104 protein-coding genes (2 of these 104 only partly in view) are annotated in these 115,343 nt (G+C 60.4%); 47 read left to right on the plus strand and 57 right to left on the minus strand.

The window, feature by feature from the left end; genetic code table 11:
* Positions 1-128: the 3' end of a divergent polysaccharide deacetylase family protein gene (locus G9X67_RS29325; protein ID WP_171600272.1), read on the plus strand. 1,069 nt of this gene lie to the left of the window's left edge; only the last 128 of its 1,197 coding nucleotides appear in the window; its start codon lies off the left edge, out of view; it ends in the stop codon at positions 126-128.
* Between the two features lie 49 nt (positions 129-177).
* Positions 178-711 (plus strand): RNA pyrophosphohydrolase, encoded by a 534-nt coding sequence (locus tag G9X67_RS29330; RefSeq protein ID WP_171600273.1) that lies wholly within the window; start codon positions 178-180, stop codon positions 709-711.
* Between the two features lie 162 nt (positions 712-873).
* On the opposite strand, the gene bfr is transcribed toward G9X67_RS29330, so the two are convergent.
* From bfr to G9X67_RS35180, 5 genes are all read right to left on the minus strand, one after another.
* Complete coding sequence (gene bfr, locus G9X67_RS29335; protein WP_171600274.1) at positions 874-1,359, minus strand: bacterioferritin; 486 nt, start codon at positions 1,357-1,359, stop codon at positions 874-876.
* Positions 1,325-1,723 (minus strand): (2Fe-2S)-binding protein, encoded by a 399-nt coding sequence (locus tag G9X67_RS35175; protein WP_018244118.1) that lies wholly within the window; start codon positions 1,721-1,723, stop codon positions 1,325-1,327. Before G9X67_RS35175 ends, bfr begins: the two co-directional genes overlap by 35 nt.
* A 123-nt stretch (positions 1,724-1,846) precedes the next feature.
* On the minus strand, positions 1,847-5,311 hold the full coding sequence (locus tag G9X67_RS29345) for an error-prone DNA polymerase (protein ID WP_171600276.1): 3,465 nt from the start codon (positions 5,309-5,311) through the stop codon (positions 1,847-1,849).
* Positions 5,308-6,852 (minus strand): DNA polymerase Y family protein, encoded by a 1,545-nt coding sequence (locus G9X67_RS29350; protein WP_348649131.1) that lies wholly within the window; start codon positions 6,850-6,852, stop codon positions 5,308-5,310. Before G9X67_RS29350 ends, G9X67_RS29345 begins: the two co-directional genes overlap by 4 nt.
* A complete protein-coding gene (locus tag G9X67_RS35180) occupies positions 6,764-7,708 on the minus strand; it encodes a hypothetical protein (protein WP_246705461.1) in 945 nt (314 codons plus the stop codon). Before G9X67_RS35180 ends, G9X67_RS29350 begins: the two co-directional genes overlap by 89 nt.
* Before the next feature lie 161 nt (positions 7,709-7,869).
* On the opposite strand from G9X67_RS35180, the gene G9X67_RS29355 reads away from it, so the two are divergent.
* The gene (locus G9X67_RS29355; protein WP_003543974.1) at positions 7,870-8,307 is read left to right on the plus strand and encodes a metallopeptidase family protein; all 438 of its coding nucleotides are present in this window, start codon (positions 7,870-7,872) and stop codon (positions 8,305-8,307) included.
* A gap of 102 nt (positions 8,308-8,409) precedes the next feature.
* Here G9X67_RS29355 and G9X67_RS29360 read toward each other — a convergent pair whose 3' ends face one another.
* The gene (locus tag G9X67_RS29360) at positions 8,410-8,616 is read right to left on the minus strand and encodes a DUF1737 domain-containing protein (protein WP_017962591.1); all 207 of its coding nucleotides are present in this window, start codon (positions 8,614-8,616) and stop codon (positions 8,410-8,412) included.
* Complete coding sequence (locus G9X67_RS29365) at positions 8,616-9,536, minus strand: CoA ester lyase (protein WP_138331949.1); 921 nt, start codon at positions 9,534-9,536, stop codon at positions 8,616-8,618. Before G9X67_RS29365 ends, G9X67_RS29360 begins: the two co-directional genes overlap by 1 nt.
* Positions 9,537-9,673: 137 nt before the next feature.
* Between G9X67_RS29365 and G9X67_RS29370 the strand changes: the two genes are divergently transcribed.
* The 3 genes from G9X67_RS29370 (at position 9,674) to leuD (ending at position 11,202) form a co-directional block, all read left to right on the plus strand.
* A complete protein-coding gene (locus tag G9X67_RS29370; protein WP_017962593.1) occupies positions 9,674-9,907 on the plus strand; it encodes a hypothetical protein in 234 nt (77 codons plus the stop codon).
* A 129-nt stretch (positions 9,908-10,036) separates the two neighbouring features.
* On the plus strand, positions 10,037-10,459 hold the full coding sequence (locus G9X67_RS29375; RefSeq protein WP_003543982.1) for a glyoxalase/bleomycin resistance/extradiol dioxygenase family protein: 423 nt from the start codon (positions 10,037-10,039) through the stop codon (positions 10,457-10,459).
* A gap of 134 nt (positions 10,460-10,593) precedes the next feature.
* Positions 10,594-11,202, plus strand: coding sequence for a 3-isopropylmalate dehydratase small subunit (gene leuD / locus G9X67_RS29380; protein ID WP_003543984.1), 609 nt, complete (start codon positions 10,594-10,596; stop codon positions 11,200-11,202).
* 60 nt (positions 11,203-11,262) lie between these two features.
* Here the strand turns inward: leuD and G9X67_RS29385 are convergent, their stop codons facing one another.
* Positions 11,263-12,195 (minus strand): pyridoxal-phosphate dependent enzyme, encoded by a 933-nt coding sequence (locus tag G9X67_RS29385; protein ID WP_171600278.1) that lies wholly within the window; start codon positions 12,193-12,195, stop codon positions 11,263-11,265.
* A 166-nt stretch (positions 12,196-12,361) separates the two neighbouring features.
* Here G9X67_RS29385 and leuB point away from each other — a divergent pair, with 166 nt between their 5' ends.
* Positions 12,362-13,474 carry a 3-isopropylmalate dehydrogenase gene (gene leuB, locus G9X67_RS29390; protein WP_003543987.1) on the plus strand — a complete coding sequence of 371 codons (1,113 nt, stop codon included), beginning with the start codon at positions 12,362-12,364 and terminating at the stop codon, positions 13,472-13,474.
* A gap of 279 nt (positions 13,475-13,753) precedes the next feature.
* The gene (gene lpxE / locus G9X67_RS29395) at positions 13,754-14,488 is read left to right on the plus strand and encodes a lipid A 1-phosphatase LpxE (protein WP_138331951.1); all 735 of its coding nucleotides are present in this window, start codon (positions 13,754-13,756) and stop codon (positions 14,486-14,488) included.
* A gap of 167 nt (positions 14,489-14,655) precedes the next feature.
* On the opposite strand, the gene G9X67_RS29400 is transcribed toward lpxE, so the two are convergent.
* From G9X67_RS29400 to G9X67_RS29420, 5 genes are all read right to left on the minus strand, one after another.
* Positions 14,656-16,542: an MFS transporter gene (locus G9X67_RS29400; protein ID WP_138331953.1), complete on the minus strand. Its 1,887-nt coding sequence runs from the start codon at positions 16,540-16,542 to the stop codon at positions 14,656-14,658.
* Positions 16,543-16,790: 248 nt separating this feature from the next.
* A complete protein-coding gene (locus G9X67_RS29405) occupies positions 16,791-18,101 on the minus strand; it encodes an FtsX-like permease family protein (RefSeq protein ID WP_138331954.1) in 1,311 nt (436 codons plus the stop codon).
* Complete coding sequence (locus tag G9X67_RS29410; protein WP_138331955.1) at positions 18,098-18,790, minus strand: ABC transporter ATP-binding protein; 693 nt, start codon at positions 18,788-18,790, stop codon at positions 18,098-18,100. Before G9X67_RS29410 ends, G9X67_RS29405 begins: the two co-directional genes overlap by 4 nt.
* A 6-nt stretch (positions 18,791-18,796) precedes the next feature.
* A complete protein-coding gene (locus tag G9X67_RS29415; RefSeq protein ID WP_138331956.1) occupies positions 18,797-19,264 on the minus strand; it encodes a hypothetical protein in 468 nt (155 codons plus the stop codon).
* 96 nt (positions 19,265-19,360) lie between these two features.
* Entirely contained in the window at positions 19,361-21,115 is a 1,755-nt protein-coding gene (locus G9X67_RS29420) for an alkaline phosphatase (protein WP_138331957.1), read from the minus strand.
* An 87-nt stretch (positions 21,116-21,202) separates the two neighbouring features.
* On the opposite strand from G9X67_RS29420, the gene G9X67_RS35455 reads away from it, so the two are divergent.
* The 3 genes from G9X67_RS35455 to G9X67_RS29435 all read left to right on the plus strand — a co-directional run bounded on the left by G9X67_RS35455 (position 21,203) and on the right by G9X67_RS29435 (position 23,660).
* Positions 21,203-21,415, plus strand: a complete 213-nt coding sequence (locus tag G9X67_RS35455; RefSeq protein WP_011654045.1) for a hypothetical protein — start codon at positions 21,203-21,205, stop codon at positions 21,413-21,415.
* Positions 21,416-21,526: 111 nt separating this feature from the next.
* On the plus strand, positions 21,527-22,561 hold the full coding sequence (locus G9X67_RS29430) for an aspartate-semialdehyde dehydrogenase (RefSeq protein WP_003543997.1): 1,035 nt from the start codon (positions 21,527-21,529) through the stop codon (positions 22,559-22,561).
* 277 nt (positions 22,562-22,838) lie between these two features.
* A complete protein-coding gene (locus tag G9X67_RS29435) occupies positions 22,839-23,660 on the plus strand; it encodes a lytic transglycosylase domain-containing protein (RefSeq protein ID WP_138331958.1) in 822 nt (273 codons plus the stop codon).
* 45 nt (positions 23,661-23,705) lie between these two features.
* Here G9X67_RS29435 and G9X67_RS29440 read toward each other — a convergent pair whose 3' ends face one another.
* From G9X67_RS29440 to pdxY, 3 genes are all read right to left on the minus strand, one after another.
* Positions 23,706-25,325 (minus strand): GGDEF domain-containing protein, encoded by a 1,620-nt coding sequence (locus G9X67_RS29440; RefSeq protein ID WP_138331959.1) that lies wholly within the window; start codon positions 25,323-25,325, stop codon positions 23,706-23,708.
* Between the two features lie 96 nt (positions 25,326-25,421).
* Positions 25,422-26,063, minus strand: a complete 642-nt coding sequence (locus G9X67_RS29445) for a carbonic anhydrase (RefSeq protein ID WP_003544008.1) — start codon at positions 26,061-26,063, stop codon at positions 25,422-25,424.
* A gap of 71 nt (positions 26,064-26,134) precedes the next feature.
* Positions 26,135-27,010, minus strand: a complete 876-nt coding sequence (gene pdxY / locus G9X67_RS29450) for a pyridoxal kinase PdxY (protein WP_029874631.1) — start codon at positions 27,008-27,010, stop codon at positions 26,135-26,137.
* Between the two features lie 276 nt (positions 27,011-27,286).
* Here pdxY and G9X67_RS29455 point away from each other — a divergent pair, with 276 nt between their 5' ends.
* Both G9X67_RS29455 and G9X67_RS29460 read left to right on the plus strand, forming a co-directional pair.
* Positions 27,287-32,062, plus strand: a complete 4,776-nt coding sequence (locus tag G9X67_RS29455) for an NAD-glutamate dehydrogenase (RefSeq protein WP_171600279.1) — start codon at positions 27,287-27,289, stop codon at positions 32,060-32,062.
* A 26-nt stretch (positions 32,063-32,088) separates the two neighbouring features.
* The gene (locus G9X67_RS29460; RefSeq protein WP_171600280.1) at positions 32,089-33,477 is read left to right on the plus strand and encodes an MFS transporter; all 1,389 of its coding nucleotides are present in this window, start codon (positions 32,089-32,091) and stop codon (positions 33,475-33,477) included.
* Positions 33,478-33,529: 52 nt separating this feature from the next.
* Here the strand turns inward: G9X67_RS29460 and purH are convergent, their stop codons facing one another.
* The 4 genes from purH to htpX form a co-directional block, all read right to left on the minus strand.
* Positions 33,530-35,146, minus strand: a complete 1,617-nt coding sequence (gene purH / locus G9X67_RS29465) for a bifunctional phosphoribosylaminoimidazolecarboxamide formyltransferase/IMP cyclohydrolase (protein ID WP_171600281.1) — start codon at positions 35,144-35,146, stop codon at positions 33,530-33,532.
* 207 nt (positions 35,147-35,353) lie between these two features.
* Complete coding sequence (locus G9X67_RS29470; RefSeq protein WP_138331963.1) at positions 35,354-37,027, minus strand: heparinase II/III family protein; 1,674 nt, start codon at positions 37,025-37,027, stop codon at positions 35,354-35,356.
* 219 nt (positions 37,028-37,246) lie between these two features.
* Complete coding sequence (locus G9X67_RS29475) at positions 37,247-38,635, minus strand: transcription antitermination factor NusB (protein WP_171600282.1); 1,389 nt, start codon at positions 38,633-38,635, stop codon at positions 37,247-37,249.
* The gene (gene htpX / locus G9X67_RS29480) at positions 38,626-39,588 is read right to left on the minus strand and encodes a zinc metalloprotease HtpX (protein WP_171600283.1); all 963 of its coding nucleotides are present in this window, start codon (positions 39,586-39,588) and stop codon (positions 38,626-38,628) included. Before htpX ends, G9X67_RS29475 begins: the two co-directional genes overlap by 10 nt.
* A gap of 110 nt (positions 39,589-39,698) precedes the next feature.
* Between htpX and G9X67_RS29485 the strand changes: the two genes are divergently transcribed.
* Positions 39,699-39,923 (plus strand): DUF1674 domain-containing protein, encoded by a 225-nt coding sequence (locus G9X67_RS29485; protein ID WP_171600284.1) that lies wholly within the window; start codon positions 39,699-39,701, stop codon positions 39,921-39,923.
* A 223-nt stretch (positions 39,924-40,146) separates the two neighbouring features.
* On the opposite strand, the gene acs is transcribed toward G9X67_RS29485, so the two are convergent.
* Positions 40,147-42,102 carry an acetate--CoA ligase gene (gene acs, locus G9X67_RS29490; protein ID WP_138331967.1) on the minus strand — a complete coding sequence of 652 codons (1,956 nt, stop codon included), beginning with the start codon at positions 42,100-42,102 and terminating at the stop codon, positions 40,147-40,149.
* A 232-nt stretch (positions 42,103-42,334) separates the two neighbouring features.
* On the opposite strand from acs, the gene G9X67_RS29495 reads away from it, so the two are divergent.
* Positions 42,335-43,039, plus strand: a complete 705-nt coding sequence (locus G9X67_RS29495; protein WP_171600285.1) for a DUF1013 domain-containing protein — start codon at positions 42,335-42,337, stop codon at positions 43,037-43,039.
* 76 nt (positions 43,040-43,115) lie between these two features.
* On the opposite strand, the gene G9X67_RS29500 is transcribed toward G9X67_RS29495, so the two are convergent.
* From G9X67_RS29500 to G9X67_RS29510, 3 genes are all read right to left on the minus strand, one after another.
* The gene (locus G9X67_RS29500; protein WP_029874623.1) at positions 43,116-44,051 is read right to left on the minus strand and encodes a flagellin; all 936 of its coding nucleotides are present in this window, start codon (positions 44,049-44,051) and stop codon (positions 43,116-43,118) included.
* Positions 44,052-44,206: 155 nt separating this feature from the next.
* A complete protein-coding gene (locus tag G9X67_RS29505; protein WP_171600286.1) occupies positions 44,207-46,117 on the minus strand; it encodes a propionyl-CoA synthetase in 1,911 nt (636 codons plus the stop codon).
* 75 nt (positions 46,118-46,192) lie between these two features.
* Positions 46,193-46,852, minus strand: coding sequence for a YggS family pyridoxal phosphate-dependent enzyme (locus G9X67_RS29510; RefSeq protein WP_138331970.1), 660 nt, complete (start codon positions 46,850-46,852; stop codon positions 46,193-46,195).
* A 200-nt stretch (positions 46,853-47,052) separates the two neighbouring features.
* Between G9X67_RS29510 and leuS the strand changes: the two genes are divergently transcribed.
* Genes leuS through holA form a run of 3 tightly spaced genes read left to right on the plus strand, consistent with a single transcriptional unit; the run spans position 47,053 to position 51,245 of the window.
* A complete protein-coding gene (gene leuS, locus G9X67_RS29515; protein WP_171600287.1) occupies positions 47,053-49,683 on the plus strand; it encodes a leucine--tRNA ligase in 2,631 nt (876 codons plus the stop codon).
* Positions 49,673-50,194, plus strand: a complete 522-nt coding sequence (lptE, locus tag G9X67_RS29520; protein WP_138331972.1) for an LPS assembly lipoprotein LptE — start codon at positions 49,673-49,675, stop codon at positions 50,192-50,194. Before leuS ends, lptE begins: the two co-directional genes overlap by 11 nt.
* Before the next feature lie 10 nt (positions 50,195-50,204).
* Positions 50,205-51,245, plus strand: a complete 1,041-nt coding sequence (gene holA, locus G9X67_RS29525; protein WP_171600288.1) for a DNA polymerase III subunit delta — start codon at positions 50,205-50,207, stop codon at positions 51,243-51,245.
* A gap of 71 nt (positions 51,246-51,316) precedes the next feature.
* Here holA and G9X67_RS29530 read toward each other — a convergent pair whose 3' ends face one another.
* The 8 genes from G9X67_RS29530 to hemE form a co-directional block, all read right to left on the minus strand.
* Complete coding sequence (locus tag G9X67_RS29530) at positions 51,317-52,198, minus strand: ParB/RepB/Spo0J family partition protein (protein WP_017962618.1); 882 nt, start codon at positions 52,196-52,198, stop codon at positions 51,317-51,319.
* A 32-nt stretch (positions 52,199-52,230) separates the two neighbouring features.
* Positions 52,231-53,025: a ParA family protein gene (locus tag G9X67_RS29535; RefSeq protein ID WP_011654065.1), complete on the minus strand. Its 795-nt coding sequence runs from the start codon at positions 53,023-53,025 to the stop codon at positions 52,231-52,233.
* Between the two features lie 19 nt (positions 53,026-53,044).
* Positions 53,045-53,662, minus strand: a complete 618-nt coding sequence (rsmG, locus tag G9X67_RS29540; protein WP_138331975.1) for a 16S rRNA (guanine(527)-N(7))-methyltransferase RsmG — start codon at positions 53,660-53,662, stop codon at positions 53,045-53,047.
* Positions 53,663-53,687: 25 nt separating this feature from the next.
* Positions 53,688-55,565: a tRNA uridine-5-carboxymethylaminomethyl(34) synthesis enzyme MnmG gene (gene mnmG, locus G9X67_RS29545; RefSeq protein ID WP_171600289.1), complete on the minus strand. Its 1,878-nt coding sequence runs from the start codon at positions 55,563-55,565 to the stop codon at positions 53,688-53,690.
* 72 nt (positions 55,566-55,637) lie between these two features.
* On the minus strand, positions 55,638-56,957 hold the full coding sequence (gene mnmE / locus G9X67_RS29550) for a tRNA uridine-5-carboxymethylaminomethyl(34) synthesis GTPase MnmE (protein ID WP_171600290.1): 1,320 nt from the start codon (positions 56,955-56,957) through the stop codon (positions 55,638-55,640).
* 102 nt (positions 56,958-57,059) lie between these two features.
* Positions 57,060-58,325: a transcription termination factor Rho gene (gene rho / locus G9X67_RS29555; RefSeq protein ID WP_171600291.1), complete on the minus strand. Its 1,266-nt coding sequence runs from the start codon at positions 58,323-58,325 to the stop codon at positions 57,060-57,062.
* A gap of 197 nt (positions 58,326-58,522) precedes the next feature.
* On the minus strand, positions 58,523-59,059 hold the full coding sequence (gene hemJ, locus G9X67_RS29560; protein ID WP_171600292.1) for a protoporphyrinogen oxidase HemJ: 537 nt from the start codon (positions 59,057-59,059) through the stop codon (positions 58,523-58,525).
* 2 nt (positions 59,060-59,061) lie between these two features.
* Complete coding sequence (hemE, locus tag G9X67_RS29565) at positions 59,062-60,093, minus strand: uroporphyrinogen decarboxylase (RefSeq protein WP_171600293.1); 1,032 nt, start codon at positions 60,091-60,093, stop codon at positions 59,062-59,064.
* A 401-nt stretch (positions 60,094-60,494) separates the two neighbouring features.
* Here hemE and G9X67_RS29570 point away from each other — a divergent pair, with 401 nt between their 5' ends.
* Genes G9X67_RS29570 through dnaQ form a run of 5 tightly spaced genes read left to right on the plus strand, consistent with a single transcriptional unit; the run spans position 60,495 to position 64,125 of the window.
* The gene (locus G9X67_RS29570; RefSeq protein WP_138389338.1) at positions 60,495-61,316 is read left to right on the plus strand and encodes a pyruvate, water dikinase regulatory protein; all 822 of its coding nucleotides are present in this window, start codon (positions 60,495-60,497) and stop codon (positions 61,314-61,316) included.
* 33 nt (positions 61,317-61,349) lie between these two features.
* On the plus strand, positions 61,350-61,949 hold the full coding sequence (locus G9X67_RS29575) for a Maf-like protein (RefSeq protein ID WP_138331981.1): 600 nt from the start codon (positions 61,350-61,352) through the stop codon (positions 61,947-61,949).
* The gene (locus G9X67_RS29580) at positions 61,942-62,799 is read left to right on the plus strand and encodes a shikimate dehydrogenase (RefSeq protein ID WP_138389337.1); all 858 of its coding nucleotides are present in this window, start codon (positions 61,942-61,944) and stop codon (positions 62,797-62,799) included. The genes G9X67_RS29575 and G9X67_RS29580 overlap by 8 nt, the downstream gene beginning before the upstream one ends.
* Complete coding sequence (coaE, locus tag G9X67_RS29585; protein ID WP_138389336.1) at positions 62,799-63,410, plus strand: dephospho-CoA kinase; 612 nt, start codon at positions 62,799-62,801, stop codon at positions 63,408-63,410. The genes G9X67_RS29580 and coaE overlap by 1 nt, the downstream gene beginning before the upstream one ends.
* Entirely contained in the window at positions 63,403-64,125 is a 723-nt protein-coding gene (gene dnaQ, locus G9X67_RS29590; protein ID WP_138331984.1) for a DNA polymerase III subunit epsilon, read from the plus strand. The genes coaE and dnaQ overlap by 8 nt, the downstream gene beginning before the upstream one ends.
* Before the next feature lie 68 nt (positions 64,126-64,193).
* On the opposite strand, the gene secB is transcribed toward dnaQ, so the two are convergent.
* Both secB and G9X67_RS29600 read right to left on the minus strand, forming a co-directional pair.
* Complete coding sequence (gene secB / locus G9X67_RS29595; protein ID WP_003544086.1) at positions 64,194-64,676, minus strand: protein-export chaperone SecB; 483 nt, start codon at positions 64,674-64,676, stop codon at positions 64,194-64,196.
* A 101-nt stretch (positions 64,677-64,777) separates the two neighbouring features.
* On the minus strand, positions 64,778-65,284 hold the full coding sequence (locus G9X67_RS29600; RefSeq protein WP_138332031.1) for an FxsA family protein: 507 nt from the start codon (positions 65,282-65,284) through the stop codon (positions 64,778-64,780).
* A gap of 131 nt (positions 65,285-65,415) precedes the next feature.
* Here G9X67_RS29600 and G9X67_RS29605 point away from each other — a divergent pair, with 131 nt between their 5' ends.
* The 5 genes from G9X67_RS29605 to gyrB all read left to right on the plus strand — a co-directional run bounded on the left by G9X67_RS29605 (position 65,416) and on the right by gyrB (position 70,742).
* The gene (locus tag G9X67_RS29605; protein ID WP_003544090.1) at positions 65,416-66,120 is read left to right on the plus strand and encodes a Tim44/TimA family putative adaptor protein; all 705 of its coding nucleotides are present in this window, start codon (positions 65,416-65,418) and stop codon (positions 66,118-66,120) included.
* Complete coding sequence (locus tag G9X67_RS29610) at positions 66,113-67,231, plus strand: murein transglycosylase A (protein WP_171600295.1); 1,119 nt, start codon at positions 66,113-66,115, stop codon at positions 67,229-67,231. The genes G9X67_RS29605 and G9X67_RS29610 overlap by 8 nt, the downstream gene beginning before the upstream one ends.
* Complete coding sequence (locus tag G9X67_RS29615) at positions 67,231-67,797, plus strand: Smr/MutS family protein (RefSeq protein ID WP_138331986.1); 567 nt, start codon at positions 67,231-67,233, stop codon at positions 67,795-67,797. The genes G9X67_RS29610 and G9X67_RS29615 overlap by 1 nt, the downstream gene beginning before the upstream one ends.
* Positions 67,794-68,171 (plus strand): helix-turn-helix transcriptional regulator, encoded by a 378-nt coding sequence (locus tag G9X67_RS29620; protein ID WP_018244167.1) that lies wholly within the window; start codon positions 67,794-67,796, stop codon positions 68,169-68,171. Before G9X67_RS29615 ends, G9X67_RS29620 begins: the two co-directional genes overlap by 4 nt.
* A 135-nt stretch (positions 68,172-68,306) precedes the next feature.
* Positions 68,307-70,742 carry a DNA topoisomerase (ATP-hydrolyzing) subunit B gene (gyrB, locus tag G9X67_RS29625; RefSeq protein ID WP_138331987.1) on the plus strand — a complete coding sequence of 812 codons (2,436 nt, stop codon included), beginning with the start codon at positions 68,307-68,309 and terminating at the stop codon, positions 70,740-70,742.
* Between the two features lie 86 nt (positions 70,743-70,828).
* On the opposite strand, the gene G9X67_RS29630 is transcribed toward gyrB, so the two are convergent.
* Positions 70,829-71,428, minus strand: a complete 600-nt coding sequence (locus G9X67_RS29630; RefSeq protein ID WP_171600296.1) for a nitroreductase family protein — start codon at positions 71,426-71,428, stop codon at positions 70,829-70,831.
* Positions 71,429-71,472: 44 nt separating this feature from the next.
* Positions 71,473-71,757 (minus strand): DUF2218 domain-containing protein, encoded by a 285-nt coding sequence (locus tag G9X67_RS29635; RefSeq protein WP_138331989.1) that lies wholly within the window; start codon positions 71,755-71,757, stop codon positions 71,473-71,475.
* Positions 71,758-71,927: 170 nt separating this feature from the next.
* Between G9X67_RS29635 and G9X67_RS29640 the strand changes: the two genes are divergently transcribed.
* From G9X67_RS29640 to G9X67_RS29685, 10 genes are all read left to right on the plus strand, one after another.
* Positions 71,928-72,887, plus strand: coding sequence for a glutathione S-transferase family protein (locus G9X67_RS29640; RefSeq protein WP_171600297.1), 960 nt, complete (start codon positions 71,928-71,930; stop codon positions 72,885-72,887).
* A gap of 144 nt (positions 72,888-73,031) precedes the next feature.
* Positions 73,032-73,874, plus strand: coding sequence for a fumarylacetoacetate hydrolase family protein (locus G9X67_RS29645; RefSeq protein ID WP_171600298.1), 843 nt, complete (start codon positions 73,032-73,034; stop codon positions 73,872-73,874).
* A gap of 205 nt (positions 73,875-74,079) precedes the next feature.
* Positions 74,080-75,357: a polyhydroxyalkanoate depolymerase gene (phaZ, locus tag G9X67_RS29650; RefSeq protein WP_138331992.1), complete on the plus strand. Its 1,278-nt coding sequence runs from the start codon at positions 74,080-74,082 to the stop codon at positions 75,355-75,357.
* A gap of 145 nt (positions 75,358-75,502) precedes the next feature.
* Complete coding sequence (locus G9X67_RS29655; RefSeq protein WP_017962639.1) at positions 75,503-75,937, plus strand: DUF2852 domain-containing protein; 435 nt, start codon at positions 75,503-75,505, stop codon at positions 75,935-75,937.
* Between the two features lie 107 nt (positions 75,938-76,044).
* Positions 76,045-76,803 (plus strand): SprT family zinc-dependent metalloprotease, encoded by a 759-nt coding sequence (locus G9X67_RS29660; protein WP_138331994.1) that lies wholly within the window; start codon positions 76,045-76,047, stop codon positions 76,801-76,803.
* A 167-nt stretch (positions 76,804-76,970) separates the two neighbouring features.
* Positions 76,971-77,639 (plus strand): phosphoribosylanthranilate isomerase, encoded by a 669-nt coding sequence (locus tag G9X67_RS29665; protein WP_171600299.1) that lies wholly within the window; start codon positions 76,971-76,973, stop codon positions 77,637-77,639.
* 2 nt (positions 77,640-77,641) lie between these two features.
* On the plus strand, positions 77,642-78,862 hold the full coding sequence (gene trpB, locus G9X67_RS29670) for a tryptophan synthase subunit beta (RefSeq protein WP_171600300.1): 1,221 nt from the start codon (positions 77,642-77,644) through the stop codon (positions 78,860-78,862).
* A gap of 3 nt (positions 78,863-78,865) precedes the next feature.
* Positions 78,866-79,705 (plus strand): tryptophan synthase subunit alpha, encoded by an 840-nt coding sequence (trpA, locus tag G9X67_RS29675; protein ID WP_171600301.1) that lies wholly within the window; start codon positions 78,866-78,868, stop codon positions 79,703-79,705.
* Between the two features lie 142 nt (positions 79,706-79,847).
* Entirely contained in the window at positions 79,848-80,753 is a 906-nt protein-coding gene (gene accD / locus G9X67_RS29680) for an acetyl-CoA carboxylase, carboxyltransferase subunit beta (RefSeq protein WP_138389328.1), read from the plus strand.
* A 27-nt stretch (positions 80,754-80,780) separates the two neighbouring features.
* Positions 80,781-82,133 carry a folylpolyglutamate synthase/dihydrofolate synthase family protein gene (locus G9X67_RS29685; RefSeq protein ID WP_171600302.1) on the plus strand — a complete coding sequence of 451 codons (1,353 nt, stop codon included), beginning with the start codon at positions 80,781-80,783 and terminating at the stop codon, positions 82,131-82,133.
* Between the two features lie 85 nt (positions 82,134-82,218).
* On the opposite strand, the gene trxA is transcribed toward G9X67_RS29685, so the two are convergent.
* The 12 genes from trxA to G9X67_RS29745 form a co-directional block, all read right to left on the minus strand.
* Entirely contained in the window at positions 82,219-82,539 is a 321-nt protein-coding gene (gene trxA, locus G9X67_RS29690) for a thioredoxin (RefSeq protein ID WP_003544118.1), read from the minus strand.
* A 75-nt stretch (positions 82,540-82,614) separates the two neighbouring features.
* Positions 82,615-86,166: a double-strand break repair helicase AddA gene (gene addA / locus G9X67_RS29695; protein WP_171600303.1), complete on the minus strand. Its 3,552-nt coding sequence runs from the start codon at positions 86,164-86,166 to the stop codon at positions 82,615-82,617.
* Positions 86,159-89,350: a double-strand break repair protein AddB gene (addB, locus tag G9X67_RS29700; protein WP_171600305.1), complete on the minus strand. Its 3,192-nt coding sequence runs from the start codon at positions 89,348-89,350 to the stop codon at positions 86,159-86,161. The genes addA and addB overlap by 8 nt, the downstream gene beginning before the upstream one ends.
* A 3-nt stretch (positions 89,351-89,353) precedes the next feature.
* Positions 89,354-90,085, minus strand: a complete 732-nt coding sequence (locus tag G9X67_RS29705; RefSeq protein ID WP_171600306.1) for a nucleotidyltransferase family protein — start codon at positions 90,083-90,085, stop codon at positions 89,354-89,356.
* Positions 90,086-90,098: 13 nt separating this feature from the next.
* The gene (gene tsaE / locus G9X67_RS29710; RefSeq protein ID WP_171600308.1) at positions 90,099-91,616 is read right to left on the minus strand and encodes a tRNA (adenosine(37)-N6)-threonylcarbamoyltransferase complex ATPase subunit type 1 TsaE; all 1,518 of its coding nucleotides are present in this window, start codon (positions 91,614-91,616) and stop codon (positions 90,099-90,101) included.
* Positions 91,613-94,198, minus strand: a complete 2,586-nt coding sequence (locus G9X67_RS29715; RefSeq protein WP_171600310.1) for a PAS domain-containing sensor histidine kinase — start codon at positions 94,196-94,198, stop codon at positions 91,613-91,615. Before G9X67_RS29715 ends, tsaE begins: the two co-directional genes overlap by 4 nt.
* Positions 94,199-94,401: 203 nt before the next feature.
* A complete protein-coding gene (ahcY, locus tag G9X67_RS29720) occupies positions 94,402-95,802 on the minus strand; it encodes an adenosylhomocysteinase (RefSeq protein WP_003544127.1) in 1,401 nt (466 codons plus the stop codon).
* A 158-nt stretch (positions 95,803-95,960) separates the two neighbouring features.
* On the minus strand, positions 95,961-96,236 hold the full coding sequence (locus G9X67_RS29725) for an HPr family phosphocarrier protein (protein WP_171600312.1): 276 nt from the start codon (positions 96,234-96,236) through the stop codon (positions 95,961-95,963).
* A gap of 9 nt (positions 96,237-96,245) precedes the next feature.
* Entirely contained in the window at positions 96,246-96,647 is a 402-nt protein-coding gene (locus G9X67_RS29730) for a PTS sugar transporter subunit IIA (protein WP_003544139.1), read from the minus strand.
* 148 nt (positions 96,648-96,795) lie between these two features.
* Positions 96,796-97,248 (minus strand): serine/threonine protein kinase, encoded by a 453-nt coding sequence (locus G9X67_RS29735; RefSeq protein WP_171600313.1) that lies wholly within the window; start codon positions 97,246-97,248, stop codon positions 96,796-96,798.
* Positions 97,245-99,035, minus strand: a complete 1,791-nt coding sequence (locus G9X67_RS29740) for a sensor histidine kinase (RefSeq protein ID WP_017989882.1) — start codon at positions 99,033-99,035, stop codon at positions 97,245-97,247. The genes G9X67_RS29735 and G9X67_RS29740 overlap by 4 nt, the downstream gene beginning before the upstream one ends.
* A gap of 185 nt (positions 99,036-99,220) precedes the next feature.
* The gene (locus G9X67_RS29745; RefSeq protein WP_197725694.1) at positions 99,221-99,955 is read right to left on the minus strand and encodes a response regulator transcription factor; all 735 of its coding nucleotides are present in this window, start codon (positions 99,953-99,955) and stop codon (positions 99,221-99,223) included.
* A gap of 337 nt (positions 99,956-100,292) precedes the next feature.
* Between G9X67_RS29745 and G9X67_RS29750 the strand changes: the two genes are divergently transcribed.
* From G9X67_RS29750 to G9X67_RS29760, 3 genes are all read left to right on the plus strand, one after another.
* Complete coding sequence (locus tag G9X67_RS29750; RefSeq protein ID WP_171600314.1) at positions 100,293-101,903, plus strand: phosphoenolpyruvate carboxykinase; 1,611 nt, start codon at positions 100,293-100,295, stop codon at positions 101,901-101,903.
* A 108-nt stretch (positions 101,904-102,011) separates the two neighbouring features.
* Positions 102,012-102,455 carry an alternative ribosome rescue aminoacyl-tRNA hydrolase ArfB gene (gene arfB, locus G9X67_RS29755; RefSeq protein ID WP_025396530.1) on the plus strand — a complete coding sequence of 148 codons (444 nt, stop codon included), beginning with the start codon at positions 102,012-102,014 and terminating at the stop codon, positions 102,453-102,455.
* Between the two features lies 1 nt (position 102,456).
* Complete coding sequence (locus tag G9X67_RS29760) at positions 102,457-103,074, plus strand: alpha-ketoglutarate-dependent dioxygenase AlkB (RefSeq protein WP_171600315.1); 618 nt, start codon at positions 102,457-102,459, stop codon at positions 103,072-103,074.
* Positions 103,075-103,185: 111 nt separating this feature from the next.
* Here the strand turns inward: G9X67_RS29760 and coaA are convergent, their stop codons facing one another.
* The 9 genes from coaA to hisB all read right to left on the minus strand — a co-directional run bounded on the left by coaA (position 103,186) and on the right by hisB (position 108,708).
* The gene (gene coaA / locus G9X67_RS29765; RefSeq protein ID WP_003544165.1) at positions 103,186-104,181 is read right to left on the minus strand and encodes a type I pantothenate kinase; all 996 of its coding nucleotides are present in this window, start codon (positions 104,179-104,181) and stop codon (positions 103,186-103,188) included.
* Entirely contained in the window at positions 104,178-104,501 is a 324-nt protein-coding gene (locus G9X67_RS29770; protein ID WP_171600316.1) for a phosphoribosyl-ATP diphosphatase, read from the minus strand. Before G9X67_RS29770 ends, coaA begins: the two co-directional genes overlap by 4 nt.
* Positions 104,502-104,518: 17 nt before the next feature.
* On the minus strand, positions 104,519-105,307 hold the full coding sequence (gene hisF, locus G9X67_RS29775) for an imidazole glycerol phosphate synthase subunit HisF (RefSeq protein WP_138389317.1): 789 nt from the start codon (positions 105,305-105,307) through the stop codon (positions 104,519-104,521).
* Positions 105,308-106,054 carry a 1-(5-phosphoribosyl)-5-[(5-phosphoribosylamino)methylideneamino]imidazole-4-carboxamide isomerase gene (hisA, locus tag G9X67_RS29780; RefSeq protein ID WP_094087055.1) on the minus strand — a complete coding sequence of 249 codons (747 nt, stop codon included), beginning with the start codon at positions 106,052-106,054 and terminating at the stop codon, positions 105,308-105,310.
* Positions 106,055-106,060: 6 nt separating this feature from the next.
* Positions 106,061-106,618 (minus strand): hypothetical protein, encoded by a 558-nt coding sequence (locus G9X67_RS29785; RefSeq protein WP_138389315.1) that lies wholly within the window; start codon positions 106,616-106,618, stop codon positions 106,061-106,063.
* Positions 106,615-106,797, minus strand: coding sequence for a hypothetical protein (locus G9X67_RS29790; RefSeq protein ID WP_029768237.1), 183 nt, complete (start codon positions 106,795-106,797; stop codon positions 106,615-106,617). The genes G9X67_RS29785 and G9X67_RS29790 overlap by 4 nt, the downstream gene beginning before the upstream one ends.
* Positions 106,798-106,938: 141 nt before the next feature.
* Positions 106,939-107,589: an imidazole glycerol phosphate synthase subunit HisH gene (gene hisH / locus G9X67_RS29795; RefSeq protein ID WP_164054610.1), complete on the minus strand. Its 651-nt coding sequence runs from the start codon at positions 107,587-107,589 to the stop codon at positions 106,939-106,941.
* Positions 107,590-107,591: 2 nt separating this feature from the next.
* A complete protein-coding gene (locus G9X67_RS29800; protein ID WP_171600317.1) occupies positions 107,592-108,077 on the minus strand; it encodes a DUF2628 domain-containing protein in 486 nt (161 codons plus the stop codon).
* Positions 108,078-108,099: 22 nt separating this feature from the next.
* Complete coding sequence (hisB, locus tag G9X67_RS29805; protein WP_003544176.1) at positions 108,100-108,708, minus strand: imidazoleglycerol-phosphate dehydratase HisB; 609 nt, start codon at positions 108,706-108,708, stop codon at positions 108,100-108,102.
* A 156-nt stretch (positions 108,709-108,864) separates the two neighbouring features.
* Between hisB and hslV the strand changes: the two genes are divergently transcribed.
* The 6 genes from hslV to G9X67_RS29835 form a co-directional block, all read left to right on the plus strand.
* Positions 108,865-109,392: an ATP-dependent protease subunit HslV gene (gene hslV, locus G9X67_RS29810; protein ID WP_012759582.1), complete on the plus strand. Its 528-nt coding sequence runs from the start codon at positions 108,865-108,867 to the stop codon at positions 109,390-109,392.
* On the plus strand, positions 109,379-109,891 hold the full coding sequence (locus G9X67_RS29815) for a GNAT family N-acetyltransferase (protein ID WP_138332013.1): 513 nt from the start codon (positions 109,379-109,381) through the stop codon (positions 109,889-109,891). Before hslV ends, G9X67_RS29815 begins: the two co-directional genes overlap by 14 nt.
* Positions 109,888-111,195: an ATP-dependent protease ATPase subunit HslU gene (gene hslU, locus G9X67_RS29820; protein WP_129422190.1), complete on the plus strand. Its 1,308-nt coding sequence runs from the start codon at positions 109,888-109,890 to the stop codon at positions 111,193-111,195. Before G9X67_RS29815 ends, hslU begins: the two co-directional genes overlap by 4 nt.
* A 292-nt stretch (positions 111,196-111,487) precedes the next feature.
* Entirely contained in the window at positions 111,488-112,435 is a 948-nt protein-coding gene (locus G9X67_RS29825) for a DUF1402 family protein (RefSeq protein WP_138332015.1), read from the plus strand.
* A gap of 48 nt (positions 112,436-112,483) precedes the next feature.
* Positions 112,484-113,896, plus strand: a complete 1,413-nt coding sequence (locus tag G9X67_RS29830; protein ID WP_138332016.1) for a cytochrome P450 — start codon at positions 112,484-112,486, stop codon at positions 113,894-113,896.
* 86 nt (positions 113,897-113,982) lie between these two features.
* On the plus strand, positions 113,983-115,343 hold the 5' portion of the coding sequence (locus G9X67_RS29835) for a malate synthase G (RefSeq protein ID WP_138332017.1). The gene runs 811 nt beyond the window's last position; 1,361 of the gene's 2,172 nt are visible here — the first part of the coding sequence; its start codon is at positions 113,983-113,985; its stop codon lies off the right edge, out of view.

The following is a 115,343-nucleotide window of genomic DNA, read 5'->3' on the forward strand; positions in this document are numbered from 1 at the left end:
CGATCGGCGTCGCTTCGGCTTTCGATGAGAGCGTTGACGCCATCGCCAAATGGAGCGAGGAGGCGGCGATGCGCGGCATCGAGATCGTCGGCGTTGCCGCCCTTTCCAACGACCCCAAGAATCCTTGAGAGGGATCCTTGAGTGAACCCCTGAGAAGAATCCCAGAACGGAGAAGAGATGAGCCAGGCGACCGTGAAAGCCGAGGATCTGCCCTACCGCCCCTGCGTCGGCGTGATGATCCTGAACCGCGATGGCCTCGTCTGGGCGGGAAGACGCATCTCCGACGGCAATTCCGAATATGATGGCTCGCCGCAGCTCTGGCAGATGCCGCAGGGAGGCATCGACAAGGGCGAGGATCCATTGGACGCCGCCTACCGCGAGCTTTACGAGGAGACCGGCATCGAGACGGTGACCCTGCTTGCCGAAGCGAAAGACTGGATCAACTACGATCTGCCGCCGGCGCTGATCGGCATCGGGCTGAAGGGAAAATTCCGCGGCCAGACGCAGCGCTGGTTCGCCTTCCGCTTCGACGGCGACGACAGCGAGATCGCCATCAACCCGCCGCCTGGCGGCCACGAGCCGGAATTCGATGCCTGGGAATGGAAGCCGATGCAGCAGCTGCCGGGGCTGATCGTGTCCTTCAAGCGCGCCGTCTACGACCAGGTGGTGGCCGAGTTCCAGCATCTAGCAGCCCTACAATCGGAAGACTGATCGATACAGCCTGATCGTGATTGATCAGCTCCGTTTAATTTCAGCAGATGGAAATAAGGGCCGGTTTCGATCCGGTTTGATGCAGCCGATCGCGATGGCTGGCAGCGGATAATTCGATAACTAACACCGGCCGCCATCGGCGGCCGGCATCTCGTTCGAATATTATTCGGCTTCGTTGGCGGAATCGGCGTTGAGCTGGCCGTATTTGCTCTCGCCGATTTTCTCGAGCAGGTCGATCTGTGTTTCGAGGAAGTCGATATGACCTTCCTCGTCCGCCAGCAGCTCCTCGAAAAGTTTCATGGAAACGTAATCGCCTGCGTCATGACAGATATCGCGCGACTTTTTGTAGGCCGCGCGGGCGTCGTACTCGCCGGCAAGATCGGCTTCCAGAACTTCTTTGACGTTCTGGCCGATGCGCAGAGGTGCAAGGGTCTGCAGATTGGGATGGCCTTCGAGGAAGATGATGCGTGCAATAAGCCGGTCGGCATGGTGCATCTCTTCGATGGATTCGGCGCGCTCCTTCTTGGCGAGCTTGGTGTAACCCCAGTCCTCAAGAAGACGATAATGAACCCAATATTGGTTGACCGCACCGAGTTCGAGGAACAAAGCCTCGTTAAGCCGCTCGATGACCTTTTTGTCGCCTTTCAATGTCCGCTCTCCTGTTTTCCTCATGGAATTGTTTCAAGCGGGACATGAAATCAAATATTTCGGTCTCCGTCGAGTGGCGACGGGCGTGATATTCCTCGGTTGTCTGGATAATGATGTCGACCACGTTGGGGAAACAGCCGCAGCAGCGGCCGCGTTTCTCCATGGCGTGGTAGACTTTCGCAGGCACGATAAGCTGCCAACAGTCTTCATCGAGAAGGTTGGTGATAACCTCCCGGATTTCTTTATCGGTTATATAATTGCAGCTGCAGACGAGCACGTCTTCATTCCAAACATGACACTGACTATCGTGTTTTCTGCTAAAGAAGATGGTGGCTGTCAAGAAAAAATTCGAGTCCCGCAGCATCAAACAGCGGTGTCCGGTGAGGCCTTCATGCATATCGTCCGGGATTATGCAGCGGTTTCAGGATGATGACGCCATAAGGCAAATGAAGGCGCGCCGCATGGTCTTGATCGCTGCAATGCATTTTTAATGAAAGTTGCGTCCGCGCGGCATTACCTCAGCGGTTTCCGCCGCACCCGCATGGCGGCCTGTGGCAACCATTCGTTTTTCCAACTCCGCCCTCTCCTGCGCATTTACAAGCTTTTTCTGTCGCTGATCGACGCCCGGCCTCAGCACCTCGTCTGCCCGCTCGCAGACGCCGAAACGCCGGGCCTCGCGTTGCAGGATACCGAGCGCCGGCGTCATGTCCTCGATATGCTCGACGACGGTATGGATCACCCCGCTCTGGCTTTGCAGCCTGCCGCGGATTTTCACCAGCCGGGCGCCCATCACGACCGAGCGGTATTTGTCGAACACTTTCGACCAGACAATCGCATTGGCCACGCCGGTTTCGTCTTCCAGCGTCATGAAGATCACGCCTTTGGCCGAACCCGGCCGCTGGCGCACCAGCACGAGGCCCGCGATCGTCACCCTCTTTCCGTTCGCGACCTTCAACAGATCGACATTGCGCGTCACGCCAGCCTTGCGCAATTCCTCACGCAGGAAGGAGACGGGGTGCGCCTTCAGCGACAGTGAGAGATAACGATAGTCCTCGATGACCTGCTCTCCCGGCAGCATTTCCGGCAGCTTCGCTAAAGGCTCGGCCTGGAGGTCGACATGACGGACCTGCTCGAAAAGCGGCAGCTCTTCGGTTGCGCTCCTCACATCCAGCGCCCGCACCGCCCAGAGCGCGTCGCGTCGTGACAGTTTGAGGGACTGGAACGCATCGGCATCCGCCAGTCGCTCGATGATCGATTTCTGCAGACCGGACCGCAGCCAGAGATCCCGCACCGAACTGTAGCCTTTGCCTCGATTGCTGACGAGCCGTTTCATATCGTCTATCGAAAGGCCCTTGATCTGCCGGAAGCCGAGCCGCACCGCATGCCGGGTCTTGATGATCTCGCGCATCTCATGATGCCGAAAATCGATAGCATTCCGATCGAAAGCGGCCTCTTCCAGACCGCAATCCCAGTTCGATTCATTGATATCGACCGGCAGGATCTTGACCCCGTGCTCGCGTGCATCCCGGACCAGCTGCGCCGGCGCATAAAAGCCCATCGGCTGGGAGTTCAGCATCGCCGCGCAGAAGACATCGGGATAATAAGCCTTGAGCCATGAGGAGGCATAAACGAGCAGCGCGAAGGAAGCGGCATGGCTTTCCGGAAAACCATATTCGCCGAAGCCCTTGATCTGGTTGAAACACTGTTGCGCGAATTCCTGGGTATAACCCTTTGAGACCATCCCCTCGATGAACCGCTTTTCGAAGTTACCGATCGTACCCGTTCTCTTGAATGTCGCCATCGCTCTGCGAAGCTTGTCGGCTTCCGCCGGTTCGAAACCTGCGGCAGTGATGGCGATCTGCATGGCCTGTTCCTGGAACAAGGGCACGCCGAGGGTTCTTTCCAGAACCGTTTCCAGCTCCTTGCTCGGATACTTGATCGAAATGTTCTTGGCCCGCTGCTCCCGGCGCTTGAGATAGGGATGCACCATGTCGCCTTGGATCGGTCCTGGCCGCACGATCGCCACCTCGATGACGAGATCGTAGAACACCTTCGGCTTCAGACGCGGCAGCATGCTCATCTGCGCCCGGCTTTCGATCTGGAAGACGCCGAGCGTATCGGCCCGGCCCATCATCTCGTAAACCGGCTCGCCTTCGTCCCCATGCTCCTTGTTACCGAGGTCTGCGAGCGTCTTCCTCACATCGTAATGCAACTCCAGCAGCGAGAAGGCCTTTCGCAGGCAGGTCAGCATGCCGAGCGCCAACACATCCACCTTGAGGATCTTGACGTTGTCGAGGTCGTCCTTGTCCCACTCGATCATGTAGCGATCCGGCATCGCCGTCTTCATGATCGGCACCACCTCGTCGAGCCTATCGCGCGTGATGACGAAGCCACCGACATGCTGGGTGAGGTGGCGCGGGAAGCCGAGAAGTTCGGAAGCATACTGAAGAACGTTTCGGGTCACCGGATCCTTGACGTCGAGACCCGCCGCCTTCGCGTCCCGCTCCGAGAGATTATCCTCCGACCAGCCCCAGACGAGGCTGCTGATCGCCGACTGGACATCCTCCGACAGCCCAAAGGCCTTGGAAACCTCGCGGCCCGCCGAGCGCGTACGGTAGGTCGTCACCCCCGCCGTCAGCCCAGCATGTTCTATGCCGTATCTTTTATAGATGAACTGGATGACCTCTTCGCGTCGATCATGCTCGAAATCAACGTCGATATCCGGCGGTTCATCGCGATCCATAGAAATGAAGCGGTCGAAGAGCAGTGTGCTTTTTTGAGGATCGACTTCCGTTATCTCGAGGCAATAGCAGATGACCGAATTTGCCGCCGATCCGCGCCCCTGGCACAAGACCTTCAGTTCATAGCGGGCGTGCTGGATGATCCTGTGAACCGTGAGGAAATAAGAGGCATACTTCTTTTTTTTAATGAGATCGAGTTCATACTCGATCTGTGGCGCCACCTTGGGCGGGATACCCTTGGGATAGCGTCTTGCCGCTCCCGCTCTCGTCAGCCTTTCGAGAGTCTCCTGCGGCGTTTCGCCGGGATCGTTTTCCGGCGGATAATTGTGCTCGAGTTCCTTCAGGGAAAAGGTCAAGCTGTCGAAAAATACCTGCGTATTCTCGATCGCATCAGGGTAGTCCCGGAAGATCCGGGCCATTTCACGTGAATCCTTGAGATAGCGTTCGGCATTCGGCGCCAGCAGGAATCCGGCTTGCGCTATCTGTACATGCTCCCGGATCGCGATCACGACATCCGAAAGCGGCCGGCGTTCGGGATGATGATAAAGCGGCTGGTTGGTTGCAATCAGCGGCACGCGGTTTCGGGCGGCGAGCATGGAAAACACCGCAAAGACCTGCCTGTCGCGACCGTCATAGGCTGGCGCCAGCGCCATAAAAAAGGCCTTGCGGAAGCGTCTGCGAAACCGTTCCAGATAATCTTCCAGCGTCGACTGACCCGCCTGATGATCGACACGGGTGCGATCCGGAACGAGGGCAAGCATCATCTCGTCCCCCCATTCCATGAGTTCCGCTTCCGTCAGGATGCAGCTTCCCTTGACCGCTTCCTCCTTCAGATTGCCGGCGGTGAGAAGACGGCAAAGGTTCGCCCAGCCTCGCCGGTTTTGCGGATAGGCAAGGATATCAGGCGTTCCGTCGGAAAAGACGAGACGAGCGCCCGGCTGAATCCGGATAGGATCGAGGATCTCCTCCTCTTTTCCTTCCCTCTTCGCCTGGGCCAGAATCTCATCCCTGTTCTTGTATCTCTCCTCAAGCTGCTCCGCCTGCGCATGCGCTCGCACCACGCCGGCAACCGAATTCCGGTCCGCAATCCCGAGGCCGCCGAGCCGTAGACGAGCGGCCTGCACGACCATCTCCTCAGGGCCAGAGGCGCCCTCAAGAAACGAGAAATTCGTCCTCGTGCCGATCTCGAAGAATGCGCGCGCGATTGTCATGCGAACACGCCATGCATGAACCAGCGAGGATCAAGCGCCTGACCATAAAAGCCCCGCCGATAGATCCAGAAACGATGTCCAGTCTCATCCTCGATGCGGAAATAGTCACGCGCCTCGGCGTCACTTCCATCGATCCACCACTCCATGGCAATCCGTTCCGGCCCTTCGCTTCTTGCCACCTGATGCTGCATGCGCCGCCAGCGAAAGATCTGCGGCGGACCATCGGGCACTTCAGCAAGTATGGTCTCGACGGGCTCCGGCGTTGCAAAGAGCCGCAGCGGGCGCTCTTCGCGGAAAGGAAGCTGGATGTCCTGCGCTATCTTCCGCCTGGGAAGGCTCTCCATCACAGGAACCGTGATGACGGCGCGTTCCGGTACATGGCTCTCGCGGAGCTGAAAGCTTTGCAGGCAATCCGCACCAAGCCGGGCCGAGACCCGGTCGACGAAGGCCGAAAGCGAGATCTCCCCCTGCCGGTCGCCCTCGAAATCACCCTGCGTCTCGTTGAAGGGATCGTGCCGCAGCACATTCAACCGCAGGATCTCGAAGCCATAGCCGGCATCGAGATCGTCATAGACCGCCTGCAATCGCTCGGAAAAAAGCCCGGCGATGAACTTTGGTTCGCGAAGCGGCTGCGAAGCACCGACGGAGATACGAAAGACCCTGCCGTCGACGCGGAACAGGACCAGTTCGAACACCCGCCCGCCAGCCCCCCGCGCCTCCAGCGACGGCTGCAGCGATAAGGCGACCTGCCTGGTGACGGCAAGGATCTGCTCTTCCGTCCCGATGGGCTCGATCAGCCGGCTTTCGGCCGAGAGGCTGGCAACAGGACGCCGGGGCGAGACCGGCTCCTCTTCACGTCCCAGCGCCTGGTCGAGACGCAGAAGCAGCTCCGGGCCGAACCGGCGGGTCAGCGGCGCTCGCGGTGCATCGATGACGTCGCCGATATATTTCAGACCGAGCTTCTTCAGGGCATCGACGGCTTGTCCTTCCAGCCGTAAGGCTGCAACCGGCAAGGACATCAGCACATGTTCCGTCTCTTCGTCCTCGATCACGCCGCCTTGCCCGAAGCGGGACGCGGCCCAGGAAAGGCCGGGTGACGATGAGATCGCACCGCGGGCATCGAACCCCATATGAAAAAGCCGCGACAGCACATCCTTGAGAAGCGCCTTTTCACCGCCGAAAAGATGGGCGCAGCCGCTAATGTCGAGAAACAGGCCGTCCTTGCCGTCAAACGCCACCAGCGGCGTATAGCGGTCGCACCAGTCGGCAATTGCCTCCAGCAACCGGCGGTCGGCCGCCGTATTCTCTTCCGCGACCTCGAGCATCGGGTACATGGCGCGCGCTTCGGCAACGCCCAGCTCCTTCCTCAACCCCAGCCTTTCGGCCAACTCGTCCAGTGCCGTCAGCCGCATGGCATTGTTGAGCTTGCCGGAACAGACGATAGGCGGCGTCTCAGGACGCCCTTTCGAACGCCAGGAGAGCCCCCATCGCTTGCGAGCGATGCGATCCGTTGGCAGATGCGGGAAGCTGAGCGCCAGAATGCGCTGACTGTTCGCTTGGAGGACGAACGAGGTTTGGTTCGGCGACAGGGAGAAATTCGCGTTCATAGGGATTCCACTCCAGAAGAAAGGAGAGCGGGGCCGGATTTCGGCTCTTCTCCAGCGTCAGACGGAAAATCGGATTGCCGATGCTGCCGGAAAGTGTCGATCCATCCGGCAACGACCGCAGAGCGGACGGGGCTGGTTCGACATGCAGACGGAAGACCGCACTGCTTGCCTCCTCCGCTCCGGCCTGACGGACAAGAAAGAGCGGACGGCGGGCAGTATGCGCCCTGAGACTGAGCCGGCGGCTTTCGGTCAGGCCGAAATGGACGGGATTGCCCCGCACTTCGAAGATGACGGCCGAGAAGGCAGCGCTTTCCACCGCCACCTCCGCCAGCCAGAGGGCCTCGTCCAGCTTACGCGGCGCCGCATGGAAAAACCGCTCCGGGCTCAGTCCGAAATCCCGAAGCCCGGGGGCATAGGGACGGCCGGCCTCCAGCGTGCCGACGGCATCGCCGATCCAGAGCAACGGCAGAAGGCGGCCGGCATCCGCTTCCTGTTTTTGCAGCCGCGCGGCAACAGCCATCGCCAGCCCGCTTGCAGCACCGGCATCGCGAGACAGAGCGGAACGGAATTCGGTGATCGCATCGAGCGGCAGGCCGCCTTCCAGCGCCCCGTCGAGAAACTCCACCCCAAACGGCAGGGGCGGCAGCGTGCGCTCCTGGCGGGTCTTACGTCCTTCCGCCACGGCTTCCCGTTCCGCTGCAGCAAGCGCCGGCGCGGGCCTTCCCTCCAGTCTGGCGATGGTTTCGCGGAGCGCAAAAAGCCGCTCGCGCGCCAGGGCGTGCTGCGCCATGGCGTTCTCCAATCCGTCTTGTTCCTGTTATGTTCTTATAGATTCCAGAGAGCTAATGAAGAGTCAACGGCCATTTTCTATGAAAATATTCCTGCCTTTGATTCCGCACTCGAAAATCGGCGATAAAGGTTCTATATGGGCCCGCAAAGGAAGGAATATTCATGGCCCGCATAGACCAGAGCGATGATTGGCGGGACCGCCATGCGCCGACGATCAGCGCCTTCGAGTCGCTGGCGATGGAGGCCTACAGCCATCTCCCGGATGAATTCCGCCAACTGACGACCAACCTCACGATCGAGATCGAAGATTTCCCCGATGACGACGTTTTCGAGGACATGGCGCTGGAAACCCCTTTCGATCTGCTCGGCCTTTTCGAGGGCAGGGGCATTTCCGAACGTTTCACGGTGGAAACCGGCGAGATGCCGAACCGCATCCGCCTCTACCGCCGTCCCATTCTCGACTACTGGGCTGAAAACGACGAGACGCTCGGTGACATCATCACCCACGTCCTGATCCACGAGATCGGCCACCATTTCGGGCTGAGCGACGATGACATGGAGCGGATCGAGGCAAGCGCCGAGGAAGCCGCCGAACGATAGAGCGCCGCGCGTCCAAGGACGCGCTAAGGACGCTCTATCACTTTCAATCACGCATAACCCCCGAAAATCGATTACGATTTTCGGGGGTTATGCGCTAAAACCTCACTGCTCGGAGAGCTTCATCTCGGGATCGTAGTCCTTGCCTTCGACATGCTTGACGACGGCCTGGCCGCACTGCATCGCACCGGTTGCGGCATTGAAGGCATAGGTCGGCGAGCCCTCCAGCGACCAGCCCTTGTTGAGGGCGGCGGTGACCTTATGGCAGAAGGAAGCATCGTCGGGACCGGTCAGGAAGCGGTAGAGTTTCATCACATCGTCTTTCGTGCTGCAGCCTGGCGGGCTGCGTTAAGGCGCGCTTTATGGACCAGACTTTCCGCCTGGACAAGATGCAGCCGCTCGACCATCCGCCCGCCTGCATTGATGACATTCAGCCCATCGGAAGCGGGGTCGGCAAAGGCTGCTATGATCGCCTCCGCTTCCGCAATCGCTGCCGGATCCGGACCGAAATGCCGGTTGGCGGGCTCGATCTGCGCCGGATGGATCAGCATCTTGCCGGCAAAGCCCATGGCCCGGCCCTGCAGACATTCGGCATCGAAACCCTGTTCGTCCCTGAAATCGTTGAAGACGCTGTCGATCGCATCGAGCCCGTAAGCGCTGACCGCAAGGACGACCTGCATCAGCCACGGCACGAGATAGTTCCGCCCCGGCTGCGGCAGCACGCCGGTTTCCTTGCGCAGGTCGTTGAGCCCGACGACGAGACAATCGAGCCGTGAGCCCGGCGTGCGCCCGGCTTCGGCGATAGCAGCCGCATTGAGGATGCCGCGCGGTGTCTCGATCATCGCCCAGATGCGCAGATCTTCCGATGCATCGGCCTCGGAGAGAAGGTCGCCCACCGCCATGACATCCTGCGGCTCGTCGACCTTCGGCAGCAGCACGGCATCGGGACCAAGCGCCGTCACCAGCTCCATGTCCGCCAGGCCGAAATTGGTGGACAGACTGTTGATGCGGATGATCCGCTCCTTGCCTTGGAGCGGCCGAGCCGAAAAGAAATTCCTCAGATTTTCCCGCGCTTCCGCCTTCTTTTCCGGCGCCACGGAATCCTCGAGATCGAAGATCACCGCATCGCAATCGACCGCATGGGTTTTTTCAAGGGCGCGGGGATTGATGGCAGGCACGCTCAGCACCGAACGGCGCAGGCGGATGGGGCGGGTCGTCGGGTTTCGGCTCATGGCGAATTACTGCCAAGCTTTGAAAGCCGAAGCAAGCAGCCCACCCCAGAACCTCCCACAGAACAACAAAAAGCCATGCTTGCCTTGCAGAGAGGAAAGAGAAGGACCACATTCCTTTCCGAAGAAAGGTCTCTAACATGCAGAACATTCGCTCCATCTTCCTCATGCTTGCCGGCGCCACCGTTTTCGTGGCGATGCTGCTTCTCACCTTTTCAGTGACGCTTGCCGTCGGCGGCATCCTGACCGTGCTCATGGTCGGACGCGCGCTTTCGATGAAGATGAAGCCCGCTCCGGTCCGCGCCAAGGCAAATAACGGCCAGCGCGAGATGCGGGTCTGGAACGACGGCCGCGGCACGATCATCGATCTCTGATCACCTTTTTGCTGAAAATTTTGGTTCGCCGAAAAATTTCGGCCGACACTGTCGGATCACGCTTCCATGCTACGTCCTTGAAGCAGCCAGGCATTCAGCCGGCGTTCAAAAAACGAATGGAGGACAAGCATGGATGCGACGACAGAGAGCAACCCGACCAAGATGCCACCGGTCAAGAACGGCCTGCTGCCCTATCTTACGGTCGGCGGCGCGGTGAAAGCTGCGGAATTCTACAAGAAGGCTTTCGGCGCCGAAGAGGCATATCTCGTGCCGGTCGACGAGAGCGGCAGAACGATGCATGTGCATCTCTACATCAACGGCAGTTCCCTGATGCTGTCGGACGCCTATCCCGAATATGGCCATCCCTTCAAAGGCCATGAAGGCTTTGCAATCCAGCTGGTGATCGATGATATCGATTTCTGGTGGGATCGCGCGGTTGCCGCCGGCGCCGAAGTCGTCATGCCGGTCGAACTGATGTTCTGGGGCGACCGCTATGGCCAGCTTCGTGATCCGTTCGGCGTCCTCTGGGGGTTGAACGCAGCGTCCAAATAAGGGACAGGCGCAATTGAGCGGACCGCGCGAAACGTCGCGTGGCCGCCATCTGTGGAAGATTCTCCTTCATTTCGGCGAAAAACTGGACTAGATGCAAATTCTGGAAGTAGATTTGCTGAAATGGAGCATGGGTCATGGATAAATTCGTGAAGCTCACGGGCGTTGCAGCGCCCCTGCCGGTTGTCAACGTCGACACCGACATGATCATTCCGAAGGATTATCTGAAGACGATCAAGCGCACCGGTCTCGGCACCGGCCTCTTCGCCGAAGCCCGTTATAACGAAGACGGCTCAGAAAACCCGGATTTCGTGCTGAACAAGCCGGCCTATCGCGATGCCAAGATCCTGGTTGCCGGCGACAATTTCGGCTGCGGCTCCTCGCGCGAGCACGCACCTTGGGCGCTTCTGGATTTCGGCATCCGCTGCGTTATCTCGACCAGCTTCGCCGATATTTTCTACAACAACTGTTTCAAGAACGGCATCCTGCCGATCAAGGTCAGCCAGGAAGATCTCGACAAGCTGATGGACGACGCCTCGCGCGGCTCCAACGCCATCCTGACCGTCGACCTCGAAAACCTCGAGATCACCGGCCCCGATGGTGGCTTGATCAAGTTCGATCTCGACGAGTTCAAGCGTCACTGCCTGCTGAACGGCCTCGATGATATCGGCCTGACCCTGGAAAAGGGCAAGGCGATCGACAGCTTCGAAAAGAAGAACGCCGCTTCGCACCCCTGGGCAGCCTGAGCCCTTCCAATCGGTTACCGATCAAGCCGGGCTTACGCCCGGCTTTTTCTTTGGTGTGGGTCAAAGAAACTTCTCTTTCCAGGCCCTGAGTTTTTCGAGCGACACGCCGATGCCGCCGCAGACTTCGATAAGCGGATTATCGAAGCGCTGAAGCAGCCCGGCATGCACATCGGCAACCGCAGGGGCCGCACCGCAAGCCGGCTCGACCAGAACGCGCTGTGCATCGGCAAATTTCAGGCAGGCGGCAACGGCATCGGCGTCGCTGACGACAACACTTTCGATCGGATGCTGCTGCGGCAGGTCGAAGACATACTGCGCCACCTGCCGCGCGCCGAGCGAATTGGCAATCGAGGTAATGGCGGGAAGGGTGATACGCTCATTCGCCTTGAGGCTGGCATGGAGCGAAGCCGCCCCTTCCGTTTCGACGGCGATAACAGGCACATCGGAAAGCCCGTTGCGCTTCAACCCCTCGACGATGCCGGCAAGCAGCCCGCCGCCGCCGACGCTGGTGATGACGCAATCGAATTTTGCCCCTTTCGCCACCACCTCGTCGATCAGCGTGGCATGGCCATCCCACAGAAGCGGATGGTCGAAGGGGTGCACATAGGTTGCCTTGCGGCTCCGGGCGAGTTCGACCGCATGGGCATTGGCCTCATCGAAAACCGAACCATGAACGAGGACATTCGCGCCCGTTGCGGCAATCGTCTGGCGTACGTCGGCTGCCGTCGTCTCCGGCACGACGATAGTGACCGGCACACCGAGCGCCCGGCCGGCATAAGCCGCCGCAATGCCGGCATTGCCGCCGGAAGCGCAGAAGATTTCGCGCGCCCCATTTTCCACCTCGTGCTGGCAAAGCCGGCTGACGCCGCGCAGCTTGAAGCTGCCGGAAGGCTGCAGCGCATCGAGCTTCAGCCAGAGCGGTTTGCCGCTGGCGCTGTAGCCAGGTGCCGTCTGGAGCAAGGGCGTGTCGAGGTGGAGAGGCGCGAAAGGCATGGGAACCATCCAGAATAAAGACAGGGTCACCGTTCTAATTCGTTTGCGGACGCAGGAGCAACCGTCGCGGCTCGGAGCGAAGCGTACCGATTCACCGCTTCTGTCGCTTGAAATGCCCATTTCCGGGGTCTAAGAAACCGCAACTTGTTTTTCCCAGGAGGGTTTCATGACAGCGCGCAATCTTTTCCTGCTGCCGGGTGACGGCATCGGTCCCGAGGCAATGGGCGAGGTCCGCAAGATCATCGCCTATATGAACGAGGCGATGAATGCCGGTTTCGTCACCGACGAAGGCCTTGTCGGCGGCTGCGCCTATGATGCGCATGGCGCTGCCATCTCGGAAGCCGACATGCAGAAGGCGCTTGCCGCCGATGCCGTTCTGTTCGGCGCCGTCGGCGGCCCGAAATGGGATAGCGTGCCTTACGAAGTGCGCCCGGAAGCCGGCCTGCTGCGCCTGCGCAAGGATCTGCAGCTCTTCGCAAACCTGCGTCCCGCCATCTGCTATCCGGCCCTTGCTGCGGCCTCGTCGCTGAAGCCGGAGCTGGTCGAAGGCCTCGATATCTTGATCATCCGCGAGCTGACGGGCGGCGTCTATTTCGGCGAGCCGAAGGAAATCATCGATCTCGGCAATGGCCAGAAGCGCGGCATCGACACGCAGGTCTATGATACCTACGAGATCGAGCGCATCGCCGGCGTCGCCTTCGAAATGGCCCGCACGCGGCAGAATCGCGTCTGCTCCATGGAAAAGCGCAACGTCATGAAGTCGGGCGTGCTCTGGAACCAGGTGGTAACCGAGACGCACAAGGCGAAATATTCCGACGTCCAGCTCGAACACATGCTGGCCGATGCCGGCGGCATGCAGCTGGTGCGCCAGCCCAAGCAGTTCGACGTCATTGTCACCGACAACCTCTTCGGTGATATGCTCTCCGACGTCGCCGCCATGCTGACCGGCTCGCTCGGCATGCTGCCATCGGCCTCGCTCGGCGCGCCTGACGGCAAGACCGGCAAGCGCAAGGCGCTTTACGAGCCGGTGCACGGCTCGGCCCCTGACATCGCCGGCAAGGGCATCGCCAATCCGATCGCCATGATCGCCTCCTTCGCCATGTGCCTGCGTTACTCCTTCAATCTGGTGAAGGAAGCCGACGATCTGGAAAAGGCGATCGCCAACGTGCTCGACAAGGGCATTCGCACTGGCGACATCATGGCCGATGGCGCAAGGCAGGTCGGCACCGTCGAGATGGGCGATGCGATCCTCGCCGAGTTCAAGACGCTTTCCGCCTGATATTTCACGTGAAACAGTATCCAGCCCTTCGCATCGCGCATGCGGAGGGCTTTTTCCATTGAGGGCGGTGAAGCGCGTCCCGCTTGGTCGAATTATCCGAAACGGACTATTCTCGGCCACAATCTCGTGTATTTTTGCGCCGGATTTTAACGAGCGCATAATCCCGAAATCGGAAGCGATTTTCGACAAAGGATCGTGCGTCAATTCAAAGTAATAGAGCGTCCTTAGCGTGTCCTGTTGGACGCGCGGGCTCTGGGACAAATTCGAACGGACGACGAAATGCGGGCATTTTGGGCTTCCCTGGACAGGCGCTGGCGCCGGAGCGCCGTCGGCATGCCGCCTTTGCGCTGGCAGGCCTGCCTCTTCGTTACGCTCAATGCCGTGATCCTTTCGATGCTGCTCTTCGACGCGCCGATCGGCGCCAGCGAAGTTCCCGCGCCGGTGAAACACCTCGGCGAGATGCTGACCGGTTTCGGCGATTCCGCCTGGCTGATCTACACCAGCATCCTGCTGTTCTTTCAGGGCAGGGCAGGCTACAAGCTTGTGAAGACGGCGCGTTCCAAGGCGCAGGCGCTCTATGTCAGCTGGATCGGCGCCTATCTCTTCTTCACGGTCGTCTTCTCAGGACTTCTCGCCAATCTGCTGAAGCGTGCGATCGGCAGGGCGCGTCCCGATCATTTCCACGACTACGGCATGTTTTCCTTCACGCCCTTTTCGGGCCATTCCGCTTTCGAAAGTTTCCCGTCCGGCCACTCCACCACGGTCGGCGCCTTCTTCGCCGCCTTCGCCCTGCTATTTCCACGCTACCGCGTTGCCTTCATCGCCTGCGCGATCTGGCTCGGCATGACGCGTGTCATGGTCGGCGCCCATTATCCAAGCGACGTCATCGCCGGCCTTGCCTTCGGCGCCTGGTTCTCGCTGCTGACGGCGATCGTCTTTGCCCGCTGCGGCTTGCTCTTCAAGCTGGCGCCGGACGGCTGGCCGCTCTCGAAGAGGCTGTTTCACACTGCATAACTCCTTAAATCGGAATCGATTTAAGGATAAAATTATGCAGCAATTTAAAATGTTACAGCGTTCTTTGCGCGTCCGAAAAGACGCGCGGCGCTGTAATATGGAAAAGCCCGGCGCCTTGTGAGCGCCGGGCCTTTTTTCTCAAGCAAGGATTGGCCTCAATCCACCGCTCAATCCATGGCGTGGATATCCCTGTTCTTCGTTTCCGGCAGGAAGATCAGGCCGATCACCAGCGTGATCGTCGCAAAGACGATCGGATACCAGAGACCGTAGTAGATATCGCCCGCGGCAGCGCTCATCGCGAAGGCCGTCGCCGGCAGCAGGCCGCCGAACCAGCCGTTGCCGATGTGATAGGGCAGCGACATGCCGGTGTAGCGGATGCGGGTCGGGAAAAGCTCGACCAGCAGAGCGGCGATCGGGCCGTAGACCATCGTCACATAGAAGACAAGGACGAACAACACGGCGATCGTGCCGATCCAGTTGACGCGGGCCGGATCGGCGACCATGGCGAAAGTGCCGCCATTGGCGATGTTGTAGACCGTCATGTCGGTGACGCCATTGGCCTCATCCGCGGTCAGCAGCTTGGTCTCGACCAGCTTCGCCGCTGGTACGGTTTCCTTCTCGCCGGCGCGCACGGCATCGGCGTTGAGCGACAGTTCCGGATTGGCTGCGATGAAGGCATCGAGCTTGGAATCCGGCACCTTGACGGCGCCGCGCTTCAGCGGGTAACCGGCATCGTGGAGCGCAATGTTGACCCCTTTTTCGAAGGCGGCGGTCATGCCCTTGGCCTTGTCGCCGGCAGCGACGACGTCGAAGCTTGGGATCGTCGCGTTGCCGACCTTCACCGTTGCCGGCTGTCCGGCGGTGCCGGGCACCACGTCGTAAGGCACCGAGTTCCTGGTCAGGAATGCCGTCGCCACGTCGCAAGAACTGGTGAACTTCGCCGTGCCTGTCGGGTTGAACTGGAACCTGCAATCCGCCGGATCAGCTGTCACCGTTGCCCGAATCGAAGCCTGCGCTTCGGCAAGCGCCGGGTTCGCCGTCCAGGTCATCGCCTTGAACAGCGGATGATAGGTCACTGCCGCAATGAGAAGGCCTGCCATGATGATCGGCTTGCGGCCGATCTTGTCGGAGAGGCCGCCGAAGATGACGAAGAACGGCGTGCCGAGGAGAAGTGCGATGGCGACCATGACATTGGCCGAGAACAGGTCCACCTTCAGCACGTTCTGCAGGAAGAACAGTGCATAAAACTGGCCGCCATACCAGACGACCGCCTGGCCCATGGTGGCGCCGAGAAGCGCGATGATCGCAATCTTGGCATTTTTCCATGTTCCGAAGGCTTCGGTCAGCGGCGCCTTGGAGCCCTTGCCTTCCGCCTTCATGCGCTGGAACGCCGGCGATTCGTTCATCTTCAGGCGGATCCAGACGGAAATGCCGAGCAGGACGAACGAGAGCAGGAACGGAATGCGCCAGCCCCAGGCGGCGAACTCAGCCGCACCCATCAGATATTGAACAAAGACGATGACGATCAGCGACAGGAACAGGCCGAGCGTCGCCGTCGTCTGGATCCATGAGGTGAAGTAGCCGCGGCGCCCGTTCGGCGCATGCTCGGCGACATAGGTTGCCGCACCGCCATATTCACCGCCCAGCGCCAGACCCTGGAGCAGGCGAAGCGCGATCAGGATGATCGGGGCTGCGATACCGATCGTGGCGGCACCCGGCAGGATGCCGACGAGGAAGGTCGACATACCCATGATCATGATGGTCATCAGGAAGGTGTATTTGCGGCCGACGAGATCGCCGAGACGGCCGAACACCAGCGCGCCGAAGGGGCGGACCAGGAAGCCGGCGGCAAAGGCGAGCAGCGTGAAGATGTTACGCGTTGCCTCGGGATATTGGGTGAAATAGGTCGCACCGATATAGGTGGCGAGCGAACCATAGAGATAAAAATCGTACCATTCGAAAACGGTGCCGAGCGAAGAGGCGAAGATGACCTTCTTCTCCTCGCCGGTCATCGGACCGGCCTTCGCGCCGTCGATGCTTGCGACATTTGCCATTGTCTGTCCTCCACAGAGTGATGATCAACGCCCGCGGCCTACTTCTCCTCAAAGCATACCCCTGGCCGCGACACGCCTGACGGGAGTGTGCCAGAAACGACAGATCAAAAAGAGAGAGGCTTTCGGATTATGACTTTAGTCTAATGACGCCACGCTTTGTCATGCACATCAAGCTCTCCGCCGCCCGTGACGATAGAGCTGCCGGAAGTTTGGAAGAAGGTTTCACAGCGGTTTGTGATGTGGATCCGTTATGCTCTTAGCGCCTGCGCCGGCGATTGCCGGTAGGCGAGCACTGCCGGCAGCGCGGCAAGAATTGTGGCAAAGGCAAGCAGCACCGCCGCAAGCCCGGCGTCTTCACGGGCGAAGCCGACCGGCATGGTGATCCCGCTCGTTTGCGAGAACATGCCGGACAAGATGAGGGCCGCGGCATAACCGAGCGTGAATCCGAATGCGATGCCGACCGCCACCAGGAAAAAGAATTCCAGCCAGACGATACCGAAAATCGCGCCGCGCGGGGCGCCGAAAGCCCTGAGTGCGCCGATCTGACGGCGGCGCTGGCCGATATGGATGACCGTGATCAGCACCAGCGAGGCTGCGACGAGAGCTTGCGCGCCCGAGACGACCGCGACGAGGATCTGTTTGGCGTCGCCGAGCGTGGCGTAGAGATTGGTCAGCACCTCGCCGGGAAAGACGGCGACGGTATTGCCGCTGCGATAGTCCTGCCGCAGCTTGTAGGCGTCGGCGATCGTCTTTGGCTTGACCAGAATGGCGGGAAGGCCGGGAGCGCCCGCAGTCCAGCTCTCATCAAGCACAGCATCCGGATCGGCCTCGCCGTGATGCTGATGCCCATCGTGATCAGTGCCGGCTTTCTCATGCGCATGACCATGTTCGGTGTTATCCGTTCCGGACACAGCTTCATGCTCGTGCTGCTCACCGTCCTCCGCATGTTCCTCCGCCTCCATGCCATGGATGTGCCAGACGGCCTGGATGGGAACGAGGATCGCCCGGTCCCAGGCGGTGCCGGTCGGCCGCAAGCGGCCGGCGATATGATAGACGAGTTCGGTATGGGTCTCGCCGCCCTCTTCCAGCGAACCGTGCATAGGCTTGATCTCACCGCCGAGCGACAACTTGACAGCCGCGCCGATCACGGCTTCGCCCTCGCGCGCAAAAATCTTGCCTTCGGCTAAACCACCGGACAGGTTCTGCGCCAGCATGGTCGTCGTGCCGACGATCGGATAGCCGGAGAAGGAATCGCCGAAGCCGATCGGGGCTGCCCAATCGACGCGTGGATCGGCAGCAAGTTTGCCCAGCACTTCGCCCGGCATCAGCGGCAAAGGAGAGGGCTGTAGGAAGACGGAGGACAGCACGAGCTGCGTCTCGCTGCCGCTGGCGCCGATGACAAGATCGAACTTGTCGGCAGCGCGTGCGCTGCCGAGACGAAGCGCCCGCTCCTGCAGGACGACAGAAACACCAAGCGCGGTCGCGAGCGCTACCAGCAGCACGACCACCAGCGATCCCGCCCAGAGGCGACGAAGATCGGAAAGGATGAAGCGGATCATGCAGCTTCTCCCGCCGTTGCCGCGGAATCTTCGCTGATCCGGCCGGAACCGAAGGTGATGCGCCGGTCGAGGCGGCTGGCCAAGCGCTGGTCGTGCGAAACGACGATCAGCGTGCTGCCTTCGGCAACGGCCAGATCGAGGATGAGATCGCCGACCGCCTCGCCGCTTTCGGCATCGAGGCTTGCGGTCGGCTCGTCGGCGATGATGACGCCGGGCTTACGCAGCAGCGCCCGGCCGATCGCCACACGCTGCATCTCGCCGCGCGACATTGTTTCGATCTTCTGGTCGGGGCGGGAAAGACCGACCGTGCTCAAAAGCGCATGCGCCCGCTCGATGACATCAGCCGTGGCAGCGCCGGCAAGCCGCGCCGGCAGCAGCACGTTTTCCAACGCCGACAGGCCGGGAAAGAGATGGAACTCCTGCATGACCAGGCCGATATTGGCGGCACGGAACCGGTCTCGCCGGCTTTCTGAAAAACCCGCGATATCCTCGCCGTTCCAGCGGATGCGGCCTTGCCGTGTCCGCTCCAGCCCGGCAACGATATTGACGAAGGTGCTCTTGCCGGAGCCGGACGCGCCTGTAATGGCGACCCTGCTGCCGGCATCGATCGACAGGCGGTCGATCGCCAGTGCCGGCGAGGACAGGCCTGGGAAGGCAACGGTCAGGTTTTCGATATCGAGAGCGAGCATATCGGTTCAGACGGCGGAATATTCGGCCTGGCGGATCCGCAGCAGGCTGACGAAGCCTGTCTCCGGATCCGTCCACGAACCGTATTCAAGCGTACCACGCACTTCGATCGTCTGGCGCGGCTGCACGAAGGTCTGCTTCTCGCCGAGATAGACGACGACGATATTGTCCGGCCAGTCCGCATCCGAGGAGCAGAAGGGGCAGAGCGACATCGGCACCTCGGTGAGCACGAAGAACTGGGCCTCGGCCTTCAATGGCGGCGCCATGAAACCTTTCATGCTGATCCCTTTGCCGGCAAGGCGCTTCACCTTGTCGGAGAATTCGAGGCCGAGCACGCCGAACTTGCCGTAAAGCTCATCGAAGCTGATCAAGGAATCCGCAGCAGAACTCGGGCGAGCAACAGCGGCCAAGGCCAGCGTGCCGATGGCGCCGATCAGGCCGCGGCGGCTGAGATGCAGCGAAGGGAGCTTTTCCATGGCGATCTCCAAGAATGAAGTCCCGGCCGCTGAACGGCCGGGACCATGATCGGTGAAAGGGGCAAGGCCGGCAAGCGGCCTAGCCGGATCGGCAGATCAGTTCGTCTGCTTGGCGCCGAGAGCGAAGGTGTCGGCGAGCACGCGATAGACGTCGCTCTGTTCCATGTAACCATGGAAACCTTCAGCACCCGGACCAGCCGATTGAAGGACGACGTCGTCGGCTGCGTGGACACCACTATCGCCGCTCTTCGGAATATTGCCCTGAACGAAGACCGCGCCGGGAACATCCTTATACTGCTCGTTGGCGACATATTCCTTCTTTTCGTTCTGGACAGCCGGAACGAACGGACCATCGAGCTTCGGACGGAAGGTCTCGTAGTGATCCGGGCCATTGTTGGCACTCAGGAACAGGCGGCGGCTGACATCGACCTTATCGGGATAGCCGTCGCCGTTTTCGTCCTTGTAGTTCGGGAAGCCAGCTTCGGCATAGGTCCCGACCTTTTCGCGCATTTCCGTGCCGGACTTTTCATCATCGACGGTACCGATGATGGATACGCCATGTGTGTGGTCGCCTGTGACGACGATCAGCGTATCCGGATGCGCCTTCTGGAATTCGCGGGCAACGCCGATGGCCTGGTCGAATTCGATGGTTTCGTAGACGGCACGATCCCAATCGAGCGGATGGGACATTTTGTCGATCGAGGAGCCTTCGACCATCAGGAAGAAGCCATCAGGATTCTTCGAGAGGCGGTCGAGCGCAACCTTGGTCATGGCGACGAGGCCTGGCTGGTTCGGGAACTTGTCGACGGTACCCTTCTTCAGGAACTCTCGATCAAGCGTGACGTCCATATTGCCGGTGTGGAAGAGACCGAGGAGATTGCCTTCAGCCGATGCATTGGCTGCGAGCTCGTTCTTGTCGGTGGCAAGCTTGTAGCCGGCATCCTGGAACTGCTTGATGTAGTCCTGATTGTCCTTGCGCTTGGAACCGGCGACTTCCTTGCCGAGGAAATAGGCCGAGCCGCCGCCGAGGAGGACTTCCGGCTTGACGTCGAGCAGCATGCCGACGACGTCGGCCTTGTCGTTGCGGTTGCGGGTGTGAGCAACGACCGCAGCCGGCGTGGCGTCTTCGACCTCGGCCGTTGCAACGATGCCGATCGACTTCTTGGTCAGGCGGCGAACGGCTTCTGCGAAGGTTTCAACACGCGGATCATCGAGGGATGCCGGCGTACGGTCCGCGTAAACGCCGATCGCGTTGACGGCCGTCTTGTGACCCGTCATGTAGGCCGACATGGTGTTGGCCGAGTCCGTATCGACGGCATTCGTCGCCGACGTGCCGATAAAAGCCATACGCTCGAGATCATCCATATTCAGGCGGCCATTCGCCTTACCTTCGGTCATGCCCTTGGACATGATGCGGGCAGCGGTGCGATGCGCAACGGATAGCCCGTCACCCAGCAGGAAGATGATGTTCTTGGCCTTCGGCTGGGCCGCTGTTTCGTAAACGTTCCAGGTGACGGACTTCGTTTCGTCGCCGGCAGCGACTTCGATCTTGTAGTCGCCAGGAGCGGAAATCTTCAGGCCGCGCAGCAGGATAGCGGAACCGAGAGCCTTGTCGTCCTTGCCCTTTTCCAGCTCGACGAACTGCGCCTCGCCCCCAAGCACGGTCTTATAGTCCTGGCCGTTGACCGTGATCTTCACGTCTTCGAGCTTGACCTGCTTGTTGAGCTCGACCTTGAAATCGAACGGCGAACCGGCAAGGATCGTCGCGCGATCAAGCGGATAGACCGTCGTCGCCTGAGCGGCGCCCGCAAGGATGGTGGTGGCCGCAAAGGCGGCAAGAAGCGTACGCATGGAAAACCCCCGTTTTCGTTGCAGACATTAACAACCGCGCCGGGATACCTCCCGAGGATGACAGCGGCATGACAAAACGTCGCAGCATTGCGGTCGCCGCTTTCGCCTGCCGGCTCTGAGCGCAAAAACCTTGACTCCTGTGGAAAACCTTCTAAGAGCAACAGCGGAAAAGGAATCTCCATGGTTCGCGACGAACACGCCATTGCCGAATGCAATGACCGGGCACGAGTTGCCGGGGTGGACATTGCCGTTCCGGTTTCTTCCAAAACCAAGGCCAAAACGACGACGAAAACCGTCTGACGTCTCTGGCCTGCCGCTCTCTCCCCGGCTCGGCTGGGGACAGGAAGACGCGATTAGTCGCGCCTTTCCCCTCACCGGACAAGAGGAGAGAAGAGAAAGAGAGCTTGAGAAATGGGTTTCAAAGTAGCAGTTGCGGGAGCAACCGGAAATGTCGGCCGGGAGATGCTCAACATCCTCTCGGAGCGAGGCTTCCCCGCCGATGAGGTCGTGGCACTCGCCTCCTCGCGTTCGCAGGGCACCGAGGTTTCCTACGGTGACCGGACGCTGAAGGTCTCCAATCTGGAGAATTACGATTTCTCCGATACCGACATCTGCCTGATGTCGGCCGGCGGCGAGGTCTCCAAGAAGTACTCGCCGAAGATCGGCCAGCAGGGCTGCATCGTCATCGACAATTCCTCGGCCTGGCGCTACGACGCCGACGTGCCGCTGATCGTGCCGGAAGTCAACCCGGATGCCATCAGCCAGTTCACCAAGCGCAACATCATCGCCAATCCGAATTGCTCGACCGCCCAGCTGGTGGTGGCGTTGAAGCCACTGCACGACTTCGCCAAGATCAAGCGTGTCGTCATCTCGACCTACCAGTCGGTCTCCGGCGCCGGCAAGGACGGCATGGACGAGCTCTTCAATCAGACACGCGCCGTCTTCGTCGCCGATCCGATCGAGAACAAGAAGTTCACCAAGCGTATTGCCTTCAATGTCATCCCGCATATCGACGTCTTCATGGAGGACGGCTACACCAAGGAAGAATGGAAGGTGCTGGCCGAGACGAAGAAGATGCTCGACCCGAAGATCAAGGTGACCTGCACCGCGGTGCGCGTGCCGGTTTTCATCGGTCATTCGGAATCGGTCAACATCGAATTCGAAAACGAGATCACCGCCGACCAGGCCCGCGACATCCTGCGCGATGCACCGGGTTGCCTCGTCATCGACAAGCGCGAGGATGGCGGCTACATCACGCCTTATGAATCCGCCGGCGAGGATGCGACCTACATTTCGCGCATCCGCGAGGATGCGACGGTCGAAAACGGCCTGAACATCTGGGTGGTCTCCGACAATCTGCGCAAGGGCGCTGCGTTGAACGCCATCCAGATCGCCGAGCTGCTCGTCAATCGTGGTCTCGTCAAGCCGCGCAAGCAGGCTGCCTGATACCATTTGTAAACCATAATATGCTAAAGCCCTGCTGATGATGAGGCAGGGCTTTTTGCCGAATTGTGGACGCTTCTGTCCATAAGCGCTTGCTGAAAAAGGTGGTCGTGACAAGATCGCCTTCGGCTGGCATTCTGCCCGGCGTCAAGCCAAAGCATGCCGTCCAAAACCGTGCAGCGGTTCGGGACAGCGACATGAACAGAACGAAGACTTTGAGCGCGTCGAATGGCCCCGATCGGCCGCGGCGCGCTTCAGTAGATCGGAAGCGGGGTTTCTCATGCGCATGACAACATTCTTTCTGGCGGCGTTGACGGTGGCGGGCGTCCTCCACGCGCTGCCGGCAGCGGCCCAGGGCGCTCAATGCGGTAATAATAGCAGCGGTTTCGGTGCATGGGTCGCCGACTTCAAGCAGGAAGCGGCGGCAAACGGCGTCAGCCGCTCGGTCCTCGACCGCGCCTTCGCCAACGTCAATTACAACAGGCCGACGATTGCCGCCGACCGCGGCCAGAAGAGCTTTAAGCTCTCCTTCGACGCTTTCATGCAGAAGCGCGGCGGTGCCGCGATCATCTCCCGCGGTCGCAGCATGAAGGCCGCCAATCAGGCGCTTTTTGCCTCGATCGAGCGCCGTTTCGGCGTTCCGGCCGGCCCGCTGATTGCGATCTGGGGCATGGAGACCGGTTTCGGCAGCTACATGGGCAACCAGCATACGCTGTCGGCTGTTTCGACCCTTGCCTATGACTGCCGTCGTTCGCAATATTTCACCGACCAGCTCTATGCAGCACTCCAGCTCGTCTCCGAGGGTTATCTGAGCCCACAGGCCAAGGGCGCTGCCCATGGTGAAATCGGCCAGACGCAGTTTCTGCCGCGCAATGTCGTGCGCTTCGGCGCCGACGGCGACGGCAACGGCCGCGTCGACATGGTCGGTTCCCGCGCCGATGCACTGGCCTCGACGGCGAATTTCCTCAAGGGCCACGGCTGGCGCGCCGGCGCCGGCTATCAGCCGGGAGAGCCGAATTTCGTCGCCATCCAGGGCTGGAACGCCGCCAGCGTCTACCAGCAGGCGATCGCCTATATCGGTCAGCAGATCGACGGCAAATAGGCCCGATAGAATACGCGAAAACGCCGCTGCGATATGCGGCGTTTTTCATTTGCGGGAATCAAAGCCGCCGCCGGAAGCCGCCTTGCGTCGCTCCTCCTGCACCGGGGCCTGGATGATTGGTCCCGAGACGACGCAATTGCGGCCGGAGGCCTTGGCGGCGTAAAGCGCCAGGTCGGCGCGTTTGACCAGATCCTCGAAGTTCCGGTTGGTGGCTTCATTTGCCCGTCCGGCGCATCCGAAACTCGCCGTCACCTTGAGAACATCGCCGCTCGGCAGGGGGATTTCCGCCGCCTCGATCGCCAGCCGCACACGCTCGGCAACGATTGCAGCATCGTCAGGCGTCGAATCCGGCAGAAGCGCCAGGAACTCCTCGCCGCCATGGCGCACCAAGAGATCGAAGGAACGAAAATTCTCACGCGCGACGCCCGCGACATGCCGGAGCACGGCATCGCCGGCGTCATGCCCGTGAAGGTCGTTGATCTTCTTGAAATGATCGAGGTCGAACAGCACGACGGAAATCCAGCGTGATCCGTGCTCGGCCTGTGTGAGAAGTGCGGATGCGGCGACCTCGAAGCCGCGCCTGTTGTAAAGGCCGGTCAGAAGATCGGTCTGGGCGGCGCTGCGCAACTCGCCCACCAGCGTCTCCCGATCCTGGGTCAGCCGGTCGATCAGGCGCAGGCCCTTTGCCGCCAGCAGCAGCACCAATGTGGCGAGTATCAGCAGGCCGGCACACAGCGCCAGGATCCGTGTCAGGTGTATGTGCGAGCGCGTCGAAAGGCTTTCGCCGGTCTCATGAATATCCTTTGCGGCCTCGATCATCTTCTGCTGCAGGAAGGTCATGCGCTCGCTCTGCGCGGCGGCCCAGACGTCATGCACGGCGCGTGTCGGCCGCGATCCGGCGAGAATGGCATCGGTGATCGCATTCGCCTTTACCTGGCTGCTGCGGCCGAGATAAGCAACGATGTGGCGCACGACCGGCGCGGAGGAATGGAAAACCATGTGATCCATGCCCTCGCCGAGCATGACCTTGCCCTGTACGAAAAGCTCCACCGGCAATCTGGCGGAAGCCCCTTGGTTGAGATAACGGGTGCCGATCCCGGTGATCAGCCTTTCGCCGTAATAGGTCAGCAGGATACCCATCAGCTGGTTGGATTTCTCAAGCAGCACCGGATCGCTGATCAGCGGCGAAAGCGCATCGACGACGGCAAGCTGCTTGAGAGCCGCATACCAGTAGATGGAACCGGGATCACTGCCGGTATAACGCCCCTGGTCTACGGCGCTGCGCGCCGCGACGATGCGGCTGTAGGCAAGGCTGAGAATCGATAATTCGCCGACGAGCCCCTCGTCGAGCGCATCGCGGGAGGGCAGGCTGGCATAAAAAGCGTGGCGTTCGCGATCGAGCGTCACCCGGCTTTGCTGCATGTCGATGGCAGTCCTGCTGCTGGGGTCTGCGAGGTAGCGGCGGGTGGCGCCGATCTCAGTCAGAATCTCCGTTGCGGCGATCGACCCGCCACGGGCAAGCACATCGGCGAACTGCCGGTCCTTTTCGAGGTTCCAGTATTGATTGACCGAAGAACGTATGACGACGACGCCTTCAATGAGCATGAAGACGAAGGGCAGCATGATGGCGGCCAGGATAACCCTTTTGATGGTTTCGAACTTCATCGCCAATCGCCACGGTGATCAAAACGTCGGTCGTGCGCGACCAATTGACGGCGAGCTTAACAACAATCCTTAAAAAACTGATAAACTGGCATGTCCCTAGATTTCGGGACGAATGAAGTCGCGTGTCTCGGCGTCCATGACCCAGAGTTCACCGGTCGAAATGTCGAACCAGGCACCGTGGAGATGAATCTTTCCCGCTTCCTCGAGCGCCTTGATGTCGGGAAAGCTTCTGAGATTGTTGATCGAATTGCGGATGGAGACACGCTCCAGCGCCGTCTGCCGCTCGGCCGCTGTCATCACGTCGTTGCTCTGGATCTGTTCGGCGGCGGGTTTGACCAGCGACATCCAGCGGCCGATGAAATCGCCGGGCGACAATGGCTCGGCATTCGGATCGAGTGCTGAGCGGATGCCGCCGCAGCGGCCGTGGCCCATGACGACGATATCCGAGACCTTCAGCACCTGCACGGCAAATTCGAGTGCGGCCGAGGTCGAATGAAAATGACCGTCCGGCTCGTAAGGCGGCACCATGTTGGCGACGTTGCGGATGACGAAGAGCTCGCCCGGGCCGGCATCGAAGATCAGCTCGGGTGCCGCGCGAGAGTCCGAACAGGCAATGACAAGCGTATGGGGACTCTGACCGTTTTCGGCAAGCTGCCGATACCTGTCGCGGGCGTCGGCATAACGCCCGTTCATAAAGTTGCGATAGCCGTCCAGAAGGGGATTTGGAAAACGCTGCATGCTTCTGGATTAGCGCGCGCCGAAGACAAGATCAACTGCTGCACTGCAAAATGAGCATATCGGCAGATGCGTCATTTTTTCCGCCGCTGCGCCGGGTGCACGAGGCGGCGCATCTGCACCATGGCCATCGGCGTCGAAAGACTGGAAGCATCGCTTGCCAGCATCAACTCGTTGCTGCCGCGCTTGACGGCACGCGCAAGCACCTCGAAGACGCTGGCGGTGGCAAGCTGCAGTGCCTTTTCGTCCTCGATCCCGGAGAGCAGGCGCGACAGGAAGACGGCGGCGATGAGGTCGCCGAGACCATTCGGCGGGTTCTCGACAACACGATGCTCGGCAAGAAGGGCGTGACGGCCGGAAAGATAGAGATTGCCGGTACCACCCGCCATCATCGGCACCGCCGAAGTGACGAGCATGCGCGATGGTCCGAGCGCGAGCGCCGCCTCCATGATCGCGCTGTTGTCTTCGAGGGCTGCCCCCGAAAGCCATGCGAGCTCGTAGCGGTTCGGCGTTGCGAGCGAGGCGAGCGGAATGAGATGGTCGCGAATGGCCTCAGCGGTCGCTTCCGGCACGTAAAGGCCGCCGAGATCGCCCATGACGGGATCGCAGACATAGAGCAGCTCGGGATTGTTTTGCCTCAGCGCACCGATCAGCCGGGCGACGGAGCGCGCCTGGGCGGCATTGCCAAAATAGCCCGAGAGCACCGCCTTGACTTCGCCGATCCAGGGCGCACGGATCAGATCGTCGATCGCCGCGTCGAAATCCGTTTCCGCAAAAGTCAGCCGCGTCGAGCGGCCGTGGCCGGGATGCCAGGGCAGCACGATGGTCGGCAAGGCCCAGACCGGATGACCGAGCGTCTCCAGCGCAAAGACGGCTGCCCGGTTTCCGACCGAGCCCCGCACCACATGGCTGGAAATGACGATGACTGCGCCCGCTGCATTTTCCGACATGATATCCAAGATCCGAATGATGACCGCGTTTGATGATCTTTTTGACGCCACGCTGTCAACCATTCTTCATGCGGGCGTGGAAATGTTCGGCGGAACGAAAAACCGGAAGACGGGACTTTCGCTTTCGCTTGGCGAAGAAAGCGGAAAATCTCTTACAATTTCTCGTTTCCCGCGCCAAAAAAGCGTCAAAACAATCCTTCGGACCGCTCTTTTAGAGATTTTTTCGAAGAATCTTCTGCTAGCTTGCAAAAAATCAGACATTGAGGGAGGCGATCCATGGCTGCCAGAAACAATCCGAAACGGGAAAAGCAGATCGAAAGCGCGCGCAAGATCGCCAAGGCGACAGGCGAGGCGCATCTCGATCCGGAAATTCTCTTCGGCCGGGCAAGCAATGACGATCTCGAACTCTATACACCGGAAATGCTGGCGCTCTCCGCGGTGCATTCGGCAAAGGAACTTGCTGCCTGGAACGGCAAGGCGCCCCGCGTCGGCATCGACACGATTGCCGATGTGACGCCTGATGGCATCGCCGTCTCGGTGCTTTCAGTCACCGACCAGAACATGCCTTTTCTGTTTGAATCGGTCATGGGCGAAGTGACGAGCACCTACCGCGACCTGTTCATGGCCGTGCATCCCATCCTTGTCATGGAAAAGGGCAAGGCGCTGACGACGTATTCCGCAGATCACCCGAGCGATCCGGCCAACCGCGTCAGCCATATCCAGCTTCATATAGCGCCCCTCAATTCCGCCCAGGCCGCCGATCTCGTCAAACGCATCGAAAAAGTCCTCGAACAGGTCCGCCTGTCGGTTTTCGACTGGAAGCCGATGCTTTCCAAGATCGACGGAGTGATCGCCGAGCTTGCGGCCAACGGCGCCAGCCGGAAGAAGGCCGATCGCGACGAAGCCGTCGCTTTCCTGACCTGGCTGCGCGATGAGAATTTCACTTTCCTCGGCATGCGGGAATATGTCTATTCCGGCAAGGGGACCGATGCCAGGGTCGAGCGCGACAAGGGTGCTGGCCTCGGCATCCTTTCCAACCCCGATGTTCTCGTGCTGCGCACCGGCAAGGACGCCGTGACGACGACGCCTGAGATCCTTGCCTTCCTCGACGGCCCCGACTTCCTGATCGTCACCAAGGCGAATGTGAAATCGATCGTCCATCGCCGCGCCTATATGGATTATGTCGGCGTCAAGCGCTTCGACGCGGAGGGCAACGTCACCGGTGAGCTGCGCATCGTCGGCCTTTTCACCTCGACCGCCTATACCTCGCTCGCCTCGGAAATCCCGCTGCTGCGTTCCAAGATCGACAAGGTGAAGGAACATTTCGGCTTCGACCCGATGAGCCATTCCGGCCGCATGCTCGACAACACCCTGGAATCCTATCCGCGCGACGATCTTTTCCAGATCGACACGACGCTGCTTGCAAGTTTTGCCGAACAGATCAACGACTTGGCCGATCGGCCGCGCGTCCGCGTCCTGCCGCGAATCGACCATTTCGACCGCTTCGTCTCGGTGATCATCTATGTGCCGCGTGAGGAATATGATTCGATCGTCCGCGAACGGATCGGCACCTATCTGAAGACTGTCTATGACGGCCGTGTCTCCGCCTATTACCCGGCTTTCCCGGAAGGCGGCGTGGCGCGCGTGCATTTCATCATCGGCCGCTCGGGCGGCAAGACGCCACGCATTCCGCAGGCAAAACTCGAGCAGGTGATCCGCGAGATCACGGCCCGCTGGGACGACCGTTTCGAGGCGCTGTCAGGCGCCAAGGCCCCGAAGATATCCGTCGACCAGGCCTTCCAGGATTCCTTCACGCCGGAGGAAACCGTGGCCGACCTCGCCGATATCGGTGCCTGCGCCGCCGGCGAACCGCTGCGCATCCAGTTCTACCATCGTCAGGAAGAACAGGGCCCCATCCTTTCCTTGAAGATTTTCCACGCCGGCGGCCAGCTGGCGCTGTCGCGCCGCGTGCCGCTTCTCGAGAATCTCGGCTTCAACGTCGTCAGCGAACGCACTTTCGACATCGGGGTGCCGGCCGCCGATGGAGAAAAGAAACTCGTCGTGCTGCACGACATGGAGCTCGAGGCCCGCAATGGCGGCGAAATCGATCTGGCGCGTTACGGCGCCGCCCTCGAGGAAGCCTTCGTCGCCGCCTTCGCCGGCACGATCGACAATGACAGCTTCAACCGGCTGATTCTTTCGGCCGGGCTTTCGGCACGCGAGACCAACGTGCTGCGCGCCTATGCCCGTTATCTCCGCCAAGCCGGCATCGCCTATTCGCAAGACTATATCGCAACGACGCTCGATAAATATCCCGTCGTCGCCGCCGCCATCTTCCGGCTGTTCCACGACACACTCGACACCCGGCTTTCGGAGAAGGCCCGCGTCAAGAAGCTTGGCGAACTGCACCAGGCGATCGAGGCCGAGCTTGCCGACGTGCCGAGCCTCGACGACGACCGTATCCTGCGCCGCTACGTCAACATCGTCGATGCGACGCTGCGCACCAATTATTTCCAGAAGAACCCGGACGGCTCGCCGAAACCGATGTTGGCCTTCAAGCTCGATCCGCACCTGGTCGATGGGCTGCCGGAACCGAAACCCTTCCGCGAGATGTTCGTCTACGGCGTCGAAGTCGAAGGTGTGCACCTGCGCTTCGGCAAGGTGGCGCGCGGCGGCCTGCGCTGGTCGGACCGCGCCGAGGATTACCGCACCGAGGTGCTCGGCCTCGTCAAGGCGCAGCAAGTGAAGAATGCGGTCATCGTGCCGGTCGGCGCCAAGGGCGGCTTCTATCCGAAGAAGCTCCCGGTCGGCGGCAGCCGCGACGAGATCTTCAATACTGGCCGCGAGGCTTACAAGACCTATATCCGCACGCTGCTTTCGATCACCGACAATATATCTGGCGCCGACATCGCCCCGCCGAAGGATACCGTCAGGCTCGACGGTGACGATCCCTATTTCGTCGTCGCCGCCGACAAGGGCACCGCGACCTTCTCCGACACCGCCAATGCACTGGCGCAGGAAGCCGGCTTCTGGCTGGACGACGCCTTTGCCTCCGGCGGCTCGGCCGGTTACGACCACAAGAAGATGGGCATCACCGCCCGCGGCGCCTGGGAAACCGCGAAACGCCATTTCCGGGAAATGGACATCGACATCCAGACGACGCCCTTCACCGTCGCCGGCGTCGGCGACATGTCGGGCGACGTCTTCGGCAACGGCATGCTGCTCTCTCCCAAGATCCGGCTCATTGCCGCCTTCGATCACCGCGACATCATCATCGATCCCGATCCCGATATGGAAAAGACGCTGACTGAGCGCCAGCGGCTCTTCGACCTGCCGCGTTCGAGCTGGCAGGATTTTGATAAGAGCGTGCTGTCGAAGGGTGCGATGATCATTTCTCGCGCAGCGAAATCGGTCAAACTGACGCCGGAAGCAGTTGCCGCAATCAGTATCGACAAGGCTGTCGCCACGCCCTTCGAGATCATGACGGCGATCCTGAAGAGTGAGGTCGACCTGCTCTGGTTCGGCGGCATCGGCACCTATGTGAAAGCGCCGTCCGAAACCGACGCCGAAGTTGGCGATCGCGCCAACGACCCGATCCGCATCACCGCTGTTGAGGTGCGCGCCAAGGTGATCGGCGAGGGCGCAAACCTCGGCGTTACCCAGAAAGGCCGCATCGCCTACGGTCTGAAAGGTGGGCGCTGCAACTCCGACGCCATCGACAACTCGGCCGGCGTCAACACCTCGGACGTCGAGGTCAATATCAAGATCGCGCTGGCGGCCGCCATGCATGACGGGCGCCTGACGCGGGCAAAACGCGACCAGCTTCTTTCCTCGATGACCGGCGAAGTGGCGACCCTGGTGCTGCGCAACAACTACCTGCAGTCGCTGGCGATCTCGCTGACAGAACGCAAGGGTACGGCAAATGGCCTGGAACTTGCGCGCTTCATGACGGTTCTCGAAGGCGCCAAGCAGCTCAATCGCAAAGTCGAGACGCTGCCGGACGACCAGACCCTCGCCGAACGCTATGCTGCCGGCAAGCCGCTGACGCGGCCGGAAATCGGCGTGCTGGTATCCTATGCCAAGATCGTGCTCTTCGATGCGCTGGCCGCAAGCGATCTGCCAGACGATCCCTATTTCACCACGACGCTGTCGAATTATTTCCCCGTGAAGATGCAGAAGTCGAACGCCGGCGATATCGCCGGCCATCGCCTGAAGCGCGAAATCGTCGCCACCGTGCTTGCCAACGAAGCGATCAACCGCGGTGGGCCGAGCTTCACCATTGCCATGATGGACGCAACGGCGGCTTCAGCACCGGAAGTGGTGCGCGCCGCAATCGTCGCTAGAGACGGTTTCGACCTGACCAGCCTCTGGGCCGGGACGGACGCCCTGGACGGCAAGATATCAGGCGAGATGCAAAACCGCATCTACGAGGAGATCAGCCACAGCTTTATCGTGCTGACGCGCCTGCTGCTGAAAACGGGCATGACCAAGGCCGATATGGCGGAAGTGATTAGCCGGCTGCAGACAGCCCTGAAGAAGCTGAAAACCGCCTTCGCCGGACAGGTGGCCGGCGAGGTCGCCGTGCGCCAGGCGGAGTACAGCCAGGCGGGCCTGCCCGAAAAACTCGCCGCCGACATCGCCAGCCTCCCGATCTTCGCACTGGTGCCGGAGATCATGCAGATCGCCGAGCGCACCGGCGAACCCCTGGTACGCGCCGCCGAGAACTACATCGCCGTGTCGCAGACCTTCCGTATCGGCAGGCTGCTGGCGGCGGGCGGGCGGATCCTCACCTCAGACCATTACGAGAATCTGGCGCTTGCCCGCAGCATCGATCAAATCGCCAGCGCAAGGCGCGACATCGTCATCTCGGCCCTTTCCGATCACGGCAAGGAAAAGCTTCCCGTTCAAGCCTGGCATGCGCAGGATCGTATCCGCATCAACCGTATCCTCGAGGAGCTTTCAACCCTCAGCGACGGCGGCGATCCCAATCTCGCGCGTATTACCGTTGCTGCAGGTATCCTGACCGATCTTGCGCGCGACCGGGTGAGGTGAGACAGTCCGCGTCAAAGAAGGAGCGGATGTTGAATCGCATTGACTGGACAGGAACGCTACCGCCGAAGGCCACGGAGAAGGGCATCTGGGGGTGGATGTTCTTCGATTGGGCAGCACAGCCCTTCTTCACCGTGGTCACAACCTTTATCTTCGGACCCTATTTCGTTTCCCGCCTGACCGATGACCCGGTTTCCGCGCAGACGACGTGGAGCAACATGGCGACGATCTCCTCGGTGATCATCGCCCTTCTCTCACCCGTCCTCGGCTCGATCGCCGACCAGTCCGGCGCACGCAAACCCTGGATCGGCTTCTTCGCGGTCATCAAGATCGCCAGCCTCTTCTGCCTGTGGTTCGCCGCACCCGGCTCGCCTGTTCTCTATCCCGTCATTTTCATGATCCTCGCCTCGATCTCGGCCGAGTTTTCGATCGTCTTCAACGATTCGATGATGCCGCGCCTGGTCGGCAAGCACGAGGTCGGCAAGCTCTCCAACACCGCCTGGGGGCTCGGTTATCTCGGCGGCATCATCGTGCTCATTGCCGTCGTCACGCTTTTGGCGGCGAGCCCTGAGACCGGCAAGACCATCCTCGGCCTTGATCCCCTGTTCGGCCTCGATCCTGAGACAGGCCAGGATGCACGCATCACCGGGCCGATCTCGGCCGTCTGGTATCTGATCTTCATCCTGCCGATGTTCTTCTTCACGCCCGATGTCGGCAAGGGTCTTCCCTTCGGCACCGCGGTGCGCTCCGGCTTGCGGGAACTCAAAAACACGCTTGGCGAGCTCAGAGAGCGCCGCGGCATCCTGACATTCCTCATCGCCCGCATGATCTATCAGGACGGCGTCAACGGTCTGCTGATCCTTGGCGGTATCTTCGCGGCCGGCATGTTCGGCTGGGCAACGATCGAGATCGGAATCTACGGCATCATCCTGAATGTCGTCGCGATCTTCGGCTGCCTGATCGCCGGCCGCGTCGACAAGAGCGTCGGTTCGAAGGTGACCGTCGTCATCAGCCTCACCATGCTGCTTCTCGCCACCATCGGCATCATTTCGACAGGACCGGGTTACACCCTATTCGGACTGATGCCGCTGCCGACGGCCGATTCCGGCGGCCTTTTCGGTACTGCCGCGGAAAAGGCCTATATCCTCTATGGTCTGCTGATCGGGCTCGCCTTCGGGCCGGTGCAGGCCTCGTCGCGCTCCTATCTCGCCCGCAGCGTCAGCCCGGAGGAAGCCGGCCGCTACTTCGGCATCTACGCGCTTTCGGGCCGCGCCACCAGTTTCATGGCGACGCTGCTCTTCTCTCTGGTGACTTATATGAGCGGATCACCGCGGCTCGGGATGGCAACGCTGATCCTCTTTCTTGCCGGCGGACTGGTGCTCTTGTTCCGTACACCCTATCCAGCCGACCGGGCATAGGAACGAGCCCGATCAAGCCGGAGATGAGCGCGTGACCGCGCCCAATCCTCATTCAGTGCCGGAAATGGCGCATGCCGGTGAAGACCATCGCAACGCCGTGTTCATTGGCTGCATCGATGACCTCCTGGTCGCGCATCGAACCGCCCGGCTGGATAACCGCCGTCGCCCCTGCGGCGATCATCGACAGAAGACCGTCGGCAAAAGGCAGGAAGGCCTCGGAGGCGACCGCCGAGCCATGCGTCATCGGCACTGCGAGGCCGAGCGCCTTGGCGGCCTCTTCGGCCTTCAGCGCAGCGATGCGGGCGGAATCGACGCGGCTCATCTGGCCGGCGCCGATGCCAGCCGTCTGGCCGTCCTTGGCATAGACCACGGCGTTCGACTTCACATGTTTGCCGACCTTGAAGGCGAACTTCATGTCATCAAGTTCCTGCGCCGTCGGCGCCCGCCTGGTGACGACCTTGAGTTCCAGATCCTCGACCATGCCGTTGTCGCGGCTCTGGACGAGCAGGCCGCCGGAAACGGTCTTCGCCGTCAGGCCCGCGGCACGCGGATCGGGCAGGCCGCCGGCAGACAGCAGTCGCAGGTTCGGTTTGCGGGCGACGATCGCCTTCGCCTCCTCCGTGACATCTGGCGCGATGATCACTTCGGTGAAGAGCTTGACGATCTCCTCGGCGGTTTCGGCATCCAGCGTCTGGTTGAGCGCGATGATGCCGCCGAAGGCGGAAACGGAATCGCAGGCGAGTGCCCGCCGATAGGCCTCGACCAGGCTCGATCCGGTGGCGACGCCGCAGGGATTGGCGTGCTTGATGATCGCGCAGGCCGGCGCCTTCTCTGGCAGGAACTCGGCGACGAGCTCGTAGGCGGCATCCGTATCGTTGATATTGTTGTAGGAGAGCTGCTTGCCCTGGAGAAGAGCGGCGGTCGAAACACCCGGGCGCTTCTCACCGGTCACGTAGAAGGCGGCCTTCTGGTGCGGGTTTTCGCCGTAACGCATCTCTTCCTTCAGCGCGCCGCCGATGACCCGGTGACGCGGCGTGTCGATCGACAGCGCCTCGGCGAACCAGTTGGAAATCATTGCATCATAGGCGGCGGTGCGGGCATAGGCCTTGGCGGCCATACGCTGTCGGAAGGCATAGGTGGTCTTGCCGTCATCTGCGGAAAGCTGCTCCAGCAGTTCGGCATAATCGGCCGGATCCGTCAGCGTCGTCACATAGGCATGGTTCTTGGCCGATGCGCGGATCATCGCCGGACCGCCGATGTCGATATTCTCGACGGTCGTCGGATAGTCGCCGCCGGCTGCGCGCACCTCTTCGAAGGGATAGAGGTTGATGACGGCGAGATCGATGCCCTCGATGCCGTGCTGTTTCATCGCTTCCTGGTGTTCGCCGTCGTCACGGACCGCCAGCAGGCCGCCATGCACCATTGGGTGCAACGTCTTGACACGCCCGTCCATGATCTCGGGAAAACCGGTGATTTCGGAGACATCGGTGACGGCAAGACCGGCCGCAGCGATCGCTTTATAGGTGCCGCCGGTCGAGAGCAGGCGCACACCTCTGGCAGACAAGGCGTGGGCGAGTTCGACGATCCCGGTCTTGTCGAAGACGGAGATGAGCGCGGTCTTGACTTCGACCTTGTCGGGGGCGGGGATCTTCTTGGAAATGACGGCCATGAAACCTTCTCCGTTCGGGCTTCGGGAGGACATCCGCAAGGGATGTTCGCATGCTGGCGCCGCGTTAGCACAGGTTTGCCGCCACGCAAACAGGCCTCAGAGCAGATGTCGAAAAGCACGAGCCATTTTTGGATGGCATCGTACTTTACTTCCTTGATGTGGATGCAATCCCGATCTTTGGCCACTCGGCAAAAAAATCATCCGCCTCTAGCTTTTGCGGGACAAAAACCAGCGGATTTCCGTCTTCTCGGCAAGATCGAAGTCGATTTCAATCTGGTCCGAACCGCAGATGCCGGAGCTGTCGGCAAAGAAGATGTCCTCGGCGATCAGCACTTCATTGCCAGGTGCGGAAAACAGCCAGCTTTCGCCGTCCGGTGCCGTCAGCAGCACGGACTCCCCGTCACTCTGATGCAGGACGATCGAAGGATGGATATGAAAACGGGCGACGGCCTTCAAGGGCTCGTCATGCTCATATCCTTCGCGGACGACGAGCCGGTCGCGGCCGGTCACGATCGAGCCTGCGGCATTGAGTGTCAGCTCACGCTCGTGCAGCACGCCGAACACCCTGAGATAACCGTCATGGCTGAGCTTGATGCCGTCGCGTCCATCCTCGGTTTCGGCACGCTCGACGGTGATGGTTCTCACCGGTTCGGTGATCGCGTGATTGAGGAAGGGCGAGGGCGAAAAACGGCTGGACGAGGTGTCGTTGAGGATGACGGTCGAATGCGCCGCCGTCGTGCGCGCCATCTGGACATAACGGTGCCCGGCAAATTTCGGCGAACCGGAATTGACGATGAAGCGATGGCGGCCGGACGACATCTCGAAGGAGAGGCTGCCGGCATGCACGGTGCGAAGCGCGCCTCCTGAAGGCGGTGTGCCGGTATCGGCAATGATCACCGTTTTTCCCCCGGAAAGCCGCTGATAGCGCGAATGCGGCAAGGCCTTGAACGGCTGACCGGCGGTTTCGTCATATCGCAGCACGGACATCAGCTCATTTGCAAGCGTCGAGGTCGCCCCGTTGAAGAGCGCCAGGTCCCCGTCCTGATGGCGAAAGAACCGCAATGCCGGATACATCCGGTCTATGCCGGAGATCAGCTTCTGCGGCAGGTCATGGCCGAGATTGACATAGGTCTGCCGGAGCGGCAGCAGATCGAGCAGCAATTCCAGCCCGACGCGCGGATTGCGCGACACATGGCCGCCATCCGGCAGAATCTGGCTATCAAATTCGCGGTCGAGCGCCTGCGCCGCCCTTCTGAGCGTAGAGGCGCGCGCCGGCATGGCGACGGAGGCCATGGCCAGCGCAATACGCAGCCGAAACAACTCCAGGCCGCCGAGGGTGAACGGCGCCATCCGGTGCAGGAATCTCACCTGGAACGCCAGCGACTTCATGAAGCGGCGATAAAAGCCACGGTCGGCATTCTGCAGTACCACCGGCGAATGCGACAGCCAGGCAATAACGCGCTGGGCGGTGACGTCGGTTTCCCAGGCAATCCCCTCCATGCGACCGGCATGGATGGAAAGCCAGCTGTCGACGATCGCGCGGGCGACAGCCGAACTACGCTCCGTCTTGTTCGCCCGCATATGCCGCAGCCAGCCGAAGCTGTGAAGACGGATCGCGAAGGGGCGCGAGGGCAGGGTGAAGGTGAAGGGCGACTTCTCGTTGGTTTCCAGCATGCGCCCGGCCAGGAGAAACCGTCCGTTGAGGATCTCGTCGGCCACATGCGGATCGATGCTGCGGAGATCGGTCGGCGCGACGATCAGACGCTCGGGCACCTTGATCGAATGACGAAAGAGCTTCAGGCGCAACAACGCGACGCGGCGCAAGGCGCGCCGCCAAGCCTCCCGAACATACATGCTCGCAAAACGCCGACCGGACTGCATATTCTATTGTCTATTGACCCTCGTGGTTAAGAATAGGTGAAAAGCGGCCGATTTCATCGTCCGCAATGAATTAATTCGTGACAAGGTTCGAATATACGCACATTGACGCGTTTCACCTGAAATCATGCCGGCGGTTTTGGAGAGAACGGCATGCATGACATGAGGCTATGAAGCACTCGTATAGTGCGAGAGATCGCCGCGAGCGCTCACGCCTTGCAATCAGGCCAGGCGCCGCAGCACCGCCGCATAGAAGCCGTCGAGGCCGGAGCCGATGCCGTCAGGCATTTTCAGCATGGTGGGAAGCGTGCGGAATTCGCCGAGCGGCGTGATCGCCGTCTCAAGGCCCGGCCAGTCACCGGCGCCGATCGGAACGCGCTCGACCGCATCCGTATCGGAAAGAACACGGGCGACGACGTCCTCACCCTCGACGGGATCGAGCGAACAATTCGAAAAAACCAGCGTGCCGCCCGGCTTCAGCAATGTCAGCGCATGACGCAGCAGCCGTTCCTGCAGCGCCGCCAGTCTGGCGATATCCTCAGGTCCCTTGGTCCACAACACGTCAGGGTGCCGACGTGTCGTGCCGGTGGAAGAGCAAGGGGCATCGAGCAGGATCGCATCGAAACGCTCCGTCGGCTCGAATGTCGTCAGATCTGCTGCAATTGTCTCCGCCTTGAGGCCGAGCCGGTCGAGATTCGAACGCAGCCGTCTCAGCCGGTTTTCCGACTGGTCGAGTGCGGTGACTGCGCCGCCGGCAAGGATGAGCTGCGCCGTCTTGCCGCCGGGCGCAGCACAGAGATCGGCGGCACGTCTGCCCGAGAGATCGCCGAAAAGCTTCGCCGGTATGCTTGCCGCCGCATCCTGCACCCACCACGCGCCCTCGTCGAAGCCTTCGAGCGAGGGGATGCCGCCGTCGAAGGCTGCGAGACGAATGCCGCCTGTGGGCAAAACAACGCCGTTCAGCCGCTTCGCCCAGCTTTCGGGGTCGGACTTGACGGTCAGATCGATTGCCGCCGGTTCGAGCTGGGATTCCGAAATCGCCAGCGCCGCGTCCGGGCCATAGGCCTTTTCCAGCCTGGCGATGAACCAGGCCGGCATCGGCGCGACCTTGGCGATCTCATCAAGCACCTGCTCCTTCTCGCGGCCGAGCCGGCGGAGGATGGCGTTGACCAGCTTGGCGAAACGACGATTGCGCGGATCCTGATTGGCCTGCTCGACGGCGAGATCGACGGCCGAATGATCCGGCACGTCGAGATAGAGGATCTGTGCTGCCCCGATTGCGAGCACGTGATGCAGCGCCCTTGCCCCCTCCGGCAGCGGCGAATCCAGCAGCCCGGCAATCGCGGCATCGATGCGCGGCAAATGGCGCAGCGTCGTGTTCAGGATGGCGCGGACGAGCGCCCGGTCGCTTTCGCCGAGCGCCCTATAGGCCGGATTGCCGTGTTCATGATCAAGAGCGCCGTCGAGCGGCAGCTTGCGGTCGACGACGGCAGCAAGAATTTTTGCCGCCGCGGCCCGGGCCTGCAGGCCGGGCTTTGCCGGAGCAGATCGCTCGGTGGAGGGCTTATGCTTGCGGAATGGCTTCTTCGTGCCGTCTGAATTCAAGACCACGGACCTTTTGGCGGTTGCGAACCACCGCGACCAAGACCCGTATCCGGAACAGAGCGCGATTTGCGCGACGGATTAGCAGCACGAGCCGGCGACGTCGAGACATTCATGCCGCTTTGCGCCATGTCCTGCAGCGCAGCGATGCGGTTTTCCGTGTTCGGATGCGTGGAAAACAGATTGTCCATGCGCTCGCCGGAGAGCGGATTGATGATGAACATATGCGCTGTCGCCGGGTTGCGCTCGGCATCCTCGTTCGGCACGTGGGCAGCACCACGGGCGATCTTGCCGAGCGCCGAAGCGAGCCAGAGCGGATTGCCGCAAATCTCGGCGCCGCGGCGGTCGGCCGAATATTCGCGCGTGCGGCTGATCGCCATCTGCACCAGCATGGCCGCGAGCGGCGCCACGATCATCGCGACGATGACACCGACGAAGCCGAGCGGATTGCTGTTGTTCTCACGGTTGCCGCCGAAGAAGAAGGCGAAGTTGCCGAGCATGGAGATCGCGCCGGCAAGCGTTGCCGTGATCGTCATCGTCAGCGTGTCGCGGTTCTGAATGTGGGCCAGTTCATGCGCCATCACAGCTGCGACCTCCTCGGCAGACAAGGCGCTGAGCAGGCCGGTCGAGGCGGCGACGGCGGCATTGGCGGGATTGCGGCCGGTAGCAAAGGCATTCGGCTGCGGGCTGTCGTAAAGATAAACCTTCGGCATCGGCAGGCCGGCATTGCGGGCGAGATCGCGCACGATCCGGAAGAATTCCGGCGCGTTGCGCTCGTCGACTTCCTGCGCGCGATAGGCCGAAAGCACCATGCGGTCGGAATTCCAGTAGGAGAAGAAATTCATGCCGGCAGCAATGACGAATGCGATCATCATGCCGGCGCGACCGCCGATCAGGAAGCCGACAAACATGAAAAGCGCCGTCATGAAAGCAAGCAACATGGCAGTGCGAACGAGGTTCATGGCGGATCTCCATCTCCGATTTCGGCGTCACAAGCTTTCAATCCCGGCACCGGCGCATTATGATTTGGTTATTCATCAGCCATTTTCAATATTTCCGGCAGGAGACGGCCATGCAGGACGCCGATAATGACAACAGCGAAACGCCGATGGCCGAGGGATCGGAGCCGCCGCGCAAGATGCTGTCCCCCGCTGCCAGACGCGCCCTTGCCGAAGCCGAAGAGCGGCGAAAGAGCCAGAAGCCGCTGGAACTGCAGCCGGAGATCGGCGGCCGCGGCGGAGCCGAGCCGGCGCGCTTCGGCGACTACGAAATCAATGGCAGGGCGATCGATTTCTAAGCCAATATTACTGTTGGCTTCTGCGGCCGCAGCAGAATGAGACTAAGAATCCGGCTAACGATATTTTGGGCGCCAGGTATTTCAGCCGCGTCTAGCGGCCGTGACCTCGCCGGCAATCTTCTCAGGGCTTCGCCCGTGAACATGCTTGGATGCCGCAAACCACGCATCGAATACGCGGAAGCAAATAAGCCGCCCCGGAAGGGGACCGGAACGGCTCGATCTATCAGGCGGTCGCCTTGTTTTGCCGGTTGGCGATCAGATCGTCGACGACTGCCGGATCGGCAAGCGTCGAAGTGTCACCAAGCGCGCCGAAATCGTCTTCGGCGATCTTGCGCAGGATGCGGCGCATGATCTTGCCGGAGCGGGTCTTCGGCAGGCCGGGCGCAAACTGGATCTTGTCGGGCGCGGCGATCGGGCCGATCTCGGCCCGCACATGTTTTACCAGTTCCTGCCGAAGCGTATCCGATCCCTCGTGACCGGACATCAGCGTCACATAGCAATAAATACCCTGGCCCTTGATCGGATGCGGGTAACCGACGACTGCGGCTTCCGAAACTAGATTATGCGAGACGAGGGCGGATTCCACCTCGGCCGTGCCCAGCCGGTGGCCGGAGACGTTCAGCACGTCGTCGACGCGGCCGGTGATCCAGTAATAGCCGTCCGCATCGCGCCGGCAGCCATCGCCGGTGAAATACTTGCCCTTGTAGGTGGAAAAATAGGTCTGGATGAAGCGCTCGTGATCGCCATAGACCGTGCGCATCTGGCCCGGCCAGCTATCGGTGATGCACAGATTGCCGTCGGCCGCGCCTTCCAGCACCTTGCCTTCATTGTCGACCAGCTGCGGCTTGACGCCGAAGAACGGGATCGTCGCCGAGCCGGGCTTCAGATCGGTGGCGCCGGGCAGCGGCGTGATCATGTGACCGCCGGTTTCCGTCTGCCACCACGTATCGATGACGGGGCAGCGCTTGTCGCCGACGACATTGTAATACCACTCCCAGGCCTCGGGATTGATCGGCTCGCCGACCGTGCCGAGCAGGCGCAGCGAAGAGCGCGAAGAGCGCGTGACGAAGTCGTCGCCGGCACCCATCAGCGAGCGGATCGCCGTCGGCGCCGTATAGAAGATGTTGACCTTGTGCTTGTCGATGACTTCCCAGAAACGCCCCTGGTCCGGGAAATTCGGCACGCCCTCGAACATCAGCGTCGTCGCGCAGTTCGCAAGCGGCCCATAGACGATATAGGAGTGGCCGGTCACCCAACCGACATCGGCCGTACACCAGTAGACGTCGCCGTGGTGATAATCGAAGACATATTCATGCGTCATCGCCGCATAGACGAGATAACCGCCGGTCGTGTGCAGCACGCCCTTCGGCTTGCCGGTCGAGCCGGACGTATAGAGAATGAAGAGCGGATCTTCCGCCTTCATCTTCACCGGTGGGCATTCCGCCTTCACGGTGGCAATTTCCTGGTGATACCAGAGGTCGCGGCCCGGCGCCCAGCCGGTCTTGCCGCCGGTGCGGCGAACGACCAGAACCTTCTCCACAATCACGTGCTGGCGTGCCGCAATGTCAATTGCGGTATCGGTATTGTCCTTCAATGGCACCGGCTTGCCGCCGCGCAGGCCTTCGTCGCAGGTGATGACGAAGGTGGATTCGCAGTCGACGATGCGCCCAGCCAGCGCCTCGGGCGAGAAACCGCCGAAGACGACCGAATGCACCGCGCCGATGCGGGCGCAGGCAAGCATCGCATAGGCCGATTCCGGGATCATCGGCATATAGATGGTGACGCGATCGCCCTTCTTGACGCCGTGCTTCTTCAACACGTTCGCCATCCGGCAGACATGCTCGTAGAGCTCGTTATAGGTGACCTTCTTGTCGATATAGGGGTTGTCGCCCTCCCAGATGATCGCCACCTGGTCGCCATTCGTTTTCAGATGACGGTCGATGCAATTATAGGAGACGTTTGTCTGACCGTCCTCGAACCATTTGATCGAAACCTTGCCGGTAAAGGAAGTGTTTTTGACCTTGGTATAGGGCTTGAACCAGTCGATCCGCTTGCCGTGCTTGCCCCAGAACTTGTCCGGGTTCTCGACGCTTTCCTCATACCATTTCAGGTACTTTTCCTTATCGATCAGGGCGCGCGCCTTCACCGGCTTCGTGACCGGGTAGATCTTCTCCGACATGCAACTCCTCCTCATGGGACATGCGACGGGCCGATTGAGCTGGGAAGGGCCCGGACTTGAAATCACGGCAATTCATAGCAGTTCGCATCGCCACGGCAATTAGACAAAGGTCATTTCATTTCGGAAGAATTGCAATTCTGCGACAGTGCGGTTATATAGCGCCATATTTCCCGGACATTGTGGTGACAATCCACGGACCGCGACCGGCGCGGACGATAGAAGGACTATATCCATGGCTCAAACACTGCTCATGCCGAAGGCGACAGCCATCTGGCTCGTCGACAATACGGCACTGTCTTTCGATCAGATCGCGCAGTTCTGCAAACTGCATCCGCTCGAAGTCAAGGCGATCGCCGATGGCGAAGCGGCGCAGGGCATCAAGGGCCTCGACCCGATCTCGACAGGACAGCTTTCCCGCGACGAGATTGCCCGCGCCGAGGCCAATCCGAACCACAAGCTGAAGATTTCCGAACCGAAGGTGCGGGTGCCGGAATCCAAGCGCCGCGGTCCGCGTTATACGCCGGTTTCCAAGCGTCAGGACCGCCCGAACGCCATTCTCTGGCTCGTTCGCAACCATCCGGAGCTGAAGGACGCGCAGATTTCCCGCCTCGTCGGCACGACGAAATCGACGATCGAGCAGATCCGCGAGCGCACCCACTGGAACTCCGCCAACCTGGCGCCGATGGATCCGGTCACGCTTGGCCTCTGCAGCCAGATCGATCTCGACATGGAAGTGGAAAAGGCCTCCAAGGGCCGTCCGCTGCCGACCGCTGCCGAGCTTGGCGCGACGCTGCAATCGGCCCAGGAAACCGAGCGCCTGACCCCGAGCTACGAGCGCGAGGAGGAAAAGGAAAAGGAAATCGACGCCGATGCCGTCTTCCGCAAGCTGAGCTCGCTGCGCTCGGCGCCGAAGGACGAGGATGACGATCAGTACTGAGACATCATAGATCGCATGAAAAACCCGCCGGTATGAGCTGACCGGCGGGTTTTTTGTTGCGGATGGCCTGTTTCGATTAGCTGCGGAACAGGGTGAGGATGTTCTGCGCCGAGCTATTGGCGATCGAAAGCGACTGGATGGCAAGCTGCTGCTGCGTCTGCAACGCCGTGAGCTTGCTAGATTCCTCCTCCATATCAGCATCGACCAGGCGTCCGACGCCGGAGTCGATCGAATCGTGAAGGCCGCTGACAAACGTTTCCTGCAGCTGGATACGGGTCGAGATCGAGCCGAGCGCCGAGCCGGCGGCGGTCATGGCGCCGAGAACCAGTTCGATACCGGCCAGGGCTGCGTCGAGCTGACCCTGGGTGAAACCAGTGATGTCGAGAGCATATATCGACGGCATGACGATGACGGTACCGCCATAGGTTCCGTTGAAGGCCGTACCGATGATACCGCTGCTCGTCTCGATCGCACCGGTGCTGGTCATGCCGAAAAGCACGTTTCCAAGCGTGCCCGAATTGAGCACGTAGTCCGTCGTCTTGACCGAAACGGCATTGCTGCCGTCGCGCACGAAGGACGAGACGACGCTCTTCGTGCCGGAGGCGCCGGCAACCCAGTTTTCGCCGGAGAAGGATGCCGATTGGGCAATGCTGAGCAGCTGCTCCTGAAACTGGTCGAGTTCCTGCTGGATCTTCGTCTTGTCGACACCCTTTTCCGTGGCGGCGACGATCTTGGCCTTGATTTCGCTGACGACATCGAGCGCGCTATCCATGGCCGAATAGGCGGTATCGACCTTGGCTGCACCAAGCCCGAGCGCGTCGGAGACGGCCGAAAGCGCCTTGTTGTCAGAACGCATGGTCGTAGCAATCGACCAGTACGCGGCATTGTCCGCCGCCTTTTCGACGCGATAACCCGAGGAAACGCGACCCTGGGTGTCCTTGAGGCTATCGTTTACGCCGCGCAAAGTCTGCAGCGCTGCCATGGCAGCGTTGTTGGTGAGGATGCTTGTCATGATCCGTTCCACAATCGTTGAGAAAGGGGCAATCCGGACTAGGCCGGTAACGGCGACCGCGTCATGCAAAGCCTGCTATGCAAGCCATTGCCGTTAACAAATGCTTGCATCAACATGGTTAACAATTCCTCAATTAGGCTTACCGAAAGTTTAATTCACATCGGCAAGGAGCCTAAACCGCGCCCGCGCAGCGCCTCGGCAATTTCCTCTAAAATCGTTGGATCATCGATGGTTGCAGGCATTTTCCAGGGTATGCCGTCGGCGATCTTCTGCATCGTGCCGCGCAAGATTTTGCCGGAGCGTGTCTTCGGCAACCGGTTAACGGTGATGGCCGTTTTGAAGGCGGCAACAGGCCCGATCGAATCACGAATCATCGCCACGACCTCTGATTCGATCGCCGTCGTGTCACGGGAAACATGTCGCTTCAGCACCAGGAAACCGCAGGGCGCCTGACCCTTCAGCGCATCGATCACGCCGATGACCGCGCATTCGGCGACATCGGGATGACGCGCACACACTTCCTCCATCGCCCCTGTCGAGAGCCGATGCCCGGCGCAATTGATGATGTCGTCGGTGCGCGACATAATGAAGAGATAGCCGTCCTCATCGACGTAGCCGGCATCGGCCGTCTTGTAATAGCCGGGAAACTCATCGAGATAGGCCGAGCGAAAACGGTCGTCAGCGTTCCAGAGGGTCGGCAGGCAGCCGGGCGGCAGGGGCAGCTTCACGACGATATTGCCGAGTGTTCCCACCTCGATCGGATGACCGGCATCGTCGAGCACCGCAATATCATAGCCGGGCATCGGCAACGCCGGCGACCCGTGCTTGACGGGAAGGGCCCCGAGACCAAGCGGATTTGCGGCGATCGGCCAGCCGGTCTCCGTCTGCCACCAATGATCGATGACGGGTATGCCAAGCATGCGCTCGGCCCATTTCAACGTCTCCGGATCCGCCCTCTCGCCGGCAAGAAACAGAGCGCGCAAATCCGGCATGAGATATTGGCGCATCAGTTCACCGTCACCGTCCTCCCGCCGGATGGCGCGGAATGCCGTCGGGGCCGTGAAGAGCACCCGCACCTGATATTCTGAAACGATGCGCCAGAATGCGCCTGCATCCGGAGTGCCGACCGGTTTTCCCTCGAAGATCAAGGTGGTTACGCCTGATAGCAGCGGGGCATAGACGATATAGGAATGCCCGACGACCCAGCCGATATCCGAAGCCGTCCAGAAGACCTCGCCCGGTTTCAAGCCGTAGATATTCCGCATCGACCAGTTGAGCGCGACCATATGGCCGCCATTGTCGCGCACGACGCCCTTCGGTTGGCCCGTCGTGCCCGAGGTATAGAGGATGTAGAGCGGATCGGTGGCCTTGACGGAGACACAGGCGATCTCATCGCCACGATGCTGCGCCACCGCCACCTCAAAATCCTGATCTCGACCGCTGACGAGATCTGCCCGAAGCTCCGGCCGCTGCAGCACCAGACAGCGATCCGGCTTCGAACGCGCGATCGCAATCGCCTGATCGACCAGTGGCTTGTAGGCGACGATGCGACCAGGCTCGAGCCCGCAGCTCGCGGTGATCACCAGCTTCGCACCGCAATCGTCGATTCGCGCAGCAAGTTCGCTGGCGGCAAACCCACCGAAAACGACGGAGTGAACCGCCCCGATGCGGGCGCAGGCGAGCATGGAAAAGACCGCCTCCGGCACCATCGGCATATAAAGGATGACGCGATCGCCTTTGCCGATGCCGCGCTCGACCAACGCTGCTGCGATGGCCATCACCTCCCGAAGCACCTCATCATAGGTGAAACGGCGCTTCTCGCCGTTCATTGCGCTGTCGAAGATGACCGCTGTCTCACCGCCGCGGCCGGCAGCCACATGCCGGTCCAGGCAATTGTGGCATGTATTGGTTTCGGCGTCTGAGAACCAGCGGCCATAGACGCCGTCATTGGGTGAAAAAATCCGCTCTGGCGGCTTGAACCAGTCGATGTCACTGGCCGCTTCGCGCCAGAAGGCTTCGGGATCGCGTTTCCAGGCCGCATAGGCCTGATGATAGCCGTTCCGCATCTGCTCCTCCCCAGGACATGCAAACCTAATCTAGGCGGCATTAAGGGGAACAGGAAGCCCGACCAAAGCAGCGTTTCAGCGCGTGCCGAAAATCGCTGATCCCACTCGCACGCTCGTGGCGCCAAAGGCGATGGCTGTCCCGTAATCGCCCGACATGCCCATGGAAAGTTTTTCGACGCCGCATTTGAGCGCGAGCTTTGCCAGCAGGGCGAAATGCGGCCCGGGATTTTCCTCGGCCGGCGGAATGCACATCAAACCTTCGATCGAAAGGCCGAGTTCGTCGCGGCAGAGGGCGACGAAGGCCGGCGTGTCGTCAGGAGCGATGCCGGCCTTCTGCGGTTCGAGCCCGGTATTGACCTGGACATAGAGCCGCAGCGCCTTGCCTTGCCGCTTCATCTCCTCGGCAAGCGCGCGGGCGATCTTTTCCCGGTCTACCGTCTCAATGACGTCGAAAAGCGCCACAGCATCCGCCGCCTTGTTCGATTGCAGCGGTCCGATCAGATGCAGCTCGATATCCTGATGCTCGGCCTTCAGCGCCGGCCACTTGCCCTGGCTTTCCTGCACCCGGTTCTCGCCGAAGACACGCTGCCCGGCTTCAATGGCCGGGCAGATCGCGTCCGCCTCGAAGGTCTTCGACACCGCGACGAGCTGAACGGAACCCGCCGGACGACCTGCCTCGCGTTCCCCGGCCGCAATCCGCGACCGCACATCGTTCAAGCGCTCTTGAAGTTCCATCGTTCTGCCTCGACATACCAGCATGAAAGGATCGGCAATGAACTAACCAGCCAGCCTGTGCTTGCCAAGACCCGCCTTCGCGAAATCGCCTGGTCATGACCAAGATCGGACGCTCGCAGCGCCTGCAAAACTTGACGCTACGGTGGTTTCATGGTGAAGGTCTCGACCAACTCCCCTGATTTTCCGGAAATACGAAATCCATGGCCACCGAACGTTATAATCCGCGCGATGCCGAGCCCCGCTGGCAGCAGAAATGGAATGAAGACAAGGTCTTCGAGACCGACAATGCCGATCCGCGCGAAAAATATTACGTCCTCGAAATGTTCCCCTATCCCTCGGGGCGCATCCATATGGGTCATGTCCGCAATTACGCCATGGGCGATGTCGTCGCCCGCTACAAGCGCGCCCGCGGTTACAACGTGCTGCATCCGATGGGCTGGGACGCCTTCGGCATGCCGGCGGAGAATGCCGCCATGGAGCGCGGCGTGCATCCCGCCTCCTGGACGCACCAGAACATTGGCTCGATGAAGGCGCAGCTGAAGGCCATGGGTCTTTCGCTGGACTGGAGCCGCGAATTCGCCACCTGCGACGTCGAATATTATCAGCACCAGCAGCATCTCTTCCTGGATTTCCTGGAGAAGGGCCTGGTCTATCGCAAGCAGTCGAAGGTCAACTGGGATCCAGTCGATAACACCGTGCTCGCCAACGAACAGGTGATCGATGGCCGCGGCTGGCGTTCCGGCGCGCTGGTCGAACAGCGTGAACTGACACAATGGTTCTTCAAGATCACCGACTTCAGCCAGGATCTGCTGGACGCGCTAGATACGCTCGACCAGTGGCCGGAAAAAGTGCGGCTGATGCAGAAGAACTGGATCGGCCGTTCGGAAGGCCTGACGATCCGCTGGGAGATCGTGCCGGAAACGGCACCTGCCGGCGAGAGCGAAGTCACGGTCTATACCACCCGGCCGGACACGCTGTTCGGCGCTTCCTTCTTGGCAATCGCCGCCGATCATCCGCTGGCGAAGGATGCCGCCGCGAAGAACCCTGATATCGAAGCCTTCTGCGAAGAGTGCCGCCGCGCCGGCACCTCGCTCGCAGCACTCGAGACCGCCGAAAAGAAGGGTATGGATACCGGTATCCGCGTCCGGCACCCGCTCGATCCTTCCTGGAAGCTGCCGGTCTATATCGCCAATTTCGTTTTGATGGATTATGGCACCGGCGCGATCTTCGGCTGCCCCTCGGGCGACCAGCGCGACCTTGATTTTGCACGAAAATATGACCTGCCGGTGGTGGCCGTCGTCATGCCGAGGGATGGCGATGCCGCAAGCTTCTCCGTCGGCGACACCGCCTATGACGGTGATGGCGTGATGATCAATTCACGCTTCCTCGACGGCAAGACCACCGAAGAAGCCTTCAATATCGTCGCCGACCGGCTGTCGGCCGCTTCGCTCGGCAATGCGCCGCAGGGCGAACGCAAGGTCAATTTCCGTCTGCGCGACTGGGGTATTTCCCGCCAGCGTTATTGGGGCTGCCCGATCCCGGTCATCCATTGCGATGATTGCGGTGTCGTGCCGGTGCCGAAGGCGGACCTGCCGGTCAAGCTGCCCGACGACGTCACCTTCGACCAGCCGGGCAATCCGCTCGACCGTCATCCGACCTGGCGCCACGTCCCCTGCCCGAACTGCGGCAAGGATGCCCGCCGCGAGACGGATACGATGGACACCTTCGTCGATTCGAGCTGGTATTTCACCCGCTTCACCGCGCCCTGGGAAGAAAAGCCGACCGATCCGGAGGCGGCAAACCGCTGGTTGCCGGTCGACCAGTATATCGGCGGCATCGAGCACGCGATCCTGCACTTGCTCTATTCCCGCTTCTTCACCCGCGCCATGCGCGAGACCGGTCACGTCGCGGCCACCGAACCCTTCAAGGGTCTCTTCACCCAGGGCATGGTGGTCCACGAAACCTATAGCCGCGGCGCCGGCGCCAGCCGCGAATGGGTGGCTCCCGCCGATATCCGTATCGATGAACTCGATGGAAAACGCCGGGCTTTCCTGCTGACGAACAACGAAGAAGTTGCGATCGGCTCGATCGAGAAAATGTCGAAATCGAAGAAGAACGTCGTCGATCCCGACGATATCATCGCCTCCTACGGCGCCGATACCGCTCGTTTCTTCGTTCTGTCCGACTCCCCGCCAGAGCGTGATGTCATCTGGTCCGAGGCAGGCGTCGAGGGCGCCCATCGTTTCACCCAGCGTCTGTGGCGCTTGATTTCCGAAGCAGCGGATGCGCTCTCCGCCGTGGTACCTGCGCCGGCCACCGATGGGGAAGCCTTGTCGATCTCGCAGGCCGCCCACAAGACGCTGAAGGCTGTCGAGAACGACTATGACAAGCTGTGGTTCAACAAGGCCGTTGCCCGAATTTACGAACTTGTCAACGCGCTGGCCGCACCGATGACGAGAGTTGCGGCAGGCGAGGGCGATGCCATCTATCGCGCGGCGGTGCGCGATGCCGCCGAGATCCTGATTCAGCTCGTCTCTCCGATGACGCCGCATCTGGCTGAGGAGTGCTGGGCCGCGCTTGGCAATGAAGGCCTGCTTGCCCGGACAAGCTGGCCGCGATACGACGAAGCACTCGTCATCGAAAACGATGTCGTCCTGCCGGTACAGATCAATGGCAAGAAACGCGCTGAATTGACAATTTCTCGCGATGCAGATCAGAATGCCGTCACCGACGCCGTGCTGGATCTGGATGCGGTGAAGAACGCGCTGAACGGACAGGCACCGAAGAAGATCATCGTGGTTCCCCAAAGGATTGTAAACATTGTCGTTTGATATCGCTTGCAAGCTGGCCCGCAATGCCGGCATCGCCATGATCTTTGCCTCGGCGGCTTTTCTCTCCGCCTGCCAGGTCCGACCGCTTTACTCCGAGAGTTCCGGTGTCGTCGAAAAGCTTTCCTCGGTCGGCTTTTCCCCAGCAAGCAGCCGCGTCGAGCAGCAGGTGCGCAATCGCCTGATCTTCCTTGCATCGCGCGGTGCCGGTGAAGCGGTAAACCCGCAATATCAGGTTGAGATTCGCGCTACCACGTCTGTTGCCGACACACTCTTGACGGATTCGACGGATACGTCGCGCGCTGGCCGTGTGACCGTCAGCGTCACCTACACGCTGCGTTCGGCGACCGACGATCACGTCATCAAGGCCGGCAGCCGCGCGACCACGGCGCTGGTGGATTTTTCCGAACAGGAATTCGCCAAGCAGCGGGCGATCCGTGATGCCGAAAACCGCGCGGCGGATCAGGTGGCGGAATTCGTGGGAGCCGATATCGCCGCTGCCCTCAGCCGCTGAGGGCGGAGATGTGGCAGAGATAAAATCCCACGAATTCGAGACTTTCCTGCAGAAATCGGCACGGAACTATCGGATTTACGTCATCTACGGACCGGATCGCGGCCTTGTTTCCGAACGGGCAAGCCTGCTCGCCGGTAAGAGCGGTGTTGCTCTCGATGATCCCTTCTCGCTGACGAAGCTCGATATTGGCGACCTGCAGAAAGACCCCGGTCGGCTGGTCGACGAGGTCCAGTCGATTGGCCTGTTCGGCGGTGAGAAACTGATCTGGATCCGCGGTGCCGCCAACGAGAAATATCTCGTCGATTCCCTGGCGTTGCTGGCCGATAAACCGCTCGAAGCCGCCTATCTGCTCGTCGAGGCCGGTGACCTCAAGAAGGGTTCCCTGCTGCGCAAAACCGCGGAAGCCGCACGATCAGTCATGACGATCCCCTCCTACGCCGATGACAGCCGCGCCTTGAATGCGTTGATCGATACAGAGCTCAGTGCAGAAAAGCTCGGCATTACGCCGGCCGCGCGCCAGGCGCTGATCGCGTTGATCGGCGGCGACAGGATCGCTTCCCGAAACGAGGTGCGCAAGCTTGCTCTTTACTGCCGCGGCTTCGATACGGTCGAAGAACATCACGTTACCGAAATAATCGGCGACGCCAGCGCCATCTCGGTTGACGACGCCGTCGATGCCATCCTCGGCGGTGATCTCAACGCCTTTCTGCACTCCATGCAAAAAATCAGCAGCTCGAAAACCGCGATCTTTCTTGTGCTGCAGGCATGCTTGAAGCAATTCCAGCTTCTGGATTCGATGCGCGCCGAAATGGATGAAAAACGGCTGCAGCCGCCTCAAATCATGCAGACAATGGGGCGGCATCTGCATTTCCGCCGCAAGCCGATCATCGAACAGGCGCTGCGCCAGTGGACAGCGGAAAGCATCGCCCGTGAATCCAATCGGCTACAGGCCGCTATTCTGCAAAGCAGACGGCGGCAGGTGCTGGAAGACAGCGTTGCGATGCAAACGCTTCTGTCCACCACCCTTCAATCCGGCCGGAAATCCGCCTGACCAGCACGTCGGCCCAATAATCATGTTTCGGAAAGCACGATGCGTTGTTTCAAGAAGTGAGCGTCGGTGCTCTAACGCCTCTCGAGCAAGCGGCAGATTTCCTCGAGCTGCTCTAGCGACTTATAGGAAATTTTAATCTGGCCGCCGCTTGCCTTGTGATTGATCGCAACATCAAGGCCGAGTGCATCGGAAAGCGTCCGTTCCAGCGCCAGCGTGTCGGAATCTTTCTGATCTCGCCGCAAGGCCGCCTGCTGTGGCTCCGATTGTGCCTTGATATTGTTTTGCGCCAGCTTTTCCGCATCACGCACCGACATGCCCTTGGCAACGATCGTACGGGCAAGACTTGCCGGGTCGGATGTCGAAACCAATGCGCGCGCGTGCCCAGCCGATAGGCTGCCGGCGGCAAGCAGATCGCGAACCGGATCCGGCAATTTCAACAGGCGCAACGAGTTGGCAACATGGCTGCGGCTTTTACCGATGATTTCGCCGAGGTCGTTCTGGGTGTAGCCGTATTCCGCGATAAGCTGCTCATAACCCAAGGCCTCTTCGAGGGCATTGAGATCCGCGCGCTGTACGTTTTCGACAATGGCGATTTCCAGCGCCGTCTTATCATCCACATCACGGATAATGACGGGAATCTCGATCAGCCCGGCAAGCTGAGCTGCGCGCCAGCGTCGTTCGCCGGCGATAATTTCATATCGATCCCGCGACATCGTCCGCACAACAATCGGCTGAACGATACCGTGTTGACGAATGGAGCTTGCGAGATCGTGCAGCTCGGAGTCATCGAAGAACCGACGGGGATTGCGGGGGTTACGGCTGACGAACTCGATCGGGATCATTCTGTCGGCGCTGATAGTCCGCTCGGCTTCCACCGGGACAGGCTGATCCATTTCACCAATCAGCGCCGCAAGGCCGCGGCCCAATCGCCTCTTTGATACATCGTCATTCATGATCTACACTCACCTACGCCCCTAAAATGATATCACGCGGCCAGTCTTTGGCGTTCTCGCTGGATGACCTCGGAGGCCAGCTGCAGATAGGCCTGACTGCCCGCGCACTTCAAGTCATAGAGAATAGCCGGCTTACCGTAGGACGGCGCCTCGGAAACCCGGACGTTGCGCGGAATTAACGTGTGGTAAACCTTGTCCCCGAGATGCGTACGCACGTCATTGACAACCTGCTGGGCAAGATTGTTGCGCGCATCGAACATCGTCAAGACGATACCCTGAATATCCAGACGCGGGTTAACTGTCCGGCGAACCTGGCTGACGGTCTCGAGCAGCTGGCTCAACCCCTCCAGCGCAAAGAATTCGCATTGCAGCGGAACGAGGACCGAATGCGCTGCCGCCATGGCATTCATCGTCAGCAGATTGAACGACGGCGGGCAATCCAGAAGAATATAAGAAAACGCCATGGCTTCGGGCGAAGACAGCGCTTTCCGCAATTTGAACACCCGATCGCTCTGCTGCGAGATTTCCATCTCGATGCCAAGAAGATCCATCGTCGACGGGACGATAAACAGATTAGGAACCGCTGTTTCGAGGGTCACTTCGGGGATCCCACGATCACCAACCATCAGATCGTAGGAGGAAAGCTTGCGATCACGACGATCGATACCGAGGCCGGTGCTGGCATTGCCCTGCGGGTCGAGATCGACGATCAAGACACGCTCGCCGATAGCAGCAAGCGCCGTTGCCAGGTTGATTGCTGTGGTCGTCTTACCAACGCCACCCTTCTGATTTGCGATGGTGATAATCCGATGTCGTTCGCCAGCCATTGCCGCAATATCCGATCTGTTAAACCAAGCGCCGGAGATTTGATACTTCCAAAATAACAGATTCTTGCTCGACGGCGCTCTTATGTTCTAACAGATCGAATTCCCACCGACCACGTGCTTTGTCGATTTCCTTCCGGTAATCCCGGCCTTTGTGAAAGAAGCCACGACAATTTTCCTTGCCAAACATCCAAGGCGATGAATATCCGATGAGCGAATCAAGATCCGCAAGGGCACGCGCTGAAATCGCGTCGCATTCGCCAACCTCCGTATAAGCATCTTCGATTCGGTTGCTATGAACGCTGCCGCGCGCATTTGTCTCCCGCAGCGCTGTCCGCAGAAACGCTGCCTTTTTATGGTTGCTTTCGACCAGATGGACCCATCCACCTTGCAGCTCGGCTAGAAAAATCGCCGTAATAACGCCGGGAAAGCCGCCCCCACTGCCGAGGTCAACCCAGGTAATCGGTTGAGGATGAATCTGAAAGACCTGACTGCTATCAGCGATGTGCCGGTGCCATAGATCATCGAGTGTCGACGGCGCCACCAGATTGATTGCTTTTGCCCACTTCTGAAACAGCGCTGCAAAGTGTTGCAACCGTTCCTGTGTTTCACGTGAAACACGCAAACCGTTTAATTCCATTCTGAAAGACTCTCAAATCTTGTAATCAAGCGCTATGGCGATCGGCAGGGGATAGTCGACGCAAATGCACGAGCAGCAATGCGATTGCCGCCGGCGTCATCCCTTCAACGATTGCAGCCTGGGCAATATTGAAAGGGCGAGCAGCGCTGAGCTTGACCTTCAGCTCGTTCGAGAGACCGGACAGCGCGTCATAGCTGAAATCAAGCGGTATCTGCCGCTCCTCGTCGCGTTGCTGATCTTTGATCGCCGTGGCTTGTCGATCGAGGTAAACCGAATACCCAGCCTCAATTTCCAGTGCTTCCGCGACTTTCGGTCCAATCATGCCCAGCTTCTCCGGCCAAACAAGGCGGAGCGCGGCGAAATCATAATTCGGATAGGACAGTAAATCATACGCAGTTCGGCGCTGTCCATCGAGATTGATATTCAGGCCAGCACGGCGCGCCTCATTCGGTGTAACCGCCAGCGACTGCAACAGCGCCCGACTGGTTTCGATCTCTGCTTGATAGGATGTGAATCGCTGCACTCGTTCGCCATTGACGCATCCAAGCCGCATGGCCAGGGGCGTCAAGCGCATATCGGCGTTGTCAGCCCGCAAACTCAGTCGATACTCCGCACGCGATGTAAACATTCGATACGGTTCCGTAACGCCTCGTGACGTGAGATCGTCGATCATGACGCCAATATAAGAATTCGTCCGACTGAAATGGAACGGTTCCGAATCGCTGCTTCGCAAAGCAGCATTCAGCCCGGCTGCCAATCCCTGCGCGCCCGCCTCTTCATAGCCGGTGGTACCATTGATCTGGCCGGCGAGAAACAAGCCTCTCAACCGTTTGACCTCCAGCGATGGCGTCAACTCTCTCGGATCGACATGATCATATTCGATTGCATAGCCCGGTTGCAGTATTCTTGCCGCTTCGAGGCCGGGAATTGTTTTGATGAAGTCTGCCTGGACCTCCGCCGGCAGGGAGGTAGAAATTCCGTTCGGATAGACCGTGTCATCGTCCAGTCCCTCGGGTTCGAGAAAGACCTGATGTCCATCCCGCTCTCCGAATTTCACCAGCTTGTCTTCGATCGACGGGCAATAACGAGGCCCAACGCCTTCGATCTGCCCGGAATACATTGCCGAGCGCATAATGTTGTCGACAATGATGCGGTGGGTCGCTTCGGTCGTCCTGGTGACCCCGCATTCGATTTGTGGCGTGGTAATCGTGTCGGTCATGAAGGAGAAGGGGACAAGCTCCTCGTCAGCTCCCTGTCGACCGACAGATTGCCAGTCGATCGTCTTTCCGTCCAGCCGGGCGGGTGTGCCGGTCTTCAGACGTCCCAGCCGCAGTCCCAGGCGGGCGAGAGTTGCAGACAATCCGATCGACGGCGCTTCACCGACACGCCCGGCCGGTGTCTTTTCCGACCCGATATGAATAAGACCGCGCAGAAAGGTTCCAGTGGTCAAAACCACTGCCGGCGCTTTCAGGGTTCGACCATCCTTCATGATCACGCCGGCGACGCAACCATCGACAACGTCCAGATCAAACGCATCGCCTTCGATGATATCCAGGTCCGGCGTCGCTTCGATCGCCGCCAGCATCGCCAGGCGATAAAGCTTTCGATCGGCCTGCGTCCGCGGTCCTCGGACAGCCGCGCCTTTCTTCTTGTTGAGCATCCTGAATTGAATGCCTGCAACATCGGCGACGCGACCCATCAGGCCATCCATCGCGTCGATCTCGCGAACCAGATGGCCCTTGCCCAGCCCGCCAATCGCCGGATTACAGGACATGACTCCGATCGTGTCCCGCCTATGCGTAATCAGAGCGGTTTTTGCCCCAAGGCGCGCAGCTGCGCTGGCAGCCTCCGACCCGGCATGGCCCCCGCCGATTACAATCACATCGAAGACATTATCCGTCATTCATGACTCCATATCCGGCAGGCGTTTCACGTGAAACCGTACAGCCCTTTAGCTCCAAAGGTTTCACGTGAATCATTTGCCAATACAAAATTCGGAGAAGATCACCCCGAGCAACTGTTCGACATCCACTCGTCCGGTAATTCTGCCCAAATACTCAGCCGCAATTCGCAGCTGCTCGGTCCGCAGTTCAAGATTCACATCCATCTGCGATATGGCCGCATCAATCGCCACTAAACATTTCGCTAGCGAATCCTTATGCCGCTGCCGGCTGGGGATTGCCATAGACAGGCCAGCACAACGTCTCTCAACGATGTCGCCGATCAACCGCCGTAGTTCCGGCAGACCGTCACCCGTCGCGGTCGAAATCTGCAGATCATACCGACTCGAAGCGACTTCGGTCAGATCCATCTTTGTCCCGACAGTAACATGCGGAGAGGACTGCTCCAAGTCGTCGGGAATCAGCGGTTTCGTCATGTCGACCAGCAACAGGACAAGATCGGCATCACGCAGTGCCACACGCGCGCGCCGCACACCTTCCATTTCGACTTTGTCATCCGCCTCGCGAAGACCCGCAGTGTCATAGAGCTTGATCAGGTAACCATCAATATCGAGATCAACCTGCAGCACGTCGCGGGTGGTTCCGGCAATCTCCGTCACGATTGCCACGTCACGACGCGCCAAAGCGTTCAATAGGCTTGATTTCCCGGCGTTCGGAGCCCCCGCGATGACCACCTTGAAGCCGTCCCTGATAATTTCGCCGGCCGAAGCTGCGGCCAGGTGATGCTCGATATCGTTGCGGAGCGTGCCCATATCGGCCCAGACCATATCCGATACTGACCCCGGAACGTCATCCTCGTCAGGGAAATCAAGTTCCGCCTCGATCAGCGCTCGGGCGCGCGTTAATCGTTCCGCCCACGAATCGTATATTGTGGAAAGCCCGCCTGCGCTATGTTCGACCGCAAGGCGCCTCTGCATTTCGGTCTCGGCGCCGATGAGATCGGCCAGCCCTTCCACCTCAACGAGATCAAGCTTGCCATTCTCGAAAGCCCGGCGGGAGAACTCGCCTTCAACCGCCGTCCGAACACCCGGAATATCGCCAAGCGCGTGAAACAGCGCCGCCAGCACGGCTCTGCTGCCGTGGATCTGCAACTCGGCCACATCCTCACCGGTAAACGAATGAGGGGCAGGAAAAAACAGCACCAGGCCGCTATCGATCGGCTGATTGTTACGAGCCCGAATCGTTCGGTAAGACGCACGCCGGGCTACCGGCACGGACCCCACGAGCTTCACCAATATGTCTTTGGTCAGCGGGCCGCTGATTCGAACGACTGAAACACCCGACGGCAGGGCACCGCTCGATAGCGCATATATGGTATCATTCAACATGGCCATATCGCTTGGTCCGTTAGAATCGAAATCGATTCCTCTCAAATAGAAAAGCTGGCGACATCATGACGATGCCTCCAGCTCTCATAAGGTGAATCCGGCTAAGGATCAGGTATTCATCGATTCGAAGAAGTCGGAATTGTTTTTCGTCTGCTTGAGCTTGTCGATCAGGAATTCGACCGCATCGGTCGTGCCCATCGGAGCAAGGATGCGGCGGAGCACGAAGATCTTCTGCAGATCCTGGCGCGGAACCAGAAGGTCCTCCTTGCGCGTACCGGATTTCAAGATGTCCATGGCCGGGAAGATGCGCTTATCGGCGACCTTGCGATCGAGGACGATTTCCGAGTTGCCCGTGCCCTTGAATTCTTCAAAGATCACTTCGTCCATGCGGCTGCCGGTATCGATCAGCGCGGTCGCGATGATCGTCAAAGAGCCGCCTTCCTCGATGTTACGCGCCGCGCCGAAGAAGCGCTTCGGCCGCTGCAGAGCGTTGGCGTCCACACCGCCGGTCAGGACCTTGCCTGACGAGGGAACGACCGTGTTGTAGGCGCGGCCCAAGCGCGTGATCGAATCGAGCAGGATGACAACGTCGCGTCCGTGTTCGACAAGACGCTTGGCTTTCTCGATGACCATCTCGGCCACCTGCACGTGACGGACGGCTGGTTCGTCGAAGGTCGAGGAGATAACCTCGCCGCGAACCGAGCGCTGCATGTCGGTCACTTCTTCGGGGCGTTCATCTATCAGCAGGACGATCAGATAGCACTCCGGATGATTGGCGGTGATCGAATGCGCGATGTTCTGCAACAACACGGTTTTACCGGTACGCGGCGGCGCGACGATCAATCCACGCTGGCCCTTGCCGAGCGGCGCTACCAGGTCGATCACACGTGGCGACAGATCCTTGGTGGTCGGAATATCGAGTTCCATCTTGAAGCGCTCGTTTGGATAGAGCGGCGTCAGATTGTCGAAATGAACCTTGTGCCGGATCTGTTCCGGATCGTCGAAATTGATGGTGTTGACCTTGAGCAGCGCGAAATAGCGCTCGCCTTCCTTCGGTCCACGGATCGGGCCTTCGACGGTATCGCCGGTTTTCAGCGAGAAACGGCGGATCTGCGACGGGGAGATATAAATATCATCCGGGCCTGGTAGGTAGTTCGCATTGGGCGACCGCAGGAAGCCGAAACCGTCCTGCAGCACTTCGACGACGCCTTCGCCGAGGATTTCGACATCCTGGCTGGCAAGCATCTTGAGGATCGCAAACATCAGCTCCTGCTTGCGCATCGTGCTTGCGTTCTCGACCTCGAGCGATTCGGCAAATGCCAGCAGATCCGTCGGGGATTTACTCTTAAGTTCCTGAAGCTTCATTTCAGCCATGAAGTGACCAATACTCTTTTTAATTTCAAAGGGGAAAGGCGATGTTGGGTCGTATTCGGTACCGCGAAAGGGCTCGCAGACGACTGAACTCTACACACATGCCACGTAGATGAGATGCGCGGAAAATAGCGACTCGCAATCGCTGCCGCAAGAGGGCTGCTTAAAATGAAGCAAATTTAACCTGAGGACGATTTTCCTCAGAACGGCTTCACCACGACGAGGATGACGATCAGGATCATCAGCACTGTCGGGGCCTCGTTCATGAACCGCCAATAACGCGCCGAGCGGCGATTTTCATCCCGCTCGAACGCTCCGACGGCGCGGCTCAAGAACATATGAACAGCGGTCAGCAATACGACGAGACCGATCTTGGCATGCAGCCAGCCGCCCTGGAATCCATAAACCGACCAGGCGAGATAGAGGCCGAAAATCCACGTCAACATCATCGCCGGCGTCATGATGATCCGAAGCAGCCGACGCTCCATCACCTTGAAGGTTTCCGACTGCACCGAGCCGGGCTCCGCATCGGTGTGATAGATGAACAGCCTCGGCATGTAAAACAGCCCGGCCATCCAGGAAATGACCGCGATGATGTGCAGCGCCTTGACCCAGAGGTAGAGATTATCGGGGTTCCAGGCAAAAAGCCCGACCGCCATCAGCGCAAAGAAGGCCAGCGCAAAATGAGCCCGGCGCCGGGCGTAAGCGCCAGACCTCCGATCGGTCTGCTTTTCCATCGTCACGCCCCGCCTCGCACACGATCCACCAACAGACGCACATGCTCGGGATCGGCCTGCGGTGTAATGCCGTGACCGAGATTGAAGATCAGCGGACCATTGCCGAGATGCTGCAAAATATCATCGATGCCTTCCTCCAGCGCCCGGCCGCCGGCAACGACGCGCATCGGATCGAGGTTGCCCTGAACCGGTCCGTCTTTCTGAAGTTCGGCTGCAAAGGCCAGCGGGACCGACCAATCGAGGCCGATCGCATCTGCGCCCGTCTTCTGGCGATAGGTCTTGAGCTGATAGCCGGCGCCCTTGGCAAAAGCGATGATGCGAGCATGCGGCCGTTGTGATTTGACGGAAGCAATCATCCGCGCAACCGGCCTGATCGCAAACGCCTCGAACTCCCTCTCACCGAGAACACCTGCCCAGGAATCGAAGATCTGCACGGCATCGGCGCCGGCATCGATCTGGGCGACGAGATAATCGGCCGATACGTCGGCAAGCAGCATCAGCAGATGCTCGAAGGCGCGGGGATGCTTGTAGGCGAAGAGACGGGCAGGGGCCTGATCCGGCGTGCCGTGACCGGCGATCATGTAGGTCGCAACCGTCCATGGCGCCCCGCAGAAACCGAGCAGCGTCGTCTCCGCTGGCAGTTCTTCACGCAGCCGCCGTACCGTCTCCAGAACCGGTGTGAGATAATCGACAACCTCTTCGCCGTTCAAACTGCCGATCCCGGCTTCATCGATCGGATCCATCTCCGGGCCATGGCCCTCGGTGAACCGGACATTTCGCTTCATTGCGTCTGGAATGACCAGGATATCGGAAAACAGAATGGCCGCATCGAAGCCATAGCGGCGCATCGGCTGCAATGTCACTTCGACGGCATACTCAGGCGTGTAGCAGAGATCGAGAAAACTCCCTGCCTTTGCCCGTGTCTCCCGATATTCCGGGAGATAACGTCCTGCCTGTCTCATCAGCCAGAGAGGAGGAGGGGAGAGACTCTCGCCACTCAAAACCCTCATGATCTTTCGGCGCGTATCGCTCAAGCGCTTCTTCCCTATAAAATAACAAAGATATTTTAAAAGGTTTCTATTTCTTAGAGTCGGTGACTATCAAGGATTAAAATCCATCCACCGCCGATGCCATTTGTCGCGCGGCTGCAAAACAACATCGGAAAGATTTGTCCATCTCGTCCAAATTTCGGGGAGAAGCCGAATCCAGAAATGATTCCAAATCCTTCCGGATCGACAATTTCTCTCATAGCTGTGGACAGGCTGTGGACGAGCTTTCAAGAAGCCCAGCCCTTCCCCATCGTCCACAGGGCCAACCGAAACCGTTCGGCAAAATCTGAAATGTGGATAAGGAGGCATGTTTTCCCTTGCCGGAGACTGCCTCGCCGCCGTAGCTCTGTTTCATCCAGTGTTTTCAACAGGCAGCGGAAAATAGCGTGGAGAACAGAACGAACTTCTTTCATCTGCATCTGATTTCTGACTCAACGGGAGAGACTCTGATCTCCGCCGGGCGCGCCGCGTCGGCGCAGTTCAGATCGGCGCAGCCGATCGAACATGTCTATCCACTGATCCGCAATCGCAAACAGCTGCTGCCGGTTCTGCAGGCGATCGATGACGCCCCCGGCATCGTGCTCTACACCATTGTCGACCGGGAGCTTGCGAGCCTGATCGATGAGCGCTGCATCGAGATGGGTGTCGCTTCGGTGAATGTGCTGGAGCCGGTGATGAATGCCTTCCAGATCTATCTCGGCGCCCCGTCGCGCCGTCGGGTCGGAGCTCAGCATGTGATGAATGCCGGCTACTTCGCGCGCATCGAAGCGCTGAATTTCACCATGGATCACGATGACGGCCAGATGCCCGACGATTACAACGATGCCGATGTGGTGATCATCGGCATCAGCCGGACGTCGAAAACACCGACCAGCATCTATCTTGCCAACCGAGGCATCAAGACGGCGAACATTCCGATCGTCTATGGCGTGCCATTGCCCGAGAGCCTCTTCGTCGCGAGCAGACCGCTGATCGTCTGCCTGATCGCCACCACCGACCGTATTTCCCAGGTGCGGGAAAACCGGGTGCTCGGGGTGACGCAGGGTTTCGATCGCGAACACTACACCGATCGCGCCGCGATTTCCGAGGAACTGAAATATGCCCGCTCGCTTTGCGCCCGTCATAACTGGCCGCTGATCGACGTCACCCGCCGCTCAATCGAGGAAACAGCCGCAGCAATCGTTGCCCTGCGGCCGAAGCTGCGCTAAGCGCTGACGAAAAGCCGGCACGCCGAGGAACCCATGACACCGAAACTCATCCTTGCATCGTCGAGCCCGTTTCGCCGGATGCTGATGGAAAATGCCGGTCTGTCCTTCGAGGCGCATGCCGCAAGGATCGATGAACGGGCCGTCGAAGCGCCGTTGGAAAAAGCCGGTGCTAAGCCTGATGCCGTGGCCCTCGTCCTGGCCAGGGCCAAGGCGGAGGAGGTCAGCAGCCGCTTTCCGGATTGCCTGATCATCGGTTCGGATCAGACAATGTCGCTCGGCGACAGCGTCTTCCATAAACCGAAGGACCTGGCTGACGCGGCTAGCCACCTTCAAGCTCTTTCCGGCGTAACCCACAGATTGAACAGCGCCGTCGCGATCGTCAGCGACGGCGTGGTCTTGTGGGAACATCTCGCCCATGCGGAATTGACGATGCGGCCACTGACGGTGGAGTTCATCGCCAGGCATCTGGCGCGGGTTGGCGAACGGGCGCTTTCCAGCGTCGGCGCCTATCAATTGGAGGGGGAGGGCATCCAGCTCTTCGAAAAGATCGAAGGTGATTATTTCACCATTCTCGGCCTGCCGATGCTGCCGCTCTTAAAAAAATTGCGAGAACTCGGAGCGATCGATGGGTGATTCACGTGAAACATTCGGGCCGAAGGCGTTTGTCACGGGCTTTCCCATCAAGCATTCGCGCTCGCCACTGATCCACGGATATTGGCTGAAGACGCTCGGTCTGCCGGGCAGCTACCGCGCTCATGAAGTGGCACCCGAGGCCTTTGCCGATTTCATTCACTCGTTGAAGGACGGCAGTTCCGGCTTTATCGGAGGCAATGTCACCATTCCTCACAAGGAATTGGCGTTCCGGCTCGCCGACAAGCCGGACGCGCTATCGCGCGAACTCGGCGCCTCGAACACGCTCTGGCGGGAGGATGGCGCCCTGCATGCGACGAATACCGACGGTCGTGGCTTCATCGCCAATCTCGACGAACGCCATCCCGGCTGGGACCGGCATGGCACGGCCGTCGTCTTTGGCGCCGGCGGCGCCAGCCGCGCGATCATCCAGGCGGTCCGTGATCGTGGTTTCAAGGAGATTCACGTCGTCAACCGCACCGTCGAACGCGCGCGTGAACTCGCGGATCGTTTTGGCCCGCGTGTCCAGGCCCATCCGGCCGGAGCGCTTGCCGAAGTGATGAAAGGGGCCGGCCTCTTCATCAATACCACCTCGCTCGGCATGGACGGCGAGCAGGCGCCGCAACTCGATTTCTCGCCTCTGGCAGCCGATGCCGTCGTCACCGATATCGTCTATGTGCCCTTGAAGACGCCGATCCTGACGCAGGCGGAAGAGCAAGGGTTTCCCATCGTCGATGGTCTCGGCATGCTCTTGCACCAGGCCGTACCCGGCTTCGAAAAATGGTTCGGCCAGCGTCCCATCGTCGACGCGGCGCTGCGTGCGCTCATCATCGCGGATATGGAAGCACACTGATGCTGAAGATCGGTCTCACCGGCTCCATCGGAATGGGAAAATCGACAGCGGCAAAGCTCTTCGCCGATGCCGGAATCCCGGTCAATGATTCGGATGCCGTAGTCCACGATCTCTATGCCGGCGAGGCTGCACCCCTGGTGAATGCCGCCTTCCCCGGCACGATGAAGGATGGAGCCGTCGACCGACGTGAACTCGGCCGCCTGCTCGCTCTTGATCCCGACGGCTTCAAACGCCTGGAAGCGATCGTCCATCCGCTGGTTCGCAAACGTGAGACGGAATTTCTGAAGCGACAACGCGCCGCCGGCGCCGATATGGTATTGCTCGATATTCCATTACTTTTCGAAACCGGCGCCGAGGCAAGAGTGGATGTCATCGTCGTCGTCAGCACTGATCCACAGATTCAGCGCCAAAGGGTGCTTGCGCGCGAAGGCATGACCGAGGAAAAATTCGACATGATTCTCTCACGCCAGACGCCGGACACGGAAAAGCGGCGCCGGGCCGATTATCTGATCGACACCAGTCACAGTATCGCGACGACGAGGGAACGGGTGTTCGAGATCGTCGCCGAACTGAAAACGCGGATTGCCAAGGGAGATTTCCGGAATGCGTGAGATCATCTTCGATACGGAAACAACCGGCCTCGACAACCGCGCCGACCGCATCATCGAAATCGGCGGCATCGAGCTCTTCAATCATTTCCCCACCGGCAACACGATCCATATCTTCATCAATCCTGGAGATCAGAAGGTTCATCCGGATGCGCTCGCCGTGCACGGCATCACCGATGAATTCCTGAAGGACAAGCAGCCTTTCGCCGAGGTTGCCGAACAAATCCTCACCTTCTTCGGCGATGCGAAGTGGATTGCCCATAACGCCACCTTCGATATGGGCTTCATCAACGCTGAGTTCGCGCGGATCGGTTTACCGCCAATCCTGCCGGAACGGGTGCTCGACACGCTGTCGATGGCGCGGCGCAAACATCCGATGGGGCCGAATTCGCTCGATGCGCTTTGCCGGCGCTACGGCATCGATAATTCGCACCGCACCAAACACGGCGCGCTGCTCGACTCCGAACTGCTTGCCGAAGTTTATATCGAGATGATCGGCGGCAGGCAGGCGGCCTTTGGCCTGAGCATATCAGGAACGTCGGGCCAGGCTCGCCACGGCGAAACGGCAATGGAAGACGATGTGGTGGTTGCCGCAGTGCTTGAGCGGCCCCGCCCACTCGCCCCGCGCATCAGCCTATCCGAGGAGCAGGCGCATGAGGCGCTCGTCGCCAAGCTCGGTGAAAAAAGCGTCTGGGCGAAATACGCCAATCTCGATTAAACCGGTCCTCAATTGAAAATGCCCGGGACCAGGCCCGGGCATCCGCATTTCAGACAAGAAGGATCGGGTCAGTTCGGAACGGCCTGAACCTTGGCGCGGGCCTGTTCTTCGGCAACGCGCTGAGCGAACATCTGCGTGAAGTCGATCGGGTCGATCATCAGCGGCGGGAAACCGCCGTTGCGGGTGACGTCGGCGATGATCTGACGGGCGAAGGGGAAAAGCATGCGCGGGCACTCGATGAAGAGCACCGGCAGCATGTGTTCCTGCGGGAAACCGGCAACGCGGAAAACGCCGCCATAGGTGAGTTCGGCATGGAAAACCGTCTTGTCGCCGTCCTTGGCTTCGGCATTCAGCGACAGCACGACATCGAAATCCGTATCGGAAAGCGGGTTGGCGTTGACGTTCACATTGATGTTGATCGTCGGCGCCTTGTCGCGGGCCTGCAGCGAACGCGGCGCACCCGGATTTTCGAAGGACAGATCCTTGGTATATTGCGCAAGGATCGAAAGGGTGGGGTTGGCCGCACCGTTGCTGTTGTTATCGTCTGCCATTGGCTTTTCCTCGAGGGGCATGGGAATGGTGCCGCCATCTAACATTTCAGGCAAGGGCTTACAACCCTGGGCGCTTGGCTCGGTTGATCAGCCGCAGTGCCTCAATCGCCAAGATGCTTGCCGGACCACGGCGAGTTGCGATCCGGCTCTCTATGATAGTCCTCCTCGTCGAGATCGACCACCTTCGAGTTCGGCTTGCGGTCGCGGAAATCGGGTTGCGGGCTGGCAGAAGAGCCGCCCTTGGCATTGACGACGACGAAGCGTTTGGCGATCGCCCGCCAGACGAGATCGCGCACCGGCGGAATGAGAATGAGGATCGCGATGATATCCGTGAGGAAGCCGGGAATGATCAGGAGCAGCGAGGCGATAACGTTCATCGCCGGCCGCAGCAGGTCGCGGCCCGGCATCACCCCATTTCGTCCTTCGCTCGACATGCGGCGCAAAATACCGATGCCCTGCCGGCGCAGCAGAACCACGCCGAGAACGAAACCCAGCATGACGAGAACAAGCGTCAGCCACAATCCGATAGCCTGGCCGACGACGACGAAACCGGCAATTTCGGCGAACGGCAGCAGCAGAATGGAGGCTGGCAGGATCGAAAAACGCATGTCGGTCATGTCCCGGGCTCGCCGGTCTCCTCTTGGCGCTGGCGAAGATGCCAGCGATCATTTGAATCATCTGTATAGGCAGACTATATGGGAGTACAAATCAGAGATGTTAACGGCGGCTGCGATACGATATGAGTTCGAACGACTTCATCACATTATTTTTCCTGGTAGCGGCTGTGCTGATTTTCTTTCAGCTGCGCTCCGTGCTCGGGCGCCGTACAGGAAATGAGAAGCCGCCGCGCGATCTCTATACGCCGCGGGATGCGGCTCCGGCCGAGGCCGCCGATGCTGGCAAGGTCGTGACGCTGCCGCGGCGCGATGCGACGACGGAGGATGAGGATCGCTTCGCCGCCATCGATGCTTTCGCGGCGCCCGGAACGCCGCTCAACGAATCGCTGCGTGCGCTGAACAAGGCCGATCCTGCCTTCAGCCCGAAGGAGTTTCTGAACGGCGCCCGCATGGCGTACGAGATGATCGTCATGGCCTATGCCGATGGCGACCGGAAAACGCTGAAAAACTTGCTGTCCCGCGAAGTCTATGACGGCTTCGACGCGGCGATCGGCGAGCGTGAAGCCCGGGGCGAGAAGGTGAAGTCCACTTTCGTCGGCATCGACAAGGCTGAGATCACCCATGCGGAGACCAAGGGCAGCGAAGCACAGATCACCGTGCGCATTGCCAGCCAGCTGATATCGGCGACCTACGACAAGGCCGACGTTCTGATCGAGGGCGACGCTGAAAACGTCGCCGAGGTCAACGACGTCTGGACCTTCGCCCGCGACACCCGCTCGCGCGATCCGAACTGGAAACTTGTGGCGACCGAATCGGAACATGAGTGACCACGCATCGGACTTCGTCCTGCAGGCCATAAGCTTCGACACTCTGGAAGGCTGGAAGGATGATGATCCCTCCGGCCTTTTTGAAGTTATGCGAAGCTGCCGGCGGCAAATCACCGATGTCAAACCGTACCGCACCGGATCGCTGGGTCTGAGCTCCGAAGATCTGCTTCCGCTTCTCGCCGCCGCCGAAGATTTCACGCCGTCATCTCCGGAATCGGCGCGCGCCTTTTTCGAGACGCGCTGTCGGCCCTTTCTGATTCGCCGCAAGGACGGCAATGCCGGCTTCGTCACCGCCTTCTACGAACCCGATATCGACGTGGCGGAGCGGCCGGACGAAATTTTCCGTTTTCCTTTCTACCGGCGTCCGGACGATCTGATCGATCTCGACGACGCCAATCGCCCCGCCGGGCTCGACAAGGCCTATGTTTTCGGCCGTCTGCAGGAGGACCGCGTCACTGCCTATCCGGACCGCCGCGCCATCGATCAGGGGTTTCTCGAGGGCCGCGGGCTCGAAATCGCCTGGGCGAAGTCGAAGGTCGATGTCTTCTTCGTGCATGTGCAGGGTGCTGCCCGCCTGCGTTATGAGGATGGTCGTATCGGCCGCATCACCTACGCGGCGAAAGCCGGCCACGCTTTCTCGGCGATCGGCAAGCTACTGATCGAGCGCGGCGAGATCAATCGGGCGGAGATTTCGATGCAGGCGATCCGTGCCTGGCTGGTGCGCAATCCTGAGCGCGTCGACGAAGTGTTATGGCATAACCGCTCTTATATTTTCTTCCGTGATGCACCGGTTGCCGATCCGCAGGCAGGTCCGATCGCGGCCGCCAAGGTGCCGCTTCTCGCCGGGCGCGCGCTTGCGGTCGACCGGATGATCCATACCTTCGGCTTTCCCTTTTTCATTCGCGCCGAAAGCCTCATCCATCTCGACCAGGGCCGGCCGTTCCGCAGGCTGATGCTGGCGCTCGATACCGGTTCGGCGATTATCGGGCCGGCGCGGGGTGATATCTTCACCGGCTCGGGGGACATGGCCGGGGAAAGTGCCGGCACGGTCCGCAACGACGCCGATTTCGCCATCCTCATTCCCAATACCGCCGCCGGAAGATTCGACTGATGGCCAGGGATCGCAAGCTGAGTGCGGATGAGAGGATCCTCTGGGGCAAGGTTGCCCGCAGCACGCGGCCGATGCCCGGCAAGGCGGGGGCGTTGACCGAACTTGATGCCTTTCTTGCCGAAGCCGAAGCGGCGGCCGAACGGGAGCAGGAAAAGCAGACGCCCGCCACACCCACGCCGCTGCAGCCGACAGCACCATCAATGGCAAAGCCATCGGCCGGGGTGCATCATCCGCTGGAAAAGCCGGTCAAGCGTAAGATCGCCAAGGGCCGGCTGGCGCTCGAAGCGCGGATCGACCTGCACGGGATGGTGCAGAGCGAGGCCCATGCCATCCTTCTCGATTTCCTGATCCGCGCCCATGAGCGCGGCATGCGCCATGTGCTTGTGATCACGGGCAAGGGCAGCTCCATGGGCAGCGAGGGCGCGCTGAAGCGGGCCGTGCCTCTCTGGTTCTCGAAGCCGGAATTCCGCTACCTGATCTCCTCCTATGAGTCGGCCGCACAACATCATGGCGGTGAGGGCGCGCTCTACATTCGCCTGTCGCGGCGGCATGGGGAAAGGCCATGACACCCTTCGGAGAGGCGGTTCGCAGGTTGCGGGCGCGCAAGGGCGTCTCGCAGAAGGAGATGGCGGAAGCACTGAATGTCTCTCCTGCCTATCTCTCGGCGCTCGAACATGGAAAGCGTGGTTTGCCGACATTCGATCTGCTACAGCGCATCGCGGGCTATTTCAACATCATCTGGGATGAGGCCGAGGAACTGTTCCTGCTCGCCCGCTCGTCCGACCCGCGCGTCGTGATCGATACCTCCGGCTTGCCTCCCGAATATACCGAATTTGCCAACCGGCTGGCCCGGCAGATTCGCAACCTTGACAGTGCGGAGATAGGCCGGCTATCGGCTCTTCTCGAAAATGGCGGCAAAGGCGACGGAAAAGCGTCATAATCCCCTGTTTTATGCCTTGTTTTAGGGGCTTGCCATTGGGAAGTGGGTTCAAAAAACCTATATACAAGAGTGAAGAAAGCCGGTGATTCGCAAGGCGCGTCGCAGCTTTACGACAACAGGGAAAATCTCGACAGAATGAGCGATACATCCGCGACGGAAAACGGCGTAAGCACCGAATATGGCGCAGATTCCATCAAGGTTCTGAAGGGCCTCGATGCCGTGCGCAAACGCCCCGGCATGTATATCGGCGATACCGACGACGGCTCCGGCCTGCATCACATGGTCTATGAAGTCGTCGACAACGCGATCGACGAAGCGCTTGCCGGCCATGCCGACATCGTCACTGTCACTCTCAATCCGGATGGCTCGGTGACCGTCACCGACAATGGTCGCGGCATCCCGACGGACATTCACACCGGTGAAGGCGTGTCGGCGGCCGAAGTTATCATGACGCAGCTTCATGCCGGCGGTAAGTTCGACCAGAATTCCTACAAGGTCTCCGGCGGCCTGCACGGTGTCGGCGTCTCCGTCGTCAACGCGCTGTCCGTCTGGCTGAAGCTGAAGATCCGCCGTCACGACAAGATCCATGAAATGAGCTTCACCCATGGCGTGGCCGATGCTCCGCTGAAGGTTACGGGCGACGCGCCGAATGAAACCGGCACGGAAGTGAGCTTCATGCCGAGCACCGGCACCTTCACCATGACGGAGTTCGACTACGGCACGCTGGAACATCGCCTTCGCGAACTCGCCTTTCTGAATTCAGGCGTCCGCATCCTGCTGACCGACAAGCGCCATTCCGATATCAGGCAGGAAGAGCTGCGTTATGACGGCGGCCTCGAGGCTTTCGTCGCCTATCTGGACCGCGCCAAGAAGTCGCTCGTCGACAAGCCGGTTGCCATCCGCGGCGAAAAGGACGGCATCACCGTCGAAGTCGCGATGTGGTGGAACGACAGCTATCATGAGAATGTGCTGTGCTTCACCAACAACATTCCCCAGCGCGACGGCGGCACGCATATGGCCGGCTTCCGCGCGGCGCTGACGCGCCAGGTCGTTTCCTATGCCGACAGTTCCGGCATCACCAAAAGGGAAAAGGTGACGCTGCAGGGCGAAGATTGCCGCGAAGGCCTGACGGCGGTTCTGTCGGTCAAGGTGCCGGATCCGAAATTCTCCTCGCAGACCAAGGATAAGCTCGTTTCCTCGGAAGTCCGTCCTGTTGTCGAAAGTCTCGTCAACGAGGCGCTGAACACCTGGTTCGAAGAGCATCCGAGCGAAGCCAAGATCCTCGTCGGCAAGGTCGTCGAGGCAGCCGCCGCACGCGAAGCGGCCCGCAAGGCCCGCGAGTTGACGCGCCGCAAGGGCGCACTCGATATCGCTTCGCTGCCGGGCAAGCTTGCTGACTGCTCCGAGCGTGATCCGACAAAATCCGAAGTCTTCCTCGTCGAGGGCGATTCTGCTGGCGGCTCGGCCAAGCAGGGCCGCTCGCGCGAAAATCAGGCGATCCTGCCGCTGCGCGGCAAGATCCTGAACGTCGAACGCGCCCGTTTCGACAAGATGCTGTCGAGCCAGGAAATCGGCACATTGATCACCGCGCTCGGCACCGGCATCGGCAAGGACGAGTTCAATGTCGAAAAGCTGCGCTACCACAAGATCATCATCATGACGGACGCTGACGTCGACGGCGCCCATATTCGCACCCTGCTGCTGACCTTCTTCTTCCGCCAGATGCCGCAACTGATCGAGCGCGGTCATCTCTATATCGCCCAGCCGCCGCTCTATAAGGTCTCGCGCGGCAAGTCGGTGCAGTATCTGAAGGATGAGAAGGCGCTCGAAGAATATCTCATCAGCCAGGGCCTGGAAGATGCTTCGCTGAGGCTCGGTAGCGGCGAAGTTCGCGCCGGCCAGGATCTGCGCGAGGTCATCCTCGATGCGCTGCGCATGCGCGCGCTGCTCGACAATCTCCATTCGCGCTACAATCGTTCCGCCGTTGAACAAGCGGCGATTGCCGGCGCCCTCAACGCCGAGCTCGCCAGCGATCCGGCCAGAGCGCTGGCGCTGGCAAATGAAGTGGCTGGGCGCCTCGACATCATCGCCGAGGAAACCGAGCGCGGCTGGCGGGGCGATGTGACAACCGATGGCGGTCTGCGCCTCGAGCGCATGGTCCGCGGTGTCAGGGAACTCGTCGTGCTCGACATGGCGCTGATCGGTTCCTCGGACGCCCGTCACATCGACCAGCTGACGGCACGCCTCAAGGAAATCTATCAGACGCCGCCGTCGCTGCATCGCCGCGAAGGCGACATCGAAATCTCTGGCCCGCGCGCCTTGCTCGACGCGATCTTCGCAAGCGGCCGCAAGGGCCTCACCATGCAGCGCTACAAGGGTCTTGGCGAGATGAATGCCGAGCAGCTCTGGGAAACGACGCTCGATCCGAATGTTCGTTCGCTGCTGCAGGTCAGGGTCAATGATGCCACCGATGCCGACGGCCTGTTTGCTCGACTGATGGGCGATGAAGTCGAGCCGCGGCGCGAATTCATCCAGGAGAATGCGCTGAGCGTTGCAAACCTCGATATCTAATTGATATTTCAAAAATAAATGGCCCCGCTATCTTTAGGATGGCGGGGCTTTCGTTTGCCCGATATCTGCTTGGCCTTTGGCTTCGCTCAATTCGCGACGAAGCGCCCGTTGAAGGCGACCTCGGAGAGCGGCTTGCGCTGGCTGGGGAATTCGCGCGCCTGATTGCGTTCGGAAAGCACGCTCTTGTCGGCCAGGCGGCCGACGGCGACGCCTGCTTCGACCCGGTATCCCTCGGGAATGCTGAAAGCCTGCCTGATTTCTTCATGCTTGATGCCGCCCATGCCATGGGCGTAAAGGCCGGAGAGGTGCGCCTGGATTGCCAGATGCCCCCATGCCGCACCGGCATCGAAGGAATGGGTGTAGCTCGGCTTTTCCTCAGCCGAGCCGGCAGCCCCGGTGAAAGCGCGCGAGACGACAAAGATCAGCGCCGATGCATTCCCGGCCCATTCCTGATTGGAATCGTTGAGCAAGCCGACGAATTTCTCCCAATGCTCCGAACCCTTGAGACCATAGATGAAGCGCCAGGGCTGGTGGTTGGCCGAGGACGGCGCCCAATGGGCGGCGTCGAGTAGACCGAGCAGCTGCGTCTCCTTGATGATTTCGCCGGTGAAGGCGCGCGGCGACCAGCGGTCGAGAAACATCGGATCGATCGGATGGTCGGATTCGCGGTGATTGCTCTTCGTCATGCTTGTTCCAGGGTTTGGGGCAGAAAATTTGGATCGGGGCTGGCTTAGTCCGACCAGACGATGTCAAGTTCTTCGCGAAAGGCGAAGCGCTTCAGATGATCGTCGATGACCTTCTGCATCCTTTCCTGTTGCGAGGGATCGGCGACGGTCAGTGTCATGGTCAGTGCCGCATCATCGGCCGCAAACGTCACCTCGGCCGTATCGCTGAACGGCACGCGGCCCTTCAGAGGATCAAAATCGACACTGAACTTGTGGCTCCAGTGTTTGCAGAGCTGCTGCAGGTAGCGGCTTGCATGTTCGGTCCGCACGACGGCCTTCGAGAGATGCATTTCGAACTCCACGTCATTTTGTATAACAGAGACATATTTCCTGCTTCACCGGCTTGGCAAGCGCAGCATCGTCGCAGTTTGGGTGTACAGACTGTCTTCATAAAAGCGGCCTCACGCCCGCGTTGAAGCAGGGTAATGAACCATTTCGTCAATCGATCGGGGAGGTGCGCATGCTGGTGAACGGAAAATGGACGGAAGACTGGCAGCCCGTGCAGGCGAAGGACGAAAAGGGCGGCTTCGTCCGCCAGACCTCGAGTTTCCGCAATTGGGTGACCGCGGATGGTAGCGCCGGGCCGACGGGCGAAGGTGGCTTTGCAGCCAGCGCCGGCCGTTACCATCTCTATGTCGCCTATATCTGTCCCTGGGCCTCGCGCACCCTGATCGGCCGCAAGCTCAAGGGCCTGGAAGATATCATCTCCGTCTCGGTCGTCGAGCCGCTGCTGGGCAAGCAGGGCTGGCGCTTCGGTGACTATCCCGGCGCGACGGAGGATCACGTCAACGGCGTAACCTATATGCATGAAATCTATACCAGGGCAGCACCCGATTTCACCGGCCGGGCCACCGTGCCGGTTCTCTGGGACAAGCAGAAAAAGACCATCGTCAACAATGAATCCGCCGATATCCTGCGTATGCTGAACAGCGGCTTTGGCGCCCTGGCAAAAAATCCGATCGATCTTTACCCGGCGGAGAGGCGCACCGAGATCGATGCTTTCAACGATCGCATCTATCCTGCCCTCAACAACGGTGTCTACCGCGCCGGTTTCGCCACCACGCAGGTCGCCTACGAAGAAGCCTTTGCCGATGTCTTTGCCTGCCTCGACTGGGTCGAGCAGCAGTTCGAGGGCCGGTCTTTTCTCTTCGCCGATCATCCCACCGAGAGCGATATCCGGCTTTTTGTAACGCTGGTGCGCTTCGACGTCGCCTATCACGGCATCTTCAAATGCAATCTGCGCCGGCTTTCCGACTATGCCGATCTGCGCGCCTTCTGCCGCCGAATGCTGGATTGGCCGGGCATCGGTGAAACGGTGAACCTCGATCATATCAGGCGCGGCTACTATTCGATCGAAAGCCTCAATCCGACGAAGATCATTCCCTCCGGCCCGGATCTGGCGGAAATTTTTAGAGCATGATGCCGAAAGATACAGGTGGTTTTCAGCAGAAAATCATCCGAATCGCGGCAAAGCCGTACCGCTTCCCGGCAAAGCCGTAATGACACCGATGAATAATTCGTTCATAGGTGGCTGCAAATCCGTTTTTCGATGAGGAGGAATTCCATGAAGCTGATGCGTGTTGGCGAAGCAGGCAGTGAAAAACCCGCACTTCTCGATGCCGATGGCAAGATCCGCGATCTCTCCCGTCATGTCGCCGATATTGGCGGTGAAGCGATCGGACCGGCAGGCCTTGCAAAGATAGCGGCGATCGACCCGAAGAGCCTTCCGGAAATCGCACCCGGCCGCATCAGCGCCTGCGTCGCGGGCACTGGCAAGTTCATCTGCATCGGTTTGAATTATTCGGATCATGCTGCCGAAACCGGTGCGACCGTGCCGCCCGAGCCGATCATCTTCATGAAGGCAACATCCGCAATCGTCGGACCGAACGACAATGTCATCATTCCCCGCGGTTCGGAAAAGACCGATTGGGAAGTCGAACTCGGCGTCGTCATCGGCAAAACTGCCAAATATGTGACGGAAGCCGAAGCGCTGGATTATGTCGCTGGTTATTGCGTTTCCAATGACGTGTCCGAGCGCGCTTTCCAGACCGAGCGGTCCGGTCAGTGGACCAAGGGCAAATCCTGCGACACCTTTGGTCCGATCGGACCCTGGCTTGTGACCAAGGATGAAATTCCCGAACCGCAGAACCTCGGCATGTGGCTGACGGTCAACGGCCAGAAGATGCAGAACGGCTCATCGAAGACGATGGTTTACGGGGTTGCGTTCCTCGTCTCCTATCTCAGCCAGTTCATGTCGCTGCACCCCGGCGACGTGATCTCGACCGGCACGCCTCCGGGCGTCGGCATGGGCCTCAAGCCGCCGCGTTATCTCAAGGCCGGCGACGTGGTCGAACTCGGCATCGAAGGTCTCGGCACGCAGAAGCAGACCTTCATAGCGGATCGTTAACGACGATTCTTGCTGAGAAACTTAAGTTTTCAGGTCGATTATGATGCCGCAGGTCAATTCTGCGGCATTTCTTGTGTGGGTCTGGTACGCCCATGTTGCTGTGCAACAAAAACCTGTTAGTCTGCGCGACGTGCCCGCGTTACGAAAAGAGTCGATGCCTCTCAATCGGCGTCATCTTTTCGATAGAGAAAGGTGGCGCCTTCCAATGTTTTATCAGCTTTATGAATTGAACCATGCCGCCATGGCGCCGTTTCGCGCCGCGGCCGATATCATGCGATTTGCCTATGCCAATCCGCTGAATCCGTTCTCCCATACGCCATTCGGTCGCACGATGGCGGCAAGTCTCGAAATGTTCGAACGCACGACGCGCCGCTACGGGAAACCGGAATTCGGACTGAAGCAGACGACGATCGGTGACAGGACGGTGACCGTCCGCGAAGAGGTCATCTGGTCGCGCCCCTTCTGCAATCTCTTGCATTTCGCGCGCAATGCGCCCGCCGCCAGCCGCAATGACCCGCGCATCCTGATCGTCGCGCCGATGTCTGGCCACTATGCCACGCTGCTGCGCGGCACGGTCGAGGCGCTGCTGCCGAGTGCCGATATCTACATCACCGACTGGATTGACGCCCGCATGGTGCCGATGACGGAAGGCACGTTCGATTTCGACGATTACGTCGACTACGTCATCGAGATGCTGCATTTCCTCGGTCACGACACGCATGTCATCGCCGTCTGCCAGCCTTCCGTTCCGGTGCTGGCAGCCGCTGCCGTGATGGAAGAAGCCAGGGATCCGCTTTCGCCGGCGTCGATGACGCTGATGGGCGGCCCGATCGACACGCGCATCAACCCGACGGCGGTCAACAAGCTCGCCCAGGAGCGATCGCTGCAGTGGTTCTCCGACAATGTCATCATGAATGTGCCCTGGCCGCAGCCGGGCTTCATGCGCCCGGTCTATCCGGGATTCCTGCAGCTCTCGGGCTTTATGTCGATGAATCTTGATCGCCACCTCGTCGCGCACAAGGAATTCTTCATGCATCTTGTGAAGAACGACGGCGAGCCGGAAAAACATCGCGATTTCTACGACGAATATCTCGCCGTCATGGATCTGACCGCCGAATTCTATCTGCAGACGGTGGAGGAGGTCTTCATCAAGCATTCGCTGCCGAAGGGCGAACTGATGCATCGCGGCAAACGCGTCGATCCGGCGGCAATTCGCAACGTGGCGCTGCTGACCGTCGAAGGTGAGAATGACGATATCTCGGGGGTCGGCCAGACAGAGGCGGCGCAGACCATCTGCGTGAACATTCCCGAAGATATGCGCATGCACTATCTTCAGCCGGATGTCGGCCATTATGGTGTTTTCAATGGTTCGCGTTTCCGCCGCGAGATCGCGCCGCGCATCATCGATTTCGTCCGCCAGCATTCGCGTTCTGCCGTTAAGCCTCCGGTCCCGCGTGTCATCAAGGGCGGCCGGGCGGGCTGAATCAGGGATAGCTGAATTAGCAAAACGGATTCAAGGCCTTGTCCGATTTCGCGGGCAATCGTCTTGAAGGCGGTTATTGCGGTAACCACATCGATTTCAGCGTTCGGTATTCTGCCGGGCGCGGAAAGCGAGGGATACCCGCACGATGAACCAGTCAGCATTGCTTCGACCGGATTGGACTCCGGCTACCATTGCCCTGATGATTCTCGGCTTCATGGTTTTCTGGCCTCTGGGTCTTGCCATGCTTGCCTACATCATCTTCGGCGACCGTCTGCGCGGCTTCAAGCGTGACGTCAACCAGGCGACCGATGGCTTCTTTGCCTCCTGCCGCCGCCCGCATGGCCGTCACCGCCCGCATTTTTCGACCGGCAACGTCGCCTTTGACGACTGGCGCAAGGCCGAACTCGACCGCATGGAGGAAGAGCGCCGCAAGCTTGACGAAATGCGCGAGGAATTCGACTCCTATCTGCGCGAGCTCCGCCGCGCCAAGGATCAGGAAGAGTTCGACCGTTTCATGCGCGACCGCAGAAACGCCAAGCGCGATGACAACGGCCCGGTCGCTGAATACCAGACACCGTAAACGCCTGAACGATGAATTGATGACCGGCATCTCGCGATGCCGGTTTTTCCACGTCTGCCCTTCCGGCGATCATTTAGATTTGCCGGCGAATCGTATAGAAAACACCCATGTTCTCGCTTCTGAAAACAAGGTCGAAGGCGCGAAAGCCGGCTCCGCCCGAAATGCGGACGCTCGATGTCGCCGGCCGGCTCATGCCGCTGACGATCAAGCAGCACGACCGGGCGACACGCATCACGCTGCGCATCGAACCGGGTGGCCGCGCCTTGAAGATGACGGTGCCGAAAGGCCTTGCGGCGCGTGAGGTCAATGCTTTCCTCGATCGTCACCAGGGGTGGCTACTCACCAAGCTTGCCAAGTTTTCGACCGATACCGGCCTGCGTGACGGCGGCGAAATCCTCCTTCGCGGCGTTTCCCATCGCATCCAGCACAGCGGCAGCTTGCGCGGGCTAACGGAGGCGGTTTCCATAGACGGCATCCCGGTGTTGCGCGTCAGCGGCATGCCGGAACATGTCGGACGGCGCATTGCGGCCTTCCTCAAGAAGGAGGCGCGCGCCGATCTCGCAAGACTGGCGACGATGCATGCAGCAACGATCAGAGCGCCGATCCGCTCGATCTCGATGAAGGATACCCGCAGCCGGTGGGGCTCGTGCTCGTCGGAGGGAAATCTGAGCTTTTCGTGGCGTATCGTCATGGCGCCGCCTTCGGTGATCGATTATCTCGCCGCCCATGAGGTCGCCCACCTCAAGGAAATGAACCACGGCCCGCACTTCTGGGCTCTCTGCCGCAAGCTTTGCCCCGGTATGGAGGAAGCGAAGTCCTGGCTCAAGCGGCATGGCAGCCAGTTGCATGCCATCGATTTCGACTAGCGCATAACCCCGAAAATCGGAATCGATTTTTCGGAAAGCATTATGTGCAGATTTAAAGTGATAGAGCGTCCTTTGGACGCGCGGCGCTCTAGCCGAGAGCCGCGCTAAATTCAGTGTCCGTCGCAAATTGGCTCGACTCTTTCCGCATTTCGTGTCACTTCGCTGCCATGAGACCGGATATCAAGATCTGTGGTTTGAAGACGCCTGAGGCTGTCGATCGCGCGCTGAAGCGCGGCGCGACCCATATCGGTTTTATCTTCTTCGAAAAGAGCCCGCGCTATATCGAGCCGGACCTGGCGGCAAAACTTGCGGAACCTGCGCGTGGCAAGGCGAAAATCGTCGCTGTCGTCGTCGATCCGACCAATGACGAACTCGACGAGATCGTGTCGTTGTTGAAGCCGGATATACTCCAGCTTCACGGCAATGAGAGCCCCGAACATGTGCTGACCATAAAGGCGGTCTATGGTCTGCCTGTGATGAAGGTCTTTTCGGTACGCACGGCAGACGACCTGAAGCGCGTCGAGGCCTATATCGGCATCGCCGACCGTTTCCTCTTCGACGCCAAAGCGCCGAAGGGTTCGGAACTGCCTGGCGGCAACGGTATTTCCTTCGATTGGAGCCTTCTCAGCTGGCTTGACGGCAGCGTCGACTACATGCTTTCCGGCGGGCTGAACAAGGACAATGTCGCGGAAGCGCTTTTCATCACCAAGGCACCGGGTATCGACGTCTCCTCGGGAGTCGAAACTGCGCCTGGCGTGAAGAGTGTCGCGAAGATCGATGAATTTTTTGACGCGGTCGAAAAGGCGAATACGCCGATGATGGCCTCAGGGAGTTGAGAGTGAACGACACGCCTAAACCGAATTCCTTCCGTTCCGGCCCCGATGAAGATGGCCGTTTCGGCATTTATGGCGGTCGTTTCGTGGCCGAAACGCTGATGCCGCTGATCCTCGACCTGCAGGACGAGTGGAACAGGGCAAAGAACGATCCGGCATTCCAGGCCGAATTGAAACATCTCGGCGCGCATTATATCGGCCGCCCGAGCCCGCTCTATTTCGCCGAGCGGCTGACAGCCGAACTCGGCGGCGCGAAGATCTATTTCAAGCGCGAAGAACTGAACCACACCGGCTCGCACAAGATCAACAATTGCATCGGCCAGATCCTGCTCGCCAAGCGCATGGGCAAGACCCGCATCATCGCCGAAACCGGTGCCGGCCAGCACGGCGTCGCCTCCGCGACCGTTGCAGCCCGCTTTGGCCTTCCCTGCGTCGTCTATATGGGCGCCACCGACGTCGAGCGTCAGGCGCCGAACGTTTTCCGCATGAAGCTGCTCGGCGCGGAAGTCAAACCGGTCACGGCAGGCAGCGGCACGCTGAAGGACGCCATGAACGAGGCGCTTCGCGACTGGGTCACCAATGTCGAGGATACCTATTACCTGATCGGAACGGCAGCCGGTCCGCATCCCTATCCGGAGATGGTTCGCGATTTCCAGTCGGTGATCGGCATCGAAGCGAAGGAGCAGATGCTGGCAGCCGAAGGCCGTCTTCCGGATCTCGTCATCGCTGCCGTCGGCGGCGGCTCGAACGCCATCGGCATTTTCCATCCTTTCCTGGATGATCCCTCGGTCAAGATCGTCGGTGTCGAAGCCGGCGGCAAGGGTCTGCAGGGCGATGAACATTGCGCCTCGATCACCGCTGGTTCGCCGGGCGTGCTGCACGGCAACCGCACCTACCTGCTGCAGGATGGTGACGGTCAGATCAAGGAAGGCCATTCGATTTCGGCCGGTCTCGATTATCCCGGCATCGGCCCCGAACATTCCTGGCTGAACGATACCGGCCGTGTCGACTATGTGCCGATCATGGATCACGAAGCGCTCGAGGCTTTCCAGACGCTGACCCGCCTCGAAGGCATCATCCCGGCGCTCGAGCCCTCGCATGCGATTGCCGAGGTGATCAAACGCGCCCCGACGATGGGCAAGGACGAGATCATCCTGATGAACCTCTCCGGTCGCGGCGACAAGGATATCTTCACCGTCGGCAAGATTCTGGGAATGGGACTGTAAGACATGACCGCACGCATGGACAAACGCTTTGCCGAGCTGAAGGCCGAGGGCCGTCCGGCACTTGTGACCTATTTCATGGGCGGCGATCCCGACTACGACACCTCGCTCGGCATCATGAAGGCGCTGCCGGAGGCAGGCTCCGACATTATCGAGCTCGGCATGCCCTTTTCCGATCCGATGGCCGACGGCCCGGCGATCCAGCTGGCCGGCCAGCGGGCGCTGAAAGGCGGCCAGACGCTGAAGAAGACGCTGCAGCTGGCGGCCGATTTCCGCAAGACGAACAATGCGACGCCGATCGTGATGATGGGTTACTATAACCCGATCTATATTTACGGCGTCGAGAAATTCCTCGACGACGCGCTCGCTGCCGGTATCGACGGCCTGATCGTTGTCGACCTGCCGCCCGAGATGGATGACGAGCTCTGCATTCCGGCTATCCGCAAAGGCATCAATTTCATCCGCCTGGCGACGCCGACGACGGATGAGAAGCGCCTGCCGAAGGTCCTGAAGAACACTTCAGGCTTCGTCTACTACGTCTCGATGAACGGCATCACCGGTTCGGCGCTGCCCGATCCGTCGCTGGTTTCGGGCGCGGTCGAGCGCATCAAGCAGCACACCAAGCTGCCCGTCTGCGTCGGCTTCGGCGTCAAGACGGCGGAACATGCAAAAGTCATCGGCGGTTCGGCCGACGGCGTCGTCGTTGGCACCGCGATCGTCAATCAGGTCGCGACCAGCTTGACGCATGACGGAAAGGCAACGGCGGACACCGTTCAGGCGGTTGCCACGCTGGTGCGCGGCCTTTCCACGGGAACACGTTCGGCGCGCCTTGTTGCTGCCGAATAGTTTGCCCACATTGGCAATAAAGCATGTCGCGCAAAAGTGTGCAGCGGTTTTGCGGCAACGACATGCGGGAAACTAGGACCTAAAGCGTGGCAGCGAATCTGAAAAGATCACGGCGCGCTTTAGACTATCAGGAGTATTCGAGTTGAACTGGATCACCAACTACGTTCGCCCGCGGATCAATTCCATGCTGGGCCGTCGCGAAGTGCCGGAGAACCTCTGGATCAAGTGCCCGGAAACGGGCGAGATGGTCTTCCACAAGGATCTGGAAGGCAACAAATGGGTCATTCCGGCGTCCGGTTATCACATGAAGATGCCGGCCAAGGCCCGCCTGTCCGATCTTTTCGACAATGGCGAGTTCGAATCGCTGCCGCAGCCGAAGGTCGCGCAGGACCCGCTGAAGTTCCGCGATTCGAAGAAATATAGCGATCGCCTGCGCGACAGCCGCCTGAAGACCGAACAGGAGGATACGATCCTCGCCGGCGTCGGAAAGGTGCAGGGACTGAAACTCGTGGCCGTTGTGCACGAATTCAACTTTATCGGCGGTTCGCTCGGCATGGCCGCCGGCGAGGCGATCGTCAAGGCTTTCGAGCGTGCGACGTCTGAAAAGTGCCCGTTGGTGATGTTCCCCGCTTCCGGCGGTGCGCGCATGCAGGAAGGCATCCTGTCGCTGATGCAGCTGCCGCGCACGACGGTTGCCGTCGACATGCTGAAAGAATCCGGCCAGCCCTATATCGTCGTGCTGACCAACCCGACGACGGGTGGCGTCACGGCCTCCTATGCCATGCTTGGCGATATTCATCTGGCCGAGCCCGGCGCCGAAATCGGCTTTGCCGGCAAGCGCGTGATCGAGCAGACGTTGCGTGAAAAACTGCCCGAAGGCTTCCAGACCGCCGAATACCTGCTGGAGCATGGTATGGTCGATATGGTCGTCAAGCGCCACGATATTCCGGAAACGCTGGCGCGCCTCTTGAAGATCCTGACGAAGAAGCCGGTTTCTGCGGCGAACGACATGAATGGCGGCGCGATTGCCCTGGCGGCGAGCGCCTGATAACCGACAAGCAGGCGGGGTGCCGAATTGATACCCAGAGGCCAAACCGCGGTGAGCGAGGCAGCACAGGAGATCGACAAGCTCATGGGATTGCATCCCAAGGGTTTTGATCTGTCTCTCGATCGCATCACTCGTCTTCTCGATGTGCTCGGCAATCCGCACAGGAAACTGCCGCCGGTGATCCATGTCGCCGGCACCAACGGCAAGGGGTCGGTCACCGCCTTCTGCCGCGCTTTGCTCGAAGCCGGCGGCTACAGCGCTCATGTCCACACCTCGCCGCATCTCGTCAATTGGCACGAGCGTTATCGCATTGGCGTAAAGGGCGGACGCGGGCAGCTTGTCGACGACGCCGTCTTTGCCGAGGCCGTGCGTCGCGTGGCCGATGCCAATGCAGGACAGCACATCACCGTTTTCGAAATCCTGACGGCGGTCACCTTCATCCTGTTTTCCGAACATCCGGCCGATGCTGCGATCATCGAAGTCGGTCTCGGCGGCCGGTTCGACGCCACCAATGTCATTTCCGATCCGGCCGTCTCGGTGATCATGCCGATTTCGCTGGATCACCAGCCCTATCTCGGCGACAGGGTCGAGCTGATCGCGGCCGAAAAAGCCGGCATCATGAAGCCGGGATTTCCCGTTGTCATCGGTCATCAGGAATATGACGCAGCTCTCGACGTGCTGATGTCGACGGCCGAACGGCTGCATTGCCCGAGCACCGTCTTCGGGCAGGATTTCATGGCGCATGAGGAATATGGCCGGCTCGTCTACCAGGACGAATTCGGCCTTGCCGACCTGCCGCTGCCGCGCCTTCCCGGCCGCCATCAATATGCCAATGCCGCCGCCGCCATTCGGGCCGTCAAGGCGGCGGGTTTCGCCGTCACCGAGACGATGATGGAAAAGGCGATGAGTTCGGTCGAATGGCCGGGCCGGCTGCAGCGTCTGAGCGAGGGCCGGCTGCTGTCGCATGCGCCCGCCGGTGCCGAGATCTGGATCGATGGCGGACATAATCCCGGTGCCGGCGAAGTGATCGCCGAAGCCATGGCCAATTTCGAGGAGCGCCAGTCTCGGCCGCTTTTCCTGATTACCGGCATGATCAATACCAAGGATCCGGTCGGCTATTTCAAGGCCTTTACCGGCCTGGTCGAGAAGGTTTTCTGCGTGCCGATCCGCGGCAGCGAAGCGATGATCGACCCGGTAATATTGTCGAATGCCGCTTATGATGCCGGTTTGGTTGCCGAACCGATGTTGACGGTCGGCGATGCGCTGGAAGCGATAAAAGCCGTTCTCGATCCGGAGGCATTGCCGCCGCGCATCCTGGTCGGCGGCTCTCTCTATCTCGTCGGCGATGTGCTTGCCGACAACGGCACGCCCCCGAAATGAAGGCCGAGAAATGAAGGCCGTGAAATGAAAAAAGCCCGGTCGAACCGGGCTTTTCGTCAATGTGATATAAATTGGCCGATATCAATCAGGCGGCGCTCGAAATCCAGTTCGACAGAGCCGTCTTCGGCTTTGCGCCGACAGAGATATCGGCAACTTCGCCGCCCTTGAAGATTGCAAGGGTCGGAATGGAGCGCACACCGAACTGTGCAGCGAGTTCCGGGTTCTCATCGATATTCAGCTTGGCGACCTTGACCTTGCCTTCCATCTCGACGGCGATTTCTTCGAGGCTCGGAGCAATCATCTTGCACGGGCCGCACCATTCGGCCCAGAAATCGACGACGACGGGTTCTGCGGATTCCAGAACTTCCGACTGGAAGTTATTGATATCGACTTTCACGGTAGCCATGGGCTGCTCCTTTAACGGAATTGGGTGTTGAACCACATGTGATGGTGCGGTGCCGAATTTTCAATGTCCGGTATTTCACTTTGTCTTGACCGCTGCAAGCGCCAAACCGAGCGCCTTTTCGCTCAGCGTGAAGAGCGAAGCGTTCTCGGTATAGACAAGCATGCAATCGATACGCTTATCAGGATAGAGCGGCGTCAGGATCTCGCGATAGATCGCCAGCTGCGCCCGGTGTGCGAAGGGGATAGCCTCCTCTGTTGCCGGCGGCACCCGATTGGTCTTGTAGTCGAGAATGACGACGCGATCGGCAAGGACGGCAAGCCGGTCGATGCGCCCGGAGACGGCATAGCGCCGATCTTCGAGCGTCAATGTTCCCATGATCGAAACCTCTGGCTGGGCCTGCGCACCGAGGACAGCCTGCAGACCTTCCTCGTCCAATAGTTTCAGAACCGAATCGACAAGCTTGCGCCGTTCGGCTTCCGGCCAGAATCGAGCTGCCCGTTCAGCATAACGGCTCGCCGCATCAGGTCGCTCCGCAAGCGGAATTTCGGGAAGCGCCTGCAGCATGCGATGGATCAGCCTGCCTTTCTCCAGTGAACGATCGCTGCGCTCCTTTTCGCCGAACAGCGGCGAAACGACCAGCAGGCCACCCGCGTCTTCATCGATGATCGTCCCGGCACCGGAAGGGCTGAGCGGCCGGGGCAGCTCAGCCTGCGACGGCAATGGCCGCAACAGGCCGTCCGGCAAGGTCTCCTCGCTGCCGCGCTCTTGGCTGCGATCGATACGCTCGAAGCTTCGTTCTACCCGCGGCACGCGCCATTTGATGCCCGGCCATTCCCCATCGGGACCGGAGAATGTGGTCGCCTCCACATGCGGATGGTCGTCGCGCAGTGCCGTCGAAATCATCATATGCCAGGTGTCATTGTTCACACGCACGCCACGATAGCCGCAGACGACCAGCCGGTCGGCGGCGCGCGTCATGGCGACATAGAGCAACCGGCGGTATTCCTCCTCCGCCAGCATCTGGATACGTGCGGCATCATCCTGGGTAAGCGAATTGGAAAGATCCGAGACAGGAACCCAGACGGGCATCGGCGGCTCGTCTGGGCCGGTCTCGATCAGGCGAAGCTTCGGAAGATGGGTATGGGTGAAGGCCTTCGAACCGCCGTCGACGAGGAAAACGATCGGTGCTTCAAGACCCTTGGAGGCATGCACCGTCATGATCCGCACCTCGTTGCGCCCCTTGTCCTGCTCGCGCTTCATCACGGGGGCTTCGAGCTCCAGCGTCGAGATGAAGGATTGCAGCCCGGGAAGGCCGGAGCTCTCATGGTCGAGCGTGAAGGTCAGGAATTCGTCGAGGATATCGCTGACCTCGGTGCCGAGACGGGCAAGGAATTGCCGCCGCCCGCCATAGCTGCCCAGCACGCGCGCATAGAAATCATGGACCGACAGGCTCCTGGACTGCCGGAGAAACAGCTCCAGCCTCTCGACGGCAGCGCGGAAGCGCTCGGTGCCGTCTGCTGCGAAGCTTTTGAGATGGCTCCAGACGCTTTCATTGTCGCCGCGCAACGCGGCGATCGCAAAGATGTCGTCCTCGGAGAGATCGAAAAACGGGCTCTTCAGCACGGCGGCGAGCGAAAGGTCGTCTTCCGGCAGAAGCAGGAAACGGCCGAGCGCCAGCAGATCCTGCACGGCGATATGGCTGGTCAGTACCAGTCTGTCCGCGCCGGCGACGGGAATGTCGCCGCGGCGCTTCAGCGCCCGCGTCAACGCATTGACGAAGGCGTCGCGCTTGCGCACCAGCACCAGGATGTCGCCGGCCTCGATCAGGCGCTCCTTGCCTTTGTCGACGATCGTTTCGCGGCCAACAAGCGTGCCGATCGAATGGGCGATCCGCCGCGCGAGGATCGCGGCCGGCGCGCTTTCCGGCGTCGCATCGAAGGGCGCCGTCCAGTCCTCCTCCTTCACCACCGCTTCCGGCGCAACCATCTCCCAGAGATCGACGGCGCCAGGATGTCCGATGCGGCTGGAACGATGCACGACCGGTTCGCCGACCGCACTGAGGCCGCGCGCGTTTTCGGGTGTCTTGAAAATGTGGTCGACCGCCTCGAGCACGTCGGCGGTCGAGCGGAAAGAGAGCGGCAGCCTCACGGAGGAAAAACTCTGCCCGCTATCGGAAACGCGCCGCCGCGTTCGGTCGCTCTCCTCGGAGAAACGCTCGGGCCTTGCCCCCTGGAAGGAATAGATCGACTGCTTTTCGTCGCCGACGGCAAAAAGCGTGCGCACGATCGGCCGGGCGCTTTCGCCGGAGAAGAAATCTTCGGCGAGCGACTGGATGACGCTCCACTGGATCGGGCTGGTATCCTGCGCCTCGTCGACGAGGATATGATCGATGCCGCGATCGAGCTTGTAGTGGATCCAGGGGCCGACGCCACTTTTCGTCAGGAGGTCGGCGGTGCGGGTGATCAGGTCCTCGAAATCGAGCTGGCTGCGCTGCTTCTTCAACTCGTCATAATCGTGATTCAGCCGATCGGCGAGCACGAGCGCTGCATGTGTGGCGCCGTACATCCGCATCAGTTTCAGCCGGTCACGGCTTGCTGCGACATGCGCGCGGGCAATGGCGATGGCCTCCGCCAGCTGCGGTGCCTCGGCAAGCATGGCCTTGACGAAGAATTGCGAGTCCGCCTTGGGCTCGCCCTTCACGGTCAGAAAGATTTTCTCGAGAAATTGCGCGCGCCTTGCGTCATCGCGCTCCCGCCCGGCGAGCCTGAGGCCATAGGCAACCTCCTGCGCCTTGGCACCGCCCTTCTGGTCGGCAAGCGAAAGATAAAGTTCCAGCGTGCCGCCCGAAAGCTCCGGCAAAGGCCAATATTGCGCCGCGATCCTGTCTTCCGTGTCGCCGACGGCAAGGCCGAGCCTTTTGCGCAGAACCATTTCCACGCCGCCCTGCTGTTCAGCCGTCGCGGTGAAACGACGAATGGCATTGCGATTGGCGACGATGTCGCCGAGCAGGTTCTCAAGCCCGGATTCGTCGCCGAGATTGAGCACGTAGGCGAATGCCTCGGCAAGGGCGCTGTCTTCGTCCGGCGCGGTTGCCGTCAGCAGTGCCCGGCGCGCATCGGAAAGCAGCGCCACCGCCGCGCGATCGTCGAGAACCGAGAAATGCCCGGCAACGTTGGCTTCCAGCGGGAACTGATGCAGCAGTGCCTCGCAAAAGGCATGGATCGTCTGGATCTTCAGTCCACCTGGTGTCTCCAGCGCCTTGGCAAACAGCCGGCGTGCCTCGGCAAGCTTCAGTCCGTCGGGAGCCGTACCTTCGATCTGTGTGATGCGGCGGCCGAGGTCTTCATCGTCAAGCACCACCCATTCCGCCAGCCGTTCGAAGACGCGGTTCGACATTTCCGACGCCGCGGCCTTGGTGTAGGTGAGGCATAAAATGGCGGAAGGCCGCGCACCTGATAGCAGCAGCCGGATGACGCGCTGTGTCAGCACATGCGTCTTGCCGGAACCGGCATTGGCCGAGACCCATGCTGAACGCAGCGGATCGGAGGCAATCGCCTGCTGGATCGTCGTCCAGCCGATCCAGGCGCCCGGATCGTCATCGTTGGGAAGGGCGGTCACATCACTCATCGCCGCCCTCTTCGGTTTCGGCCGTCGACCATTCGGAGACGCGGGCGAGATGATCATAGTCGCCGCCGAAATCGAATTGCTGGGCCGGGATCAGCCGCGAGGTAAAGCCTCTCTCGCTGGATTGCAGCAACCCCACGAATTTGACCAGCTGGTCGATCGATTCGGCGGCCAGATCCATCGCCGATTTCGCCTTGTCGCTGCGCGCCGAGCTCTCGTTGTTGACGGTATCGACTTGGAAGCGGCTTCCGGGTCGCAGACGCACATAGAGAAGGTCCTGCGGCACGAGGCTGCCGGCATCGCGGAAGGCACCGGCGCTCAAGGCGGCCGCTTCAAGCGCAAGCTGCGGATCGAGAAGCACACGTGCCTGCGCCGGTGAGGGATTGTAGCCGGTCTTGTAGTCGATGATGTCGGCCGAGTTTGGTCCTGTGACGTCGATCCGGTCTGCAACGCCGGTGAGCCGGATATTGATCGGCTCCAATTCCATGCCGCCCCGTACTTCCGTCAGCGTTTTCAGGATGCCATGCTGGCGTCCGGCCTCCCATTCGAGGAAGACGCGGGCCACCGCGCGAAAGCGCGGCCGCCACACCGCGTCGATATGCGGCGGCAACTTTTCCATGTCGAAAAGCTCGGAAAGGATGGCCTCCATCGCCGCTGCCGCATCCGGCGTGCCGGCGATGTGAGCCTCGCGGATGAATCGATCGATGATCTCGTGGTAGAGCGTTCCGCGTTCGGCCGCCCCTGGATCACGATTGAACGGGTCGACGGGGTCAAGCCGCAGGATGCGACGGGCATAGATGGCATAGGGATCTCGGCGCAGCCGGCCGACTTCGCTGAAGGAATAGGATTTCGGCTGCAGCGCCAGCGGCGGTTTCGGCGAGGGGCGCTGCACCGGCGCCTGAGCATCTCCCCGATCGATGAGAGCGGCCCATTGGAGGAACCGATTGCCGCGTCCCTTCAATTCCGCTTCGAACGCCTCTCCGCCGAGCGCCAGCAGCCGCTGCAGCCAACGCGAGGCGACGGTCGGCGTCGAGCCCTGGCGCAGCGCGCGCGAATAGATCAGATGGCGTGTGCCGTTTGCCATCTCGAAATCATGCGCCAGCTGGCCGATGCGCCGCTCCGGCGGCTCGAGGCCGATCTCCGTCTTCATCATTCGCGGAATGAAGGGGTTGTTGGCGGTCTGTCCCGGCCAGGTGCCTTCGTTCAGGCCGCCGAGGATCAGCGTATCGACGCTCTGCAGGCGGGCTTCCAGCGTGCCGAAGATGAAGAGCCTCGGATGGCTGAGCGCCCGTGGTTTCACCGCATGACCGGCGGCGAGCGCTGCCATGATGTCGATCCATTGCGGTCCGTCGGCCTCCATCTGGCCGTCCGTGTCGATCACTTCACTGAGCAGGGCGGCGAGGGCGTCTCCCGCTTCGTTCGACCAGAGATCGGCGAGATTGCCTTGCGGATCGACCGCGACCGCTTCAAGCGAACGGCCAGTGCGCTCGGCCCATTCGGACAATGTGAAGCGCACTGTTCTTCCACGATCTTCCGGCCGGTGCCGCATCAGCGCCGAAGCCAGAGGCTCGGTCGCTTGTGTGACCCGGCGGGCAAGGTCGCATGCGGCGTCGGCGGCCTCAGGCGAAAGCGATTTTCGCCATTGCGGCGCGTGCCTGTCCAGCGCCTGTTCGGCAAGTTGGTGCGTGAGGAGAGGTTCGAGCGTGCTGATATCCACCTCGGCCACACCGCCGCGCAGCGCCAGCAGCTCGAGCGCCTCGGTAGCGGAAATCAATGCGCCGCGCTCCAGGCCGAAGCGGGCAAGCGGATGTTTGAGCAGTGAGATGATTGCCACCGGATCGCCCGGTCGCAGCGCTGCCTCCAGCAGCAATTGCAGCAAGGTGCCCTGCGGCATGGCCGAAAGCGGTGTGCCCGCCGAATCATCGGCGAGAATGCCGAAGCGGGAAAGCTCGGCCATCACCCGCCGCGCGAGATTGCGGTCCGGAGTGATGAGTGCTGCCCGGCTCTCGCCGTCCTGTCCCGGTCTTTCCAGCGCCAGCCGGAGTGCGATGGCAATCGCCGTTGCTTCCTCGCGCTCATTGGCGGCTTCAATCAGCGAGACATCAGAGAAGGCCGAAGACAGCGCGCCGGCCGGCAGATCGCTCTTCCACGCTCCCCAGTCGCTGGTCGCCTCCGCTGGAGCAAGGGCCCGCGACAGGATTTCGGCCCGCCGGTCAAGATCGGCCTCCGGTCTGTCGAGGAGCGTGACGTCGGCGCGTGTCAGCTTCAGCCGCTTGAGCAGCAGTGACAGGCCATATTGCGGATGGCTCCGGCTTGCGGGATTGGCATGTTGGCCGGGCGCCGGTTCCGGCGCGACCATCTGCCAGTGCATTTCGGGCATGGAGAGATCGAGACCTGGAAGCACGATCACACCTTCAGGCAGATGGGCGACGGCGGCGATGAGATCGGCGGTGGCGGGAACGGAACCCGTCGAACCGGCGATGATGATCGGTCCCGCGGGTTTCGTCGCCGAAAGCCGGCCTGCTTCGGCCCGCAGAATGGCGTTTCTATGCCGTGCCGGCGAGGATTTGCCGAGTTCGGAAAGTCGTTCGGGCCAGAAGGCGCTGGCGATCTGCAGGAACTCCGCCGTCAACTGCCACCAGGCGGCATAATCGCCGGTATCAAGTTTCGACAGCTCCGACCAGTCGAGATCCTCGGTCTCGATGGAATCAATCAATTCCGCAAGATTGCGGGCGAGCCAGATCGCATCCGCCGGGCTTGCCGGCGCGACGAGCGGCGAGTCCGAGTGAATGTGGCGCACGATCTCCGGCAGCTTGTTTCGCCAGGCGAGGATCAGACGCGCAAGCTCCAGCAAACGGGCGGTATTCGACAGCGGCTGAGCGAGATCGATCGTTGCCGGCAGCGCCTCGTCGAAATAGCCGCTATCGTCATCGGTTTCACCGAGCGGGCGGATGACGGGGAGGATCGCCGAGCGGCCACCGAGCAGGTCGACGAATTCGGACCGCAGCACACGCACGGCGCGCCGGGTCGGCAGGTAGATCGTTACTTTGGCAAGCGATAGCGGATCATTGGCGTCGTGCCGGAAAATCGGCGTCAATCGGCCGTCGCAAAGTGTCGTCGCCAGCGTTTTCAGGAAGGAGAGGCCTGCGGGGATCGTCGTGACGCGTGGCTGGTGCCGCTCCGCCATGGCTTACGCAAACGTCCGCAGTCGCCGGATCGTTTCCTCCGCCTCGCCGATCGCCTCCGGCGTGCCGACCGTCAGCCAATGGCCTTCGAGCACCATGCCGAAAAGCCGTCCGCGCGCGATCGCCTTGTCGAAATAGATATTGAGGTTGAAGGCATCCTTCGGCGCATCGTCGAACAGCGACGGGTTCATGGCGATCGCGCCGGCATAGACGACGGGATTGGACGGATCGTCGCGATAACGCGTCAGCCGGCCATCGGCCGCAAGACTGAAGTCGTTCTTGCCGTTGTGACCCGTCGTATCCTCGATCCCAACGCAAAGCAGCGCCATATCCATGCGTTTTGCATCGAAGAATCCGGCTAAGCGTTGCAGATTCGTCGGCCGCCCCTGCTGTTCGCCGATCCAGAAGAGATCGGCATTCATAACAAAGATGTTGTCGCGGTTAAGCAGCCTCAACCCCTTCGCCAAGCCGCCGCCGGAATTCATCAGTGCGTCCCGCTCGTCGGAAATGACGATATCAAGGCCGCGATAATTCCCAAGATGTTCGAGCATCTGGTCGGCGTGGTGGTGAACGTTGACGACGGCGCGTTCGATGCCGGCCCCGACCAGGGAATCCAGTGCGTAGTCGATCATCGGCTTGCCGTCGATCTTCACCAGCGGCTTGGGGATCGTATCGGTGATCGGGCGCATGCGGGTTCCGAGACCCGCGGCCAGTACCATGGCTTGTCTGATGGTCATTCTGATCCGGAACTTATGATTCGCTCTGGCCTATTCCAGCCCTTGTGCACCAATCGCGCAAGGGGGCAAGCGTTTCATGCTCGAGCGCGACGTTCAGATAGGCGAGCGTGCGCGGCATATGTTTCAGATAGCCCGGCTTGCCGTCGCGCTGCAACAGGCGCACCCAGAGGCCGGCAAGCTTGCAGTTGCGCTGGGCAGACATGATCGCCCAGGCTTTCATAAATCCGGCTTCGTCGAAACCGCCCTGCGCGCGGCGAAGCGTCAGATAATCATCCATCAGCTGCCGGAAGAGGTCCGGCTCGATCGTTACGCGCGCATCCTGGACGATCGACGCAAGGTCATAAGCCGTGGGGCCGATCATCGCGTCTTGGAAATCGATGAGGCCGATCTTGCGAATACCGCTTTCATGTTCGCGCCAGATGATGTTCGGCGAGTGGAAGTCGCGCAGCAGCAGGTTGTTCTCGGCCGTTGCGAGCTCATCGATGAGCGCATCCCAGATCGCCAGATATTCCGCCCGTTCGGCTTCCGTTGCGGGTGCGCCCTGACGCTTCCAGGGCAGGTGCCAGTCGAGCACCAGCCGCACCTCCATCTTCATCGCCGTGCGGTCGAAATCAGGAATATGATGGACATGCCCCTTTCCAACAGGGATGTCCTGCGGAAATTTCAAGGCGTGCAGCCTGGCCAGGCAGGCAACGCTTTCGCGATAGCGTTCTATAACCGGCTGTCCGTGGGCATCCAGCACGCCTTCGCTGCCAAGATCTTCGATCAGTAGGATACCCTTGTTATAATCCACCTTGTAGACTTCGGGTGCCGCAAAACCGTCCTTGCGCAGCGTATCGGCGATCGCCACGAACGGATAGGCGTTTTCGGCAAGATGCGCGACTTTAGGATAGGGTTTGCCGTCGAGAACCGGCGGGCCTTCAGCAAGCGGCGGCCAGTCCATCAGGATGATGCGTTGGTTCCCGGCTTGCGGATAGATCGCCTCATAGGCGCGCAGCGAGGCATCACCGGTCAGGAAGCGGCGTTTCGCTGCGGGGTAACCGGCGGCATCAAGGAAATCGCGGATCGCCAGGACGCGGCGGATGCGTGTATTTTGCGCGCCAGCGGCTTCGATCGTTGCCCGGCGGCCGCTGCCTTCATGCGCCAGCGTCAGGGTGATTCGTTCCACGGGCAGTTCGCTCTGCGCCATCTCAGGCCATTCGACGAGACAGATACCGTTTTGCAGGGCCTCGTCGAAGCCAAGCTCCGTCAGTTCGGCGGGATCGCCGAGCCGGTAGAGATCGAAATGCGAAACGGCGATGCGCAGATCGTAGGATTGCACCAGCGTGAAGGTCGGGCTCGGGACCTCGAGCCCCTCGTCATCGGCGATCGCGCGCAGGATCGCCCGGGCGAGCGAGGATTTCCCCGCGCCGAGATCGCCGGAAAGGGCAAGGCAATCACCGGCTTTCAGGGCCAGCGCCAAGTCTTCGCCGAGGCGAATGGTGGCCGCCTCGTCTTTCAGGAAAAGCGAGATCGCATCACCGGTCGTCATTCGGCGGCGGCGGAATGCGGTACATCGACCGAGGGAATACGGCAGACGACGGTCGTGCCCTTGCCCGGCTCGCTGTCGATCGTCACATCGCCATGATGCAGACTGACGAAGCTGTCGACGATCGAGAGGCCGAGGCCGGCGCCGCCGCGTTTGCCGCTTTTCGCCCCCGTGGCAAAACGGTCGAAGACGGTCGCGATCATATCAGGTGAGATGCCGGGGCCGCGATCGCTGACGGAGAAAACAAAATCCGTGCCTTCGCGATGGCATTCCAGTGAGATCGAAGTGCCTTCGGGCGAGAAATTCGCCGCATTGGAAAGAAGCTTCAGAAGGATCTGCTTAAGACGCTGCGGATCGGCAACGATCGAGCCGAGATAGGCGGGCGCGGTGATTTCAAGCGCGACGCCGCTTTCGTGGAGGCGGTCGGCGATCTGCATCGAGACGTCGTCGAGCAGATCGTTGAGATCGATATCCGCATAATTGAGGCGCATGATGCCGGCGTCGACGGTCGCAAGGTCGAGAATATCGTTGACGAGCGTCAACAGAACCGAGGACGAGGTCGAAATGTGGTCGATATATTCGGCCTGCCGTTCGGTAAGCGGCCCGACGCCCGGCGTGCGCAGGAGATCGGTGAAGCCGATGATGTTGGTCAATGGCGAGCGCAGTTCATAGGAAACGTGCTGGACGAAATCGTTTTTCAGCTCGTCGGCCTTGCGCAGTGCTTCGTTTTTCTCGGTCAACGCGCGCTCGGCACGCACGCTGTCCGTCATGTTGACGAAGGTCAGCATGGTCTGCGCGTTCGGTAGCGGGATGACGGCATAGTCGAGCACGAGGCCGGAGAAGAGTTCCAGCGTTCCCTGTCCTGAGCGGCGTTCGTCGTCGAAGCTGGTGATCAGTTCCGCGAAGGTCTTCCAGCCGTCCGGCCGATCATAGGACGGGGCGCAGGCCTCGCCCAGCGCACGGATATGGGTGCCGGGCTTGGCTTCGGTTTCGGTGATCCCCCAGAGCGCGCGGAAGGCCGGGTTGGAAAGGCGGATGCGTCCATCAGGACCGAACACCGCCACACCCTCGGAAAGGTGGTCGATCGTTTCGCCCTGCACCTTGACCAGCGTGTTGTAGCGCGTTTCGAGATCGACCTGCTCGGTCAGGTTTTCGAACACCCAGGTGGCGCCGCCCTGCGGATGGGCGGTCGCAAAGACCCGTAACGTCTGCCCGTTCGGCAGATGCCAGAGATCGGTTTGCGTGTCGAGCGCGCGATAGACCGAAAGTGCGGCTTCCTTCCAGCTTTTCCAATTGAGCTGGTCCGGCAGTTTCTTGGCCGCCCGCAGCCGCTCGAGCAGCTCGCTATTGTCGGGCCGGCCCTCGAGGAAGGCGATATCCAGCTCCCAGAGCGCGACGAAGGCCTGGTTGTAGAATTGCAGCCGGCGCTCGCCGTCGAAGATGGCAACAGGCGTGGCGAGATGGTCGAGCGTTTCGGCATGGCTCTTCAGCGTCCGTTCCAGCTCGGCGCGCACGGCCTCTATGTCGGACACATCGATCGCGATGCCGGCCGAGCCGCCGGGAACCCTGACGTCGACGACGTCGAAGAATGTGCGGTTGCCGTGCACGACCGTCGAGATCTTGTCGTGGAAGGGCGATTCCGGCGTCGTCGTGGCGCGAATGCGTTCGCGCGCCACGGTCGTCAGCATCTCGCGGCCTTCATTGATCGCCTGCTGCGGCGATCGCGCTTCGACCGCCTCGCCATAAGCCTGGTTGACCCAGGTGAGGCGGCCCACCGGATCGCGCTGCCAGGCCGGCATGTCGATCGCGTCGAGCATGGTCTGGAAGGCCGAGATCGAGGTCATCAGCCGGTCGCGCTCGATCCTGAGCTCTGCGAGTTCGGCGCGCAGATTGTTGAGCGCCACGAAACGGACGAAGGCCCGCCCGCCGGAAACCCGGCCCTGCGCCTCGAGGATTTCGTCGCGGATGGTTTCGACCACCATGTCGAAGCTCTGCGCCTCGTCGCGCAGCCGGTCGATCGCCTTTTCCAGCTCGGAAGCCGAACGTGACTTCAGCCATAGGCCGAAGGCCAGGAATTCGCCGTCCTGTGGTGCGCCGGTCTCGGGCGGAAGCTGGCCGAGCAGTTCGGGACGTGCATTGCCGTCCCAGATGACGATCCGCCGGTTCTTGTCGGCGATCAGAGCCTGGTATTGCGAAATGCGCTGCTGGGCATCGGAGAGCGCCGAGCGGATTTCTCGGCTTTCGTTTTCCAGGTTGCCGCGCTGACGCACGAGCCACAGCGTCGACAGCAGTGCTGCCGATATGACGCCGATGACGACGGAAACACCGATCACCTGCGAGGATGTGAAGAGGTGAGCCGTGGCCGCCGCCTGCTGCTCCGCCTGTGCCAGAGCCGGCCGCGCCAGGGCGGCAAGCGCCGTGCCGGCCGCGCAGCTTTTCAGGAAGCGCGCCAATGGTCCGCGCTCTTGCTTTACGGCCTCGTGTGCCGTTGCAGATTTATATCCTTGACCTGCCATCAGCGGGCGGCGATCGGCGCGTGCGCCATCATCCGCCTGACCGGGCAGGCTGCTTTTTATTTCCGACATCCGCGGTATGTCTCCGTCCTTCAATGTGCCGCATTACGACAAGACATCCCATTTTCGCAGCGGCCGAACAGGGTCCGGCGCCACGAATCAAGTCTTAAAACAATACTTCGGAAGGGAATCGGCGGGAAGGGAGCGTCCAAAAAATAAGCCGCGGCATTTGTCAATGCCGCGGCTTCTACATCTTGTGGATATTAACGATCAGATCAATATCTGTAGTGGTCGGACTTGAACGGGCCCTTCGGCGAGACGCCGATATAGGCAGCCTGTTCCGCAGAAAGCTCAGTCAGCTTCACGCCGAGCTTGTCGAGATGCAGGCGTGCGACCTTTTCATCGAGATGCTTCGGCAGGATATAGACCTGGTTGGAATACTGGTCGGGCTTGGTGAAGAGTTCGATCTGCGCCAGCGTCTGGTTGGTGAACGAAGCCGACATCACGAAGGACGGATGGCCGGTGGCGTTGCCGAGGTTGAGCAGGCGGCCTTCGGAAAGGAGGATGATGCGGTTGCCCTTGGGGAATTCGATCAGGTCGACCTGCGGCTTGACGTTGGTCCACTTGAGATTGCGCAGTGCAGCGACTTCGATTTCGTTGTCGAAGTGGCCGATATTGCCGACAATCGCCATATCCTTCATCGCCCGCATATGGTCGATGCGGATGACGTCCTTGTTGCCGGTGGTGGTGATGAAGATATCGGCCGAGGAAACGACGTCCTCGAGCAGAACGACTTCGTAACCGTCCATCGCAGCCTGCAATGCGCAGATCGGATCGGCTTCGGTCACCTTGACGCGGGCGCCGGCGCCGGAGAGCGAAGCGGCAGAACCCTTGCCGACGTCGCCGTATCCGCAGACGACGGCAACCTTGCCGGCCATCATGACGTCGGTGCCGCGGCGAATGCCGTCGACCAGGGATTCCTTGCAGCCATACTTGTTGTCGAACTTCGACTTGGTGACCGAGTCGTTGACGTTGATCGCCGGGAAGGGCAGCAGGCCCTTCTGGCTGAGCTGGTAAAGGCGGTTGACGCCGGTCGTCGTTTCCTCAGTGACGCCCTTGATCGCGTCGCGCTGCTTGGTGAACCAGCCAGGCGAAGCGGCAAGACGCTTCTTGATCTGTGCGAAGAGGATTTCCTCTTCTTCGGAATGCGGGTGAGACAGCACGTCCTCGCCGGCTTCTGCGCGGGCGCCAAGCAGGATGTACATGGTGGCGTCGCCGCCGTCATCGAGGATCATGTTGGAAAGGCCGCCATCGGCCCACTGGAAGATCTTGTCGGTATAGACCCAGTAATCTTCGAGCGATTCGCCCTTGATGGCGAAGACAGGCACGCCGGAAGCGGCGATCGCGGCAGCGGCATGATCCTGCGTCGAGAAGATGTTGCACGAGGCCCAGCGGACTTCGGCGCCGAGCGCGACCAGCGTCTCGATGAGCACGGCCGTCTGGATGGTCATATGCAGCGAGCCGGTGATGCGCGCGCCCTTCAGCGGCTTTGTCTGGCCGAATTCGGTGCGGCAGGACATCAGCCCCGGCATTTCGGTTTCGGCGATCGTAATTTCCTTGCGACCGAAATCCGCAAGCCCGATATCGGCGACGACATAATCTTTTTCAGTGCTCATAGAGGCCTCCAGGCTGAAAAACGTCTCAAAATTGGCGCAGGCGCGAAAAATGACCCGCGTGCAAGCGCACGGCATGTCCGCCGTTTAGCAGGCTTCGCCGGTGATAGCAATAAGGATATAAAGAAGTCTTTATATGTTTATATGAACTCGATCGGAGCTCACATCTCCTCGCCGAACCTGTTCTGGATCAGCTTGTCCAGGGCCTCCAGCGCTTCCTCGGCCTGGCTGCCGCTCGCCGAAACGACGACGCTTGAGCCGGGACTTGCCGCAAGCATCATCAGGCCCATGATGGAGGTTCCGCCGACCGTCATTCCATCCTTGGAAACGGTGATGGCGGCATCGAAGGTCTCGACCATCTGCACGAATTTGGCGGAAGCGCGCGCATGAAGACCGCGCTTGTTGATGATGAGGAGTTCCCGGGAGAGCGATGTCATGAATGCCCGTTATTTTCCGCTGAGCACACGGCTCGCGACATTGATATATTTCCGCCCGGCTTCGGAGGCCTCCACCAGCGCCTTCTCCATGTTGTTCTCGCCGCGCACCCCGGCAAGTTTGATCAACATCGGCAGGTTGACGCCGGCAATGACTTCGGTATGGCCGCTGCTCATGACTGATATGGCGAGATTGGACGGCGTGCCGCCGAACATGTCGGTCAGGATGACGACGCCATGGCCATCATCGGCACCGGAAACGGCTTCCAGAATGTCCTGCCGTCTCTGGTCCATGTCGTCTTCGGGGCCAATACAGACCGTCTCGATGAATTTCTGAGGACCGACGACGTGCTCGACAGCATGACGAAACTCTTCAGCCAGCTTGCCATGAGTGACAAGCACAAGTCCGATCATGATATTACTGCTCCCATATACAAACGGTGGCCCCAATATCGCAATGCAGCAATTACGTCCACCGGTGGGGGCACATCTTGGCTATGAAAAGCCGAAGTGCAAGATAAAAATGCGAATATATAAGGCAGATTGACCAATCCGGAAGGCCTCAGTGCCCGATGCCAGGCACTTTTGCCATCAGGATCGCAAGGGGTGAAGAGACGCCTGTGAGCAACCGCAATGCGGGAAGCGAAAAACCGGCGGCAAGGCTTACGGTTTCGCCTTCTGGAGGCACCCGGTTTTCACCGGAGGCGCTGCCAGGAAGCACGGCATAATGCATGGTCGCCCGCGGAATATGGTCCTGCCGAACGATGCCGGTGCCGCGAAGCTCCATCAGCCCGGCGATCGACGGCGGGCATGTAGCGATCACCGCGCCGGCCTCTCCGGAGAGAAGCACCTGGTCGTCGGCGACCAGCGCCGTGAAAAGCCCGAGCCGGCGCGCCTCGGTCATGCAGGTGAAGGCCAGCATCGATTTTCCCCAGCCGGAGGGACCGCTGAATAGCAGCCCCGTCTTGCCGACGACGATCGCCGTCGCATGGACGTTGAAACCTGCCTCGGTCATGCTGCGGCGCCGATTGGCAAAGAGAGGATGAACCGCGCGCCGAGTATATGCCCGCTCTCGGCATCGGTGATGTTTTCGGCTCTCAGCGAACCGCCATGCGCTTCAGCGATCTGCCGGCTGATCGAAAGGCCGAGCCCCGAATTCTGGCCGAAGCCTTCCGCCTCCGGCCGGTCCGTATAGAAGCGCTCGAAGATGCGGTCGATATTTTCCGCCTGGATGCCGGGGCCGTTGTCTTCGATGGTGGTGACGCAGCGCGAGCGTGTCCGCACCAGCCGCACGGTAATCTTGCCGCCCTTTTCCGGCACGAAAGAGCGGGCATTCTCGATCAGATTGGCGATGATCTGGCCGATGCGTAGATCGTGGCCGTTGACGACGAAGCGCGTCTTGACGTTCGGCTTGCGTTCGATCGCATATTCGATTTCCACCTGCTTCTTGGTGCTCCTGACCTGGCGCGAAACCTCGATCAGGTCGCGCAGCAGCACCTCCATGTCGACGGAGCCGGCATCGACGCGCGCGAGTTCGGCGTCGAGACGGGAGGCGTCGGAGATATCGCTGATCAGCCGATCGAGGCGGCGGACATCGTGCTGGATGACGTCCATCAGCCGCTTCTTGGAATCGTCGGATCGGGCAAGCGGCAGCGTTTCGACGGCACTGCGCAGCGAGGTCAGCGGGTTCTTGAGCTCATGGCTGACATCGGCCGCGAAACTCTCGATCGAATCGATGCGGTCGTAGAGCGCCGTCGTCATCTCGCGCAATGCGATGGAAAGGTTGCCGATTTCATCCTGGCGGGCAGAGAAGTCGGGGATCTCTTCGCGCGTCTTGGCGCCGCGGCGGACGCGGATGGCAGCTGCCGAAAGACGGCGCAGTGGATTGGCGATGGTCGATGACAGCACCAGTGAAAGCAGCACGTTGACGAGTGTCGCCACGCCGAAGACGCGCATGATAGCAAGCCGTTCAGCATGGACGATATTGTCGATGTCGCCCGCCTGTGTCGACAACAACAGCACGCCGAGCACGGCGCGGAAGCGCTGGATCGGCACGGCGACGGAAACGATGAGTTCACCTTTTTCGGTGGTGCGCACGACTGCGCCGCGCACGCCGGTGAGCGCGTTCATCACTTCGGGATAGATCGAGCCGTCGCCGCCCGGCGCTTCCTTATAGAGCGGCAGATTGCCGGGCTGCAGCGCCTTGTTGAAGAGGGTGGCGAACCACTCGCTCCACGTCTGTTTCTCTTCCTCCACCGGCGGCAGGTCGAAGCGCAGCACTTGGCCGCGCGAATAGAGATGGCGCGAATCGAGCAGCAGGTTGGCATCGGCATCGAAGATGCGGGCGCGTGTGCGTGTCGGAGAGATCAGCCGGCGCAGGACCGGCGCAACCTTTTCGGGATCGATCGGGAATTCAAGGTCCTCATCGTTCGGCACCGGGGTGATGCTCTGGCCGGCCTGCAGCTCGAGCAGCTTCTGCGGATCGATGGTAATCGAGTTCGTATCGACCGACGCGGAGGCCGAAACGGCGCCGGCGATGATTTCGCCCTGCGTCAACAGGCTTTCGGCGCGAGCGTCGATCAATCCTTCGCGGAACTGGTTAAGGTAGAGAATGCCGCCGACGAGCACCACCAGCGCGACGAGATTGAAGAACAGGATGCGCCGTGTCAGGCTCGAAAAGACGGCATTGCCGAAGATCCGGCGGATCAGGGTGAAGGGATGCGACCAACGGCGGCCTCGGACGCGACGGGTGCTCACGCCCTCCGCATCGTCCAGATCCCTTTCCTGCACCAACTGTGCCAATGACAGGCCCTTTCGAAGGGCGGGGCCGGATGGACCGGCCCGCAGCCCTCAACATTTCCGACAGCGCCGCGCGTCTTTTCAGACGCGCAAAGGACGCTGTGACGTTTTGAACTGCTGCATAATTAAATCCTTAAATCGATGCCGATTTAGGAAATTATGCAGGAGCGCGCTGCGCCGCTCGGGGCTCAGGCTGCTTCGCGGAAGCGGTATCCCACTCCGTAGAGTGTTTCAATCATATCAAAGTCGTTGTCGACCATCTTGAATTTCTTGCGCAGCCGCTTGATGTGGCTGTCGATGGTCCGGTCGTCGACATAGACCTGTTCGTCATAGGCTGCGTCCATCAGCGCGTCGCGGCTTTTGACGACGCCGGGGCGCTGCGCCAGCGAATGCAGGATCAGGAATTCGGTCACCGTCAGCGTCACTGCCTCACCCTTCCAGGTGCAGGTGTGGCGTTCCTGGTCCATGACCAGCTGCCCGCGCTCCAGCGAGCGGGCCTGCTGCACCGCGCCGGTCTTCGGCGCGCCGGTGGGGCTGGTGCCGGCAGCAGCGGCTTCGCGGCTTGACGCGCGGCGCAGGACAGCGCGTACGCGCTCCACCAGCAGACGCTGCGAAAAAGGTTTGGTGATGAAATCATCGGCACCCATCTTCAGGCCGAAGAGTTCATCGATCTCCTCATCCTTGGAGGTGAGGAAGATGACCGGAATATCCGACTTCTGCCGCAGGCGGCGCAGCAGTTCCATGCCGTCCATGCGCGGCATCTTGATGTCGAAGATCGCCAGCTGCGGCGGTCGCGCCAGCAGGCCGTCGAGCGCCGAAGCACCGTCCGTATACGTCTCGACCTTATATCCTTCGGCCTCCAGTGCGATCGACACCGAGGTGAGGATGTTGCGGTCGTCATCAACGAGCGCGATTGTCGGCATGGTGTTGGTCTCCGTCATCAGTGCGCAATCTCCCGGATTTGCTCTCCCCAGGCGGTCTCAGTGACCGGATGCGCTTATGGAGGATAAAGGTGGAACAAATTGTGGCAAAGATAAAGGGGAAGATTGTCGTAAAATTCGCGAGCAATCTTAGGTAGTGCGTCCGAATCTTTAAACGCGATCTATTCAAACGATTTAAAATTAAGACGATAAATTTAAATCGATTAATTATTTGATATCACTGCATTTTCTCAAGTTTTCCATCTTGTGTTTTAAAATTTCTACCCGTATTTTCGCGATTAGTTTTAACGGCAACGAGCCTGAGTGAAGGGAACTAGCCATGGAAATGTTCGGAGTTCATAACCCGGCAATAGAGCTGGCAACGGTTGGATTGGGCGGCGCAGCCAGCGTTCGCTACAACTTTTCCGCCGCCGCGCTCTATGAAGAAGCGATCCGCCGGGGCGAAGCCGAACTGACCGCTCAAGGCGCATTGCGGGCTATCACCGGCCAGCACACGGGCCGTTCGCCGCGCGACAAGTTCGTCGTTCGCGATATCAATACCGATGGCGAAATCTGGTGGGACAACAACAAGCCGATCTCGCCGGAGCATTTCGCCGTGCTGCGCGACGATATGCTGGCGCATGCCGCGGGCAAGGAGCTTTTCGTCCAGGATCTCGTCGGTGGCGCCGAGGAAGGTCATGCTCTGCCGACCCGCGTTGTGACCGAATTCGCCTGGCATTCACTGTTCATCCGCAATCTGCTGATCCGCCCCGACACTGCAGCGCTGTCCAGCTTCGTGCCGAAGCTGACGATCATCGATCTGCCGAGCTTCAAGGCCGATCCGGCCCGCCACGGCTGCCGTTCGGAAACGGTGATCGCCTGCGATCTCACCAACGGTCTCGTCCTCATCGGCGGCACCTCCTATGCCGGCGAAATGAAGAAATCGGTCTTCACCGTGCTCAACTACCTGCTGCCGGCCAAGGGCGTGATGCCGATGCACTGCTCGGCCAATGTCGGACCGGACGGTGACGCGGCGGTCTTCTTCGGCCTTTCCGGCACCGGCAAGACGACGCTTTCGGCCGATCCGGCCCGGACGCTGATCGGTGATGACGAACACGGCTGGAGCGAGAACGGCATCTTCAACTTCGAAGGCGGCTGCTACGCCAAGACCATCCGCCTTTCGGCCGAAGCCGAGCCGGAAATCTACGCGACGACGCAGCGTTTCGGCACCGTGTTGGAAAACGTCGTGCTGAACGAAAGCCGCGAGCCGGATTTCGACGACGGGTCGCTGACCGAAAACACCCGTTGCGCCTATCCGATGGACTTCATCCCGAACGCTTCGGAAACGGGCCGTACCGGGCATCCGAAGACAATCATCATGCTGACCGCCGATGCCTTTGGCGTCATGCCGCCGATCGCCCGATTGACGCCTGATCAGGCGATGTATCACTTCCTCTCCGGCTACACCGCCAAGGTGGCCGGCACCGAAAAGGGTGTCGTCGAGCCGGAAGCGACCTTCTCCACCTGCTTCGGCGCTCCTTTCATGCCGCGGCATCCGGCCGAATACGGCAATCTGCTCAAGGAGCTGATCGGCCGCCATGGCGTCCAATGCTGGCTTGTCAATACCGGCTGGACCGGTGGCGCCTATGGCACCGGCAAGCGCATGCCGATCAAGGCGACGCGTGCGCTTCTCGCTGCCGCCCTGACCGGCGAACTCGGACAGGCCGAATTCCGTGCTGACACCAACTTCGGCTTCGCCGTGCCGGTCTCCGTCGACGGCGTCGATGGCAGCATTCTCGATCCGCGCTCGACCTGGGCCAACAAGGCAGCCTATGACGCGCAGGCCGAAAAGCTGGTCTCGATGTTCATCGCGAACTTCGCCAAGTTCGAAAATCATGTCGACGGCGGCGTCCGTGATGCGGCCCCCGGCGTAAAGGTCGCTGCCGAATAGGCAGATCAAACCTCTGACTCACGTGAAACCCGGCATCGCAAGATAGCCGGGTTTCCCATATCACAGCCGATATTTTCAATTCGCCGCCGATGTGAGATAGAACGCCGCATGGCCAGCGACGCGCTCTATATCGATGACAGGATCACCATCGCCGGATGGGAGCTGACGGAACAGTTCGTTCTGGCGGGCGGTCCCGGTGGGCAGAATGTCAACAAGGTCTCGACCGCGGTCCAGCTGTTCTTCAACATCGCGAATTCGCCGTCCCTGAACGATCGTGTCAAAACCAATGCGATCAAGCTCGCCGGCCGGCGGTTGTCGAAGGAGGGCGTGCTGATGATCGAGGCGAGCCGGTTTCGCAGCCAGGACCGCAACCGTGAGGATGCGCGCGACCGGTTGAAGGAACTGATTCTCGAGGCCGCCAAGCCGCCACCGCCGCCGCGCAAGAAGACCAGGCCGACCAAGGGTTCGGTCGAACGCCGCCTGAAGGAAAAATCCGGTCGCTCGGAAGTCAAGAAAATGCGCGGCCGCCCCGGCGGCGGCAGCGGTGAGTGACATGCCGGAGCTCTTGAGCGGCATCCGCCATCTCCCCAGTTACCTCGACCGAGCGCGTCAGGAGGCATTGGTCGAGGTGATCCGTGCCGTCGTCGCCGAAGCGCCGCTTTATGTGCCCGCCATGCCCGGCACCGGCAAGCCGATGTCCGTGCGCATGACCAATTGCGGGCCGCTTGGCTGGGTGACGGACAAAGAGCGCGGCTATCGCTACCAGCCCACGCACCCGGCAACCGGCAGACCTTGGCCTGATATGCCGCAGCAATTGCTCGATATCTGGAATGACGTTTCGGGTTACGACAAGCCGCCGGAAGCCTGCCTCGTCAATTTCTACTCCGACGAAGCGCGCATGGGCTTGCATCAGGACAAGGACGAACAGGATCTCAAAGCCCCGGTCGTCTCGATCTCGCTCGGCAACAGCTGCCTCTTTCGCGTCGGCGGCCTCAGCCGCAATGATCGCACGCTATCTTTCAAGCTTTCGAGCGGTGATCTGGTGGTGCTGGGCGGCGAGGGGAGGCTGTGTTTCCACGGCGTCGACCGCATCCATCCGGCGACGTCGACGCTGCTGAAGAATGGTGGCCGCATCAATCTGACGCTTCGCCGCGTCAATCCCACCGCCTAGAGCAATTCCAGCAAAAGTGCGCAGCGGTTTTGCGCCCGGAATTGCGTAAAAACAAAGCGATAGAGCGTGTCCGTTATTCGGAGAAAAACGGAAAGGCTCTAACGACCGCTGCTATAGCTTTCGCAGCGCGACCTGTTCGATCAGGTGATCCTTGCCCTTTTTCAGGATGAGATCGGCGCGTGGACGCGTCGGCAGAATGTTCTGCCGCAGGTTCTTCAGGTTGATGTTTGCCCAAAGATCCTCGGCGATTTCGAGCGCTTCCGCGTCGCTGATCGAGGCATAGCGATGGAAATAGGAATTCGGATCGCGGAAGGCGGTCTCGCGTAGCCGCATGAAGCGCGTGACATACCAGTTGTGGATCTCGTCTTCGGCGGCATCGATATAGATCGAGAAGTCGAAGAAGTCGGAGACCATCGGCACGATCTTGCCGCCGGCAGGCAGGTCGCGCGATTGCAGCACATTGATGCCCTCGAAGATCAGGATGTCCGGCCGGTCGACGATCTTGTATTCGTCCGGCAGCACGTCGTAGACGAGGTGCGAATAGCTGGGCGCCTTCACATCCGGCCGCCCGGCCTTGATCGCCGAGAGGAAGCGCAGGATTGCACCCGTGTCGTAGCTTTCCGGAAAGCCCTTGCGCTGCATCAGCTTTTCCCGCTGCAGCACGGCGTTGGGGTGGAGGAAACCGTCGGTGGTGACGAGATCGACCTTCGGGCTGGAAGGCCAGCGCCCCAGGAGTTCCTTGAGGATACGGGCGGTGGTCGACTTTCCCACCGCGACCGAGCCGGCGATGCCGATGACGAAGGGCGTTTTCGTCACATCAGACAGGCTGAGGAAGCGGTTGCGCTGTTCAAACAGCATCTGCGAGGATTCGACATGTGCCGAGAGCAGCCGCGACAGCGACAGATAGATGCGCCGGACCTCGTCGAGATCGATTGGATCGCCCATCGAACGCAGCCGTTTGACCTCGTCGCTCGTCAGCGTCAACGGCGTGTCGGCGCGGAATTTCGCCCATTGTTCGGAAGAGAAGAAGTGGTAGGGCGAATAGGATTCCGACTGGAAGTGATCCAACGTTTCCGGCACCCCGATAATCTCAGTCGCGATACTCATGAATTCTGCCGGCTGGCCTTTTCCTTGAGGCCGGACTGCGCGGTTCTGCGCTCGAGCTCGGCCATGACATTCTCTAACGGTATTTCAGCAATCTTCAATACGACCAATAGGTGATAGAGCACATCGGCAGCCTCATAGGTCAGATTGTCGCGGTCGCCGGTCACCGCCGCCATCACGGCTTCGATCGCCTCTTCACCGAGCTTCTTTGCCGCTTTCGGCTGGCCGGCGGCCACGAGCTTGGCTGTCCAGGATTGCTCCGGCGAAGCTTTCGATCGTTCTGCGACGATGCTTTCGAGATCGGAAAGAGAAAATCCGCTCATAGGTCCGCTTTCAAGGTTCAGTCGAGACGCATGTCGATGCCGCACTTCGACATATAGTGCTTCGCCTCGCTGACGGAATAGGTGCCGAAGTGGAAGATCGACGCGGCAAGCACCGCATTGGCATGGCCCTCCTTCACCCCGGCGACGAGATCGTCGAGATCGCCGACGCCGCCGGAGGCGATCACCGGCACACGCACCGCATCGGCGATCGCTCGCGTCAGTTCCAGATCGTAGCCGACCTTGGTGCCGTCACGGTCCATCGAGGTGACCAAGAGCTCGCCGGCGCCGCGCGCCACCATCTTCTGGGCGAATTCGATGGCATCGATGCCGGTCGCGTTGCGGCCGCCATGGGTATAGATTTCCCAGGCGCTGAGATTGTCGCCGCCGACCGCCTGCGTGCGCCGGCGTTTGGCATCGATCGAAACAACGATGCACTGGTCGCCGAACTTGTCGGCTGCCTCAGTGACGAAGTCGGGATTGCTGACGGCTGCCGAATTGATCGAGACCTTGTCGGCACCGCACAGCAACAGCTTGCGGATATCGGCGATGGTGCGCACCCCGCCGCCGACCGTCAGCGGCATGAAGCATTGGTCGGCCGTGCGAGACACGACATCGAAGATCGTCTCGCGATTGTCCGAGGAAGCGGTGATGTCGAGGAAGCAGAGTTCGTCCGCGCCGGCCGCATCATAAGCCTTCGCGGCTTCGACGGGATCGCCGGCATCGACGAGATTGAGGAAGTTGACGCCCTTGACGACACGGCCGTCCTTGACGTCGAGGCAGGGAATGACACGGGCCTTGAGGGTCATTTATGCGGTCTCCTTGGCCCGGGCCGCCTTGATCAGCGCCAGCGCTTCCTTGGGATCGATACGACCGTCATAAAGCGCACGGCCTGAAATCGCCCCTTCCAGCTTCCGCGCATCGGGCTCCAGCATGCGGCGGATATCGTCGAGAGAGGCAAGGCCGCCCGAGGCGATGACGGGAATGGAAACGGCGTCGGCAAGTTCCAGCGTCGAACTCCAGTTGATGCCGGCCAGAATGCCGTCACGGTCGATATCGGTGTAGATGATCGCGGCGACGCCGGCGCCCTCGAATTTCCTGGCGAGCTCGATGATACCGAGTTCGGAGGCCTCCGCCCAACCCTCGACGGCCACCTTGCCGCCCTTGGCATCGATGCCGACGGCCACACGATCAGGAAATTTCCGGCAGGCCTCGATGACCAGCGCCGGATTTCTGACCGCGACGGTGCCGAGAATGACGCGCCGCAGCCCGCGCGACAGCCAGGCCTCGATATGATCGAGCGTGCGAATGCCGCCGCCGAGCTGCACGGGATTGTCCGTTGCCTTCAAGATCGCTTCGACGGCATCGCCATTGGCCGAATGTCCCGCAAAAGCGCCGTCGAGATCAACCACATGCAGCCATTCGAAACCCTGATCTTCGAAGGATCTCGCCTGGGCGGCCGGATCGGTGTTGTAGACCGTCGCCTGCTGCATGTCGCCGAGCTTCAGGCGGACGCATTGGCCGCCTTTCAGGTCGATCGCGGGAAAAAGGATCATGTCGTCTTACATCCGTAGAGTGGTCGGTACCATCAGCGCATTCCACGCATCTACGATATCCGATTGGAAAAAGACAGCGGCAATGGCAGCCGCGCCGAAAAGCAGAAGGAGGAGAAGGGTGACGGCAAAACCGGCCCGGACCTGACGCCAGAAGCCCAGGCGCCTCTTGATCGATTTCTCGATGCTTCGTACCTGGCGCAATGCATCGCTGTTGACGGCAGTCAGCCGGATCTGCGGCTCCATCGCCTCGACATAGGTTTCGGCATAACTCGAAAGGATCTGCGAGGCGCGGTCGCGCAGCGTGTTGCGCAGGTCGGTCGAGAGATAATTGCTGTTGACGGCGGCAAGCTCGGCCTCATCGGGCGAACGGCCGGCATTTCGCTTGCGATGGCTGAGAACGAAATCGCGCTTTTGCCGCTCGTAGAGTGCGTAGGCGAGCAGGCCGATCAGATCGTCCTCACCTTCGATATAGAATTCCAGCACGGCCTCGGCGATATCGCCGGCGCTGACCCCGTTTTGCCGCCGGCTCGAACCGTCGTTTGCGGGGAAAGATTCATGGATCATCGGTCCAGCCTTTCTTTCAGCGCCTTGGCTGCATTGGAAAGCGCCTTCCTGTGGATGGCTTCGTCGACACGGCGGATGATCGTGCCGCCGGGGAGCTTGATATCAGAAAAGGGCGGCAAGCCTTCCCTGGAGGGCCGCAACGTGTAGAACACCTTGCCTGATTTCCGTGAAGCCGGCATCGAGCACACTCCTGTTCCGCCGTTTACATACAAGGGAAATAAGGCGGCTGTATTAAAAGCCAGCCCTTGGTGAAATTCCAGCAAAACCGTGTAGCCGCTTTGCTTCGGGATTGCGTGAACAATGCTTGACGGGTTCGGGCTCTACGGGTTCCAGCGCAGAAAATTGGCGATCAGGGCCAGGCCGAGCTTCTGGCTCTTTTCCGGGTGAAACTGTGCTCCGACCATGTTGTCGCGCCCGACAAAAGCGGTCATCGGACCGCCATAGTCGGCCGTCGCAATAACATCCTCGGCATTTTCGGCGGCAAGATGGTAGGAATGCACGAAATAGGCGTGCAGTCCCTGCGACCCCGTCGGAATTCCTTCGAAGAGCGGATGTTGGCGCTTCAGGTCGAGCGTGTTCCAGCCGATCTGCGGGATCTTGAGTGCCGGATCATCCGGCGTCATCTCGACGACGTTACCGGGAATCCAGCCGAAACCGTGCGTCACGGTCTTCTCGAGGCCGCGCGAGGACATGAGCTGCATGCCGACGCAGATGCCGAGGAACGGCCGCGCCTTCTTCTCGACAGCCTCGATCAACACCTCGGCCATATCAGGCACGGCATCGAGGCCGCGCCGGCAATCGGCATAGGCGCCGACACCGGGAAGCACGATACGATCGGCCGCGGCAACATCCTCCGCCCTGTCGGTGAGATCGATATGGGCATCGATGCCAGCTTCGTGGGCGGCACGTTCGAAAGCCTTGGTCGCCGAGCGCAGGTTACCGGAGCCGTAGTCGATAATCGCAACGCGCATCGTTAGCGTCCTCCATCAAAACCAAAAAGACCAAGCGATGTTGCATCGCCGTGCGGGCCGTTCGGACGGGCCTTGTTCTGCCAGTCCGGTGCCGCGGCGTCGTCACTAGCTGCGATGACCGCCCCGTCCGAGAAATAGATCTGCTCAGCAACGCCGATCGTATCGGCGGCAATGAGCGCGTCTTCGGTCCAGCCCTTGGCAGCAAGGTTGCGGACACGGAAATTCTGGCCCTCGAGACCGACCAGAATATTCACGCCCAGCAGAATTGCCGCTCCCGCCGGCCCGAGGCCTGGTTCGTCCATCAGCGCACCACCAATCCCCTGCAGCAGAAAGGCCGCGGCCGCATGCAGCCAAAGTCGATGCGCCAGCAGCCAAACCCATGGAAACAGGAAGCCGAGCAGCGTGAAGCCGTCACGGATGGTTCGCGTCTCATCGGCCGTGGCGCTCGTGCCACCGGGCGGTGTCAGGAAGATATAGCTGGATGTCATTGCCGCCGCTCCCTTGAAGGGCTCAGACGAGCGTGCCCTTGGTCGAGGGAACACGGCCCGCCTGTCTCGGATCGATCTCTGTCGCCGTGCGCAACGCGCGGGCAACGGCCTTGAAGCATGTCTCGGCAATATGGTGATTGTTGGCGCCATAATGGTTGAGAATATGCAAGGTGATGCCGGCATTCTGGGCGAGTGCATGGAAGAATTCGCGAACGAGCTCGGTGTCGAAAGTGCCGATCTTCGGCGCACTGAAGGCGACATTCCAGACGAGGAACGGCCGGCCGGAAAGATCGACCGCAGCCTTGGTCATCGTCTCGTCCATGGCGAGATCGATCGAAGCGTAGCGGGTGATCCCGCGCCGGTCGCCGAGTGCCTTGGAGATCGCCTGGCCGATGGCGATGCCGGTATCTTCGACCGTATGATGGTCGTCGATATGCAGGTCGCCCTTGGCATCGATCTCCATGTCGATGAGGGAATGTCGGGAAAGCTGGTCGAGCATATGGTCGAAGAAGCCGACGCCCGTCGAGATCGTCGATTTGCCGGTGCCGTCGAGATTGACGGAAACGGAAATCGAGGTTTCGTTGGTCTTGCGGGAAACGCTGCCCGTGCGGCTTGCTGCGGTCTCGGCCATATGGCCCTCCATCGGGAATAAGGCCGTTCCTTATCAGGCGCATCGGGAAATATCCAGAAGCCGGGCAAGAGAAAAGCCGGCCCATTTGCAATCCGCTCCGGCCCACTTACATAGGGCTCAACAGGGCCGGCATGCGGCCCGGCAGACAGGTGTTTTATGACAACAATCATTACAGTTCGAAAAGGCGGCAAGGTGGTGATGGCGGGCGATGGCCAGGTGAGCCTCGGCCAGACCGTCATGAAGGGCAATGCCCGCAAGGTGCGCCGCATCGGCAAGGGCGAAGTCATCGCCGGTTTTGCCGGCGCCACCGCCGATGCCTTTACCCTGCTCGAAAGACTTGAAAAGAAGCTGGAGCAATATCCCGGTCAATTGATGCGTGCCGCCGTCGAGCTCGCCAAGGACTGGCGCACCGACAAATACCTGCGCAATCTCGAAGCCATGATGCTCGTCGCCGACAAGTCGATCACGCTGGCAATCACCGGCAATGGCGACGTTCTGGAGCCGGAGCATGGCACGACGGCAATCGGTTCCGGCGGCAATTTTGCCCTCGCGGCCGCCCTCGCGCTTATGGATACCGACAAATCGGCTGAGGAGATCGCTCGCCGTGCTCTCGATATCGCCGCCGACATCTGCGTCTACACGAACCACAACGTCGTGGTGGAATCGCTGGATGCCGAAGGCTGAACCCTATGCCTTCCGGCCGCTTGCCGCGGTTGACCTGCCGCTCCTCGCTAAATGGCTGGAAAGCCGGCACGTCAGGCGCTGGTGGAGCGATCCGGCCAAGGCGCTGGCTTCGATGGAAAAGCATATCGATGCGGCCTCCGTCTCGTGCTTCATCGTCACGCTGAATGGAAAGGACTTCGCCTTTATCCAGGCGGCCGATCTCGACGACGAGGACGATGAAGCGCTCGCCGGTCAGCCGAAGGGCACCTACGGCATCGACCAGTTCATTGGCATCGAGGAACTCGCGGGCAAAGGTCATGGACCGGCCTTTATGATAGGGTTCTGCGATATGCTCTTTGCAAAGGGCGCGCAGCGGATCCTGGTCGATCCGCATCCTGACAATGCATTCGCAATCAGAGCCTATACCAAGGCGGGCTTTCAAGGACTTGGCGAAACAACGACTAATTACGGCCGGGCGCTGTTGATGGCCCTGGACCGCCAGGAGAATGATACGCAATGACCACTTTTTCCCCCCGCGAGATCGTTTCTGAGCTCGATCGCTACATCATCGGCCAGCATGATGCCAAACGCGCCGTCGCGATTGCGCTGCGCAACCGCTGGCGCCGCCAGCAGCTCGACCCGAGCCTGCGCGATGAAGTCATGCCGAAGAACATCCTGATGATCGGCCCGACCGGTGTCGGCAAGACGGAGATCTCCCGCCGCCTGGCAAAACTCGCCGGCGCACCCTTCATCAAGGTGGAGGCCACCAAGTTCACCGAAGTCGGCTATGTCGGCCGCGATGTCGAGCAGATCATCCGCGATCTGGTCGAGGTCGGCATCGGCCTGGTGCGCGAGAAGAAGCGGGCCGAGGTACAGGCCAAGGCGCATGTGAGCGCCGAGGAGCGTGTTCTCGATGCGCTGGTTGGCACGACCGCATCGCCTGCCACACGCGAAAACTTCCGCAAGAAGCTCCGGGACGGCGAACTCGACGACAAGGAAATCGATATCGAGGTGGCCGATGCCGGTTCCGGCATGGGTGGCTTCGAAATTCCCGGCATGCCGGGCGCCAATATCGGCGTGCTGAACCTGTCGGAAATGTTCGGCAAGGCGATGGGCGGCCGCACCAAGAAGGTTCGCACGACAGTCAAGGCTTCCTATGGCGACCTCATCCGTGACGAATCCGACAAGCTGATCGACAACGAAGTGATCCAGCGCGAAGCTGTTCGCTCCACCGAGAATGACGGTATCGTCTTCCTCGACGAAATCGACAAGATCGCCGCCCGCGACGGCGGCATGGGCGCCGGCGTTTCACGCGAAGGCGTCCAGCGCGACCTCTTGCCGCTCGTCGAAGGCACGACGGTTTCGACCAAATACGGGCCGGTCAAGACGGACCATATCCTGTTCATCGCCTCCGGCGCCTTCCATGTCTCCAAGCCCTCGGATCTTCTGCCGGAACTGCAGGGCCGCCTGCCGATCCGTGTCGAATTGCGTCCGCTGAACAAGGATGATTTCCGCCGGATCTTGACCGAGACGGAAGCGAGCCTCATCCGCCAGTACCGCGCTCTGATGGAGACCGAGAGCCTGAGCCTCGAATTCACCGACGACGCGATCGACGCGCTTGCCGATGTCGCCGTGCATCTGAACTCCTCCGTCGAAAACATCGGCGCACGCCGTCTGCAGACGGTGATGGAGCGGGTGCTGGACGATATTTCCTACAACGCACCGGATCGGGGCGGGACGGCCGTGACGATCGATGCCGCCTATGTGCGCGAACATGTCGGCGATCTCGCGCAGAATACCGATCTCTCACGCTTCATTCTGTGATATCGGCGCACCGCTTCATGTCTTTCCCGGCATGAATGACGGATTGTGACGAACGCGACTCTCGACAACGGGCCTTTTACTTTCTACTGCATAATTCCCTAAATCGGAATCGATTTAGGGATAAAATTATGCAGCAATTCAAAGTGCTACGGCGTCCTTTGCGCGTCTGAAAAGACGCGCGGCGCTGTAGTGAAGGCCCGTTTTGTTTTCTGCTCCGGCTTTATTCGGCCAAGATTCTGGTCCAGTCAGCCGCATCGCAAACAGGACGATGGAACGGACGGGATAACGGATCGTGCGACGCCTTTTGACAAGCCTTATGATTGCCGTTGCCCTGGTGAATTCGGCGCCGGCCTTCGCAATGCAGACGGTGCCGGCCGGCAATCGTCACGCCGAGCAGCCCGATATTCCGGGCGCCTCCATCCGGCGTACCAAGGGCACCAAGAGCAGCTTCGATCTGAAATACGAAAAGGTTCATGAGCTTCTGGCGACCGATCGCGAGCTGATGAGCAAGATCCGCAAGATTTCCGGCGCTTACGGCATCAATCCCATCCATGTCGTCGGCGCGATCGTCGGCGAACACACCTATAATGTCGACGCCTACGACCGGCTGCAGGCCTATTATGTCAAGGCTGCCTCCTATGCCGGAGAAAGCTTCCGCTTCGCTTATGATGGCGAAAGCGTCGACGAATTCGTGGCGCGGCCGCAATTTTCCGAATGCAAGGGCAAGAGCGATTCCTACACGCTCTGGTCCTGCCGCGAAGATGTCTGGGAAACCGATTTCCGCGGCAAGACGGTGGGTGGCACGAGCTTTCCTAACAACCGTTTCAGCGCGGTTTTCTTCCAGCCCTTTTATGCCGGCCAGACCTTCGGCCTCGGCCAGGTCAATCCGCTGACGGCGCTGATGCTTTCCGATCTTGTGACCCGCGTGTCCGGCTATCCGAAGCTGAACGAGAAGAATGCCGGCGCCGTCTACAGGGCCATCATGGATCCCGATATCTCGCTCGCCTTCGTCGCGGCCTCGATCCGCAGGTCGATCGACGATTACAAGGAGATCGCCGGCATGGATATCTCGGGCAATCCCGGCCTGACGGCGACGCTCTATAATGTCGGCAATTCGCGCCAGCGCGCCGCAGCACTTGCTGCGAAAAACCGCGGCGCCGGTGCGGCGGTCTGGCCGGAAGAGAATTATTACGGCTGGCTGATCAACGACAAGCTGGACGAACTCAAGGGCCTGCTCTAGCTTCAAGCTTGCCGGGAAGGCCTAGATCTTCCCCGAAAGGCTTTTACGATGGACATGCGTCCGGACCCCTTCGTCCCGCCAGCACCGCTGCCGCGTACCGTGCCGCCGAGCCGGCTGGAAATCATTCGCATCATCCTGCGCAATCCGCTCGAACTCTGGGGCGAGCCGTCCTACACGCTGCCGTGGATCCGCACCAATTTCTTCGGCCAGAGGACGCTGATCGTCAATGATCCCGGCCTGATCAAGCACGTGCTTGTTGATAATGCCAATAATTACCGCATGTCGGATGTGCGCCAGCTCGTCCTGCGTCCGATCCTCCGCGACGGCCTTCTGACCGCCGAAGGTCCTGTCTGGAAAAGATCGCGCAAGGCGGTGGCGCCTATTTTCACGCCCCGCCATGCCCAAGGCTTTGCCGGGCAGATGCTGCGCCAGTCCGAAGATTATGCCCGCAAATATGAGGGCGCAGGCGAGGCAGGCGCAATTTTCGATATCAGCACCGATATGACCGAGCTGACCTTCGCGATTCTGGCTGACACATTGTTCTCCGGCGAAATCGTCACATCGAGCGGCCATTTCGCCGACGACGTCAATGAACTCCTGCATCGCATGGGCCGAGTCGATCCGATGGATCTGATGCGCGCTCCCTCCTGGGTTCCACGTGTGACACGCATCGGCGGTCAGAAAGTGCTGGAGAAATTCCGAGCCATCGTGCGCAACACGATGGATATGCGGCTTGCAAAGATGAAGGCAGACCGCAGCAGCGCGCCCGAGGATTTCCTGACCCTGCTCCTGGAGCAGGCCGGCCCCGACGGGCTGACCAAAGAAGAGATCGAAGACAATATCCTGACCTTCATCGGCGCGGGGCATGAAACCACAGCCCGGGCATTGGCCTGGACGCTGTATTGCGTATCGAACAGCCCGCATATCCGCGAGGGGATGGAGGAAGAAATCGACGCGGTGCTCGCCACCGGGGCCAAACCTGTGGAATGGCTGGATATGATGCCGCAGACGCGCGCCGCCTTTGAGGAGGCCTTGCGCCTTTATCCGCCGGCGCCATCCATCAATCGCGCCGCCATATCAGATGATTCCTGGACAAGCCCCAAGGGGGAGCGGGTCGAGCTTGAGGCCGGTGTCACGGTGCTCGTCATGCCCTGGACGCTGCATCGCCACGAACTTCACTGGGACAGGCCGCGCGCCTATATGCCCGAACGCTTCCTGCCGGAAAATCGCGGTTCTATCGGCCGCTTTCAGTTCCTGCCTTTCGGCGCTGGCCCGCGTGTCTGCATCGGCGCAACCTTTGCACTTCAGGAGGCAGTGATCGCGCTTGCTGTCCTGATGCATCGTTATCGCTTCGATTCCACCGATCAGACCAATCCTTGGCCGGTGCAGAAGCTGACGACGCAGCCGCAGAATGGACTGCCGATGCGCGTGACGCCGCGCACAATTTCCACGAAGGCATAAATCTTTAGAATTATTGCAGAATTGACTATGAATGAAAGCCGGGCAAAGTGGCAGCATTCAAAAGTCGTTGCCAGGGAGAATGTCGCATGAGCCGCGTTGATAAGAACGGTCTTGCCATCGAAACCGTCCTTCGTGATTTCCTCGTCAAGGAGGTGCTGCCGGGTCTGGCGGTCGATGCGGACAAGTTCTTTGCCGATTTTTCGGCGATCATCCACGACCTCGCCCCGAAAAATCGTGCGCTGCTGGCAAAACGCGACGAACTGCAGGTAAAGATCGACGACTGGTACCGCCGGCATGGCGCCCCGGCGGATATGGACGAATACCAGTCCTTCCTCCGCGAAATCGGCTATCTGCTGCCGGAGGGATCGGACTTCCAGGTTTCGACCGACAATGTCGATCCGGAAATCGCCTCGATCGCCGGCCCGCAGCTCGTCGTTCCCGTGATGAACGCCCGTTACGCCTTGAACGCCGCCAATGCCCGCTGGGGCTCGCTCTATGATGCGCTCTACGGCACGGACGCCATTCCCGAGAGCGATGGCGCCGAGAAGGGTAAGGGCTACAATCCGAAGCGCGGCGAGAAGGTCATCGCCTGGGTGCGCGATTTCCTCGATACATCAGCGCCGCTGCAGGACTGCCGCTGGAAGGACGTCGGAAGCTTCGCCGTCAAGGATGGAGCGCTGGTCGTCAGATCGATCGATGGCGAGCAGGCCATGCTGACGGACGGCAAGCGTTTTGCCGGCTATCGCGGCGATCCCGCCGCTCCCACGCATATTCTCCTGAAGAACAATGGCATTCACATTGAAATCGTCATCGATGCGGCGACGACGATCGGGAAAGCCGATCCGGCTCATATTTCCGATGTCTGGCTGGAATCGGCAATCACGACGATCATGGACTGCGAGGATTCGATTGCCGCTGTCGATGCCGAGGACAAGGTCGTCGTCTATCGCAACTGGCTCGGCCTGATGAAGGGCGACCTGCAGGAAGAGGTGGCAAAGGGCGGAACGAGCTTCATCCGCAAGCTCAACCCGGATCTGCAATATGCTGGCCCGGATGGTGCCGCCTTCGAGCTGCACCGCCGCTCGCTGATGCTGGTGCGCAATGTCGGCCACCTCATGACCAACCCGGCGATCCTCGACCGCGACGGCAACGAGGTGCCTGAAGGCATCATGGATGCTGTGATCACCGGCCTGATCGCGCTTTATGATATTGGTCCCTCCGGCCGGCGGAAGAATTCCCGCACCGGCTCCATGTATGTGGTCAAGCCGAAGATGCATGGGCCGGAAGAGGTGGCCTTCGCCGTCGAAATCTTCTCGCGTGTCGAAGATGCGCTTGGCCTACCGCGCAACACCATCAAGATGGGCATCATGGATGAGGAGCGCCGCACGACCGTCAACCTCAAGGAATGCATCCGTGCTGCCCGCGAGCGCGTCGTCTTCATCAATAC

Origin of the sequence: Rhizobium sp. WYCCWR 11152, assembly GCF_013087615.1 — a bacterium.
Classification (GTDB): domain Bacteria; phylum Pseudomonadota; class Alphaproteobacteria; order Rhizobiales; family Rhizobiaceae; genus Rhizobium; species Rhizobium indicum.

Coding starts and splice junctions, on each gene's coding strand:
- G9X67_RS29330 (WP_171600273.1), top strand. CDS start 178: ATGAGCCAGGCGACCGTGAAAGCCGAGGATCTGCCCTACCGCCCCTGC.
- G9X67_RS35175 (WP_018244118.1), bottom strand. CDS start 1,723: ATGCTGCGGGACTCGAATTTTTTCTTGACAGCCACCATCTTCTTTAGC.
- G9X67_RS29345 (WP_171600276.1), bottom strand. CDS start 5,311: ATGACAATCGCGCGCGCATTCTTCGAGATCGGCACGAGGACGAATTTC.
- G9X67_RS35180 (WP_246705461.1), bottom strand. CDS start 7,708: ATGGCGCAGCACGCCCTGGCGCGCGAGCGGCTTTTTGCGCTCCGCGAA.
- G9X67_RS29355 (WP_003543974.1), top strand. CDS start 7,870: ATGGCCCGCATAGACCAGAGCGATGATTGGCGGGACCGCCATGCGCCG.
- G9X67_RS29360 (WP_017962591.1), bottom strand. CDS start 8,616: ATGAAACTCTACCGCTTCCTGACCGGTCCCGACGATGCTTCCTTCTGC.
- G9X67_RS29365 (WP_138331949.1), bottom strand. CDS start 9,536: ATGAGCCGAAACCCGACGACCCGCCCCATCCGCCTGCGCCGTTCGGTG.
- G9X67_RS29370 (WP_017962593.1), top strand. CDS start 9,674: ATGCAGAACATTCGCTCCATCTTCCTCATGCTTGCCGGCGCCACCGTT.
- G9X67_RS29375 (WP_003543982.1), top strand. CDS start 10,037: ATGGATGCGACGACAGAGAGCAACCCGACCAAGATGCCACCGGTCAAG.
- leuD (WP_003543984.1), top strand. CDS start 10,594: ATGGATAAATTCGTGAAGCTCACGGGCGTTGCAGCGCCCCTGCCGGTT.
- G9X67_RS29385 (WP_171600278.1), bottom strand. CDS start 12,195: ATGCCTTTCGCGCCTCTCCACCTCGACACGCCCTTGCTCCAGACGGCA.
- leuB (WP_003543987.1), top strand. CDS start 12,362: ATGACAGCGCGCAATCTTTTCCTGCTGCCGGGTGACGGCATCGGTCCC.
- lpxE (WP_138331951.1), top strand. CDS start 13,754: ATGCGGGCATTTTGGGCTTCCCTGGACAGGCGCTGGCGCCGGAGCGCC.
- G9X67_RS29400 (WP_138331953.1), bottom strand. CDS start 16,542: ATGGCAAATGTCGCAAGCATCGACGGCGCGAAGGCCGGTCCGATGACC.
- G9X67_RS29405 (WP_138331954.1), bottom strand. CDS start 18,101: ATGATCCGCTTCATCCTTTCCGATCTTCGTCGCCTCTGGGCGGGATCG.
- G9X67_RS29410 (WP_138331955.1), bottom strand. CDS start 18,790: ATGCTCGCTCTCGATATCGAAAACCTGACCGTTGCCTTCCCAGGCCTG.
- G9X67_RS29415 (WP_138331956.1), bottom strand. CDS start 19,264: ATGGAAAAGCTCCCTTCGCTGCATCTCAGCCGCCGCGGCCTGATCGGC.
- G9X67_RS29420 (WP_138331957.1), bottom strand. CDS start 21,115: ATGCGTACGCTTCTTGCCGCCTTTGCGGCCACCACCATCCTTGCGGGC.
- G9X67_RS29430 (WP_003543997.1), top strand. CDS start 21,527: ATGGGTTTCAAAGTAGCAGTTGCGGGAGCAACCGGAAATGTCGGCCGG.
- G9X67_RS29435 (WP_138331958.1), top strand. CDS start 22,839: ATGCGCATGACAACATTCTTTCTGGCGGCGTTGACGGTGGCGGGCGTC.
- G9X67_RS29440 (WP_138331959.1), bottom strand. CDS start 25,325: ATGAAGTTCGAAACCATCAAAAGGGTTATCCTGGCCGCCATCATGCTG.
- G9X67_RS29445 (WP_003544008.1), bottom strand. CDS start 26,063: ATGCAGCGTTTTCCAAATCCCCTTCTGGACGGCTATCGCAACTTTATG.
- pdxY (WP_029874631.1), bottom strand. CDS start 27,010: ATGTCGGAAAATGCAGCGGGCGCAGTCATCGTCATTTCCAGCCATGTG.
- G9X67_RS29455 (WP_171600279.1), top strand. CDS start 27,287: ATGGCTGCCAGAAACAATCCGAAACGGGAAAAGCAGATCGAAAGCGCG.
- G9X67_RS29460 (WP_171600280.1), top strand. CDS start 32,089: ATGTTGAATCGCATTGACTGGACAGGAACGCTACCGCCGAAGGCCACG.
- purH (WP_171600281.1), bottom strand. CDS start 35,146: ATGGCCGTCATTTCCAAGAAGATCCCCGCCCCCGACAAGGTCGAAGTC.
- G9X67_RS29470 (WP_138331963.1), bottom strand. CDS start 37,027: ATGCAGTCCGGTCGGCGTTTTGCGAGCATGTATGTTCGGGAGGCTTGG.
- htpX (WP_171600283.1), bottom strand. CDS start 39,588: ATGAACCTCGTTCGCACTGCCATGTTGCTTGCTTTCATGACGGCGCTT.
- G9X67_RS29485 (WP_171600284.1), top strand. CDS start 39,699: ATGCAGGACGCCGATAATGACAACAGCGAAACGCCGATGGCCGAGGGA.
- acs (WP_138331967.1), bottom strand. CDS start 42,102: ATGTCGGAGAAGATCTACCCGGTCACGAAGCCGGTGAAGGCGCGCGCC.
- G9X67_RS29495 (WP_171600285.1), top strand. CDS start 42,335: ATGGCTCAAACACTGCTCATGCCGAAGGCGACAGCCATCTGGCTCGTC.
- G9X67_RS29500 (WP_029874623.1), bottom strand. CDS start 44,051: ATGACAAGCATCCTCACCAACAACGCTGCCATGGCAGCGCTGCAGACT.
- G9X67_RS29505 (WP_171600286.1), bottom strand. CDS start 46,117: ATGCGGAACGGCTATCATCAGGCCTATGCGGCCTGGAAACGCGATCCC.
- G9X67_RS29510 (WP_138331970.1), bottom strand. CDS start 46,852: ATGGAACTTCAAGAGCGCTTGAACGATGTGCGGTCGCGGATTGCGGCC.
- leuS (WP_171600287.1), top strand. CDS start 47,053: ATGGCCACCGAACGTTATAATCCGCGCGATGCCGAGCCCCGCTGGCAG.
- G9X67_RS29530 (WP_017962618.1), bottom strand. CDS start 52,198: ATGAATGACGATGTATCAAAGAGGCGATTGGGCCGCGGCCTTGCGGCG.
- G9X67_RS29535 (WP_011654065.1), bottom strand. CDS start 53,025: ATGGCTGGCGAACGACATCGGATTATCACCATCGCAAATCAGAAGGGT.
- rsmG (WP_138331975.1), bottom strand. CDS start 53,662: ATGGAATTAAACGGTTTGCGTGTTTCACGTGAAACACAGGAACGGTTG.
- mnmG (WP_171600289.1), bottom strand. CDS start 55,565: ATGACGGATAATGTCTTCGATGTGATTGTAATCGGCGGGGGCCATGCC.
- mnmE (WP_171600290.1), bottom strand. CDS start 56,957: ATGGCCATGTTGAATGATACCATATATGCGCTATCGAGCGGTGCCCTG.
- rho (WP_171600291.1), bottom strand. CDS start 58,325: ATGGCTGAAATGAAGCTTCAGGAACTTAAGAGTAAATCCCCGACGGAT.
- hemJ (WP_171600292.1), bottom strand. CDS start 59,059: ATGGAAAAGCAGACCGATCGGAGGTCTGGCGCTTACGCCCGGCGCCGG.
- G9X67_RS29575 (WP_138331981.1), top strand. CDS start 61,350: ATGACACCGAAACTCATCCTTGCATCGTCGAGCCCGTTTCGCCGGATG.
- G9X67_RS29580 (WP_138389337.1), top strand. CDS start 61,942: ATGGGTGATTCACGTGAAACATTCGGGCCGAAGGCGTTTGTCACGGGC.
- coaE (WP_138389336.1), top strand. CDS start 62,799: ATGCTGAAGATCGGTCTCACCGGCTCCATCGGAATGGGAAAATCGACA.
- dnaQ (WP_138331984.1), top strand. CDS start 63,403: ATGCGTGAGATCATCTTCGATACGGAAACAACCGGCCTCGACAACCGC.
- secB (WP_003544086.1), bottom strand. CDS start 64,676: ATGGCAGACGATAACAACAGCAACGGTGCGGCCAACCCCACCCTTTCG.
- G9X67_RS29600 (WP_138332031.1), bottom strand. CDS start 65,284: ATGCGTTTTTCGATCCTGCCAGCCTCCATTCTGCTGCTGCCGTTCGCC.
- G9X67_RS29605 (WP_003544090.1), top strand. CDS start 65,416: ATGAGTTCGAACGACTTCATCACATTATTTTTCCTGGTAGCGGCTGTG.
- G9X67_RS29610 (WP_171600295.1), top strand. CDS start 66,113: ATGAGTGACCACGCATCGGACTTCGTCCTGCAGGCCATAAGCTTCGAC.
- G9X67_RS29615 (WP_138331986.1), top strand. CDS start 67,231: ATGGCCAGGGATCGCAAGCTGAGTGCGGATGAGAGGATCCTCTGGGGC.
- G9X67_RS29620 (WP_018244167.1), top strand. CDS start 67,794: ATGACACCCTTCGGAGAGGCGGTTCGCAGGTTGCGGGCGCGCAAGGGC.
- gyrB (WP_138331987.1), top strand. CDS start 68,307: ATGAGCGATACATCCGCGACGGAAAACGGCGTAAGCACCGAATATGGC.
- G9X67_RS29630 (WP_171600296.1), bottom strand. CDS start 71,428: ATGACGAAGAGCAATCACCGCGAATCCGACCATCCGATCGATCCGATG.
- G9X67_RS29635 (WP_138331989.1), bottom strand. CDS start 71,757: ATGCATCTCTCGAAGGCCGTCGTGCGGACCGAACATGCAAGCCGCTAC.
- G9X67_RS29640 (WP_171600297.1), top strand. CDS start 71,928: ATGCTGGTGAACGGAAAATGGACGGAAGACTGGCAGCCCGTGCAGGCG.
- G9X67_RS29645 (WP_171600298.1), top strand. CDS start 73,032: ATGAAGCTGATGCGTGTTGGCGAAGCAGGCAGTGAAAAACCCGCACTT.
- phaZ (WP_138331992.1), top strand. CDS start 74,080: ATGTTTTATCAGCTTTATGAATTGAACCATGCCGCCATGGCGCCGTTT.
- G9X67_RS29655 (WP_017962639.1), top strand. CDS start 75,503: ATGAACCAGTCAGCATTGCTTCGACCGGATTGGACTCCGGCTACCATT.
- G9X67_RS29660 (WP_138331994.1), top strand. CDS start 76,045: ATGTTCTCGCTTCTGAAAACAAGGTCGAAGGCGCGAAAGCCGGCTCCG.
- G9X67_RS29665 (WP_171600299.1), top strand. CDS start 76,971: ATGAGACCGGATATCAAGATCTGTGGTTTGAAGACGCCTGAGGCTGTC.
- trpA (WP_171600301.1), top strand. CDS start 78,866: ATGACCGCACGCATGGACAAACGCTTTGCCGAGCTGAAGGCCGAGGGC.
- trxA (WP_003544118.1), bottom strand. CDS start 82,539: ATGGCTACCGTGAAAGTCGATATCAATAACTTCCAGTCGGAAGTTCTG.
- addA (WP_171600303.1), bottom strand. CDS start 86,166: ATGAGTGATGTGACCGCCCTTCCCAACGATGACGATCCGGGCGCCTGG.
- addB (WP_171600305.1), bottom strand. CDS start 89,350: ATGGCGGAGCGGCACCAGCCACGCGTCACGACGATCCCCGCAGGCCTC.
- G9X67_RS29705 (WP_171600306.1), bottom strand. CDS start 90,085: ATGACCATCAGACAAGCCATGGTACTGGCCGCGGGTCTCGGAACCCGC.
- tsaE (WP_171600308.1), bottom strand. CDS start 91,616: ATGACGACCGGTGATGCGATCTCGCTTTTCCTGAAAGACGAGGCGGCC.
- G9X67_RS29715 (WP_171600310.1), bottom strand. CDS start 94,198: ATGTCGGAAATAAAAAGCAGCCTGCCCGGTCAGGCGGATGATGGCGCA.
- ahcY (WP_003544127.1), bottom strand. CDS start 95,802: ATGAGCACTGAAAAAGATTATGTCGTCGCCGATATCGGGCTTGCGGAT.
- G9X67_RS29725 (WP_171600312.1), bottom strand. CDS start 96,236: ATGACATCGCTCTCCCGGGAACTCCTCATCATCAACAAGCGCGGTCTT.
- G9X67_RS29730 (WP_003544139.1), bottom strand. CDS start 96,647: ATGATCGGACTTGTGCTTGTCACTCATGGCAAGCTGGCTGAAGAGTTT.
- G9X67_RS29735 (WP_171600313.1), bottom strand. CDS start 97,248: ATGACCGAGGCAGGTTTCAACGTCCATGCGACGGCGATCGTCGTCGGC.
- G9X67_RS29745 (WP_197725694.1), bottom strand. CDS start 99,955: ATGCCGACAATCGCGCTCGTTGATGACGACCGCAACATCCTCACCTCG.
- G9X67_RS29750 (WP_171600314.1), top strand. CDS start 100,293: ATGGAAATGTTCGGAGTTCATAACCCGGCAATAGAGCTGGCAACGGTT.
- arfB (WP_025396530.1), top strand. CDS start 102,012: ATGGCCAGCGACGCGCTCTATATCGATGACAGGATCACCATCGCCGGA.
- G9X67_RS29760 (WP_171600315.1), top strand. CDS start 102,457: ATGCCGGAGCTCTTGAGCGGCATCCGCCATCTCCCCAGTTACCTCGAC.
- coaA (WP_003544165.1), bottom strand. CDS start 104,181: ATGAGTATCGCGACTGAGATTATCGGGGTGCCGGAAACGTTGGATCAC.
- G9X67_RS29770 (WP_171600316.1), bottom strand. CDS start 104,501: ATGAGCGGATTTTCTCTTTCCGATCTCGAAAGCATCGTCGCAGAACGA.
- hisF (WP_138389317.1), bottom strand. CDS start 105,307: ATGACCCTCAAGGCCCGTGTCATTCCCTGCCTCGACGTCAAGGACGGC.
- hisA (WP_094087055.1), bottom strand. CDS start 106,054: ATGATCCTTTTTCCCGCGATCGACCTGAAAGGCGGCCAATGCGTCCGC.
- G9X67_RS29785 (WP_138389315.1), bottom strand. CDS start 106,618: ATGATCCATGAATCTTTCCCCGCAAACGACGGTTCGAGCCGGCGGCAA.
- G9X67_RS29790 (WP_029768237.1), bottom strand. CDS start 106,797: ATGCCGGCTTCACGGAAATCAGGCAAGGTGTTCTACACGTTGCGGCCC.
- hisH (WP_164054610.1), bottom strand. CDS start 107,589: ATGCGCGTTGCGATTATCGACTACGGCTCCGGTAACCTGCGCTCGGCG.
- G9X67_RS29800 (WP_171600317.1), bottom strand. CDS start 108,077: ATGACATCCAGCTATATCTTCCTGACACCGCCCGGTGGCACGAGCGCC.
- hisB (WP_003544176.1), bottom strand. CDS start 108,708: ATGGCCGAGACCGCAGCAAGCCGCACGGGCAGCGTTTCCCGCAAGACC.
- hslV (WP_012759582.1), top strand. CDS start 108,865: ATGACAACAATCATTACAGTTCGAAAAGGCGGCAAGGTGGTGATGGCG.
- G9X67_RS29815 (WP_138332013.1), top strand. CDS start 109,379: ATGCCGAAGGCTGAACCCTATGCCTTCCGGCCGCTTGCCGCGGTTGAC.
- hslU (WP_129422190.1), top strand. CDS start 109,888: ATGACCACTTTTTCCCCCCGCGAGATCGTTTCTGAGCTCGATCGCTAC.
- G9X67_RS29830 (WP_138332016.1), top strand. CDS start 112,484: ATGGACATGCGTCCGGACCCCTTCGTCCCGCCAGCACCGCTGCCGCGT.